This window comes from Chryseobacterium sp. JV558 (assembly GCF_033712365.1).
In the GTDB taxonomy this organism is placed as follows: Bacteria; Bacteroidota; Bacteroidia; order Flavobacteriales; family Weeksellaceae; genus Chryseobacterium.
Map to the genome: position 1 here is coordinate 1 of NZ_WJHU01000004.1, position 115,343 is coordinate 115,343.

At 36.1% G+C, this 115,343-nt stretch carries 95 protein-coding genes, 4 tRNA genes, 1 pseudogene and 1 CRISPR repeat array; of the genes and pseudogenes, 39 read left to right on the forward strand and 61 right to left on the reverse strand.

Annotation, left to right across the window (positions count from 1 at the left end; translation table 11 throughout):
• Positions 1-69 precede the first annotated feature (69 nt).
• The 6 genes from GFU89_RS14485 to GFU89_RS14510 all read right to left on the reverse strand — a co-directional run bounded on the left by GFU89_RS14485 (position 70) and on the right by GFU89_RS14510 (position 9,569).
• Positions 70-306 carry a hypothetical protein gene (locus GFU89_RS14485; protein WP_318847805.1) on the reverse strand — a complete coding sequence of 79 codons (237 nt, stop codon included), beginning with the start codon at positions 304-306 and terminating at the stop codon, positions 70-72.
• Positions 307-363: 57 nt separating this feature from the next.
• Positions 364-606 carry a hypothetical protein gene (locus tag GFU89_RS14490; RefSeq protein ID WP_318847806.1) on the reverse strand — a complete coding sequence of 81 codons (243 nt, stop codon included), beginning with the start codon at positions 604-606 and terminating at the stop codon, positions 364-366.
• A 223-nt stretch (positions 607-829) separates the two neighbouring features.
• Complete coding sequence (locus GFU89_RS14495; protein ID WP_318847807.1) at positions 830-1,495, reverse strand: hypothetical protein; 666 nt, start codon at positions 1,493-1,495, stop codon at positions 830-832.
• Entirely contained in the window at positions 1,473-5,114 is a 3,642-nt protein-coding gene (locus GFU89_RS14500) for a DUF6443 domain-containing protein (protein ID WP_318847808.1), read from the reverse strand. The genes GFU89_RS14495 and GFU89_RS14500 overlap by 23 nt, the downstream gene beginning before the upstream one ends.
• Before the next feature lie 5 nt (positions 5,115-5,119).
• Positions 5,120-7,927: a hypothetical protein gene (locus tag GFU89_RS14505; RefSeq protein ID WP_318847809.1), complete on the reverse strand. Its 2,808-nt coding sequence runs from the start codon at positions 7,925-7,927 to the stop codon at positions 5,120-5,122.
• Positions 7,928-7,931: 4 nt separating this feature from the next.
• Entirely contained in the window at positions 7,932-9,569 is a 1,638-nt protein-coding gene (locus tag GFU89_RS14510; RefSeq protein ID WP_318847810.1) for a T9SS type A sorting domain-containing protein, read from the reverse strand.
• 799 nt (positions 9,570-10,368) lie between these two features.
• Between GFU89_RS14510 and GFU89_RS14515 the strand changes: the two genes are divergently transcribed.
• Together GFU89_RS14515 and GFU89_RS14520 are read left to right on the forward strand one after the other, a co-directional pair.
• On the forward strand, positions 10,369-11,046 hold the full coding sequence (locus tag GFU89_RS14515) for a nucleotidyl transferase AbiEii/AbiGii toxin family protein (protein WP_318847811.1): 678 nt from the start codon (positions 10,369-10,371) through the stop codon (positions 11,044-11,046).
• 47 nt (positions 11,047-11,093) lie between these two features.
• Positions 11,094-11,405, forward strand: a complete 312-nt coding sequence (locus GFU89_RS14520; protein WP_318847812.1) for a DUF6922 domain-containing protein — start codon at positions 11,094-11,096, stop codon at positions 11,403-11,405.
• A 595-nt stretch (positions 11,406-12,000) separates the two neighbouring features.
• Positions 12,001-12,971: direct repeats of the CRISPR family, unit length 47 nt; unit sequence GTTGTGAATTGCTTTCAAAATTTATTATCTTCGTGATTAGTCACAGC.
• A gap of 57 nt (positions 12,972-13,028) precedes the next feature.
• Here GFU89_RS14520 and cas2 read toward each other — a convergent pair.
• The 3 genes from cas2 to cas9 are packed head-to-tail and all read right to left on the reverse strand — an operon-like array spanning position 13,029 to position 19,326.
• Positions 13,029-13,367: a CRISPR-associated endonuclease Cas2 gene (gene cas2 / locus GFU89_RS14525; RefSeq protein WP_318847813.1), complete on the reverse strand. Its 339-nt coding sequence runs from the start codon at positions 13,365-13,367 to the stop codon at positions 13,029-13,031.
• Complete coding sequence (gene cas1, locus GFU89_RS14530; RefSeq protein ID WP_318847814.1) at positions 13,364-14,257, reverse strand: type II CRISPR-associated endonuclease Cas1; 894 nt, start codon at positions 14,255-14,257, stop codon at positions 13,364-13,366. The genes cas2 and cas1 overlap by 4 nt, the downstream gene beginning before the upstream one ends.
• A gap of 2 nt (positions 14,258-14,259) precedes the next feature.
• Positions 14,260-19,326 carry a type II CRISPR RNA-guided endonuclease Cas9 gene (gene cas9, locus GFU89_RS14535; protein ID WP_318847815.1) on the reverse strand — a complete coding sequence of 1,689 codons (5,067 nt, stop codon included), beginning with the start codon at positions 19,324-19,326 and terminating at the stop codon, positions 14,260-14,262.
• A gap of 409 nt (positions 19,327-19,735) precedes the next feature.
• On the opposite strand from cas9, the gene GFU89_RS14540 reads away from it, so the two are divergent.
• The gene (locus GFU89_RS14540; protein WP_318847816.1) at positions 19,736-20,008 is read left to right on the forward strand and encodes a DNA-binding protein; all 273 of its coding nucleotides are present in this window, start codon (positions 19,736-19,738) and stop codon (positions 20,006-20,008) included.
• Positions 19,995-20,297: a hypothetical protein gene (locus tag GFU89_RS14545; RefSeq protein ID WP_318847817.1), complete on the forward strand. Its 303-nt coding sequence runs from the start codon at positions 19,995-19,997 to the stop codon at positions 20,295-20,297. The genes GFU89_RS14540 and GFU89_RS14545 overlap by 14 nt, the downstream gene beginning before the upstream one ends.
• 49 nt (positions 20,298-20,346) lie before the next feature.
• Here the strand turns inward: GFU89_RS14545 and GFU89_RS14550 are convergent, their stop codons facing one another.
• The 9 genes from GFU89_RS14550 to GFU89_RS14590 form a co-directional block, all read right to left on the reverse strand.
• Complete coding sequence (locus tag GFU89_RS14550) at positions 20,347-21,720, reverse strand: site-specific integrase (RefSeq protein WP_318847818.1); 1,374 nt, start codon at positions 21,718-21,720, stop codon at positions 20,347-20,349.
• A gap of 293 nt (positions 21,721-22,013) precedes the next feature.
• Positions 22,014-22,098 (reverse strand) — tRNA-Ser (locus GFU89_RS14555).
• Positions 22,099-22,314: 216 nt separating this feature from the next.
• Positions 22,315-22,809 carry a hypothetical protein gene (locus GFU89_RS14560; RefSeq protein ID WP_318847819.1) on the reverse strand — a complete coding sequence of 165 codons (495 nt, stop codon included), beginning with the start codon at positions 22,807-22,809 and terminating at the stop codon, positions 22,315-22,317.
• Positions 22,810-22,873: 64 nt separating this feature from the next.
• Positions 22,874-23,464 carry a hypothetical protein gene (locus GFU89_RS14565; protein WP_318847820.1) on the reverse strand — a complete coding sequence of 197 codons (591 nt, stop codon included), beginning with the start codon at positions 23,462-23,464 and terminating at the stop codon, positions 22,874-22,876.
• A 6-nt stretch (positions 23,465-23,470) separates the two neighbouring features.
• Entirely contained in the window at positions 23,471-28,264 is a 4,794-nt protein-coding gene (locus GFU89_RS14570) for an RHS repeat-associated core domain-containing protein (protein ID WP_318847821.1), read from the reverse strand.
• 18 nt (positions 28,265-28,282) lie between these two features.
• Positions 28,283-29,542 (reverse strand): hypothetical protein, encoded by a 1,260-nt coding sequence (locus GFU89_RS14575; protein ID WP_318847822.1) that lies wholly within the window; start codon positions 29,540-29,542, stop codon positions 28,283-28,285.
• A gap of 6 nt (positions 29,543-29,548) precedes the next feature.
• Positions 29,549-31,711, reverse strand: coding sequence for a type VI secretion system Vgr family protein (locus tag GFU89_RS14580; protein WP_318847823.1), 2,163 nt, complete (start codon positions 31,709-31,711; stop codon positions 29,549-29,551).
• Positions 31,712-32,267: 556 nt separating this feature from the next.
• A complete protein-coding gene (locus GFU89_RS14585) occupies positions 32,268-34,034 on the reverse strand; it encodes a S41 family peptidase (RefSeq protein ID WP_318847824.1) in 1,767 nt (588 codons plus the stop codon).
• Positions 34,035-34,104: 70 nt separating this feature from the next.
• Complete coding sequence (locus GFU89_RS14590; RefSeq protein ID WP_318847825.1) at positions 34,105-34,608, reverse strand: DinB family protein; 504 nt, start codon at positions 34,606-34,608, stop codon at positions 34,105-34,107.
• A gap of 168 nt (positions 34,609-34,776) precedes the next feature.
• On the opposite strand from GFU89_RS14590, the gene GFU89_RS14595 reads away from it, so the two are divergent.
• The 3 genes from GFU89_RS14595 to GFU89_RS14605 all read left to right on the forward strand — a co-directional run bounded on the left by GFU89_RS14595 (position 34,777) and on the right by GFU89_RS14605 (position 36,790).
• Positions 34,777-35,913: a tetratricopeptide repeat protein gene (locus GFU89_RS14595; RefSeq protein WP_318847826.1), complete on the forward strand. Its 1,137-nt coding sequence runs from the start codon at positions 34,777-34,779 to the stop codon at positions 35,911-35,913.
• 89 nt (positions 35,914-36,002) lie between these two features.
• Positions 36,003-36,338 carry a nuclear transport factor 2 family protein gene (locus tag GFU89_RS14600; RefSeq protein WP_318847827.1) on the forward strand — a complete coding sequence of 112 codons (336 nt, stop codon included), beginning with the start codon at positions 36,003-36,005 and terminating at the stop codon, positions 36,336-36,338.
• Between the two features lie 110 nt (positions 36,339-36,448).
• Positions 36,449-36,790 carry a YciI family protein gene (locus tag GFU89_RS14605; protein ID WP_318847828.1) on the forward strand — a complete coding sequence of 114 codons (342 nt, stop codon included), beginning with the start codon at positions 36,449-36,451 and terminating at the stop codon, positions 36,788-36,790.
• A 30-nt stretch (positions 36,791-36,820) separates the two neighbouring features.
• Here the strand turns inward: GFU89_RS14605 and GFU89_RS14610 are convergent, their stop codons facing one another.
• The 4 genes from GFU89_RS14610 to GFU89_RS14625 are packed head-to-tail and all read right to left on the reverse strand — an operon-like array spanning position 36,821 to position 39,453.
• The gene (locus tag GFU89_RS14610; RefSeq protein ID WP_318847829.1) at positions 36,821-37,384 is read right to left on the reverse strand and encodes a DUF6624 domain-containing protein; all 564 of its coding nucleotides are present in this window, start codon (positions 37,382-37,384) and stop codon (positions 36,821-36,823) included.
• A gap of 58 nt (positions 37,385-37,442) precedes the next feature.
• Positions 37,443-37,997, reverse strand: a complete 555-nt coding sequence (locus GFU89_RS14615; RefSeq protein ID WP_318847830.1) for an AAA family ATPase — start codon at positions 37,995-37,997, stop codon at positions 37,443-37,445.
• Positions 37,998-38,049: 52 nt separating this feature from the next.
• Positions 38,050-39,045, reverse strand: coding sequence for an MsnO8 family LLM class oxidoreductase (locus GFU89_RS14620; RefSeq protein ID WP_318847831.1), 996 nt, complete (start codon positions 39,043-39,045; stop codon positions 38,050-38,052).
• A gap of 51 nt (positions 39,046-39,096) precedes the next feature.
• The gene (locus GFU89_RS14625) at positions 39,097-39,453 is read right to left on the reverse strand and encodes a winged helix-turn-helix transcriptional regulator (protein WP_047384292.1); all 357 of its coding nucleotides are present in this window, start codon (positions 39,451-39,453) and stop codon (positions 39,097-39,099) included.
• A gap of 109 nt (positions 39,454-39,562) precedes the next feature.
• Between GFU89_RS14625 and GFU89_RS14630 the strand changes: the two genes are divergently transcribed.
• Positions 39,563-40,705, forward strand: coding sequence for an MFS transporter (locus tag GFU89_RS14630; protein WP_318847832.1), 1,143 nt, complete (start codon positions 39,563-39,565; stop codon positions 40,703-40,705).
• A gap of 52 nt (positions 40,706-40,757) precedes the next feature.
• Here the strand turns inward: GFU89_RS14630 and GFU89_RS14635 are convergent, their stop codons facing one another.
• The 4 genes from GFU89_RS14635 to GFU89_RS14650 form a co-directional block, all read right to left on the reverse strand.
• Positions 40,758-40,922, reverse strand: coding sequence for a bacteriocin-like protein (locus GFU89_RS14635; protein ID WP_318847833.1), 165 nt, complete (start codon positions 40,920-40,922; stop codon positions 40,758-40,760).
• Positions 40,923-41,018: 96 nt separating this feature from the next.
• Positions 41,019-41,654 (reverse strand): ATP-binding cassette domain-containing protein, encoded by a 636-nt coding sequence (locus GFU89_RS14640; protein ID WP_318847834.1) that lies wholly within the window; start codon positions 41,652-41,654, stop codon positions 41,019-41,021.
• The gene (locus tag GFU89_RS14645; RefSeq protein ID WP_318847835.1) at positions 41,641-42,552 is read right to left on the reverse strand and encodes a hypothetical protein; all 912 of its coding nucleotides are present in this window, start codon (positions 42,550-42,552) and stop codon (positions 41,641-41,643) included. Before GFU89_RS14645 ends, GFU89_RS14640 begins: the two co-directional genes overlap by 14 nt.
• Before the next feature lie 53 nt (positions 42,553-42,605).
• On the reverse strand, positions 42,606-43,907 hold the full coding sequence (locus GFU89_RS14650) for an Ig-like domain-containing protein (RefSeq protein ID WP_318847836.1): 1,302 nt from the start codon (positions 43,905-43,907) through the stop codon (positions 42,606-42,608).
• Between the two features lie 237 nt (positions 43,908-44,144).
• Here GFU89_RS14650 and GFU89_RS14655 point away from each other — a divergent pair, with 237 nt between their 5' ends.
• The 5 genes from GFU89_RS14655 to GFU89_RS14675 all read left to right on the forward strand — a co-directional run bounded on the left by GFU89_RS14655 (position 44,145) and on the right by GFU89_RS14675 (position 50,598).
• On the forward strand, positions 44,145-45,026 hold the full coding sequence (locus GFU89_RS14655) for a cupin-like domain-containing protein (RefSeq protein WP_318847837.1): 882 nt from the start codon (positions 44,145-44,147) through the stop codon (positions 45,024-45,026).
• A gap of 135 nt (positions 45,027-45,161) precedes the next feature.
• On the forward strand, positions 45,162-45,875 hold the full coding sequence (locus GFU89_RS14660) for a hypothetical protein (RefSeq protein ID WP_318847838.1): 714 nt from the start codon (positions 45,162-45,164) through the stop codon (positions 45,873-45,875).
• Between the two features lie 51 nt (positions 45,876-45,926).
• Complete coding sequence (locus GFU89_RS14665) at positions 45,927-46,466, forward strand: TetR/AcrR family transcriptional regulator (protein ID WP_318847839.1); 540 nt, start codon at positions 45,927-45,929, stop codon at positions 46,464-46,466.
• A 280-nt stretch (positions 46,467-46,746) separates the two neighbouring features.
• On the forward strand, positions 46,747-49,557 hold the full coding sequence (locus tag GFU89_RS14670) for a TonB-dependent receptor (protein WP_318847840.1): 2,811 nt from the start codon (positions 46,747-46,749) through the stop codon (positions 49,555-49,557).
• Between the two features lie 6 nt (positions 49,558-49,563).
• Positions 49,564-50,598, forward strand: coding sequence for a phytase (locus GFU89_RS14675; protein WP_318847841.1), 1,035 nt, complete (start codon positions 49,564-49,566; stop codon positions 50,596-50,598).
• A 347-nt stretch (positions 50,599-50,945) separates the two neighbouring features.
• Here the strand turns inward: GFU89_RS14675 and GFU89_RS14680 are convergent, their stop codons facing one another.
• On the reverse strand, positions 50,946-53,195 hold the full coding sequence (locus GFU89_RS14680) for an excinuclease ABC subunit UvrA (protein WP_318847842.1): 2,250 nt from the start codon (positions 53,193-53,195) through the stop codon (positions 50,946-50,948).
• Positions 53,196-53,246: 51 nt separating this feature from the next.
• Here GFU89_RS14680 and GFU89_RS14685 point away from each other — a divergent pair, with 51 nt between their 5' ends.
• Positions 53,247-53,669 carry a MarR family winged helix-turn-helix transcriptional regulator gene (locus GFU89_RS14685; RefSeq protein WP_318847843.1) on the forward strand — a complete coding sequence of 141 codons (423 nt, stop codon included), beginning with the start codon at positions 53,247-53,249 and terminating at the stop codon, positions 53,667-53,669.
• 10 nt (positions 53,670-53,679) lie between these two features.
• Here the strand turns inward: GFU89_RS14685 and GFU89_RS14690 are convergent, their stop codons facing one another.
• The 8 genes from GFU89_RS14690 to GFU89_RS14725 form a co-directional block, all read right to left on the reverse strand.
• A complete protein-coding gene (locus GFU89_RS14690) occupies positions 53,680-54,402 on the reverse strand; it encodes a sterol desaturase family protein (RefSeq protein WP_318847844.1) in 723 nt (240 codons plus the stop codon).
• A 79-nt stretch (positions 54,403-54,481) separates the two neighbouring features.
• Positions 54,482-54,751 (reverse strand): hypothetical protein, encoded by a 270-nt coding sequence (locus GFU89_RS14695; protein ID WP_047422568.1) that lies wholly within the window; start codon positions 54,749-54,751, stop codon positions 54,482-54,484.
• Positions 54,752-55,010: 259 nt separating this feature from the next.
• Positions 55,011-56,351 carry a S41 family peptidase gene (locus GFU89_RS14700; RefSeq protein ID WP_318847845.1) on the reverse strand — a complete coding sequence of 447 codons (1,341 nt, stop codon included), beginning with the start codon at positions 56,349-56,351 and terminating at the stop codon, positions 55,011-55,013.
• A gap of 6 nt (positions 56,352-56,357) precedes the next feature.
• A complete protein-coding gene (locus GFU89_RS14705) occupies positions 56,358-57,101 on the reverse strand; it encodes a hypothetical protein (protein WP_318847846.1) in 744 nt (247 codons plus the stop codon).
• A gap of 179 nt (positions 57,102-57,280) precedes the next feature.
• Entirely contained in the window at positions 57,281-58,204 is a 924-nt protein-coding gene (locus tag GFU89_RS14710; RefSeq protein ID WP_318847847.1) for a T9SS-dependent choice-of-anchor J family protein, read from the reverse strand.
• Positions 58,205-58,280: 76 nt separating this feature from the next.
• Positions 58,281-59,573, reverse strand: coding sequence for a hypothetical protein (locus GFU89_RS14715; protein WP_309435087.1), 1,293 nt, complete (start codon positions 59,571-59,573; stop codon positions 58,281-58,283).
• A gap of 315 nt (positions 59,574-59,888) precedes the next feature.
• Positions 59,889-63,179, reverse strand: coding sequence for a TonB-dependent receptor (locus GFU89_RS14720; RefSeq protein WP_318847848.1), 3,291 nt, complete (start codon positions 63,177-63,179; stop codon positions 59,889-59,891).
• Positions 63,180-63,229: 50 nt separating this feature from the next.
• A complete protein-coding gene (locus GFU89_RS14725) occupies positions 63,230-64,186 on the reverse strand; it encodes a FecR family protein (protein WP_318847849.1) in 957 nt (318 codons plus the stop codon).
• Between the two features lie 242 nt (positions 64,187-64,428).
• On the opposite strand from GFU89_RS14725, the gene GFU89_RS14730 reads away from it, so the two are divergent.
• Entirely contained in the window at positions 64,429-65,055 is a 627-nt protein-coding gene (locus GFU89_RS14730; RefSeq protein ID WP_318847850.1) for an RNA polymerase sigma factor, read from the forward strand.
• 231 nt (positions 65,056-65,286) lie between these two features.
• Here the strand turns inward: GFU89_RS14730 and hxpB are convergent, their stop codons facing one another.
• Positions 65,287-65,934 (reverse strand): hexitol phosphatase HxpB, encoded by a 648-nt coding sequence (hxpB, locus tag GFU89_RS14735; RefSeq protein ID WP_318847851.1) that lies wholly within the window; start codon positions 65,932-65,934, stop codon positions 65,287-65,289.
• 24 nt (positions 65,935-65,958) lie between these two features.
• Positions 65,959-66,579 carry a metalloregulator ArsR/SmtB family transcription factor gene (locus GFU89_RS14740; RefSeq protein WP_318847852.1) on the reverse strand — a complete coding sequence of 207 codons (621 nt, stop codon included), beginning with the start codon at positions 66,577-66,579 and terminating at the stop codon, positions 65,959-65,961.
• A 194-nt stretch (positions 66,580-66,773) separates the two neighbouring features.
• On the opposite strand from GFU89_RS14740, the gene GFU89_RS14745 reads away from it, so the two are divergent.
• The 4 genes from GFU89_RS14745 (at position 66,774) to GFU89_RS14760 (ending at position 69,070) form a co-directional block, all read left to right on the forward strand.
• Positions 66,774-67,400 carry a superoxide dismutase gene (locus GFU89_RS14745; protein ID WP_318847853.1) on the forward strand — a complete coding sequence of 209 codons (627 nt, stop codon included), beginning with the start codon at positions 66,774-66,776 and terminating at the stop codon, positions 67,398-67,400.
• A gap of 23 nt (positions 67,401-67,423) precedes the next feature.
• Positions 67,424-67,924 (forward strand): DUF2480 family protein, encoded by a 501-nt coding sequence (locus GFU89_RS14750; protein WP_318847854.1) that lies wholly within the window; start codon positions 67,424-67,426, stop codon positions 67,922-67,924.
• A gap of 4 nt (positions 67,925-67,928) precedes the next feature.
• Positions 67,929-68,513 carry an NAD(P)H-dependent oxidoreductase gene (locus GFU89_RS14755; RefSeq protein WP_318847855.1) on the forward strand — a complete coding sequence of 195 codons (585 nt, stop codon included), beginning with the start codon at positions 67,929-67,931 and terminating at the stop codon, positions 68,511-68,513.
• A gap of 206 nt (positions 68,514-68,719) precedes the next feature.
• A complete protein-coding gene (locus GFU89_RS14760) occupies positions 68,720-69,070 on the forward strand; it encodes a 4Fe-4S dicluster domain-containing protein (RefSeq protein ID WP_318847856.1) in 351 nt (116 codons plus the stop codon).
• 124 nt (positions 69,071-69,194) lie between these two features.
• Here the strand turns inward: GFU89_RS14760 and GFU89_RS14765 are convergent, their stop codons facing one another.
• The 3 genes from GFU89_RS14765 to GFU89_RS14775 form a co-directional block, all read right to left on the reverse strand.
• Positions 69,195-70,130, reverse strand: a complete 936-nt coding sequence (locus tag GFU89_RS14765; RefSeq protein ID WP_318847857.1) for a 2-dehydropantoate 2-reductase — start codon at positions 70,128-70,130, stop codon at positions 69,195-69,197.
• 63 nt (positions 70,131-70,193) lie between these two features.
• Positions 70,194-70,775: a Crp/Fnr family transcriptional regulator gene (locus GFU89_RS14770; protein WP_318847858.1), complete on the reverse strand. Its 582-nt coding sequence runs from the start codon at positions 70,773-70,775 to the stop codon at positions 70,194-70,196.
• Between the two features lie 217 nt (positions 70,776-70,992).
• Entirely contained in the window at positions 70,993-72,654 is a 1,662-nt protein-coding gene (locus tag GFU89_RS14775) for a GIY-YIG nuclease family protein (RefSeq protein WP_318847859.1), read from the reverse strand.
• A gap of 145 nt (positions 72,655-72,799) precedes the next feature.
• Here GFU89_RS14775 and GFU89_RS14780 point away from each other — a divergent pair, with 145 nt between their 5' ends.
• Both GFU89_RS14780 and GFU89_RS14785 read left to right on the forward strand, forming a co-directional pair.
• Positions 72,800-73,555, forward strand: a complete 756-nt coding sequence (locus tag GFU89_RS14780; RefSeq protein ID WP_318847860.1) for an AraC family transcriptional regulator — start codon at positions 72,800-72,802, stop codon at positions 73,553-73,555.
• A gap of 27 nt (positions 73,556-73,582) precedes the next feature.
• Entirely contained in the window at positions 73,583-74,749 is a 1,167-nt protein-coding gene (locus GFU89_RS14785; RefSeq protein ID WP_318847861.1) for an NAD(P)/FAD-dependent oxidoreductase, read from the forward strand.
• Between the two features lie 95 nt (positions 74,750-74,844).
• Here the strand turns inward: GFU89_RS14785 and GFU89_RS14790 are convergent, their stop codons facing one another.
• The 3 genes from GFU89_RS14790 to GFU89_RS14800 all read right to left on the reverse strand — a co-directional run bounded on the left by GFU89_RS14790 (position 74,845) and on the right by GFU89_RS14800 (position 81,880).
• Positions 74,845-77,847 carry a reprolysin-like metallopeptidase gene (locus GFU89_RS14790; RefSeq protein ID WP_318847862.1) on the reverse strand — a complete coding sequence of 1,001 codons (3,003 nt, stop codon included), beginning with the start codon at positions 77,845-77,847 and terminating at the stop codon, positions 74,845-74,847.
• A 1,029-nt stretch (positions 77,848-78,876) separates the two neighbouring features.
• Positions 78,877-80,301, reverse strand: a complete 1,425-nt coding sequence (locus tag GFU89_RS14795; RefSeq protein ID WP_318847863.1) for a hypothetical protein — start codon at positions 80,299-80,301, stop codon at positions 78,877-78,879.
• Between the two features lie 169 nt (positions 80,302-80,470).
• Positions 80,471-81,880 carry a hypothetical protein gene (locus GFU89_RS14800; RefSeq protein WP_318847864.1) on the reverse strand — a complete coding sequence of 470 codons (1,410 nt, stop codon included), beginning with the start codon at positions 81,878-81,880 and terminating at the stop codon, positions 80,471-80,473.
• 502 nt (positions 81,881-82,382) lie between these two features.
• Between GFU89_RS14800 and GFU89_RS14805 the strand changes: the two genes are divergently transcribed.
• The 4 genes from GFU89_RS14805 (at position 82,383) to GFU89_RS14820 (ending at position 84,861) form a co-directional block, all read left to right on the forward strand.
• The gene (locus GFU89_RS14805) at positions 82,383-82,859 is read left to right on the forward strand and encodes a GNAT family N-acetyltransferase (RefSeq protein ID WP_318847865.1); all 477 of its coding nucleotides are present in this window, start codon (positions 82,383-82,385) and stop codon (positions 82,857-82,859) included.
• A 277-nt stretch (positions 82,860-83,136) separates the two neighbouring features.
• Positions 83,137-83,625: a cupin domain-containing protein gene (locus GFU89_RS14810; protein WP_318847866.1), complete on the forward strand. Its 489-nt coding sequence runs from the start codon at positions 83,137-83,139 to the stop codon at positions 83,623-83,625.
• A 39-nt stretch (positions 83,626-83,664) separates the two neighbouring features.
• The gene (locus tag GFU89_RS14815; protein WP_318847867.1) at positions 83,665-84,195 is read left to right on the forward strand and encodes a hypothetical protein; all 531 of its coding nucleotides are present in this window, start codon (positions 83,665-83,667) and stop codon (positions 84,193-84,195) included.
• Positions 84,196-84,219: 24 nt separating this feature from the next.
• Positions 84,220-84,861 carry an isochorismatase family cysteine hydrolase gene (locus GFU89_RS14820; protein WP_318847868.1) on the forward strand — a complete coding sequence of 214 codons (642 nt, stop codon included), beginning with the start codon at positions 84,220-84,222 and terminating at the stop codon, positions 84,859-84,861.
• 363 nt (positions 84,862-85,224) lie between these two features.
• On the opposite strand, the gene GFU89_RS14825 is transcribed toward GFU89_RS14820, so the two are convergent.
• Both GFU89_RS14825 and GFU89_RS14830 read right to left on the reverse strand, forming a co-directional pair.
• Positions 85,225-85,297 (reverse strand) — tRNA-Lys (locus GFU89_RS14825).
• 289 nt (positions 85,298-85,586) lie between these two features.
• The gene (locus GFU89_RS14830; protein ID WP_318847869.1) at positions 85,587-85,832 is read right to left on the reverse strand and encodes a hypothetical protein; all 246 of its coding nucleotides are present in this window, start codon (positions 85,830-85,832) and stop codon (positions 85,587-85,589) included.
• Positions 85,833-86,060: 228 nt separating this feature from the next.
• On the opposite strand from GFU89_RS14830, the gene GFU89_RS14835 reads away from it, so the two are divergent.
• A complete protein-coding gene (locus tag GFU89_RS14835; RefSeq protein ID WP_318847870.1) occupies positions 86,061-86,222 on the forward strand; it encodes a hypothetical protein in 162 nt (53 codons plus the stop codon).
• 281 nt (positions 86,223-86,503) lie between these two features.
• Here the strand turns inward: GFU89_RS14835 and GFU89_RS14840 are convergent.
• From GFU89_RS14840 to GFU89_RS14870, 7 genes are all read right to left on the reverse strand, one after another.
• Positions 86,504-86,576: transfer RNA gene (locus tag GFU89_RS14840), tRNA-Lys, on the reverse strand.
• Between the two features lie 412 nt (positions 86,577-86,988).
• The gene (locus GFU89_RS14845) at positions 86,989-87,573 is read right to left on the reverse strand and encodes an HD domain-containing protein (RefSeq protein ID WP_318847871.1); all 585 of its coding nucleotides are present in this window, start codon (positions 87,571-87,573) and stop codon (positions 86,989-86,991) included.
• A 77-nt stretch (positions 87,574-87,650) separates the two neighbouring features.
• Positions 87,651-88,079, reverse strand: a complete 429-nt coding sequence (locus GFU89_RS14850; protein WP_318847872.1) for a PepSY-like domain-containing protein — start codon at positions 88,077-88,079, stop codon at positions 87,651-87,653.
• Between the two features lie 164 nt (positions 88,080-88,243).
• A complete protein-coding gene (locus GFU89_RS14855; RefSeq protein WP_318847873.1) occupies positions 88,244-88,915 on the reverse strand; it encodes a phosphatase PAP2 family protein in 672 nt (223 codons plus the stop codon).
• Between the two features lie 47 nt (positions 88,916-88,962).
• Positions 88,963-91,203, reverse strand: a complete 2,241-nt coding sequence (locus GFU89_RS14860) for a TonB-dependent receptor domain-containing protein (protein WP_318847874.1) — start codon at positions 91,201-91,203, stop codon at positions 88,963-88,965.
• An 81-nt stretch (positions 91,204-91,284) separates the two neighbouring features.
• Entirely contained in the window at positions 91,285-92,085 is an 801-nt protein-coding gene (locus tag GFU89_RS14865) for a CPBP family intramembrane glutamic endopeptidase (protein WP_318847875.1), read from the reverse strand.
• 352 nt (positions 92,086-92,437) lie between these two features.
• Positions 92,438-92,510: transfer RNA gene (locus GFU89_RS14870), tRNA-Lys, on the reverse strand.
• Between the two features lie 282 nt (positions 92,511-92,792).
• Between GFU89_RS14870 and GFU89_RS14875 the strand changes: the two genes are divergently transcribed.
• Positions 92,793-93,248, forward strand: coding sequence for a MarR family winged helix-turn-helix transcriptional regulator (locus GFU89_RS14875; RefSeq protein ID WP_318847876.1), 456 nt, complete (start codon positions 92,793-92,795; stop codon positions 93,246-93,248).
• 15 nt (positions 93,249-93,263) lie between these two features.
• The gene (locus GFU89_RS14880) at positions 93,264-93,764 is read left to right on the forward strand and encodes a transposase (protein WP_318847877.1); all 501 of its coding nucleotides are present in this window, start codon (positions 93,264-93,266) and stop codon (positions 93,762-93,764) included.
• A 71-nt stretch (positions 93,765-93,835) separates the two neighbouring features.
• Here GFU89_RS14880 and GFU89_RS14885 read toward each other — a convergent pair whose 3' ends face one another.
• The 5 genes from GFU89_RS14885 to GFU89_RS14905 all read right to left on the reverse strand — a co-directional run bounded on the left by GFU89_RS14885 (position 93,836) and on the right by GFU89_RS14905 (position 99,741).
• Positions 93,836-94,474, reverse strand: coding sequence for a DJ-1/PfpI family protein (locus tag GFU89_RS14885; protein WP_318847878.1), 639 nt, complete (start codon positions 94,472-94,474; stop codon positions 93,836-93,838).
• 104 nt (positions 94,475-94,578) lie between these two features.
• Positions 94,579-95,580 carry a GlxA family transcriptional regulator gene (locus GFU89_RS14890; RefSeq protein WP_318847879.1) on the reverse strand — a complete coding sequence of 334 codons (1,002 nt, stop codon included), beginning with the start codon at positions 95,578-95,580 and terminating at the stop codon, positions 94,579-94,581.
• A gap of 184 nt (positions 95,581-95,764) precedes the next feature.
• Complete coding sequence (locus GFU89_RS14895; RefSeq protein ID WP_318847880.1) at positions 95,765-97,357, reverse strand: beta-carotene 15,15'-monooxygenase; 1,593 nt, start codon at positions 97,355-97,357, stop codon at positions 95,765-95,767.
• Positions 97,350-98,414 carry an HlyD family secretion protein gene (locus tag GFU89_RS14900; RefSeq protein WP_318847881.1) on the reverse strand — a complete coding sequence of 355 codons (1,065 nt, stop codon included), beginning with the start codon at positions 98,412-98,414 and terminating at the stop codon, positions 97,350-97,352. The genes GFU89_RS14895 and GFU89_RS14900 overlap by 8 nt, the downstream gene beginning before the upstream one ends.
• A gap of 4 nt (positions 98,415-98,418) precedes the next feature.
• Positions 98,419-99,741 (reverse strand): TolC family protein, encoded by a 1,323-nt coding sequence (locus GFU89_RS14905; RefSeq protein ID WP_318847882.1) that lies wholly within the window; start codon positions 99,739-99,741, stop codon positions 98,419-98,421.
• 132 nt (positions 99,742-99,873) lie between these two features.
• Between GFU89_RS14905 and GFU89_RS14910 the strand changes: the two genes are divergently transcribed.
• The 11 genes and pseudogenes from GFU89_RS14910 (at position 99,874) to GFU89_RS14960 (ending at position 109,217) form a co-directional block, all read left to right on the forward strand.
• On the forward strand, positions 99,874-100,686 hold the full coding sequence (locus GFU89_RS14910) for an AraC family transcriptional regulator (protein ID WP_318847883.1): 813 nt from the start codon (positions 99,874-99,876) through the stop codon (positions 100,684-100,686).
• A 98-nt stretch (positions 100,687-100,784) separates the two neighbouring features.
• A complete protein-coding gene (locus GFU89_RS14915) occupies positions 100,785-101,216 on the forward strand; it encodes an RrF2 family transcriptional regulator (protein ID WP_223599107.1) in 432 nt (143 codons plus the stop codon).
• 91 nt (positions 101,217-101,307) lie between these two features.
• Positions 101,308-102,084: a class I SAM-dependent methyltransferase gene (locus GFU89_RS14920; RefSeq protein ID WP_318847884.1), complete on the forward strand. Its 777-nt coding sequence runs from the start codon at positions 101,308-101,310 to the stop codon at positions 102,082-102,084.
• Positions 102,085-102,250: 166 nt separating this feature from the next.
• Entirely contained in the window at positions 102,251-102,742 is a 492-nt protein-coding gene (locus GFU89_RS14925) for a hypothetical protein (protein ID WP_318847885.1), read from the forward strand.
• A gap of 17 nt (positions 102,743-102,759) precedes the next feature.
• A pseudogene (gene nirK, locus GFU89_RS14930) lies at positions 102,760-103,782 on the forward strand (copper-containing nitrite reductase); the annotation flags it as partial.
• 182 nt (positions 103,783-103,964) lie between these two features.
• Positions 103,965-104,663, forward strand: a complete 699-nt coding sequence (locus GFU89_RS14935; protein ID WP_318847886.1) for a formylglycine-generating enzyme family protein — start codon at positions 103,965-103,967, stop codon at positions 104,661-104,663.
• Between the two features lie 5 nt (positions 104,664-104,668).
• Positions 104,669-105,232 carry an SCO family protein gene (locus tag GFU89_RS14940; protein WP_318847887.1) on the forward strand — a complete coding sequence of 188 codons (564 nt, stop codon included), beginning with the start codon at positions 104,669-104,671 and terminating at the stop codon, positions 105,230-105,232.
• Between the two features lie 12 nt (positions 105,233-105,244).
• On the forward strand, positions 105,245-105,670 hold the full coding sequence (locus GFU89_RS14945) for a c-type cytochrome (RefSeq protein WP_318847888.1): 426 nt from the start codon (positions 105,245-105,247) through the stop codon (positions 105,668-105,670).
• A gap of 42 nt (positions 105,671-105,712) precedes the next feature.
• Positions 105,713-106,438 (forward strand): iron-sulfur cluster repair di-iron protein, encoded by a 726-nt coding sequence (gene ric, locus GFU89_RS14950; RefSeq protein WP_318847889.1) that lies wholly within the window; start codon positions 105,713-105,715, stop codon positions 106,436-106,438.
• Between the two features lie 13 nt (positions 106,439-106,451).
• Positions 106,452-108,695, forward strand: a complete 2,244-nt coding sequence (locus tag GFU89_RS14955; protein WP_318847890.1) for a nitric-oxide reductase large subunit — start codon at positions 106,452-106,454, stop codon at positions 108,693-108,695.
• Positions 108,696-108,764: 69 nt separating this feature from the next.
• On the forward strand, positions 108,765-109,217 hold the full coding sequence (locus GFU89_RS14960; RefSeq protein WP_318847891.1) for a hemerythrin domain-containing protein: 453 nt from the start codon (positions 108,765-108,767) through the stop codon (positions 109,215-109,217).
• Positions 109,218-109,653: 436 nt separating this feature from the next.
• On the opposite strand, the gene GFU89_RS14965 is transcribed toward GFU89_RS14960, so the two are convergent.
• The 4 genes from GFU89_RS14965 to GFU89_RS14980 all read right to left on the reverse strand — a co-directional run bounded on the left by GFU89_RS14965 (position 109,654) and on the right by GFU89_RS14980 (position 115,336).
• Positions 109,654-113,139, reverse strand: coding sequence for a DUF2723 domain-containing protein (locus GFU89_RS14965; protein WP_318847892.1), 3,486 nt, complete (start codon positions 113,137-113,139; stop codon positions 109,654-109,656).
• Between the two features lie 259 nt (positions 113,140-113,398).
• The gene (locus GFU89_RS14970) at positions 113,399-114,187 is read right to left on the reverse strand and encodes an SDR family oxidoreductase (protein WP_318847893.1); all 789 of its coding nucleotides are present in this window, start codon (positions 114,185-114,187) and stop codon (positions 113,399-113,401) included.
• A gap of 96 nt (positions 114,188-114,283) precedes the next feature.
• The gene (locus tag GFU89_RS14975) at positions 114,284-114,673 is read right to left on the reverse strand and encodes a RidA family protein (RefSeq protein WP_318847894.1); all 390 of its coding nucleotides are present in this window, start codon (positions 114,671-114,673) and stop codon (positions 114,284-114,286) included.
• Between the two features lie 99 nt (positions 114,674-114,772).
• A complete protein-coding gene (locus tag GFU89_RS14980) occupies positions 114,773-115,336 on the reverse strand; it encodes a Crp/Fnr family transcriptional regulator (protein WP_318847895.1) in 564 nt (187 codons plus the stop codon).
• Between the last annotated feature and the right edge of the window lie 7 nt (positions 115,337-115,343).

The window sequence follows — 115,343 nt, forward strand, 5'->3', positions numbered from 1 at the left end:
CATAAATTTTATTTTCCCAAAATTTAAAATCCACCTTTATTTCCCGGATGCATAGTCTTCCAAAATGAACTACCAATTGTATGTTGTGGTTTTAATACCATCATCCACATGATGATACCAGCCCCACTTCTTAGGTGATTTCCCTAATATAAATCCAGCTGGTGATCTCGGTAGGACTATACCCAATTCATCGATTGATGCGGCAAATTTTGAGTCTGTCTTCATCATTGCTTCAAGTGCTTTATTTGCCTCGCGGAAATGACCTCTTCTATAAACTCCTGGATAAGAACCTTCTGCAAGTTTCATTTCAAAAGCTACAGAATAATAAGTACCTGTCGCTTCTTTAGCTGCTAGTCATGGTTTCTAAAGCTCCAGCAGCCATTGCAAGATACCTATTTTTTTTGGGGGGAGCCAATTACTCATCACTTGCCCACCAATATCAAAGACTCCTGCTGGATCACCCGCTCCCCATATTCCCAAATCCGGAATATACATTCTGGCACCATAGTCATACATTCCATTTTCCTGAAGTTCTTTGCTATTATATTTATAGCTGTAGAAACTTCCGAAACCTGAAGTACTGAACGAACCAGTGATATGATTCATCCTAAAAGGATAGTAATTGTTGTTATTAATAATTTCAGGAGCGCCTGTGCTGCTTTTGGCAAAACTTACCCTGGTATTTCCAAGATTATGGATCTTTTAATACAAGTGCTTAAATAATTTATTTTCACCACTTTACACGCTTTGATTTCTCCTTTATTTTATTTTGGTTATCCAAAAACCATTGCAATGCAATGGTTTTGTAGTGTCTATTCTATCTAAAAGTCTATTTAATTATCTTTTCCGGAAAAAAATCTTTCAGATCAATATCATAAATTACAGGATTACATTTTTTTTCAGAGATATTCTCTTTAGGAACTTTTGAAATATTACTTAAAATATCATCTATATTTTCGTAAACAATATTTCCTTTTAGATCAATGTCTGATACATTACAAAAATTTCGAGTGTCTTGTATGGTAATCCACGCTTTATAAATTTCATTTTTTGGTGGAGGTAGTGGCATGTAATGATATTTTATAAAATACTCGTAATTGAAATCTTTATCTAGTATAGCCATTGAAGAAACAAACATATAGTTATCGTGAGAACCAGTACGCAAACTGAAATTATAGATATTTGTTTTGGTATGAAATACCATCTGTTCAAAATTAGCAAGTATACCTTTATTATATTTTTTAGAAAAGAAAATAATCTTTGCAATGCCATTAGTTCCTAATCCTTTTTTTAAATGAAAATCTTTTCTATTTAATATATAATAAATACTATAGTTGTTATCATCAGATATTTTTATAAGATTTTGTTTTTGTGTTTTTGAATTAATAGAAAATTTTTTATTTTCTATATCAATCATTTTCAATTGAGAGAAGATATTTACACTGATAGTAAAGACCACCAATATTATTATTTTATTTAATTGTTTTAACTCCATATTTTGTCATTATAATATTAAAATTTCTTTGTGTAGCTACGCCATCTCTATACCAAACCCAACCCTTGAGATAATTTTCCTCAGAAGTTTGATTATAATTTATAAAATTTTGAAATGGAATATTTTTTTGACCTTTAGCAATATAGTTACTTGAATAGTCTCTATTCACAAAAACATCTCTTGATGTAGCAATTGAGGAAATTCCTGCACCAAAAAGATCATCATACCTCACAGACCAACATGATCCCATAATCAGATTCTTACCTTCTTTAACATATTTGGCAATTCCAATAAAACTTTCTATACTGTTTCTTGTTTCCGCAGCCAATTTACTTTTATCAGATGTATACTGTTGCATATGGCTTCCTAAAATTTTATCATTATCTGTATGAAAGCCTGTATCTCCTACCATTATATATTTACCGGAGCTTGGATCACGAGTAGCTTCACCATTTTCATCAAGCACATAACGTTCACTGGCTAAACCATGGGCATTAATATAAATATTATCGGCAAGGTTTTTCCCTAAATATGCTGTTAATTTTTCTAAAGCATCTTTTAAGCTTGAAGCATCAATCACATGCCAACCATTTTTTTCAAAATCATTATTAACTAAATTCCCCAGATGCCCTGCATCTCCTCTTAAAAAATTAATGATGATGTTAGTTGCTGTAGATCCCCCACCGGTACGTTTACCAAGGCCGCCTTTTTCTACATATTCGGGCGTAAAACTTCCGTTCATCCCGGAAAACCAATAGGAACCCTCAGGAATGTTACTGATAATTCCACCGTCATAAGGTACATTTCTCATCCCATCCGGGTCTATAAACATAACAGGATTATCTGCCCCATAGTGATAAGGGCTAAATCTTCTGAAGCCTTCTGCTAATGGATCTGTGGTTCCCCATCTTCCCAAATCCGGCATATACATTCTTGCCCCATAATCATACATTCCATTTTCCTGAAGTTCTTTGCCATTATATTTATAGCTATAGAAACTTCCGAAACCTGAAGGACTGAACGAACCAGCGATATGATTCATCCCAAAAGGATAATAATTGTTGGTATCAATAATTTCAGGAGCGCCTTTGCTGCTTTTGGCAAAACTTACCCTGGTATTTCCAAGATGGTCTTTATACTGGTAAATATAACGGTTTTCGGTGAAACTGTAATAGCCTTCCGCGGTCGCTGCAAAATCAAGCTTCCACTCCGGAGTTGGTGTGCCGGGAAATACAAATGATGCATTTTTATAAGCTTGTTGCTCATAAGCAGTTTCTGTTCTGCACTCAAGGCAGATTCCGCCTCCTTCCGTGTAGCTGTACTGGAAACCGTCCAGATAGTCTGTGATACGGGTGGTAGTAGATCCTCTTGGTGGTGCGCTGGAATAGGTTTTTCTCAGCTTGGTTCCGTCTGCACGGTAAAGATAGCTCATCGTACTGTTAAGCAGCTGACCCAATCCGTTTGTCTGCTGCATGCTATACCCGTTAGAAAGGTTCAGAAAGTTATAGGTGATAGACTGTATTCCTTTGTCCGGCATATCTTTCATGTTTCCGTTCAGGTCATAAGTAATAGTGTTATTTCCTCCTTCATAGCCTGTGTCATTCAGTGCATTCTCTGTTACTTTGGTCAAACGGTTTCCGGTATAATCATATACCAAATCATCTACTTGTGTAGCTGTTGTTCCGGATACAGGAAAGGCATTTCTCTTTAATGTTTTAATGTTTCCATTCACATCATACGTCAGGTACTCATTATAATAATTGTTAAACGGTGTGGTGGAAGCAGGTTCAGAATATACTGCATCTTTCATTCTGTTCAGCCCATCATAAGTATAGGTATATCTTTTCTGAACATTTTCCGAAGCATTCTGCCAGTCTATTTCGGCAATACTACCATTGTATTTTCCTGAACTAACATTACTATATTCCGGATTGTTATATTTAATTCCGTATCCGAATAATTTACCATTCAGATTAGCAGGATCATTAATCTTAATAAGGGAACCTCTGATGTTATAAGCATAATCTATACTTTGGAGAGGGCTGGCAGGAGCTGTTCCGCCTACCTTTTTTCTTTTCAGCTGAGATAATTCATTATATTCATTCTGAGACAGAATTTCAATTGGATTATTATCAACCTGATGCCTGTGTACCAACAGCCTGTTCTGATTATCATAGTCAAAGAACTGAGTGATAATCCTTTCGGGATCACTCTGTAATCTTTTGTGATAAACCTTACTTTGAACTGTAGTACCGGCAAAATCCAGCTTGGTCTCTGTTTTCGTATACCCTCCCAAATGATTGATCGTATGGCTTCCTATAATTCTGGATTTAGCATCATACCAGGTCCAGTTATAGGTCCAGTTATTATCATCAATATTCTTCACATAAGATGCCGTAGGAAGATTTTTGGTATTTTGGGAAACACTCATATTATCCCAAATGACATCCTGCCCGAAAATAGGAGCAGGCTTTGCAGGAGTGCCCTGAGGATAAGTATCATAGTAATTGACGCTGAGAATTACCGGTGTTTCACCGCTGAAATAACTCTCTGTATAATAAACGGTACTTCCGCTCCTTGAAAAACCGGTGGTATCTCTTTTTTCAGTGACAATGAGGTTTTTCAGGTCGTTTTGTCTTGCAGCCCTGTCTCCGCCGGTTAAAAATCCGGTATAGACGGGTCTTCCAAACTCATCATACTTAGTCATCAGCCATTGGTTGTTTTGCTTTATGTTGATATCACGGGAAAGAATAAGTCTGTCAGCTTTATCATACACCATGTATTCCCAATCTTTGCCGGGAAGTTTCTTTTCTACCAGTCTACCCAAACTGTCATAACGATACTGATAGCAAAGATTATCCAATGCATTCTGATCTACTGTGGCTTTTGCAGCCAACGGAGTAATGACAAAAACCTGCATCCCAAAATCATTGTAAACGTAGTAAGTATCAACATTCTGTGTACCATCGTTCTTTCGCAAAAGAATAGTTTGTCCAGCTGTATTCTTAAATTCAATGGTCGTATTATTATCATTATCTACTGATATGGTTTTCATCAATTGGTTAGCTCCATAAGTTCCACTGTCAACCAATTCAGAATAAGTAGCTTCATTATTCCAGGCATTAGTAGCCGTATATTTTTTCACCTCTCCGGCAATATTCGCACTATACACCATCTGAACGGGATGGAGTGCCCAATCATTTCCTAAAGGAGTAATCTTATCAACCCTGCTTAAGGGAGAATTTTCAAACTTTTTTTCGGAATAGATTTTCTCCTGTCCGAATACGGAAGGAGCATTGGCTAGCGGATTTGAATAAAAAGCTCCATTCTGTGTACTATTTTGCGGAATCGGAAGATATTCTTTCGCGAGTCTTCCAAATTCATCATATTCAATATAATTAACGATATCTTTTCCGGATGGCGTAGCCTTAATTGCTACCGTTTGCTTTACATTTCCCAGACCATCAAAGTATTGTATGGTTTCTGACTTTTTAATACAGTCCCCATCAAGACAGGTTTTGCTGTATACATAATTTTCAGTAGCTGTGGCATTTAGGGTCTGGCCGTAAGAATACCCTGATATCCATAAAATACTGAATATATTTAAAATTCTTTTCATCGGTATTAGTGTTTATAGTTATACTGGTATTCTTTAATCGTTTTACCTTCTGAATCTATTGTTTTTATTAACCTGTTTGATATGTCATATACATAGGTTAATTTTATTCCATTGGCAGAAACCGATTGTGTAGTACCAATCAAAGGATCATAGGTATAGACAGCCACTGGCTTAGACTGTAATGCCGGATCTTTACGTAGGTTTTCCAAAGCTTGTAACAGGGATGCTTCATTGGCGGGATTATCGGCATCAGCATTAGATGCATTTACCGCAGCAATAACAGATGGCAGGGCAGCTATCTGGCTATAAGTAACTCCTGTAATCTGGGCAATAGGCTGGGTCTGATAATATCCCCATATTGTAGTGGTAGGAATACCATTTTTTCCTGTAATTTCCATCAGATTTCCTTTACTGTCATATTTATTAAATGTCATTATCGTAACAGGGGCCAGGTTTTTCAAATCATAAGTAATCACTGAGGATGGATTGAGGTGATCAGCAGAATCATATTTTGTTTCTCCTTTGCTGGTGATAGTTCCGTTTATTTTGGTTTCTAACAGAATGGGAACAGAAAGCATATTGGCATTGATCAAACGGGTATTCGACAGATCAGAAGGGTATTTTATACTTTTTTCAGTAATTTTTCCTTCGGGGGAAATATTCTTTGTATAAGCCGGTTGAAAATTGGAAGCGTTAAAAACTGTCTCAGTACGGTCTTCCAAACTGCTTCCGTTGGCATAGAATGTTTTAGATGTTGTTGTAGTTGATTTTAACCATGCGCTTTTAGATTTATAAAAACCACAGATAATATATTCCTGTACCCCATTGATTTCATCAAGCACATAATCTGTACTTTCACTGGAAAGCATCTGATTTTGCTGATTATACATTTCTTTTTTCGCCAAAAGGCCTGTAGAAGTAATATTATAATAAGGCTTATAGAGATTGACAGTACTTGTATAGTCATCCGAAGTCTTAAAATAATATTGGGTGTAACCCAGATTCCCCGAAGTTCCCTCATATATTTCTCTTACATTTTTATATAATACTGTTTCATTTAGATTTCCTGCTTCTTCATTGCATACTTCACCGGAAAATAATTTACCACTCGAGCTGCTATTATCAAATAAATCATATTGATAAGACATCGCTTTTTTTACAGTGTTATCTGCATCATAATATTTTATATTGGCAATGCGGGCTCCTATTTTTGATTGAGTCGTATTCTTATAGGGAGCAGATAAGTTAGTGATTGTATAATTTTGAATACTTCCGTTTCCATTTCCACTGATTTGGAATGTATAGGTTCCGGGAGTTAAATCATAGTATTTTACATTTTCTGAGCAGCCATTGGCAACTCCTGTAGCCTCACTTCCTGATGATCTTAATAATTTATAGGTTGGCGGAATAATGATATTGCCATGGATATTAATGATTTCGTAAACCTCATCAATCAAAAGCTTAATAAAAAATCTTTTTGTTGTTGAGACCTGGAATGTGTAGCTTCTACTGTTATTTGTATTGTAATTTACTGTATTAGCAGTACTTAAATACTGTAAAGCAGGATCGGTAATCTGATTTGTATTAAGTTGGGGGTTACTTTTATTCTCATACACTTCATTAGCTTCAAAATTATATACAACATATCCGCCTTCTGGTAAAGTCATTTTTTTGAGTAAGCCTAATGTGTAGGTTTTGGGGTTCATTTTTGTGTTATCAGGACACAGAAAATTTCCATATTCATTAGGGTTTGGAGAAGCTCCATATTTGGTTTCTGATCCCACTTCATCATATGTGAATTGTCTACTTTCGATTGGGGCTTGATTTCTATCTAGTTTTAAAATTGATAGCAGAGTTCTTTTTCCTTGATTGACATTGTTTGGGTAACTAGTACTGGAAAAACTTTCATAATCTAATGTATATTTGGTAATAAGATGAGAGGACATATCCCATAAACTAAGACTTCTTATAATGTAAGGATCATCATTACTAATACCTGTATAAAGATTTTCAAAAGTGATTTTTCCATAGGAAGTAGAAATACTTTCCGTTTTACAATTCTGATATAAAAGTATATTACTAGTACTGCTTACATTTTTACTATATTTCTGATAATTGAAAGTAGCTATCGTAATATTATTTTCATCAATAACCCTTGTTAAATAGAATGCAGATTTATAATTAAAGCCTTTAGGACTTGTATCAGATCTTGCGATGCTATAATCCTCAAAAACATATTTAAATCCTTTGCTGTCAGTTATTTTAAAAGAGTTAAGAACAAGTGTCGCAATATTAGAATCTCTAGTATATTCTATTTTAACATTACTTCCCGAAATATTATTCAATGTAAAAGTATTGTTAATAGTATCTCTGACAAATTTGAACTTTCCTGAATTACCAGGTAAATCATAGTAGTAAATATCATCAAATAAATTCTTTTTATAACTTGATTTCGTAGTATCATAATTGAATTCATCGACAGCTCCATTAATTATCCTTGAAATGACAGCTCCACTTTTAAATAATGACCAGCCAAGACCTACTTCACTAGCCGGTTTATCTTGTCCTGTATTGTAGGGATGATAGCTTAGTGAGGAAGTAATTTCAAAGTCTTTATTTCCCGTTGGCAATGACAATAAAGGGATTCCAATACTGGGAACTCCGGTAGATAATGAGATAGGGGTATTTACATAGGATGAAAAGGATGATGCGGAAGGCACAGGCTGAGCGGTATCCCCGTAGTTCCTTTCAATCTGAGATTTTCCCAAATTAAAAATCAGGAAAATAAAAATTAAAATAATTTTCTTAAACATGGTTTTATTTCTTAATTAATTTGGCATTCGCCGTTTTATTGGTATCAGTTTTTATAGTGATTAAGTAAGCACCCTGAATCAAAGCCTGAGTGTTAATCTTAGTTACTCTATTCTTAGTTTTAATACTCTGAAGCTGCCTTCCACTCATATCATATAATAGAATATCAGCATCCTTAAAATCAAAACCGATTTCTACATAAGCATAGTCAGATACAGGATTTGGATAGATTTTGATGTCGTATTTTTCTATTAACTGATCAACCTGTTTGTCTCCCAGCTTTACAATCTTCCAGTTTTCTTTACCTAATTCTTCTGCGCTGGTTCCTGCTAATACAATAGAACCATCTCTATTCAGCTTTAAGTCAGAAAGTCTTTCTTCTTTTTGTCTGGATTCTCCTTTCACATATTTTCTCCACTGCTCATTTCCATTCTGATCCAGATATAACATCCAGAACGTTTCATCGTCAGTCTCTATTCTTCCTTCAGCCTGCGTATAGCCTCCTAACAAGATTCCTTTTGTAAAGTCTTGATTCTTGGCTATTGAATCCTGGCTCTGAATCACACTCATTCCCATTAGGATATCACGATTTTTGAAATTGTAAGATTTCTGCCATTGTTCCTCTCCTCTTTCATTTAAAGAAATCAGCCAAAGGTCTGTTCCTTCTTCTAGTCCAACCGTTTTATTTCCTGATCTTTCTGATCTGGATTCTCCACCAATGATAAAGCCATTTGAAGTTAATGCCAGAGTTCTCAAATGATCATCTCCTTTTCCACCAAAGTTCTTTTCCCATTCTACTTTTCCGGTTTTGTCTAACTTGACAATCCAGTAGTCGCCTTCACCAAAATTGTCGCTTTGCTTTGAGCTTGCAGAGAGCAGGTTTTGGGTTGCAGGTCTGTCAGACGGAGTATTAGTATTGATCGTTGATTGCTGATGAGTTGTTTTAACAGCTCCACTTCTGGAATAAATTCCCAGTAAGGCTCCGCCGTCTTTCGTTGGAATCATCTTCTCCACTTCGTCTAAGCCTTTTCCGCCTAAAATTAATTGCGAAAGTTCTTTTCCGTCTTTATTCAGTCTTGTGATCAAAACATCTTTTGAACCATATCCTTTTGAAGAATTCTGTACGTTACCAGCAACAAAGAATCCTAGATCTGTAGTTTGAATAACCGATCTTGCTTCTTCGTCTGAAGAATTTCCCACGGTTTTCTGCCATAATTCATCACCAAATTCATTGATTCTGATCAGCCAGATATCTGAACCTCCTTTTGAATCTTCTTTTTTATCCAGACCTTTTCCTGAGTAAGAGGTTCCGGCCAATAGAAATCCGCCATCTTGTGTTGTAACTGTGGCTGATAAATAATCATGATTTGTTCCTGAGAAGTATTTCTCCCAGACTTCATTTCCTTGCTGATTAAGTTTTACCAGGTGAAAATCGTAGCCATTGTTCTGCTTACTTCCTGATGTTTGCTGATTATCGCTTTGAATAGAGCTTCCCGTGATAAGATACTGCTGATCGATGGTTGTAGTAACCTGGCTAAGAAAATCCTGGGTAGAGGATTTGATGTCTTTCTGCCATACCACTTCCTGAGCAGAGATACCCAAGGCCGTGCATAAATTGAATGCACCGATATAGAATTTTTTCATTCCCGTGTTGTTGTTTTCTGAGTTAGTAATTAGTTTATTGAAAACTGCGCGAATTTAACATTTTTTAAGACATGAAAATCATTTTAATGCAGTTTCCTGTAAATCATACTATTTATAATCAAATTCTCTCTATTTAATTTATATCCACTTTCATCCTAATTATGATGTAAAAATATCCATCAACAACGACAAAACTTGTCGTATTAAAAATAAATCTTGATAATATGAAAACAAGTACGATAGGAAAAAACACGCAAAATGTATATAGTATCTTACAATGATTATGTGCTTGGATAGGTATTGAAACAGAAATCAGAGAGACCAGCATTCAAATAATGTTGTTTCATTCTCTTAAAAAAATAAATTATCACTTAAGGTCAATTCATAGATTTAAAATAAAATCATACCGATTCAAAGTCTCACAGAGCGAAGCAGCAACTTTGTTAGGACGTAAGGACTTTCAAAGTTGCGAATGAGCTCCTAACTTTTCCGCATAGTTGTAAAATCATATGCATTTAGATATGCAATAGAATTATTCTTAAAACAAAATTTCAGGTAAATTACTTTTTACAAAGCACGCTTAGTTTTGATTAATTGTTTAAAAAGTACAAACAGATTTTATAGATATATACTTACGTGACTAGCAACAGAAAAATTTTTAAGTTCAATCATTAATATCTGCATCAATAAAAGGCTTCTAATTTTGACTTTCATTGACGATCGAAGCCAAATAGGTCCTTACACTATCATTGTACAGACATACCTCATTTACAGGATTAATTTTCTGAAAAATGAAATTATGATCCATAAGGAAACTGTCAGTAAGGAGATGTGGGAACTCTTACAACAGCTGATGAAAGATGAAATGCTAAAAGATTTTACTTTGGTAGGTGGTACCGCTTTAGCCTTAAAATTAGGGCATAGATTATCTGTAGATATTGATTTGTTTACTACAAGGGATTTTGACTCATACGCCTTACTAAACCACTTACAAAAAGAATACAATGCGACTAACGAAATTGTTTTTGAGAATACCGTAATGACCTATATTAAAGATATAAAAGTTGATCTTTTAGCTCATAAATATCCTGTCATAGCAATGGATAAAATCTCAGAAAATATAAGAATGATTTCTAATGACGACATTGGTGCTATGAAACTTCACGCAATATTTCAAAGTGGAGAAAGATTAAAGGATTTCGTAGATATGTATTTTCTTCTTGAGGAAAAACCTCTACAGTCATATTTAAATAGCTACCAAGCGAAATACAACGGAAATTCAAATTTGGCAGCGTACTCATTAGTTTATTTTGATGGGATTAGAAAAGAATATGATGTTTCAATAGTTCACGGTAAAGAGCACAAATGGAAAACAATGCAGGAAAGACTTAAGGAAGCTGTACTAAATCCTAATGTAAAATATGGAAATTCAGTCGAAAAAAAAAGTTGTTCTAAAAAACAAAGGAAAGGGATTTAGAAGGTGATTTTGTTGCCATAACGAGATAAAATCACTATATTTAAAGTATGGGATTAAAGAGAAAAGTCTTGCCAAAAATACATCCAAAATTCTTTTGGGATACCAATTTTAAGAAACTTGATTGGGAAAAAGCATATATCCCTATTATTTCTCGAATTCTTGAGAGGGGTGGGCAAAATGAGATCGATGAAATTATAAAATACTACGGTCGAGAAAAAATTGTTGAGACAATCCTGAAAGAAATTCATTTTTTACCTAATTACGCCATTGACCGAGCAATGGATTTTTTTCCGGAACTTAAGAAAGAGGATATGCACTGCTATATTAACCGTAAGGATAAACCATATCATTGGATATAGCTCAGAAACTATTTATTTCAGCTATAACTCAAAACAAATTATATTTTGAGAAAAACAATTTCTCATATTAAAAAATTGAAAAGTGCTACATTGGGTGAGGCAATGCTCGGTAAAAAATTGCATGCATTTTAATAGACAATATATTCATCATTGAAACAGAATTTTAGGAACATTACTTTTTATAACGTGGTTTTTATTAAACTTTTAAAAAGTACAAAAGGAAGCCCATATACATATTGTAGATTTTAAGTCTAAATGTTTTATCTGCTTTTATATTGATATGCCCATAATTTTTAAAATTCAATAGACATTCATTAAAGTAATGTACTTATTACCCTTTCATTAAGAATGGAAGGATTTTCGTTTATCGTAAATACTTTCAAAAATTATTATTTTTGTATCAGTTACAGCCAACATGGCAAACTTACAAAAAACAATTTTGTTGTGAACTGCTTTCAAAATTATTATTTTCATGATTAGTTATAGCAAATAAAACCGGGCTTTGGTATCCGCCACCTTTGTGAACTGCTTTCAAAAAATTATTATCTTCGTGATTAGTCACAGCTAATCAGATCACAGGACACCGACACCGCCCGTTGTGAATTGCTTTCAAAAATTATTATCTTCGTGATTAGTCACAGCGAGATATCGACTTTTCCTTCTTCAATAATTGTTGTGAATTGCTTTCAAAATTTATTATCTTCGTGATTAGTCACAGCCGCACTTGAATATATAAACGATACACCTACGTTGTGAATTGCTTTCAAAATTTATTATCTTCGTGATTAGTCACAGCAACACATGTCAATACATATTAGAGCATAGTGTTGTGAATTGCTTTCAAAATTTATTATCTTCGTGATTAGTCACAGCACGAAATGTTATCATGGGTTGGTGTTACCAGTTGTGAATTGCTTTCAAAATTTATTATCTTCGTGATTAGTCACAGCGTGTTCGCATCTGCACTTGTTAAGGTTCGTGTTGTGAATTGCTTTCAAAATTTATTATCTTCGTGATTAGTCACAGCGAAACAAATCGTTGATTATTTTGATGATGAGTTGTGAATTGCTTTCAAAATTTATTATCTTCGTGATTAGTCACAGCAAAAAGGAGATAATTATTTGCTTTCAAATAGTTGTGAATTGCTTTCAAAATTTATTATCTTCGTGATTAGTCACAGCCGGGCAAAAAAGGGGTAATGTTTAAGATCCGTTGTGAATTGCTTTCAAAATTTATTATCTTCGTGATTAGTCACAGCGCATTTGCCGCTTTTCCATAAATTGGAACAGTTGTGAATTGCTTTCAAAATTTATTATCTTCGTGATTAGTCACAGCATTATTTAATCCAGGTTTCGCGGGTTCATTGTTGTGAATTGCTTTCAAAATTTATTATCTTCGTGATTAGTCACAGCAACACATGTCAATACATATTAGAGCATAGTGTTGTGAATTGCTTTCAAAATTTATTATCTTCGTGATTAGTCACAGCTGCTTTGAACATGATAGGGACAGGATCCTGGTTGTGAATTGCTTTCAAAATTTATTATCTTCGTGATTAGTCACAGCCTCAAAAAACAATCTACTGGCAATCAGTAGATTGTTTTTGTTTATAGGATTTAAATTCTAGAACAATTCCAGTTGTTGGAAGTTTGGAGGCGGTTCTTCTTTATTTCTGGCAAAGAAGATTTCAATATCTCCAAATTGTTTATCTGTAATACACATAATAGCAACTTTACCAGCTTTAGGCAACATAAACTTAACTCTCTTAATATGAACCTCGGCATTCTCCCGACTTGGACAGTGACGAACATACATCGAAAACTGAAATAATGTAAAACCATCATCAATTAAACTCTTACGAAATCGATTGGCGTCTTTCATATTAGCTTTAGTTTCAGTCGGTAAATCGTATAATACTAAAACCCACATAATTCGGTATGCATTAAACCTTTCGGAATTCATATCAGTTCAGGGTAGGAAATCAGTCTTTTTTCGCCAGTATAACATTTATAAAGCGATGAAGCTGTTGTTTTCACGGCCACCAACAGAGGTCTTGTTTTACTGTCAATCATCACATCTTTGGTCACAATCTGCAAAATATGTGCTTTAAATCCTTTCGTCAATTCTTCTATTTCAGGGTTAATTTTCAGCCATTGCATTACCAATAAATCAATAAACGGACGATAAGGCTCCATTAAATCATCAGCAAGACAGTAAGGATTATATTTATTTTTATGGAAAATTCCCAAAACAGGAAGTAAGCCAGTTTCCACAATGGCTCTCGCTACAATACTTCTCAGAACAGCATATCCAAAATTGAAAAACTGATTGGGCGAATCTCCAAAACGCTGTCGAAGAAAATCAAGACTGATTAAATATTTCCAATAATGTTGCGCTGCAATACCTTCCATATTGGTAATATCGCCAGACTTTACATTTTTTTGATATTCAATCATAGGTTCGTAATAATTTCCCAATCTCATTAAAACATTTTTCTGATTTTCAATCTTACATTCTATAGTTTGTTTCCAAAGCTGTTTTTTAAGAGGTTCGCTGGCTTCTAATTGGTCTTTTACACGGTCCGAATGTTCGGTATGACCATACAACGGTAACATAATTCCATGAGGCAAATGATGTGCATCACAGCTTACCACCACAACATTATTCCCCATCATTTTTTGGATCAGATTATGAGAAATAGTAATTTGAAAATGATCCAACATCAAAAGCCCCAAATCTTCCACAGGAACACTCCCCTTTTCCGTTTTGGTTTCCGGACAGAGGATTTTCATCTGCTCATCTTTTAATTTGAGATAAGCGGGATTGCCGATGTAGATAGAGCGAGTAATCATAATTATGCTTTTGAGATGTTTCCTAATCTATCCACTTTCAATTTCCAGCAACTTGATTTAATTTGTTCTCTACTGTAAGTATTTTGGCTTTTTGTTTTATTTTCAGAACCTAATCCAACTTCATTAAATAATGGTTTTATTTTTTTTACAATTCCTTTTTTTGTTTCATTTATTTCTTCCCAGAATAATAAGTTATCTTTTATTTTTTTATGTCCTTCTGCTTTAATATCTATAATTGGAGTAGCGATATTAGCAGACACAAAATTCATAGTCGTTCCACTTCCATCCGTAAATTTGTATATCCTATTCATCTGCTCTTTGCTCAAATTATTGAAATCAATTAGAGTAAGACAGTCTTTCTCTTCTTCCGTTGGAACAAACACAAAATCACTTGGATTTAATACAAAAATCAATTTGAAATCTGAATCTTCAGGATGTATTGCAGGACAAGGTTCAAATCCTTGTTTTAAACTCTCAACGGATTCTCGCAAAGTTGGAATATAGAATTTTCTCTCTGTACCGTTTTGATAAAAACCACAGAAAGAATTACTTCCAGCTGCTGTCACAACAAATTTCGTACTCTTTTGCCCTTCTTCCGATACAGAGAACTTGGTTCCCATTGCATCACTTGTCCTTACTTTATAAATAGGATGATGAAACATGCCATTATTTAACTCAATAATGTTTTTATTTAATTCTTTAACACCATCTGATGAAAACGCATTTTCAGTATCAAACCTTGGTTTATCATTAATAACCTCTTTGTAATTATCAAGATGGTTTTCTAAAATTTTCTGTATTCCCGTATCTGTAATTGATTGAATGACTTTAATAATTTTATCCGATGGTATCTGTGAAAAGGATTCTAAATTGTTTCCAAATCTTGTTGCTACAAATTTTTCATAAACAGAAACTTTAGTATATTTATTATTTAATAACTCTATAATCTCTTTTACAGATTTACCCTCGCTATTTTTTAAAACATCAATTTCTTTTACTAATTCATCATCAACTAAATCATATTTTTCAATTAGTGCTTTCTCCAAGCTAAGTGTAGTAATCTTATTTTGTAATTTGACTTTACCGTAAAATGTATCTTCGTGAAGTCTTTTTCTTACATTGTAATTTACAGCTTGTTCTAAGTTTTCCTGTTTAATGATATTGAGCTTTCCATCTTCAGATTTCAAATATTTGTTCCAACGCTGTCGAATAACGCGATTCTTTTGTTTAAAACTAGCTATCGTATTTTCTAATGCATTTTGAGCAATATCTTTGAATACTTTGCTTTTAAAATCTTTAAACTGATATTCAAATTCATCAATCCCATCTTTTGATTTTATCTGTGCAGGTGGCAGGAAATACCATTCTTTTTCGTCATTAAAACTTCTTCTTGAATTAGTTAACTGAAATTTAATTGCTTTTCTTGTATTTAATTTCTCTTCGCTACTTTCTTGTGATGAAATATTATTTAAATAATTGACGTGATTTTCCGTAGTCAAAGCAATTATCAAAGCATCTAAAGCGTGATGGCGATGATCTATTCTTTTAGAATCGAAATTTTTGCTTGTTTCCTCAGGAACGGTATTGATAAAAACTTTATGCCCATTAATTTCTCTATAATCTCCGAATAAATTTGTATTTGTTAATGCATTCAACCGTTTAAATCTTGGAGAAATAATTTCATTCCAAGCATCATTCAGTTGCCAATGTCTTTTTAAGGTTGTGGTAATAGTTCCATTTGTAGCCAAAACATTCTTAGAACGGAATGTATCTTCGTCTTTTTCTCGTACAATATTACTCAACAATTTCATCGCCATTTTGGAGATATATTGACTGTTATTTAATTGGCTATTTGTAAATTCTTCCGGTATTTCTTTACTCAATAGTATTTCTCTTTTTCTTCCGGAAAAATTATTATTCACTAAATCTTCGTAATCTTTTATAGCAATTATTTCAATTTCTGAATCGTGTGCACAGCAAAAAACTTTTTTAGATTTTGCGTTAGATATAAAACTATATCCTGTAGAAGCTTTCTTTTCTTTGTTGATTTCCGTTTCACATATAACTTTATTATAAAGTGCATTCAGTGTGATACGTTCTTGTGGAAAAACATGTTCAATTTCATATTTTTTTCGGTCAAATAAATCAGATAACTTAATGAATCTTCCAGAGTAAGGTGATTGATATCTTTGATCTAACCAAAGTTTATATCGTTCAAAATCACTTCTACTAATTTTAGAAAACTCTTTCGATGTTATGTCTTTGATTTCCTTTTTAGTTATTTTTCCGTTGGCAAGCAGATACTCAGTATTGTCTTTATCATATTCAATAGATGAAAGAAGACTTTCTTCTAATATTTTAAGCTTCTCTTGTTGGAAAGGCGATTTTTCTTGAAGTGAAAAATTAGTTTGTTTTAACTCACGTAAAAGCTCCACTATCCTTTCATTAGCTTTTCTATTTTCCTTGTTTTGTTTATCATCTCTTTCTTTTTGTCTATTATTTTTTTTCATTTCTCGAGCTAACTCAATATGAATTTTATCGAATAGCGTGTTATAAATAATTTTTCCGTCCTTATCTTTTCCTATTTCCTCACCATAATATTTCCAAATATCCTTAACAACGTGCAACGTTTCTACTAAAATTTTCTCAACTGTTGGATTATTCAATGAATGTTGCTTGAATTCATTCTTTAAATAGTTTTCAATATCATAAGGCGATTGCCAAAACTGTACTTCTCCAACTTCAGAGTATCGACCATAAACCAAATAACACGCACTAGAAACCCAAAGTCCTTGAAAGTCTTTTAACTCTCCATTGATTTCCTCTTTATCCAAAACTTTTTGTTTTATTTCGTGATTTGCTTTTGAAAGAATATTCTCAATACCATCTGAATTCCAATATTTTCCAAGTCTTAGAAACGGTAACATTTTCTTTATAGCCTTTTCCGAATAGGTCCCGTAATCATTAGCATATCCTCCGAAAGAGCTAAAGTACTTAACCAATTCTGATTGAAACTCTTTAGATAAGCTTGTTTTATCTAATAATCTAAAAATCAGATTATTTAATCCTTTATTAAATTCATCTTTTTTCTTTACCGAATAAAAGAAATGCCAAAGACTGTATTCATTTTCAGGAGTCAGAAATGTTTTATAGTCGAATCCTTTAATACGTTTTGTTCGGAGAATGAAATTATATCTCGTTGGGTTACAAGGTTCTTTTTCAGAAGTAAAGTTCCATTTGTAATGTTCTGTAGAAATATTTAAATCTTTATATTTTTTGTTCAAAAATCCAAGAATATCTTTCTCCGTTACATTTTCCTTATCATTTAAAAAATCATACAATTCTTCTTTCAATTCGTTATTCAATAAGGTAGAAGTAACATCAACATTTAGCTTAATTTCTTCGTTTACAAGTTCCTCTTTCTTAATTATTTTCAGCCTTTTAATCAATTGCCAAAGCCTAAATTCCTGATAAAAAGGATTAGATTTATGAATAGCTTTTAATGGGGTTTTATATTTCTTGCCTGTTTTTTCATCCATCCGTTCAAAGTTTTGCTTTTCATAAATACAATTAGCGATCAAAGACTTTTTTGATTTTAAATCTCTTTGATACAAAAGAATATCTTCTTTAATTAGATGATTAAAATCTAATTCTTTAATTGTCTTTTGATGATTAGGATTGTTAGGATAAAGAAGTTGAATTGCTTGTTCATACAAATCTCTATTTCCTAATTCCGGATGAAATCTTTCTTGATTTTTATAAATTACGTCCAACTCCTCACGATAGTAATCTCTTTCAATTACCGTGATTAAGTCAGCTTTTATTTTTTGTTTTGGATTTTGCAGAAGATTGTAATAGATATAGGAAGCAATACCCTTTGCATTATTTTTTGTGTTAAAAGAAGTTAAAGAAGTCTCGGTCTTTAATTTCATTAAAGTCCAATCATCTTCTTTTGGAATATTGATATTTCTACCTTTATCAGCTCCTTTAGGTATTCTAATACCATTTTCATCATATCTAGTACGAATAATAAAATCTCTTTTAGTATTTTTCCACTTAGGAATAAATTTACTTTGTTGCTCTTTTGTCCAACCTGTCTCCAGTTCTACATCAAAAATGGAATTTTCTTTTATTCTCCTTCCTGTATTTCTAACATCAGCTATTAGAAACTCACGTACTTCATTAATAATATATTCGGTTTTCTTAGAATCAATTGTACCCTCCTCATCATATTTTGAAATAATTTCAACCTCTTTCAAATCTCCGATCTCCGTAATTGCAATTTTTGTCTCTTCTTTATATTTGAAAACTTCTATTTCTTCGTTATTATTATCAACTAAAATTACTTGATAAGCATCTTCATTTTCAAGTTTATTAACTTCTTTTACTTTGCCAACAAAAGAGTCAGTTAATTCTCCTTCTTTTTGAACTTTTTCATCTTGCCCAATTACTTTTTCATAACCTCTTTTCTGATTAAAACTTAACGTAATCCAAGCTAATTGTTCTTTGGTTAGTTCAAAATTTATATCTGTAACAGCTTTATGTCTTAAATAATATAACGTCCAGTCATAAGGAATTTTAGTCTGATTTCCATTTTTTTTATGATAAAACATTTCAGGATATTTTTTCCTAAAATCATTTTCCATAAGATAATAGGCATCCTTAAAAAGAAATTGAGATTTACCATTATCATCTTTGTAATAAGCCAATTTCTCTTCAGTTCCTTTTTTAAATTTCCCACTACGTTTACCTTTTTCATTTTCAAATTCAATAAAAAGTTTATAATGTCCTGGAAGACAGTTTAATAAATTCAAAACACTATGAAGTCTATCTCTTCTTAGTAAATATCTTTCATTAAGTTTTCTTGGAGAACGCAATGTCGTTCGTTTGGCCGCACCACTCTCTGTTTTGGAACCACTCTCAAATTTTGCAATTTCAGCAGCATCCATCGTCAGGATTCGAGAACCAAGTCCTAAAATTTTTACAATTTTATGATCGTGGTCTATTTCAACTAATGCCCAACCAATCGAGTTAGTTCCCAAGTCTAATCCAAGTATAGTTTTGATCATGGTTATCTATTTTTTTCTTATTATATAAAAATAGAAAGAAAAAAAATACTAAAAATGAGGATTCCCGTAAATCTTCTAAACATTTTTCAATTATATTTGTATTAATAATTTTGAAAGCAATTCACAATAAGGATTATTCCGTTGTGAAAACATTTAGAGCCTCGACTATCTTCGGGGCATTTTTTATTAGAATTAGTGTCTTTTTTTAATACGTAAAACCTTTAAGCTTATTTAAATCATCAACAAAATGGTTTGAGAATTGTTCTTCCACGTCTACTTAAAACTCACTTTTCTAAATTTCCTGCACAGGCAATAAGAAATACAAAGAAAAAATATGCCTGTTACTTCCTCTTTTAGGATATCTGTAAGTCTAAAGTTTAAATTTTGAATTAAATCAAAATTTATAATTATGGATACAATAACAAAAACTGATTTAGAAGCATTGAGAAAACTTATAGTTTCGGATATTGAGAACTTAATAAAAGCTAATCTGGCTAATTCAAAAGAGCATGAAGAATTTGGCTGGATGCGAAGTAAGGTAATTCGCAGAAAACTGAATATTTCTGCTTCGACATTGCAAAATCTCAGAATCACAGGCAAAATTCGATTCAAGAAATTATTAGGCTCATATTATTACAATTGGGAAGACCTTCAACATCTATTTGACTATGAAGAAGAATAATATGCAGCACTGGTTTGATTTCCTTGATGAAATTCAAAATGATCCAAAACTGAATGTTTGGCATATTGCTTTACTGATTGCAATCGCACGCCTTGCCTGCAAGCAAAATGAAAAATGGGTTATCAGGGTGAGCAGGAGAAAGCTTATGGCGTTTTCGCACATCACTACAATAACCAGTTATCATAAATATTTTAAGCAGCTTCAGCAGTTTGGATATATCAAGTACATTCCGGATTATCATCCGGATTATCGCAGCACAGTAGAAGTTTTGCATAAACAGAAAAGCTGATTCAAAACAATTCCCTCAATACTTCAAGATTTTGAGGGAATTGTTTCTATCAAATAATTGCCTTTGCTCTGTTAAGTATATTTTCAAAAGCATTACATCTGTCAGTAAGAGAAATCTCTGAATGAACGTTTTGAGCGTTTTTTAAATCATGGAATTCTTTTTCAAGCTGTTCAAGAAATTTCACCAGATCACTATTGAAATTATTTGTTCCTCTTAGTTTAGCTTCAAGTTCTTTCATTTCACGCGCAATAGATTCCTGTTCGGTGATTGCATAATCCTCGGTCTGTTTCACGGAATGATGACCCAGCATTTCTTTAACAACGTGTATCGATACACCGTTGTTTAAAGTAACTGTACTGGCAAAGGTACGTCGTGCTTTATGAGTATTAAGTGTTACATTCATATTACATAAAACCGCTATTTCCTTTAGATACTCGTTCATTTTCTGATTAGATCGACCAGGCAGTACAGTACCTCTTTTTAAGCATAATGGATTATCCCTATATTTAGCTATAATTTCCAACGCTTTAGGTAGGAGCGGGATATCTGTGTCAGATTTTGATTTTTGCCTGCTGGACATGATCCAAGCGCTTCCATCATTAGCTTCTTTAATATCTTCCCATTTTAACTGGAAAGCATCGATGTAAGACAATCCTGTGTAACATTGAAAAACAAAAATATCCCGCACTACTGACAGTCGTTCTGAGCTAAATTCTTTTTCTTCAATTCGTCTGAGTTCAGCTTTTGTCAAAGGTTTCTTTCTAATCTTAGTCTTCTTTCCGATAAAAAGTTTGAACGGATCCTTAGGAATGATTTCTTTGGCAATAGCTCTCAGTACTATTTTCTTAAAATTGCTAATATACTTCAATGAAGTATTATTAGCACATTTCCTTACTGTTTTAAGGTATAGATCATAATCCTTTACAAACTCATAGTTCAGAACTCTGAACTCTATGTCATCTTTATTATATTGATACTTTATAAATTCCTGGACATGAGACCTTGCAGTGATATAACGGTCATGTGTTCCTTTGGTATATTCTCCGGTCTCCACCAATTTGCCCATCTCATCATTATGTTCCTGAAATTCTTCAAGTACCTTATTGCAAGGCTTATATTTTCCGTTTACAAAATTTATAAGATCAATAGAGGTAATGGGAATACCATTATTCATGAGCTCGGTTCTGTAGCTGTTGATCTTAGTCATTAAAGATTCAAGGAAAAGATTGACAGTCTTTGCATCTTCTTTCGTCCCCACAGCTTTGCCTTCTTTCTGATCCCATCGGTTGGGATACCATTTTCTTTTCGTAGAGGTTTCTTTAGGAATGCCATCTACTGTTATCCGTACATAAATATGGCGGATCTTTTCATTTTTTGAGCTCTTTAAAAAGAAAGTGAGCCCATAGCTTTGTTCTACTAACATAATTCAACATTTTTAAGGTTATAAATGTCAAACTAAAAGTTCCTCGAATCAAGATGTTTAGATATACAACACGTTCATTACAAATTAATTAAACGCATTTTTACAGCTTTTTGAATCTGCTTTTGTGGCAATTTTTAAGCAATTTAAAAACTGCCACACAATTGCCACAAACTTTTGGAGTATTTTTGAAAATTACAGCAATTGCCATAAATAAAAAAATCCTGCAAATCATTGATTTTGCAGGATATATTTATTTTTTGATGCCTTTTGAAAACTTTCGTTTTCGCATCTTGCGGAGAGAGAGGGATTCGAACCCCCGGACCTGTTACAGTCAATAGTTTTCAAGACTATCGCAATCGACCACTCTGCCATCTCTCCTTAAACTCCGGTAGTACCGTTGTTTTCAGTGGTGCAAATATAGAAAGTTTTTTATTACTGACAAAATATTTTTTTAATAAAATTTACATTTCTATTTTTTTCAAGAAAATTCTATTTTTCAAGGCTGTTAAATCAAAGTGATTAACAGCTAAAATTCAACTGTTTATCCCTTAACAAAAGGGATTCAGCTCTAATAGATATTTTTAATGAAATTTTTTAGCCGTAATAATATTCGGTAGTGACATCACCGCTAAAAGCCGGATGCATGTCCTGTTTCTGCATATTCAGTTCAAATAATCTTTCACCATCTTTTTTCCCTCCCCGTATTTTTAATGAATACCATCCGTTTTCTAGAGATAAACTAATACTGTTTTCATCATTGATAGAAGTAATGTCTTTTAAATAGCCAATACCAACAACTCTTACTTCATTATTAGCGGTCTGAAATACCCAGCCTCTGGACTCTACTTCTACCTCATCATCATTCAGAATCTTTTCGCCATTCATAGAGACCCGGAATGTATAATGATCTTCTTCTACGCCTATTATGGGGATTGCGATTCCTGATTTCGTTATTTCATCCCCATGTTCGTTTTCTACAAAATATTTTAAAATATTATTACCCTGAAGATGATTTTCTTCCAGGTATTTTGCTAAAAGCTGTGGACTGAATACCACAAAACCTTTAAGTTCAGAGAATATTTTCTTCATATATGGATTGGATTTGGATTAAATTTCACTTGACATTTCGAGGTTGGCAAGTGGATATTGTCTCTTAATTGATCATATTTTCTTGATTAAATGTTATAAAATCATTTTGTGAAATAGTATCAATTATGTCTATTAGTTTATCTTCTGCTGAAATTTCTTTATCATAAAACTGTTCAATAAATTCTTCACACTCATCATCATCACCATCAGGATCGTTGGTAAAAAATTCTTCAGATTTAAGGTTGTTGATTACATCCAGAGTATAATCTATTGTTGATTTTATCTTTGCTTCCTCTCCTTTTACTATTTTAATAATATTAACGGCAATCAAGGCGATATTAACTGCAATTGCGGCCTGATAACTGCTGTACTCGTCATCTTCAGGAGCTAAACTTTCAAGGGTATTGAATCTCTCAATACCTGCAGAATTCAGTTCATTACCTGTAAAAACACTATTTAAAACATAATCTGAAAACTCAGCAAGCTGTGTACTTCCATTTTTAAAACGTTGGGCATACTCATAATCATCATCTTTAATTTCTTCCTCAAAAAGTTGATACAAGTCTTTAATTCTTATGAGTGATGACAGATTAAATTTGATTTTATTTTCTTTACTTAGGTTTAATGATTTTTCCTTAACCGAATTTTCGCTCATATCTTTTTATTTATATTTTGGTTGATATTTTCCTTCAGGAATATGATATTTTCCTCCTTCCTGACGGTTTTTGCTAAACTTACCCGTTGTAGCTTCTTCAAATTTAACATTATTATTATTCATGTGATGCTCACAATCAATACAAATTTTAGTGCTTGGCTCAATTTCTTTAATGCCTTTTTTAGCATTGATTAAGGCTTCTTCAGCGTGAACATTATCTGCTTTACTCTGAATCACAGTGACACCCATTTCTTTGGCCCAGTCTTTTATCTGCTTCGGCACATATTTCTTACTTGAAGAAACGTAATAGTTACCATTACCATCAGTACCCACAGCCGTTACACTAAATCCTTTAGCGTCGCCAAGGGTACTGTGCGCATCCTTAACCAATTCCTGCAAAAAGTTGACAGGATCGTTATGCAGACCAAAGATGTCAACCCAGCTGTTACTGTCGCTTACAAAGGCATACATAGTATCATTATTCCCCATTAATCCGATGGGGTCTTTTGATATATACGTTCCTGAAGAAGAATCATAATATCTCCATCTGTTATAATAAAGTCCTTCTAGTTCCTGATCTTCATATTGCCCAAGCTGCCGGAACGGAATGAAAAACGGATCTCCTTTCGTGTTTCTCAGATTTCCATATATATCAGACTCTGCACTCCAGATGAGCTCTCCATTATCATTATAAGATTGTACAGGTCTTCCCATATAATCTGAAATTATACTAAAGTGCTCTCCATTTACAATTTTTGCAGAAGGAACAAATACTCCTCTCTCGTATACCCACGTGATAAGATTCTTTACTGTTTCATCTTCAGATTCCAGTTTACCCTCATCATTGATGTGTGTTTTAGGGATTTCTTCTGTATCATAGCTCCATTCATGTAAAATAAGATTAGCATCCCATACAAAGCGGCTTACTCTATTCTCTGTAGTTTTTGAAATTCTTCTTCCCAGAGCATCATATTCAAAACTTATTTCTTTACCATTTGGGCGCTTAACTTTCGCCAGCATTCTGTTGGCATTCCATGAATAGGCCCAATCTCCAGATTCCCATTCCTGTTTTTGAACTTCTGTTGAAGGATCTTTATATAGGTCAGGTAAACTATTTCCATCAGGCAGTTTTGGGCTGTTCAGCCAATCTGAGGCAATGTTTTTATAGTAAGGATGAGTATCTTCGTGTTTTTCTGTATGTTCAGGTTTAATGTTATTGATGGGACGTTTACTTTTCAGCAGTAAGCAGCCTTCTTCATCATAATGATAAAACCAGTTTTTATCACGCATCAGCTTTCCTCCTTTATCATATATACGATCTGTCTGCTTTGCGCTTTCATACAAACAGCCTATTTCATCAGGATTTTTATACTGTATTTCTCCATTAGAGTATTCTGCAGCCACAAGACTTCCAAAAGCATCATAATCAAATCTTACCCTTCCGCCAGTTACTCTGTCCAGAATGTGTAACAAACGGCTTCCAACGCCCCAGTCATAATCTTTATGGAAAGTCGTATTTGTTTTATTGACTGTTATTTTCTGGCTTATTGGTATTCCAAGGTGATCAAATTCAAAAGTGCTTTCCACCCCTCCTGTCATTTCGCGGGAAAGCATCTGCCCGTTACGGCTCACTTCAAGATTCATCTGCCATGGAGTATTAGCATTCTGATGGGCAGCAGTTACTGTTTTCAGCTGATCAAGATCATTATAAGAATACCCGATTTCTGCTCCCAAACTACTCTTTAAACTGAGTAGATTCCCATGGTTGTCATATTCATATTGAATGGAATGCTCACCTTGCTGCTCGTTGGTAACCAATCCTAATTTATTTCTCTGAAAGGCAACGCTACTGTTTTCATTATCTGCCTTAATTAATAATCCTGAAGTATTATACTGATACGCTTCCCATGAACCATCAGGATAATGAGTCTGAGTGAGTCTTCCCGCCAGATCATATTCATAAAAAATATTTTTTCCGTGTGGGGTTCTGGTTTGGGTCACCAGCCCGTCTTTATCTCTTACAAAGAATTTTTTCAGACCATCAAAACCTGTTTCACCAATTATTTCACTGTTATTATTTCTTTCAAAAGAATAAGTTTCTCCTTTTTGGTTGGTAATGCTCATTAAGTTTTCATAAGCATCATATCCAAAAGCAAGTGTTTCCTCTTTTTTACTGGTAATAGCATTCCGGCGAACCTGCCGCTTCAGACTTCCCATTGGCGTATAGCTCATCAGCCATTCTGCACGCCCATCTGTAGCATAAACCGGAAGATCATATGCATCGTAACGAAGTTTTAATGGCAATTGTCCCTGTTCATTCACTTCTACTACTCTTCCCATTTTATCCCTGTTCCAAAGAATTCTGTTCAAAGGTTCCGGACTAAAGACCAGAAGTCTTCCATATTCATCATATTTCCAGTACTGCTCAACTCCAGTAGTATTGGTCAGTTGAATGAGCTGACCTCTCTTATTATACTCGTAATGTGTTGTAATATTTTCTCTTATACATTTTTCAGGAATTCCTTCGCCATCAGCATATTCATAATAAATACTATCTTCAGTGGGATCTGTATAACTTATCAGCTTCCCATCTTCATCATAGCTCCATGTTTCTGAAACCCCTGAAGGGGATAAACGGGCCAAAACCTGCCCGAACTCGTTGTATTGATAATGATATTCTTCGCCATCAAGACTATGGAAAATTTTAATATTTCCCATCTCATCATAGGTGTATCCCTGAACTTTTCCTTCCGGAGTTCCTATCATTTTCAATTCGTTGTGAGCGGTATAATCGTACCAGTACTCTCCACCTTCTCCATCTACTTTTTGGTAAACAAGAAAATTTTCATCATAATAATAACGCTCTGTTTTATTGTTCTGTTTAGGATATATTACCTCTGTAAAGCCTTCCTCCTCATTATAAAGAAGCCTACCTTCCATGTACCCGTCCACTCCTTTGGTATGAACTACTCTTCCTTCTGCATCATATTCCCACTGATAGCTCATTCCGTTTCTGTTGGTTCTTCGGACAACATGGTTTTCTCCATCATATTCAAAGACAATGGCTTTTTTGTGAATATCCCAGACATGAGTAAGATTCCCGTGATCATCATAATCATAGCGAACCTGAAGATCTCTCTGTTTTTTATAGCAGTAAAATACTTCTGTTACTTTCTTATGCTCTGGATGAACAGCCGTTTCTATACTAAATCCGCTCTTAACATCTTTGATTCTTTTCAAGACAATACTACGATCTTCATACTCATATTCCCGGATGGTTCCGTCACCATATTCAATGCGACTTACCTTATATATTGTACCTTCTGTAATATGGTGAAAACGTTTATAGGTATAGATATCAGTTCCTTTTCGGATCACCCAAATACTGCTGCTTGGCCTGTACTGCCATATTTTCTGATCTCTGAAATAAGTCATTTCTTCACCAATTTCGGGTGCGGGAATCAACATTGCAATATTTTCGTCAGGATGCATCCATCCGGCAAACTTATTGTCTTCTTCAGGAAGGATAAACAAATCATGATTATTAAAGACACCATTTCCCAAAGGTCCAAAATCATAAGGTCTGTCGCTATGCCATACATTTCTCCAGGTTAAAGGTGTACTCCCCTGAATGACAAAATCATCCCATTCAAAAACCATTGCCCCAGTTACGAAATTGACAGGCTCGAGTCCTAAATGACATAATTTCTTGGATAAGGCATTCGCAAACTTGAACTTATTGAATGGTGCTTTCTTGAGAACACTGTTATTGAGTTTCTTTAATCCATTCGCACCCAGTTTCCCTATTTTCTTGGTCAGGCTTCTCATTAAAAACATCCCTGCAAGACGCATCAGCATTTCTCCGGGTGTATAAACATGGGGAACAAAAGCTCCTCCCACCAATACAGGACCTCCCGTATTGATCTGGATATACATGCTTGAAAAATTATTATAGAAGGCAAAATAGGCCAATGGGTTTTTCTTTGGCTTATCCGGCATGGCAGGCAGCATAGTCATCCCGAAAGGGAATCCCATACAGGTAAGAACCTGTTGAGGCTGGTTTCCACTCATTTTACTTCCCTGCGCCAAAACAGTTTGTGAACCATAATAGACTTCTCCTTCGTGTGGTGCCTCCTGAGGAAAAGGTATCAGATACACCGGAATCAAGGATGTGATATGTTTAAACGGAATTACCACTCCCATTACACTTGTAGTAGTGGTTGCCTTGTGTCTTCCGTGAACGTATATAGAGCCTCCCATCGGAATACTTTCCGGCAGTGACGGCATCAGATTTCTTGCAAACTGTGGAATCGGAATAGTGATCGTAATGTAATCCATAATGTCAAAAACAATCCCGATAAAAGGATGTGGCAATGGCAGAGGAATTAACATAAATGAAGGTGGCGGCGGAATCAGCGTCCAGTGGATATCAATTGCCAGTACAATATCAAAATGCTTACTCGTATGCTGAATTGCAGTAGAAGGCATTGCCGGAGTATTCACTTTGATCAGTTTCACTTTACTTTCCGGAGCTGCTTTTTCGGCAGTCACAGCACTGCTTCCACCGCCTCCTTCACTACTTTTCCCAGGTTGTGCGCTGTCTCCTCCAGCTAAAGATTTAACCATAGAAACAGGGTTCAGGGAATCAACGTTATTTTTCATCCCGTTTTTCCACCCCTGTTTGGTTTTGTCCCAGCTAACCGAAGTAACGTCTGCGTTCACCTTCAGAGAGCGGTCCGGGTTCATATCCGGTTTTGCAACCTTTATGGGTTTTACTGTCTTTTTATTCAGATCTGCCATGATTCTTTTAATTTGAGATTACCCTGCTTTTGGCCTTTCTACACTTACCCTCCAGTCATCACCAAAATAAGTCTTCATTTCATTGTCCAGTAATGTTTTTTTATCATGATCACCTTCATATTTGAGAATCAGCATTGAGGCTACAAACCGCAGGCTGCTTTGTTCCCGTATTGAAGGGTCCATTAATTTTGCTATGTCGAGGCATTTCTCAAAATACCTTATCATTTTATCTTTTGTCAGTAGAGTATCATTCAATGTTCCAATGATTCTATAACATTCAATAGCCATCGCATATTCTCCTATCTTTTGTGCGGTTTCAGCAGCTTTTTCAAATATTTTTTCTGCTTTGGATTTTTTGGAATTTCCTAACAGATGGCTACCGTAGTTCATATACATCTGAACTTCCAGAGGCGAGTCAGGTTCTACTTCATCAAATATGGTTTGGTAAGTATCTTCTGCCCTGTCTTTTTTTTTGTTGGCTGTATATGCCTGGGTAAGCATAAAATAGGCAGAGATCTCTCCTTGTTTATTTTTTTGTTCTTTAGCCAGCTTCACTGCTGTTTTCAAGGCATGTTCCGCTTCATTGAATCTTTCTTTACTTAAATGATTACTCGCTATAAGAATCTGCTGCTGAAAATCTGTATCCGGGCTGTTTTTCTTCCGGTTAGTATGCGCTGCCGTATTCTGCATTAACTGATGAATATCTACTTCTACCCTGAAGCTGTGCGATGAAGAAATTCGTGATAGCGTTCTATAGGTATGATGCTCTGCCCAGACCAGTTTAATATCTTTGTTTTGTGTGATCTCACAGATCCTGCACCACTCTTTCACCCAGAGAGACAGCTCTTCAGTATCGCTTATTCTGAGTGGAGCAATGTAAAGGTAGATTTTGGAGTTCTTAATATTCGGGAAGTTTTTCTTTAATTCCAGCAAAGGATAAAATGCTTTATACGCATCAGTTTTAAAAGCCTGTTCCGGATCTTTTAAGTCCCATTGCGGAATATCTTCTTCACTTTTTTTCAACATTTCGTAGAACTCGGTCCATTCATCCAGTAAAGTCTGTCCGAACGAACTCATCCCGTTAAATTCCTGATAATGGAGTAAAAAAATATCATCTCCTTCTTCATCTTCGGAAAGTTTCGACTTGATAAATCCGTCAAAAAGATCGGTTTCATGTTTTTCTCCTATACAGATCAGCATAGGTTTTTCTTCGTTCTTTGAAACGACTTTCTGCCATTGTCTTTTTAATTTTACCAACTCCAAATCTACTGGATTCATCTGCTTTTAATTCAGTTTTACAGTTCCACTTACAATATTTGTTTCACTTCCGCCGCCTACATTTATTTTTCCTCCACTGCTGAGATTGGCTTCGGTATCTCCTCTCATAGAAAGGGTTTTGGTTCCGATATCCAGGGTATCCGATTTTATTCCGATTCCGGAAGTAGGATCACCATCTTCAGGACCTACTCCAACGCCGATACTTGTAGTTCCGCCAACTCCGATATTAACTCCTTGTACAAATATTTCTTTTCCTTTGATCTGAATATTTCCATCTTTATCCATATAAATAGAACTGCTTCCACAGCTCAGGGTAATGGAAATTTTACTGTCGATACTTATATTCCCTGCACCATCCAGAAAAACGGAATTCTGGTCTTTATCTCTTACCGTAATTCCTCCGGCATCATCCAGACTCATGGTATGTCCGCTTTTACTGCTTAAGCTTTTGATGTTATTTCCGGTTCCGCCGCCACCGCCAACTCCACCATGAAACATTCCTCCCATCACAAATGGACGGTCAGGATGCTGATGGGCAAAGTTGACCACTACCTGGTCGCCTTCTTCCGGAATAGCCATAAAGCCACGGTTTTTGCTTACTTTCTCGCTGCCACCGCCATCAGGAGTCATTACCCGGATATATTCTGTAGTGGTAGAGCCATTCTGCCAGTCAAACTGAACTTTTACTCTTCCTTGGTTCAAAGGGTCTGTATTAGAAATTACTTTGGCAAATTGTGCATCTGCTTTTGGTATATGAAACTCCGGACGGGGAATAAACCCTGTGTCAGAAGCTATTGCTTCAAATGTTCCGGTATAATATCCTCTTGCATCCACCTCATGATACATATCTATAATCATCAGTTTAGTGAAATAGGTGGTTTCACTGCTTTCTGCTTTCCGCATTTCAATATCAGCAATACAGCCAGGATACAGGAATGGTACTGTTGTAATCCCTGAAATAACAAATACCTCTGAGGCCTTACTTCCTGCTGTTCCTTTCTGGGAGTTTTCCACATCCATAAAAGACACTGCTTTTATCGGAGCTACCCTTAATGAAGGAGTGGTAAAAGTTTTTTCTGAAATTTCATAAGCTCTTTTAGCAATATCTGAAGTATGGGTGATTTTAGAATTTCCTGCTATTAATTTTTCATTTTTACTGCTGTTATATCCATAAAATGACGGATTTACGTGCTGCGCTTTCATTTTGATCTTTACATCACTCACACTGCTTCCGTAGGTAAGTTTTACAGGCTTTTCCTGGGGCGGAAGTTTCCCGAAATGAAGAACTTCACCATCATAATAAAATTGTTCTCCATATGCCTCTGCTATTCTTGCCAGATAGTTGTAATGGGTTTCTTCATATTGTGAGCTATAAGAAATGTTTCCGTGTGCGGCATCAACTCTGAAATCAAAGGAATTCTGTCCAAGCCCTTCTTTAATAACTTGATCTGCAATACTGTTCAGGCTGATTTCCTGCGCTCCGCCAAAACTCTGAATGTGAGGAGCTGCATCTAAAAGAACAGTGGGACTTGACCCTGTAAGAACAATATTCCCAAGGCTTCCTTTTTCCTGACTGAAACCTACTTCGGTAATCACTCCTACAAAGTTTCTTTCAGGACCGTCTTCAACGTCTTTGTATTTGAAAATCACTGTAATTCTTTTCCCTAAAAAGTTCTGAGCTTCTTCCAGATTATGGTTTTCTGAGCTTCCCAGAGTATCGTGAGCCAGCATAAGATCGAACTCATGGTGTTTTACAGCACTTTGTTTTAGCTGAAAATGTTTGAAATGTTTGATTACTTTTCCGTCAATTACAATTTCAAGCTTTATCACACGGTTGATTCCTGCTACCTGATTTCCAGGGATTGTATTGGCGTTATAGATACCGGAAGTAGGCTGTTTTGACCATACTTTGTCTTCTACCAATGTAGGTGGATTTGGCTGTTTAACCTGGTTCATAAACATTTGGGAACCGCTTTGAACCATTCCGGTGTAAGCCTGTGCCTGAACCATTTTTTCTGTAGCTTTTTTAATAGTCCCACTAGATTTCTCCTGTACTTTCTGGGCAGCTTTGCTTACTGCCTGATCTTTGAGAGTATCTTTTAGATTATTTACAGCTGGAATTTTATCTTTGGAAACAGGCATTTTTGATGAATGATCGTCCTGAAACATAGTTGTAATATTTTGATTGATTGGGTGTCAAATTTTTTAAGGCTAAAATCTACCTGAGCAAAAAGTTCAGATACATTTTCGTTATCCGTTTTCATTACAAGAATAAAATCCGGATAAGGAGATCAAAAACAGGGTATAGAATAATAAGTAAAAAGGTAAAGAAATTCTATCTACTTTACTCCCTGTTGAATTTTAAGGTTTTTCTTTAGTTTATCGTGATGATAGGCAAATTGTAATCATTATTATTTTTTTGTAATTAATTGGTGGTATTACAAAGATAAAACGCTAATCTCTATCCAAAAAATTTTCTATAGGTAATCTTAAATTTTGTAGTAGTTCTACGACTTTAGATTAATAATTCCAAAATAAATGATTAAAAAATAGAAATAAATAACTCTGTATCAAATGGATATTTAACAGTTTTTAATAAATAAAAACAAAAAATTTATCACTTAAAATAGAAATAATATAAAATAACACTAAAGTTCAACAACAAAAAACCAGCTGCAAATAATGAATTTACGGCTGGTCTTTATATTAAAAAATTAAATCGTTTTTACTGTTTTATCAATTCTGATACTTTTTTCATATAAACATCAGTCTGATCCAGAAATTCCTGATCGGTCTGCTGTATCTGAATATGAGGAATAATTCCCTGACCTCTTTTCTGGTCGGGAAGATTTTGAGCATCCTGAATAACATGCACAATAGAGAATCCGGTCTGGATTCCGGTATTGGGAAGTTCATATACCAACGGAAGATGGCCGTTATGTTCATAGTACCCTCCTACTGTTTCTTTTCCGATCACAATGGCATTGGTATAAGATTTTATCAGCGAGGCCAAATGTGAAGCAGCAGAAGCAACGCGCTGGTCGGCAAGCAGATAAAGCTGTCCTTTAAAAGTTCTGGCATTAGGCAAAATTGTAGGGTTTTTATCATCAGCCCAATAATATTTTCCCTGAACCCCCTTTGGATAAAGCTGTTTCAGATAGGCATTCAAACCATGTTTATCCTGTACTCCATTGGAAAGAAAAAGAGACGTTATGACCAGTTTCTCTTCCATAGGCACTTCATTAAAGTTGGTATAGGCATAATGGCTGTCACGGAAAGGTCTTGGTGCAAGGTAAGAGAATACTTTTTCATAAAGAGCTCCTGTACCTCCGGTATTTCCTCTGAGATCAATGATCAGACTTTCTATTTTTTCGCGTTCCAGGGTGTCCATCATCTGCTCAAGAAAAGCACTGAATTTTTTATAGGCAGGATCGTCTTTCCCGGTGGCAAAATCAAATCCTCTCAAGGACAAACGATAGATTCCATCTCCTTCTTTATTCAGGCTGTATTTTTCAGACAGCAGTTTTTTATCAAAGGCAAGCGAATGTCTTGAATCCTGAAGTTTTTTAAAGTTTTCCAATGATATTCCCTGCAGCGACACTTCTTTTACGGTTCCGTTCCATTTGTAGCTGATGACATAGTTTTTATGAGTTCCGAATTCGATATAAAATTTATCCAGCATTCCTCTTTCAAAACCTGCTGTTTCTTTGTAAGGAACTGAATATCCGTCAGAAAAATAATATTGAGAAAAGCGACTGATCATTTCTTTTGCAGAAACTCCGTTGATGGAAAGTATTTCAGCACCCAGAGGTAATTCATTGTCTTTTGAGTCCTGAAGAAGACGTCTGTCAATATTCTTTAAAGTAATAGGTAAATATTCCGGTTTCTGTGTGAGATAATAAGAGGCATGATTGGGAAGATCTGTATAGTTATGACAGCTTCCTTCAAATCCGGTAACCTTTGCAATTACTTTATAAAAATCAAAAATATTTTTGCTGTTTCTGGCTTCTTCCTCAGCCTGTTGGTAAATACTGTCAATTTGCTTTCTTGTTCTATACACATACAGTCCGGAGTTTGCTTTTTCTCTGATAGAACGGAATGTATGAAGATCTTCTAACAATTGATCAGAAGTAAACTGACCATTCAGAACTGATACCTTTTTGGATTCTGTAATGGAAACTTTGGCCGTTTTACTTTTTTCAACATAAGATTTGGCCCAGATTTTAAGTTCATATTTTTTTCCTTTTTCCGGGGTAAAATAGAAGCGTTCAACGCTCTTTATCCCTCTGGAATCATCCTGTTCTTTTACCTTTTTCCCATCTGTAAACAGGGCAACTCCAAGATTGGCATCTGCGGACTGTACCGAAATCCAGGAAGCTTTATGAGATTGGGGAGAATATTTTAGAGTATCTCCCGGTTTCAGCTCTGAATGGGTCTGTGCATAGGCATTGTTTAGAAATAATAAAAGAGGAATGATGAAAGGTCTGGTCATTATTATTTTTTGAATAGGCTAATATACAAATTAACCCCAACGGATTGAAACTCTTCAAAATCCGTTTAACTTATAGTTTCACACTCAGCTCCTGAACTTCTTCGGCAGAAAACCCGTAGATCTGTGGCGTTTTTACATCCAGAAGATTCAGATAGATGTATAATTCTGCTCTGTGATGAATCTCGTGTTCTATCATCGCGCGGAGCCATTTCCATACGGAGATTTCATTATTGGCTGGAGTTAAACATTTACGTGTAAGATCTTCATCAGAAAGACCATTGATAATTTCCAACGTTTGTTTGTGCATTTCATTGAAAAACTTCATGGTATTTTCATAGCCATCAGCCAGTTCTTTTCCACATCCCGGATAAGCACTTTTCTTTCCTGTAATGGTTTCTCCATACATATAGCGTTCTATAGTGGCAATATGTCTTATCTGATCACCAATAGTAAATTTTCCGGGCTTATAGGTAAAATCTATATGCTCAGGAGGAACAACTGCAATAATTCTGTTGGTTCTTTCTCTTATTTTTTCATAATAATCAATGAATGATTGTACTGTTTTTATTTCCATATCTATTGGGACTTGTCTGATCTGTTTGGTAGGATGAATGTAAGAAATCTAATGAGAGAAATTTTTGATTTTATTATAAATTATTCATAAAAATTAAAAAAACACCCAATAAGTGTGTGTGAAATTTGGCTGCTTATTAAATATCCAATATTTTAGTTAAAAATAACCATGATGAAAATAGGAATTTGCTTGTGCATCATTCTATTAGGCTTTAACAATATCACTGCCCAGTCAGCAAAAATTGACACTGAAAAGCTTCTTGAATATTATGAGACACAGCGTTATGCCGATGCTTCAAAATATCTTCAAAGCATATATCCCGGAGATACACAGGATATAAAAGCTCTTTCGCAAATAGCTTACTGTAATATGATGGCAGGAAAACTTCCGGAAGCAGAAAAAAATTATCTAAAAATCAACACCATACAACCGAATAGCCTGCCTACTCTATTTAGTCTGGCAAGCATCAATTCCAGACGTGGCAATGCAACCAATGCCAAGACCTATCTTCAACAAATTATTCAACTGGACAGTCTCAATTTTAATGCTTATAAGCAACTCGCAGCCTATGCAGACACTCCTGAGTCCAAACTCAATTATTTAAAAAAAGCTAACTCTCTGAATGCTACGGATCCCGATTTAGCTTATGATCTTTCTCTCACCTACAGTGGTTTGAAACAATACCAGCTGGCGTATGATGTTTTGAAAACAGCCATTGCTTCTGACCCTGAAAATTTCACTTTACAACAGGCGTTATTACCTGTAGCCAATCAACTCGCCCAATATCCGGAAGTAATTGAAATTGGTGAAAAGCTCCTGAAAAACCATGCTGATGTGAATGTAATAAATGATATGGGACAAGCTTATTTTTATGTAAAAGACTATCAGAAATGCATCAGCCTTTATAAAGTACTGGAAGATATGGGAGTGCAAAACGAAGGCACATTATATTTTATGGCTTTAAGCTATCGTGAACTGAAAGATTATAACAATGCTTCCATCTATGCACAAAAGACTATTGATGAAGCTATTTCAGATCATACCACTCTTTATTATGCAGCACTGGCGGGCATTTTTGAATCCAAAAATCAGTATAATGAGGCGCTAACAGCTTATAAAAGGGGATTAACCTTTGGCAGCAGTAATATTATTTATTACCGCTTAGGTCTTCTTTATGACCTGAATCTGAAACAGCCTAAAAATGCAGCCATCTACTATCAGATGTATCTTAAAAACCATCCGGATCAGGAAAAGGAAAAAGATCAGATTGCGTATGCCAAGGGCAGGATTCCTGTTTTAAAATAATAGAAAATCCGAGTCATTTTGTGATTATAGTCACAGGTGAAGCATCCAGAGAACGGCTAATTTTGTACTCAACAATAAAAATAATATTTATGGACAATACAACCCAAAATGTGGCGGAACAGTTTATTCAATATTTAAATGAAGAAAATTTTGATAAGGCAGAAAGCTGTCTTGATCCTGATTTTAAATTTATCGGAGTATTGGGAAAAAGGGATAATGCTTCGGTTTACATCAAAGATATGAAGCAGATGAAGTTTAAGTATAAGATTCTTAAGGCTTTTACATCTGGCGAAGATATATGTTTCTGGTATACTATTGACATGGGAGAGCAAGCGATAGAAGCTTCCGGATGGTACCAGATCAAAGATGGAAAGATTCATTCATTAAAAGTTTTGTTTGACCCAAGACCTTTATTGGATAAATAAAAAATGCTGAATATTACATTTAAGCAAAACAAAAGGGAAGATTTAAAATTAAATTAAATCGCTGTCCCCATTCTTATGACTTAATCGTCATTTAAATAAAGAATCTGATTATGAAAGAATTTGCATTAATCTTCAGACTGAAAGATATTTCTGATTTTAAGCCTTCCCCGGAACAGATTCAGGAACGCCTGAGTTGGCTGGGAAGCATCGCTGCTCAAAACAAACTTGTGGATAAGGGAAATACTCTTTTGCCCGCACCGGGAACTGCAAAAACGGTAAAACCGGATCATATTGTAACAGATGGTCCTTACACAGAAATTAAGGAATTCATCAGCGGATATATTATTGTACGGGCAGAATCTATTGATGAAGCTGTAGAAATGGCTAAAGGAAATCCTATCTTTAAAATTGGGGGAAATATTGAAGTGCGTGAAATTTTAAAGGTTAATTAAATGGAAAGTAATGGATTTAGGTTTTTCAATTTAAATCCAGCCTACTTTTTTTCTCCAAACTGTATATTCAACATTTTTATCATCTATTTCCGGAATGTCTTCAGGTTCCGGAATTTTGTTGATTTCTGCCAATGCTAACGGCGGAAGGTTTACTTTTTCACGTTCTTGGTTTAAGGTTTCTTTGTTTTCTACAGGATACACCATTCCATCAGCGGTAAGCTGTGTTCCATATCTTTGAGGTTTGCTTTGAAAGAACTGAATCCGGTCGTATAAATAAGCTTTATGTATCGGACTAATATCACTGCTGTTTTCCTCCATCATGGTACAGCATTCTTTCATAAACTGAGGCTCACTAATAGCGTGCTGGATAATCAGCCATGCAGCATTGCTTCCCTTTTCACCGACTTTTGAGAGGGTTGGAAATCCTATTTCTGCTATAATTTCCCGAAGCCGATGGGCATTAGCTTTATGAATATTTTCCATCTCGGGATGGTAACCTCCGGATAGTTTTCCGGCAGCGAGCAGATCTCCTCTTACAGTCAGATCTTTCTCAGCAAGTTCGATCAGTTCTTTTTCAAATGGGAATTTGTCCATATTATAGTGATAATTGATTGGTGATATAGGATAATCCTCAGCTGTGCTTATTTTAGTTTTATATCAAAATTCTGTCAAGGATAAACGCAGCTCTCTTTTCTACAGTAACTTTCGGTACTTCAATGACAGTAAAGCCATATTCCTGATAAATTTCTTTCATACATTCAAAAGTAAGGCCCGCTTTTTCAATGGTTTGTTTTCTTTCCGGATCATTTTCATAAATCTCTTTCCATGGGGGAAGAATAAAAACATGGTTATTATAAACCATTTCTCTGGCTTTTGTTATCATTACTTCCGGAACAGGAATATTTTCAAGCCTCATATACCCCAGCGTGTCCCATATTCCACGGTCAAAGAAAACGGGTTTCAAATGGGTGGATTGATTGAGTTTCAGATAAGTTTTCACAGATTCTTCAAACATCAGACTGGCAAAAAGCTCTTTGTTAAGCCATGGAAGTCCTTCTCCACCAGACTCCATCTGTTCTTTTATAATTCTCCTGCCTTCCTCTGGAACTGTTGTCAATCCGTATTTGTTTAATTCATCCAACAGCGTTGTTTTTCCAGCTCCCGGACCGCCTGTAATGATATATAATTTTGAAATATCCTGCTTCATTGGTTTGAATTATTTTAAAATACAGCCCGAAACCTCAGATTTCCTGCAGGGCTTACTTGTTATTTTTAATGATACTTTTATAGGTATAAATACGATTTTCTTCCTGGTACATATTACATAATATCAAGAGATTATCCGTATTGTATTTTTCTGAAACCTGTTGTAATTTCTGCCCTACAGACTGTGGTGTTTCTATGATAATTCTTTCTAAAAAGGTGAAAAACTCATCTTCATCTTTAGTTCCCAAAACCTTTTGCTCTACGGCTTCAGGAGGAAGAACAACATTGGGACTAACTAATTGACGGGATTGTAAAAACTGGTAGGCCATTCCATAAGCATTCCGTCTGGCTTCTTCAATAGTAGCTGCTACTGATACAGCAACTACCACCTGCAAAGAAGGCTGGGAAAAATATTGAGTGCCATCAAATTCTTTAAGATAAGCTTCTGTATTTTCCATTCCGTTCTCACTGTTCATAAAAGCAGCGAAGGAATATCCTGTCCCATGTTTAGCAGCTTCTTTTGCTGAAGTCATTCCTGATCCCAGCCACATGATTTCAGGAATATGCTGTAAATGGGTAGGCTGCGCAATAAGTCCTTCATAAATTCCTTCTTCATCACGGATCAATTGAATAATCTCTTCCAGTTTCGTTTCCATGTTTGATAAAACTACCGGTTTATGATTATTAAGTGCCATGACAGCATCTTTCAAACCTCCGGGAGCTTTTCCCAATCCGAGAATAAAACGTTCAGGATATAGGGTAGACAGCATTTTTGCCCATTCCGCAATTTTATAGGCAGAATAGTTTCGCATCATAATTCCGGCTGTCCCTATTTTGATACGGTGGGTTTTACTGAGTATAATTGCTGCTAAAAGTTCAGGACTGGAGCTGCCATAGGCTTCTACTCCATGATGTTCGGAATACATGATGCTGTGAAAGCCTGTTTCTTCAGCCAGTAAAGCAAGATTGACACTGTTCTCCAGTGCAGAGGCTGCATTGCTGCCCATTGTTACAGGAGACTGGTCTAAGATCCCTAATTTCAGCTTCATACTACAGAATAAATTTTAGGTGAAGGTATGAAAAAAGGGAATATACTCTTCTTATTCTTTAGGCGGAAAAACAATTCCTTCATCTTTGATCAGGTCGTAGCCAAACTGCATAATGGTTTCAATAACCGGAATGGCTTTTTTTCCTTTCTCTGTAAGACTGTACTCCACTTTCGGCGGAACTACGGGAAATACTTCACGATGGATCATATCTTTGGCTTCCAGTTCGCGCAGCTGGCTGGTCAGCATTTTGTCTGTGATATGAGGAATATCTTTTTTAAGTTCACTGAAACGGAGGGGTTTCTCCTGTAGTCTCCACAAAATAGGCATTTTCCAGGTTCCTCCAATATGGCTTAATGCAAATTCAATTGGAGTATAGTAGAGTCTTTTATCGTGGAAAAATTGAGGCATAATAATCGTTTTTTTATTTACACTTTCAAAAAGGCAAGTATAGAACTAAAAGGTAAGTATATAGTTTTCCGATAGTCTATTCTGCAAATTTGCAAAAAAAATAATGAAAATGAACAGAAATCTTTATGTACTGGCACTTGGTGTTTTCGGAATCACAACCACAGAATTTGGAGTTATTGGTGTATTGCCTGAAATAGCTTCAGCGTTCCGGGTTTCCATTGAAAAAGCGGGATGGCTGCTGAGTGCTTTTGCGTTGATTGTTGCTGTTTTCGGTCCTTTTATGCTGCTGGCACTGTCTTCTTTCAAAAGAAAAAGTCTGCTCATTTTTTCGTTGTTAATTTTTGTGACAGCGAATGTTCTTTCTGCATATATCACTCATTTTTATCTGATGCTTGCTGTCAGAATGATTCCTGCATTTTTCCATCCGGTTTACTGGTCAATTGCTTTATCCGCAGCCGGAGAAACGTCAGACCCTAAAGAAAAGTCAAAGGCCGTAAGCATTATTTTTTCGGGACTTACCCTGGCTACTGTGCTGGGTGTTCCATTGGCTGCTTTGATGTCTGATCTGCTTTCCTGGCAGTCTTCTTTTTTACTTACTGCTTTTATTAATGCGGTCGCTCTGGCAGGTGTGTGGGTCTATTTACCGCCTATTCAGAGTAAAACCGGGGCTTCAACAGGATTTCCGGGTCAGATATTTCTTAATAAACACTTGTGGATCGGGCTTTTCCTTGCATTTTTTACTATTGCTGCCATGTATTCTACTTACGGTTATATGGCTGATTTTTTAAAGAATATAACGCAGATGAATGGAAAACAGATCAGCCTGATGCTTTTCTTATTTGGGATGGTAGGAATTATTGGGAATAAAACTGCAGGAAAATATATGAGTAGATTCCCGTTTCAGACAACCCTTTTATTTTTGATCGTATTATCCGGCATCCATCTGTTGATCTGGTATTACGGAAACCATTTTGCCCCTATGATCTGGATTGTTGGATGCTGGGGACTGGTTCATTCCGGAGGATTTCTGATCAGTAATATCAATGTGACCTCTTCTTCAGATTCTTCTGAGTTTATCAATAGTATTTTTACTTCTTGTGGGAATTTCGCTGTAACAGCGGGTACACTTTTCGGAGGGTTCTGGATTGCTCATTACGGCATCGAAAATATAGTGTGGTCAAGCATTATAGGATTGATTCTGGCTCTCATCATGTTACTTATCAAAAGAAAATATTCAGAGACTAAGCTTTAATACTGAAAAAATAAAACCTTCCGATGTTCGGAAGGTTTGTTTATAAGAATCTTTATGCACATCTGAGGTCACCACAGCCTCCGCCGCCACCGTTTCCATTTTTATAATAACATACTGATGTAGGGCAGCCACATGCAATACATTCACTTTCTGCAGCCGGACGACCTCCAGTGATTGACTTTAAATTCTGTCTTTCGATTTTCTTTAAATTTTTCATAATAAATAAGTTATTAGTTTGAAAACCTAATTTAATAAAAAAATCATTGAAGATACTTACTCGTGAATGTTAAATAGTATTAAATTAAAATCCTGTCTAGAATTTAAGTGCATTCAATTGGCTGAATTCCTCCTTTTCATAGATCTTTTCAATATTTCCATTTTGCAGAAAAGCAATTTTGTCACAGGTATGAAAAAGAGTTTCAATAATATGGGAGCTTACAATGACTATTTTGTTTTCGGATTTCAGCTGTCTGATAATATCATAAAGGATGTGAACTCCTTCAAAATCTACCCCATTGAAGGGTTCATCCAGGATATTAATAGGTTTATCCAGCATCAGCATTCCGATAAGAGCCAGTTTTTTCTTCATTCCGCTGGAATAGTACTGTACATATTTTTTCATCGGAAGATTAAATTTCTCAATAATTTCCTTGATGTCAACTTCTTTTTTTGAAGTAAAATAAGCAAGATATTCTTCTCCCGTAATGTAAGGGTAAAAATAGTTTTCGGTTTCCAGATAAGAAATCATTTCACGCTTCAACCGTTCGTTCTTCCAGATAATATCTCCGGAGAATGGAATACTTTGATACAGAGACTCGAATAAAGTGGTCTTTCCTGCTCCATTTCTCCCAAGCAGTCCCAATATGCAGCCTTCTTCAATGGATAGGTTCAGATGGTTTAAAACATTCTGATTATTAAAATGAACATGTATATTTTTAATCTCCAACATAAGTTCTGATATTTTGAGATGCTTCTTTAATATTATTTTTCAACAGGAATACCGCCGGAATAATGATGATACTGCATATGATATACTCAATAAAAACACCTATCGTATAGTAATTGCTCTTTTCTTTATGATGATAATTCTTATATTTTCGGGTCAGAATCAGCATAAAATACAGGTTCATAAAGGCAAAATAATAAAGTATGTATAAACTTTCAGCAGGGTTCAGAATCAGGAACAGACAGTATGTTGGCAGCAGTATAGCATTGAAAAGCAGAGAATTTCTTCTGAGTTTCTCTTTTAAAGTATATTTTTTGAAATACATTTCCAGCATTTCTTTATTTTCATTAGGCTCGTAAAGATGTGAGATATAATCCAATGCAAAAACTCCCGCAAGAATAAGAGTCACAAGATGATAAGCTGAGCACCATAGAATGACGAATCCCAGAACTGCCAGCAAAGTGTTTTTTCTCAGAAAGCTCTTCCATTCAAACAAATCATCAGGAATAAAGTTCCACTGAAATGTCATCAAGGGTTGGGTTCTTGGAGTGATAAAAGCCAGTAAGACAAACATCGGCAGTGAAAGTAATGCGGTTTTCTCAAATGTATAATGAATATTTCCGCATAGCAAAATACTGTAAATGAATACCGCTTCCAGTACAATGATCCACCGCCAGCTTTTGACAAAGACTTTTTTAAGGAAAGGAATGTCCTTTCTTTCATAGTGAAACAGTAATACCAGTATAAAAAATAAAGGTGGATAATAGAAACTTTCGGGCATCTTCATGGCCATCAGAACGCCCAGAATAATCAGAACAGGTACACCCGCTCTCGGATTCAGGTTTAGCAGCCTGAAACTTTGATAAAATCTGAATTTTAAATGGTTAAATAATTTATCCAAGGTTTTACAGTTATCTTTTAATCCTCTATTTTAATTTAAAGGTAAATATTTTACTATTTATCACTTGTTTTAAATTTCACCAAAAGCGTTTCATCTCTCAGGGGATAGCCGTCTTTAGAAGCAAAACTTTTGTTCGTCAGTACAAATTCATACTCCTTCCCCGGTTTCAGATCTGCTGAAAGAACCAATGTTCTGTCATTATTTTCCATTCCTATTATTTGGGTAATTGGAAAATACTCTTTTCCTTTATCGGAAAGATTAATGGAATAGCTTTGGGGAACCATTTCTTTTGAAAAGGTAATTCTTATTTCTTTGGTATCAGCACTTACTTGTACGGAACCGTTTACAGGTTCTGTTTTTACAACATAGGGTAAATTTTTATCATATTCTTTGATCAGCTTTTGCTTATCAATTTTTTCTTTGAAAAATTTTGATTTGGTGAGAAAATTTTCAACAGCTTTATCATTATCGTAATTCAGTTCAATAATATCTTTTACCGCCTGTTTTTTATCTTTTGCGTTCTGGTAGTAGGATTTAGAGATCTCATACCCTACATAATATCCCAGATCGGCACTTTCTCCTTTTTTTCTCCCGTTATACAGCCAGTTTGCAAAATTACCGGTAAACATTTCTTTTTTAAACAAATCCTTCACCTCAGCGGCATGTGCTGTTCCATAAGACAGGTATTTTCTTTCTAAAGGTTTATTCATGACCAGTTCAGCAATCAGATCGCATACTCCTTCTTTGATAGATTGGCTTAGAACTCTTCTACGGTCTCCAATCTGCTGGGTATGGATATATTCATGAACATTTAAAGAGACAATATTATCCAGAGACTGCATTGCAAAAACACCCTTCAGCCAATCATCCTGAAACTCTGAAACATCTGTAGATGACAGTCCGGTAGCAAGCTCAGCACCTACCAATACCTTATTTCCACTTACTGTTCCTCCGGAATTAAGTCCGCCTATCGTAAAATACATCTCAGCTTCTTTAAGTTTGGGATAAAGTTCCTTCAGCCTGACAACGCTGGCTTCCAGTTCATTTGTTTTGGTTTTTATCGCCAGGGTATTAGGTCTGATAGAATTCCAGAACTTAGGGTACTTATCAATGAGGTTTACAAATACAGTATCATTATAATCTCTGGCTTTCATAAAGGCTTTTAAGCCTTCTGTTCCTTTGTCTGTATACAGTTTTTTTATCAAATCCAGTTTTTGGGTATGATCATTTGTCTTTTGAATGCTGTCATAAGCCACCCAAAAATTGTCAATATCTGAAGTAAAAATTTTAGTTGATTTCTGTGAAAAAGCACTTGCAAATACAAGTGAAAAAATGATTGTAGTGAAACTTTTCATGGTTCTTTTTAATATCACAATGATACACACAATTATTATATTTCACAACAATCATTTTACAGCATAAACACTGTATATTTCAGAAGCAGAGACGCTAAAAATCTATTGCAATAACTCTACAAAAAAGAGGTCACAATAGGTATTCCGTCATTTATTTATATTAATTCCAAATAATTTTATTTCTTTCCATTTTTATTGTCGTAAATATTTAATACTTTAGCTTAATAATTTGAACAAATGGGAATAATCCTTAAACCAATTGATATTGTAGATGACATTTCACAAGAAGATTTCCGTGAAAAATATCTAAAGCCATGTAAGCCAGTGGTAATCAAAAATATGGCTAGAAAATGGCCTGCCTACCAGAAATGGACGATGGAGTATATGAAAGAAGTGGTTGGCGACGTTGAAGTTCCCCTTTACGACAGTTCCAAAGCAGATCCTGCCGCTCCTATTAATACTCCGACTACGAAAATGCCTTTTAGCGATTATGTTGATCTTATCCAAAAGGAGCCTACTGATCTGAGAATCTTTTTCTTTGATCCTATAAAATTTGCTCCAAAACTTTTGGACGATTATGTTCCGCCAAAGAATCTGATGGGTGGATTTTTAGATAAATATCCGAGTATGTTTTTCGGAGGTAAAGGTTCTGTAACCTTCCTTCATTATGATATAGACATGCCTCATATTTTCCACACCCACTTCAATGGAAGAAAACATGTTATGCTATTCGAATACAAATGGAAATCAAGACTTTATAAACTTCCGTATGCTACCTATGCACTGGAAGATTATGATATTTCCAATCCTGATTTTGAAAAATTCCCGGCATTGGATGGTATTGAAGGAATTGAATGCTTCCTGGAACATGGAGATACATTATTCATGCCTACAGGATGGTGGCACTGGATGAAATATCTGGATGGGTCTTTCTCTATTTCTCTGCGTGCATGGGACAAAAGCTGGGCTGTAAAAGCACATTCTCTTTGGAACCTTGCCGTGCAGCGTAATTTTGATAATTTCATGAAAGGACGATACAAAAAAAGGTATATGGACTGGAAAGAAAGAAAAGCTGTAGAGATTGCTAATAATGCATTAAAAAGAGGACTTCCTAAATAACAGGAAGAATTTTATACTCATAAAAGAGGATGGTTTATTACAATCATCCTCTTTTTTGTTTAGAGACTTTAATTTTTTAAGATATCGTTTAAAATTTAATTAAATTGCATACTGCGTTCCCTTAATACCCAGTATATGTTTGAAAAGTTAATCGATAGTTTTGAGAAGCTGTGTCTGCAGATTATTATTGAAATATTGTTGGTTCCGGTTACCATTTTCAAATTGTTTCAGGATCCCCGCCGCTGCTATGATCTTTCTGTACATGAGATGGAAAAAGAAGAGACTGAACGTTTCCAGGATCACCTATCACCTATCAAACTTTCCGTTTATACCTCTGTTATTATCTCTGTACTTCTGATGGATTACGGTGGTGAACACAATATTATTTCAAAGATCAAGGGATTAAGCATGGTAGAAAAAGCCCTTTTTATATTTCTGATGAATAATATTACCGCAGTACTATTCAGCGTTGCTTTATTATGGTACAAAAAGGAGAAAGTAAATACAGTTGCTTTCCGTACCCTGCTCTTTTCTTTCATTTATACTACCGTATATACATCTACTCCATTTTTCATATTAATCAGTTCTGCCATGTTTCTGGGGCAGACCATTAATGTGGAATCTTATCTAAACCATCTTGGAAAAGTAACCAATTATGAAACAAGAGATTATATCTTTTTCATGGCTTTCCTTGTTTTTATGATCGTTGGCATTATCGGTATTTTTAAACTTTTCAAAGCTCTGCATTACATTCTGAAGAATAATTTCAGTTATCATCCTTATATCGTCTGGTTTTTTACGCTGCTGTTTTTCGTTATACAAGTGTATTATGCCAGAGGGTTTATTTAAAATGTACCAGTCTGTTCATATTTTGTTTACATTTGTGGGAAATCTTAAACTATGCCCCGACCTCGCGAAAGAATTCTAAACACCGCTATGGTCCTCTTCCATAGACAGGGCTACAACAATACAGGGATCAATCAGATCATTGAAGATGCAGAGGTCTCAAAAGCAAGTTTTTATCAGCATTTCAGGTCTAAGGATGAACTTTGCATTGAATTTCTTAATAAAAGATACGACTACTGGGCTTCTGAGCTTGAACAATTCACTTCAGACACCAAAACAGTACAGGAAAAAATCCTAAAATCGTTTGATTTTTTAATTGATATGAATAAAAGAGAAGACTTCAGAGGATGCAGTTTTCTGAATATTTTATCTGAAATTCCGGCCGATAAAGAAGAGATTCACAAGGTAATCCGCTATCATAAAAACAAGCTGAGAGCATGCTTCAATGAAGATATTCAAAATGATGTTACAGCAGCACATATCTATCTTCTTTTTGAAAGTTCAATACTTACCAGCCAGCTTTACAGATCCAATGAATTGATAGAGAAATCCAAAATTATCGTGCAGGAGATACTTAATATTTCAAAATCTTAAAAAGGTAAAACTTCAAAAAATTAAATGCATTATTTGGACTCCTGCGGAATGACAATGTGTGCGTGTATTTGTATTGTATTAATAATTATTTCATCCATCCATTTTATCATTCCATAGGAATCTAGATTTATCTTATCATCAAACCTTTTGTCTGAACTTCAATAACAACATCTTTTATCTTTCTATATTAACAATTCTTAAGAAACATTTAATTTTCTCTTCAACTCCTTTTCCAAACAGTCGTTTAATTTTGTGGTGATTGTTATCTAAAAAAGGAAAAGTGAAGAAAATTTTTACATCTGTTTTATTTTGTGCCTCTATTTTTTTCTATGCACAGACCGGTTCTCTTTCCGGAAACATTAATGACGACTCGAAAATTGCCCTGCCGGGAGCCAAAATCTCCTTGAGTCCAGGGAATATCTATACAACCTCAGATGAGCACGGAAACTTTGTCTTCCTGAATGTTCCTCCCGGAAGTTATACCATGAAAATTGATTATCTTGGGTATGGCGTACATGAATACAATGTAACAGTGGAGTCTGAGAAAAATACCCGCCAGAATATTATTTTCGATAAAAAAGAAAACTCTATTGCTGCAATTGTAGTATCTGGAGCTACTTTAAAAAATCAGGCAAGAGCTTTAAACAAGCAAAAAAACAACGCCAATATTACCAATGTCATTTCTTCGGATCAGATCGGGCGTTTTCCGGATGCGAATATCGGGGATGCTTTGAAGCGTGTTCCTGGAGTTACCATACAGAATGACCAGGGAGAAGCCAGAAATCTTATTATCAGAGGACTTGCTCCCAACCTTAACTCTGTTACCCTGAATGGTGACAGAATTCCTTCTGCTGAAGGAGATAACCGTAATGTACAGATGGACCTGATTCCTTCTGACATGATCTCCACGATTGAGGTTAATAAAACCCTGACTCCGGATATGGATGCCGATGCTATCGGAGGTTCTGTAAACCTTATTACCAGAGCTTCCCCGAACGGACAAAGGATTTCGGCAACTGTTGCCGGAGGATATAATCCAATCCGTGAAAAAGGAAATTATACTGCAGGATTTGTGTACGGAAACCGGTTTTTAGACAAAAAACTGGGCGCTGTATTCAGTTTTTCCTATAACAACAACAATTTTGGTTCGGACAATATAGAACCTGTATGGAGCCAGGCGAATGATCCTGCGAAGACCGTTTATGTAAGTAAAATGGGAATTCGATCTTATAATGAACACCGTATCAGACACAGTTTTGATCTCAATATGGATTATGAATTCAATTCCAAAAACAAAATCTATGCTTCTGCGATGTACAATTTCAGAAATGATAAAGAAAACAGATTTGCTTTGGGATATAAGATCAAACCTGTATACAATGCTGATGAAACTGAGATTACAGATTGGAAAGGAAGTATCACAAGACAAAATAAAGGCGGGGCTGCTGATAATGACAATACCCGTCTTGAAAAACAGAAAGTTCAGAACTATGCTTTACGAGGAGAACATTTATTAGGTTCTAAAGTAGATCTAGACTGGTCGGTAAACTATGCAATCGCCAGTGAAGATAAGCCTCACCAGCGTTATATTGAGTTTGAAAACAGCAAAATGAATTTCTCTCCTGACCTTAGCAATCCTGAAAAACCGATGTTTAATCTCCTTGCTGCGGATAATTTAGGAAGTTATAAATTGAGTGATCTTTCGGATGCCAATAACTTTACACAGGAAAAGGAATTGGGCGCAAAAGTGAATGTACGTTTTCCATTTTCTGTAATTGATGGCCAGAAAGGACGTCTTCGTACTGGTTTTCGTATGCGTTTGAAGAAAAAAGAAAGAGAAAATGATTTCTATGCTTTTACTCCTGTAAACACTATGGGAAGCCTTTTGTCTGTGCCAACAGTACATCTTGACGGTCAGAACTTCCAGCCGGGAAATTATGTTCCGGGAACATTCGTTGATCCTTCTTTCCTTGGAGGGCTTGATTTATTCAATCCTACTTTGTTTAATGGTAAACTAAAGCCTGAAAAGTACCTTTCAAGCAACTACAATGCAAAGGAGCAGATCTATGCAGGTTATATCCGTTGGGATCAGGATTTCAATGATCAATTATCCATGATTGTTGGAGCGCGTATTGAAACAACCAACATCGATTACACCGGAAATTATGTAATGAATGAAGAAGATCTGGTAGGAAAAATCAATAATACAAATACCTATACGAATGTTCTTCCTAATATCTCCTTTAAATATGTTCCGATACAGGATCTTGTGCTTCGTGCAGCATTTACCACAGCTCTTGCCCGCCCGAATTATTATTCATTAGTCCCTTATCTGAATGTTATTTCAGAAGACGAGATTGTAGCTGCCGGAAATCCAAACTTAAAAGCAACCTATGCGTATAATTTTGATTTTATGGCAGAAAAGTATTTTAAGTCTGTAGGGATTCTTTCCGGAGGTATTTTTTATAAAAACCTGAATAACTTTATTTACACGTATTCCCAAAGAAATTATACGGCGAATGATTTTGCTAATGATTTTGCGGGACAATCCAACCCCATTCCTGCGGGAGAAAGTAACTGGAAGTTTACCCAGCAGCGTAATGGTGACAATGTAGATATTTATGGGTTTGAAGTGGCATTGCAAAGACAGCTTGATTTTATTCCAGGAGCTTTCTGGAAGGGACTTGGAGTATATGTAAACTATACGTACACCAAATCCAAAGCAAAAGGAATCACCAATGAAGAAGGCGTTGAAAGAACAGATGTAGGATTCCCGGGAGCGGCTCCTCATATGTTCAACGGATCTCTTTCTTGGGAAAACAAACGTTTTTCAGCCAGAGTTTCTATGAACTATGCGTCTCACTATATTGATGAACTGGGAGGAAAAGCCTTTGACGACCGTTATTATGACAAACAATTTTTCCTTGATGCCAATGCTTCCTACAAGATTACAAGCCAGCTCAGAATTTTTGCAGAAGCCAATAATCTTACCAATCAGCCGTTAAGATACTATCAGGGAATCCAAAGCAGAACCGCTCAGGCTGAATATTACAGACCAAGGTTTACAATGGGAGTGAAATTTGATTTTTAAATACACATGAAAAACATACATTATATATTGGCTCTTTCAGTTCTTCCTTTTGTGATCAACTGTACAGGGCAGAAAGATTTAGCAGAAAAATTAAAACCAGCAGTTATTACAGAAACAGTGGCTCATGATACTGATGATCCCGCTATATGGATCAATCCACAGGATGCCTCAAAAAGTATCATCATTGGAACCGATAAAGATACGGACGGCGGATTGTACGCCTTTGATCTCAACGGAAAAATCATCAACAAAGTTTCAGGATTAAAACGTCCCAATAACGTTGATCTGGAATATGGTTTTATACTAAATGGTAAAAAAACAGATATCGCCGCTGTAACGGAAAGGGAAACCAACAAAGTAAAGTTATATACGCTTCCTGAACTGAAAGAAATTGGAGAAATCTCTGTATTTGACGGAGAATCTGAACGCGGCCCGATGGGAGTTTCTCTATATAAAAATCCGCAGACAGAAGAAATATTTGTTATTGTAGGAAGAAAATCCGGTCCGGCTGACGGCTACCTTTGGCAGTATAAACTGACTGAAAAGAATGGATCTGTCACAGGTGAAGCTGTTCGTAAATTTGGGAAATACAGCGGACTGAAAGAAATTGAAAGTATTGCTGTAGATGATGAAATGGGTTATATCTATTATTCTGATGAGCAGTTCGGGGTTCATAAATATTATGCAGATCCGGACAAAGGAAATGAAGAATTATCTGTCTTTGGGAAAGGTGATTTTAAATCTGACGTAGAAGGAATTTCGATCTACCCTACTTCTAAAGGAAAGGGATATATTCTGGTTTCGAATCAGCAGAATGATACCTTCAATGTTTATCTAAGAGAAGATCAGTCCAAAGGAAGAATTGCAGAAATCCCAGTCTCTACACTGGAAAGTGACGGTTCTGAAGTGACGAACGTTAATTTAGGACCCAAATTTCCTAAAGGAGTTTTCGTTGCGATGAGCAATGGCAGAGTATTTCACTTTTATGACTGGAGAATAGTTGAGAAAGCCATTCAATCTGCTGTGAAAGCTGGTAAATAAAATCAATCTTTAAACCATTAAGATTGAATAAGATTTTAAGAGTATTAAGTTGAGTCACATTGTCATTGCGAGCCCTAGGTGAAGCAATCTCATGAATTGAGTTCAACTTAATACTCTTCATTGTTCTTAATAACTTAATAGGACTTTAGAATTCTTCAACGCAAAGGCTATTTTGCATTACGTACTATTTTAAGGAAGCTAAGAAAGAGTCGATTTACAATCGACTGATGAAGCTGGTGTTTATCCATAAGCTTTTTAAGAAGTTTTTACTGCTATACTTTACCACTTCATATGAATTATTTACATTTAAACTTTACGTTTTAAATAATAATATACGTTAAACTTTTTTACTGAATATGCTTCTTCAAAAACTCTGCTGTGAATGATATTTTGTTTTTCAACAGCTCTGGCGGAGTGCCTTCAAACAATACTTTCCCACCAAATTTTCCTGCACCTGGTCCCATATCAATGATCCAGTCTGCCTGTGAAATAATATCCAGATTGTGTTCTATAACAATCAGCGTATTATCCTGATCTACAAGACCGTTAAAAAAAGTCAGCAGTTTTTGTGTATCACTTGGATGCAGCCCTGTACTCGGTTCGTCCAGAACAATAATCTGATTGGTGTTTTTCAGCTCTCTTGTCAGCTTCAGGCGCTGTCTTTCACCTCCGGAAAAGCTATCAAGCCTTTGTCCCAGAGTCAGATAATCAAGTCCCAACTGTATCAGCAGATCAAAATTTTTGAGAACAGGTTCTTCCTTAAAAAAAGAGACTGCTTCAGAAACGGTCATGTTCATCACTTCTGCAATTGTTTTTCCGCTGTAGGTATATTGCAGTACATCAGGATCAAATCCCGAACCTCCACAAACTTCACAAGGCTGCTCAATATCATCCATAAAAACAAGATCAATCTTTTCTATCCCCAACCCTTTACAGTTTTTACAGGCTCCTTCACTATTCCTGCTGAACAATTTATCTGAAACATGATTAGATTGTGCGAAAAGTTTACGTACAGTATCTGATATCCCCAGATAGGTAAGCAAATTGGAACGGGCACTTGCAGCAAATAAAGACTGGTCAATAATGGTCACATCAGGATAAAGCTCCGGAAGAATACGGTTAATGAGAGTACTTTTGCCAGATCCTGCAACGCCCGTTACGACTGTCATTACTCCAGTTGGGATATTTACAGTTACATTTTTAAGATTATACCTGTTGGCATTTTTAATTTCCAGATATCCATCAGGCTTTCTGAATTTTTGCTTTATAAATGGTTTCCTTGCAAAATATGAACCTGTTTTTCCGGTTGACGTTTTTAAGCTTTTAAATGTTCCTTCATAGACCACTTCTCCCCCGTTTCTTCCTGAGCCTGGCCCTATATCAATAATATGGTCTGCCATTTTTATCAGGTCCGGATCATGCTCTACAATTAAAACAGTGTTTCCTTTATCCCTGATCTGCTGTATAATGGTGATAATATTTTGCAGATCTTTTGGATGAAGACCAATACTGGGTTCGTCAAAAATATATAAAAGATCTATCAGACTGTTTCCCAGACTCCGCACCATTTTTATACGCTGAGATTCTCCTCCGGAAAGGGTGTTAGTACTTCTGTCAAGAGTCAGATACTGCAGCCCGATGGTCATAATATTCTGCAGTTTTGCCGAAAGTTCTTTGATGACGACCTCATATTGCTTTGAATCCAGCGAAGTGATAAACTCAAGCAGTTCATCTACGGAAAGGGCCATACAATCAGCAATACTTTTACCTTCGATCTTACAGGACAATATCTTTTCATTCAACCGTTTTCCGTGACATGACGGACAGGTTTTTGTGATCACAATATTCTTCAGCGCATCTTTTCTTGTGATATTTTCTTTAGAATCTTTTTTCAGGAACGCTTTTTCTATTCTTGGAACAATTCCTTCATATTTTACAGTTTTTCCCCAATCTTTATGGGGATGTTTAGGCTTATGTTCCGGTGCATGCAGCAAAATATCCCATTCTTTTTCGGTAAAATCTTTCAGTTTTTTATCATTATCAAAATAGCCGGACAAAGTATATCTTGTTAAACGCCATCCACCCGGCTGAAAAGTCGGAAACCGGATTGCCCCTTCATCTAAAGATTTCTCACGATCAATTAATGCATTCACATCCAAAGTTTGAACAAAGCCCAGCCCTTCACACTCAGGGCACATTCCCTGCGGATGATTAAATGAAAAAACGTTAGAATATCCTACAAAAGGTTCTCCCATTCTCGAAAATAACAGCCTTAAGGAAGCAGATACATCTGCTACCGTTCCCACTGTAGATCTTGCATTTCCTCCTAACCGCTTCTGATTGATAATGATAGGGACATTCAAATTTTCAATTTTATCTACATCCGGCAGACCATAATGCTGCAGACGATTTCTGATAAAACTGTTCTGGGTCTCATTGATCTGTCTCTGAGCTTCTGCTCCAATGGTTTCAAAAACCAATGAAGATTTCCCGGATCCTGATACTCCCGTAAAAACCACAATCTTATATTTTGGAATTTTTATGGAAATATTTTTGAGATTATTTTGCCGGGCATTGGTAATTTCTATATTTTCCATAATTAAAATGCTTAACTTTGTTAATAATTAACTAAGTTAAGTATATTTATCATGAAACACATTGAAAAAGAGTTTTTTAACACATTCACAAATTTCCAATGCCTTATTCTGGCGCATATGAACCGGGGAAATATCAATGGAGTTACAGCCGCTCATTATAATATCATTGAATTTATTTTAAGAAAAGAAACAGCCACAGGAAGGGAAATTTCAGCAGCATTTAACATCAGCCAGGCAGCCATCTCGAAGCAGTTGAAATTTCTGATTAGCAATGATTTGATTATTAAGAAACAAGAGGAAACAGATCATAGAAAATACAATCTTTCAGTAACGGATAAAGGAAGGTTTATCATAGAAAATTCGGAAACTTTCCGTAAAAATATTACCGGACAGACAGCTTCTATATTGACTTCTAAAGAATTGGAAAGCTTTAATTACCTGTTAAATAAAGTATTGAATCATGTAAAACTATAATACTTCTCTCCTACTTATACGTTCTAAACAGCCTGTCCCAGATAGAAGTATAAAATCCAAAATTTTTGCTTTCATCCAGGTGATGCTGATTATGAAATCTGGTTGTTCCGACGAATAAACGGTCAAATGAGGCCGGAAAAAACTCTCTGTTCAGATGTCCTATGGTTCCCCAGATAAGGTTGAGCAAAAGATAAATGGAAATAGAAATTACAGAGAAATCATAACCGATGAGTAAAGCAAGCATCATCAATCCAAATCCTATTGTTTCAAAAGGATGCAGAACAAAAAGGCTCAGAAAGTTGGTACTTACATGCTCATGGTGCTTTCTATGCAGAATTTTGTAGATATAAGGCAGATGGGCTCCATAATGAAAGAAATACATCAGAAGATCCATCAAAAGAAGCAAAGCAATAACTTCCGCTGTTATCCTAATTACCGATTGAGTTTCTCCAAGCACAATCCATCCGTTTTTCCATAAGAAAACTCCCAGCAGCATCACAAAGCTATTACAAATTATGGTGAAAAGACTGAGAAAAAAATCGGATCTTGTAACGGGATGAGATATTTCCTGCAGCTGACTTTTACGGCAAGTTTTTTCAATAAAAACATATAAACCTATAGAAAACAGGTACAGAAAACTGTTAATAACCAGGCTGAATAAAATCCATTGTGGCCAGGAAAACTGCCAGAACAGATGCAAATAACCGGAAAGTTCTGTGTGATTAAAATTCATAAACCTTTCATCCTTCAGCTTGATGTCATAAAGGTATGAATTTCATGGTAAAATCAGCTGATAAAGTAAATTTCAGGTATTATTTCTGTCTTGCCTTTCTTCTAAGCTCCCGAAGTCTTACGGTAAGATTTTTCCGTAAATCATTATGATACTGCCGGTAGTTTTTGATGCTGTTTTCCAGATTTTTTTTATTAAGCAGATATTCTTCATACAGATGACCCAGTTCCGAAATCTGTGTAACTACATCCGAAGGCTGGCTTTCAGGATCTTCTGCAGCTTCTATCAACAGACGGTAATATTCAATACGGCTGGTCAGGTTCATGTGAAGTTTCGGTTCTATACCCTGCATGATTTTGTGATTTTATGGTGTTCCTGAATAGGTAAAGGGCAAAAAGTTTTATCCTTTTACTATTCGATATTATTTTTTATTATTAAATAAACTTTTTAATTTTTTCTTGAACCATTAAGATTGTATTAAGGTGTTAAGATTATTAAGATAAGTTTCGCTTTAACTTAAAATCAGAATGATTGTTCTTAACTATACTTTAATTCTTCAAACTTCTTAATGGTTTAAAAATATGTACTACATTTTTTTCTCTATCCGAATTCTATTTTTCCATCATAACCGGAGGCACATCACTCTGATATAGAATTGTAATGCTTCCGTTCTTTTCCTGACCTGCAGATTTGAAATACCCACCGTTAAGGGCTGAAGAAATAAGGGTTTCGTTAGGATCGCCCAAAGGCAATAGTGGCAGCCCGGCATATTCGTTGACCATGATCTGTGGAGAAATTCCATTACTGTATTCTCCGGCACCACTGGCATTAAACACTTTATAAATCACCGGGTGGATCTGCCAGGAAATTTTTCTCGGCTTCCTTTTGTCTTCCACTACAAATCCGGCCATATCTTTACCTAAAGTAGTATCTCCGATCTGAATAACCTGCATATAAGGCTTCAGATTGTTGATCACAATTTCTGCTGCAGATGCGGTACTGTTAGAGGTAAGAATAAACACTTTCTGTAATCCCAATGCATTGGCGCGTAAAGCAGCAAAATCAAGAGCTTTAGGATCATAGGCGATCTGCTGGGCAAATGTTCTTTTCACTTCACCTCCGTTTTTATTTCCTTTAAAAATGATGAATGGCGAACCAGATGACAGCCCTGAAGGAATCAATGAGCAAAGAGCGGCAGCAGACGATACCGAGCCTCCATAATTGTATCGGAGATCAAGAATCAGTTCCTGTACTCCGGCAGCTTTAAATTCTGCAAACTTCTGGTTCAGCACCTGAGTCATTCCGTCCGGGAAATCATAGATATACAGATATCCTGCTTTTTTACCGTTTTTCTCAAAGACTTTAGATAAAATAGGCTGTTCAAAGGAAAATCCATAGTAAACGGTAATATTTTTTTCATCGGTAACCGTTCCGTTCTGCCATTTCCCTACCGTAAGGTCTACAACAGTCTGGTCTTTAATGGATGAGGCCATTGATTCTGCATTGGCTTCTGTAATACCTTTTCCATTGATTTTGGTAATAATCATTCCCCGTTCCAGCCCTGCATTGAAGGCAGGAGAATTTTGAAGAACCAGCTTTACAATTGTAACAACCTGGTTGTTGGCAAGTTTGGCAACGGTATAATCAAAACCATACATATTCCTTATGGAACGTGGATAGCTGGAGGAATCTTCAGTATTGACCATGAAAGAAAACCGGTCCTGGGAAGACAACAGACTTTTAAAAAAATCTTTTACGGGAAGACGATAATCTGGTTTTGCAGGCATCTGATCTGCCCAGTAATAATATCGTTTCATACTGTCCTGAACCCAGAGATTGACAGATTCTGTACTTCCTTCCGGAAAAACAGGTGCGCTTTCGTCATTATTATTCGTACACGAAATGAGAAAGACTGTCAGAGCAATCAGTTGAAGTTTTAGAAAGTTTTTCATATTCAATTACAGATATTCTGCTACATCAATGTCTCCTTTTACCACCCATTCTCCATTTTCCATTTTTTCCTGAAGAACAATCATGTTGGCTCCGGTGTGCTGTTTCAATTTCACCTGAATCATTTTAGATCCTGCATAAGGTTCTGTAGTTCCCGGTTTGTACAATTCCAGATATATGGGAGCTGTAGAACTGAAAAAACTATAGATTTTCACTGTGGTAAAATTGTCTTTCCCGATGTTGTCAAATTCTGCCAGTACCACTCCATTTTCTCTTTTCAGAATGCCTTTCACCTCTTTCTGTGTAGTTCCGGAAAATTCGCCAAGATTAGGAAAAATAAATTCAAACCCTACTTTTCCAAGATTAACCTGAGGTTTTACAGCATATGTCTGCAGATAAATCCCCGGAAGATTGAAAAAGTATAAGTTTTTAAAATCATTTATATTGTCATAGGTAATATTGTATTTTGCAATTTCGGTTCCTGTTTCATTATTATATACGGACAGCTTATTGGTTTCTCCCTGATCCAGAACAAACTGAAGCTGCGTTTCTATTTTATTGGTATAGGATGTTTTTCCGTCAATGGATACAGGTGCTCCATTGAACCTCAGCTGAAGGACCTCAGGCTTGGAAAATCCTTTGATATTAACCTCTCCGGGTTTCTGTACTTTATCATACAACTCCATCGTGTTGTTGTCTGTGCATGAAAACAGTGCAGTAAATAATAGTAGTAATGCAAAGATTCTGTTCATCTTTCTTCAATTATTTCATTGTAAAACTTAAAAAATATCACCCTACCCGAAAGTAGGGCGATATATAATTATAAAAAAACTAGTTGGATATGTTCTGGATAGCCATTGTCAAATACTATCCATTATCTTATATTAAAAATTCATGGTGTTTCTAGAATCAGTTTCTAAGGGAAGACGAGTTATTTTTTAATAAACTTCAACCTTTCCATCGTCTTTCCATCTGTAATTTCTGCTATATAAGCTCCAGATGTAAGACCTGCCGTATTAATTGTTTTAGAATACTGAGTGGTCAATACTTTTTGTCCTGCTGCGCTGTAAATAGTTACCATCGTCATATTTTCTTTCAATGCCGGGTTAAGCTGCAGCTGTAAAGATTCTTTTACCGGATTTTCTGCTATTTGTGTTACAATTTTGTTTCTTTTTACATCCTTAGTTCCCAAAAATGAAGTAGCGTAGATTCCCATTTCATCAATATTGATATTCTGGACATTATTTCCGCTTGTTTTTCTGTTTGACCACATTCCGATATAGATTTTCTTCCCTGCAAAAGCAGAAAGATCTACAAGGGATTCTACAAACTGGGTAAGATCGGCCGGAAAGGGATTGGCTGAGTCACCTACCTGTATTTTATATATACTTTGAACATCATTTCCATCTGCATCTACTGTCATTGCCTGAAAGTCTGATAATGCAGGAACTTCTTTCTGTGGTGTGCTTACATAAATAAAAAGCTCTCTGGCAACAATAGTATGAGTAGATCTCTGTCTTCCGATATAGGCAGCCAGCGTAACAGTTCCTGCAGTATTTGAAAGATCAATCTGAGGAGAAATAATCCAGTCACTTTCTGTCCCAAATCCTGTAGCACTTCCACTTGGAACCAAGCTGATAGAATGACGAAGAACTCCGGTAGTTCCATAGGTTAGAGCAGTTCCGTTGTGATAAATGTTCTGTCCTTGTACCCATCCGTTGCCATTGCTGTTCAAATCATGGAAAGTCCATCCCTGAAGGTCAGCAGGAGTATCAAAAGAATTTCCCCATACCAGAGTCTGCGCTGCAGCCAGGTGAGATAAAAACAGAACAGATGATAAAATTATTTTTTTCATAATGCTGATTATTAAGGTTTTTGAAGTAAAAGCAAGGAATCAGCATGTGCTGTTCCCTGCTTTTTAAAGTTTTTTATTATTCTACAATGGAGAAATTGTATTTTGTCCAAAGTCCCTGGAAGTTTCCACAGTTTCTTGGAGATACATTCCAACCACCTTCGTTGAAGAAAGGCTGGCTCATACCCCATAGAGATGCAGGAGTTCCAGTCAATAGGTTAGCTGCAGGGATTCCTGCTGTTCCTGTACCTGTAACTGAAGTAGTAAATCCGTGGATCTGGATTGTGTTATATGCTGAAGCTGAAGAAAGTTCAGAACCTGTACCTTCTACTTTGATTCCCACAGGGTAACCTGTAACCACAGCGTTATTTAATGTTAATCTTCCGTGTCTTCTGATGTGGATACCGTTTTCATACAAAGCACCTTTCGTAGAGTTCTTAGAACCAATGATCGTAAGGTTGTTGATAACCGGATGAGTCAACAATGATGTAGAAGAACCGTCTGCGTTGTTATCAAGCTCGATACCGTTAGAATCCGGGCTTGCTCCGCTAAGACTGTGTGTAGAGTTGTAATCTGCCAAAGCAAGAGCACAAGTAATAGTTCCTGTATATCCGTTATCGAAATCGAAGTTGTCATCATCCGCAGCGAAAGAAACAAGGTTTGAAGCGTTTACAGTACCACCGAAGAATTCAAAAGAGTCATCTTTCCCGAAAGATACCTGGATATGATCCAAAGTAGTTCCATTTCCTACTCCTCCTAAAGTAAGACCGTTGATTTCGTTTCCTGAGTTAGGAGCCAAAAGATCGAATCCTGCAAACTCGATACGTACATACTTCAATGTTCCTCCGTTGTGAGAAGCATTAGTACCTCCGTAATAGAAATCAGGACCAGATAATCCTTCAACTGTTTTTGTGAATGGAGTGTTGGTAGGAGCATCTCCTAACATGATAACACCTCCGAAATCACCAGGAGCAGCAGTTGTATCTTCGTTTCCGTCTAGCAATTTGTAGCTTGTGAAGATAATTGGTTGTGCTTCAGTACCTGCTGCGTTGATTTTTCCTGTTTTAGCAATTACCAAAACTCCTGTAGCAGTATTGCTAGTGTTTGGTTTAGCTTTAATGAATGTACCCGGCTGGATTGTTAATGTAGCACCATTTTTTACGGTTACAACTCCATCTAATTCAACTACACCGCTCCATGTAGTATTTGTAGTAATAGCACCACTTACGCTGGTTACCGGAAGAGCCGAAGCTGTAAGGTACTCAGCAGAAGTAGATTTCATTTCGAATGGAGAAGATGAATCCGCCAGTTGATCGTTTTGACAAGCTGTAAGAGATAATGCTGCCACTGCAATTAGAGTTAGTCTTTTCATTGTTATAATTTTTAATAAATCCGGTCGTGTTATTTTATATACCAGATCAGTTTTTTAATATTCAGGAATATCTGCCTCTCTATTCCTTCGATTTGGTTTTTAAAATTCATCCGTCACTGCAGGAGGAGCTGCATTGGGGAAGTTCCCATAGAAACCGTTAATACCTGGGAAAAGCCATTAACGCTCGGTTTTTTTCTGAACCGGTACTGCTGTGCGCTTCATCAGTATTCTTCCAGTTTTTGATCAGGTTACCGAAACCTGTACGCTGCTATCCTGAGCTCTTTTTTATAGTATCGTGTTTGGTGCACTTATTTTTTAAAAAGTATAATTCACGCTTAGGCTGAACATTCTTCCACTGTAAGCTCTGAACATAATTTTATCAATATTTTTATCATATTTGTCTGTTGCTCCCGGAAGAAGCTCCCAGCCTTCTCTTTCTGTCCCCACATTACTTCCTCCTCCGTCTTTTGCCGCCAGATAAGAATTGAAGTTGTTATAGTACTCCTTCACCCTGTTGAATAGGTTTCTTATATTCAATTTCACTTCAAAGTTTTTATTACGCAGGAATTTATAGGAGATCTGAGCATCTGCTACTGCATAAGGGCGTTGAATTTCTTCACCTTTATAAGCATATCCTACTGTAATGTACTGGTCTCCTTTCGCGTTATACAAAAAGCTCAGTCCAAGGCGGTCTCCGTCATAGACCAGTCCAAGGTTGTAAGCATAGGGAGTCTGTCCGTAAAGCGGTCGTTTCACTTCGTAGGTTTCATCATTATCACCAGTTTTGTACAGGTCTTTAAAAGCCACTACTTTTGTATGGTTATACGTAAAGTTTCCACTTATAAAAAGTTTTTCCAGAAAAGTTCCGTCAGCAATAAAACCAAGATTCTTTCTTACTTCTGCCTCAACTCCCAACAGCTTTGCATTTTTTGAATTCCCGTTATACAGGGATAGATTTCCTTCACTGGAGATGTGGCCTTCACGTTCAATAGGTCTGTCTATATTTTTGTAGTACAGTCCTGCTGAGAATATTTCTCCTAAGCCTGGAAACCATTCAAACTTAAAATCATAATTATTAATGACCGATGAGCTCATTTCCGTATTGTAAATCAATCCATTGGCAATAGGATCAAAGTATGGCAATCCTGTTCTTTCATTAAACTGCGGGCGGATAACAGATTTATTATACGCAAGTCTCAGGTTTATTTTATTGGTCGGGCTGTACGTAAAGTTCACGGAAGGCATAAACTGCCAGGGTTTATCTTCAATTGCCGTTCTCAGGATGTGCTTGGAATCTGAAGGATCCAGCTGCTGGGAAATCATGTCATATTTAAAATATTCTGCACGAAGTCCCCACACTAATCTCAATTTATTCTTCCAACGGTTGTCAAACATCACATAAACAGCATGCTGATTGACTTCTCCTTCATATTTATCATTTTTGTACAACGCTTTGGTTTCCCAGCCAATACCACCCGGAACATAATGGGAGCCATTAAACCAATCTGCAAGTGAACCATACATCGTCAAATGATTCTTCTCGTCATTGGGAACGTCCCGGTTTTCGTCAACACGAAGGAAAAACTTCTGTTGTTGGTTGGTATTGCTTTTTATAGCTCCGGCATATCCGGTTTTAATTGTATTTTTAAAACTTCCTGCATCCATGTCCCATTTTACAGAAGCCCCATAGTTGTAATCTGTTTCTCTGTTTTCAATATATCCTCTGTAAAAATCAGCTCCAGAATTATAAATCTTATGATAGGTTAAAATTTCATTTCCTATAAAATCATATCTGGTAATATATTGTGTGTAATCTTTAGTATCTGAAGAAACTCCTGTACGGGCTCCAAACCAGCTGATCTCTGTATTTCCTATTTTATGGTTCCCCTCGATTTTATTTTGTAAAAGGGTCTGAAAAATCGGATAGTTGGTATTATCAGTATAAGGTTTATCTAAGGTTTTGATCTGAGCCGGATCATTATTGGGTATGATTCCGTTGTAGAAATAATTATAGGCTAATTCTGCATTGGCAGCCATTCCGCTCCCGGTTGAATATTCATTCCACCCGGTGACTCTTGTCAATGTATTATCAAAAATATGGGTGTAGGAATTACGGAATGAAATTCTATTTTTTCCCAGCTGTAACCCGAAATTAAGCATTCCTGCCAGCGTAGAATTATAGTTGTAGGAAGCTCCGCTGTTTTTGAAGTTGTAAAACGGAATCTGTCCGTTGGCATCCGGCATTCCTGTGGTATCCAGCCAGTTTCCTCTTCCTGTGTGGTCTATATCCAGTTTATTCTGTTCATTTCTGATGACAAATGCTCCGGCAAATCCCCATTTATTATTGTTTTTCAGTGCATATGTTCTTCCTAATGCCAGCTGTATGTTAGATCCCATATCACCTCTGGTTTTATAGGTGCTGAAATTGTCATTGGTAAATTGTCTGGACTGTTCAAAAAATTTCGGATCCGTCCAGTTCACGGCTTCCAGTCCTTTGGGAAAATCCCTTGTTCCGTCGTCATATCCGAAATAATCATGCTTTCCCCGCTTGCGTGTCAGGAATTCTTTAAACGCCGACTGGTCATTATAAGAAGTTCCCATTGTTACGGTTGTAAAATTCTCGTTGGGAATATCTTTGGTTCTCACTTCTACATAACCTCCTGCAAAACTGGCGTTCATATCAGGTGTTGCAGATTTACTCACCACTACACTCTCCACCATGGCTGTAGGAATGATATCAAATGAGAAATTCTGATTATAGGCTTCCGTACTTGGAAGATTAATTCCGTCCATCGCTGCCGTATTCCATCGTTCCCCCATAGATCTTACAACTACATATTTATTATCAATAGTGGTAATCCCTGTTACTCTTTTCAGAGTTCCTCCTACATCGCTGTCCGGAGTTTTAGAAATTTGTTCTGCTGAAATACCGTCACTCATCTGTGCTGCTTTTTTCTGCTGAGCAAGGAGTCCGGCCTGAGTATCTGCTTTACGGGCTGCAGTAATTACTACTTCTTTAATATCTGTGATTTTATCAGAAGCTTTGTTCAGAGCAAATGATACGGAACTTGTTTCTTTATTGGTAACCGATAGTTTTTCAACTCTCAGCGTATTATATTTGGTAGCTTTTATGGTAAGATTATAGATTCCCGAAGGAAGGTCTACAGTAAAATCCCCGTTATTATCTGTTACTACGGTTTTCTGGGCAATATTAATTTCTGCTCCGGTAATCGGATTTCCTACCTCATCCACTATTTTACCGGAAATACGTCCGTTTCCCGGTACAGAGATGACAGAGCTTTCATATTTTATCGAAATAAGGTCACCATGCAGGCGGAATACTACAGGAAGACCATTGGTAATATCTTTCAGACAGCCATTAACGGATGTATTTTCACATTTTACCCCCTTTACCTTCAGCTCTTTAATATCTACTTTGGAATAAGCCAGTCTCAATCCCGTTTTCCCGGCAAATTCCTCCAAAACTTCAATCAACGGTCTGTTGGCAGGTACAGAAAATGTTACTTTCTGAACCAGCTCCTGTGCTTCTGCGGTTACAGTAAAAAATAAGGCTGCTATGGTAATCCCACATTTCAAACTTTTCATACTTAAAGTGTTCTCTTGATTATGATTATTTATTTTTTTTGAGTAGTGTTTTATTTCTTAAGGATATAGGTGTTTTCTTTTTTCTGGACTTCCAATCCCAGGATGAAAGCCAGTGATTCGATATTTTCTCCAACTGTTCCTCCTGTAAAGTCTGCGGTGATCTTCTTATCTTCAGCATCTTTAGGATACAATACCTTAGTATTATAGTTGCTCTCCAGAACGGTTACCACTTCTTTTAAAGGAACATCGTTAAAACTTAAAGACAGTATAACAGAGACTTTCTTCGCTGCATTTTTTACCGGATTTATTGAAATGACTGCTGTAGTATGGGCAATCCCGAAATTGGTCCATTTCTGATTGGGTGTAAGGAAAGAAACCGGAACTCCAGGAGAAGATACTGCCACCTTCCCTTCATAAAGATCAACCGCTTTTTTCTTTCCTGACTGTGAGATTTTAAATACAGTTCCCAAAACTTTAGTGCTGAAACCGTCAGCACGCACTACAAAAGGATGTACTTTTGACTTGGCTACGGAGAAGATGGCATCTCCTTTTAAATCTACTACTCTGGTAGAAGCAGGAAATGATTTTTCAACGGTAAGTTCGGCACCCGGTAAAAGGGTAACTACGGATCCGTCCTCAAGACGAACAATACGGTTTTCCGATTTTGCCATATAAACATCAGGCTTAATGAACACGGTATAGGTGAAGATACCTCCCAATGACAAAAGCAGAATAATGACCGCTGCAGTTTTATATAGGTTTGTTTTAAACCTTTTTGCAGAATGTATAGAAATAATATCTGTCTGAGTAAAATAATGTTCCAGTCCGGATAATACCCTTTCTCTGGATTCTTTCCTATGAACACCATCCAGATCTTTTTCAGTCTGAATTTTCCATTGTGTTAAAAGTTCATTTTCCTTTTCAGAAATTAAACCTTCAGAAACTTCCCGTTCCCAAAGTCTGAAAACAAAGGCTTCAATATTTTTATATGTTAAACGATTTTTCATAAAGTCTTTCATGGTATTCACAGATACTTCTATCTATAAGACAGTGAAAATGAAAAACTTCCCCAGGGCATTCTTAATGTTATATTCATATTACGAGAAAATTGTTAATAATTTTCATCATTTTTCACATTTACTCAACATTAACCCGCTATTTCGACCCCGTTTTTCAGAAATATTTAATCTTACCATCCCCAAAGTTCACAAAAAGTTAATTTTCCTTTAGGTAATTTTGCATCAACAATATGAGCCCAACTGACTATACATTATTAAAGAAAATAAAATCAGGCGACCGTCCTGCATTTATGCTGCTGTATGACCGATACTGGGATAGTCTATATAGTTTTGTCTTTGTACGGACCCGGGATAAAGAAATTGCTGAAGAAATCCTTCAGAACCTATGGGTAAAGATTCTTGAGAATACTGATACGATACAAACTGATGATTCCGAAAGTGCAAAAGGCTACCTTCTCCGCCATCTTCATTACCGTATCCTTGACTTTTATAACAGTTATAAAAAAGCCCCTCCCACGCTGAGTATTGACGAGTTTGATATTCCCAGTGAATTGGAGATATCGGATACAGACTATTTTGAAATTCTTGAGGAAAATGAGATCAATACTTTATTATCAATGATTGATGAAGTGGTAGCCCGGCTTCCTTCCACGGAGCAGCAGGTATACGATATGAGGATTCGGAAAAATATGTCCGTTAATGAAACTGCTGAAGCATTGGGACTGAGCAATAAGACGGTAAGTAATAAATTAAGCAAAGCTTTGGGGGAAATCCGCGAGCAACTGAATCCGGAATATCAGTCGTCTAAAAAACTGGTTTCTATTCTGCTGCTGATGGAGATTTTGATGAGGTATTGAGGTGCGGGTTGCTGGGTTTGTGATTCGTGATTCGGGGATTGTGTCAATAGTCAATTTGCTGCGCAGTCAATAGTCAATTTTTACAGCACATTAAAATTTACAGCGAAGCGGATTCACTATTAATGATTGTGTTTCAATAGTTAATTTGCTACGCAGTCAATAGTCAATTTTTACAGCACATTAAAACTCACAGCGAAGCGAATTCACTATTCACCATTCACTATTATCAACTTATTCACTAAACACCGGCAGCAAAGTGCTGTTAAAGTTCAATATTTTAAAGTCAGCAAGATCAGAATCAATGCTTTCATTATCATTGGTAAAAACAATGGTCTGCATTCCTGCTTCTTTTGCTGCTTTTAATCCTGAGTGGCTGTCTTCAATAGCAATGCAGTGTTCAGGAGAAACGCCTAGATTTTTTGCAGACGTAAGATATACTGCAGGGTGAGGTTTTCCCTGAGTTTCAAATTCGGATGAATGAACGGTATCAAACAAATCACGAACCTGAAGTTTTTCCAGGACAATATTTGCCACACGCAAAGGAGCGTTAGTCGCCAGTCCTATTTTGTATTCTTTATGCTTAAGATATCTGATAAACTCCTGTACACCAGACATTGTACAGTCTTGGTTTTGTATCAGTTCAATCACTTTTGAAACCACTTTATTTTCCAGATCGGATGTATCAAAATTTTCCCAGGGAAATCTTTCATACCAGAATTCTGTCACTTCCTGAGTGGTCATATATTTAGTTTGTGCGGCAAGATCTTCTGTGACCTGCACTCCATAAGATGAAAATACATCAAGCTCTGCCTGAGTCCAGAATTTTTCTGAATCGATCAGAACTCCATCCATGTCAAATATTACTGCTTTTAAAGCCATCTTCCGAATAATAAATTATAAATGTTACTGGCTGATTTTATAAACACAGCGATGCCCGCCGGAGATAATATGGTCTACTCTTTCAACCGTGTATTCTTTCCCTATCAGCGACTGGAAATTGGATAATTCGGCACGGCAGAACCCTTGACATTCTGTTGCGGCAGCACATATCGGACAATGGCTTTCAATCAGAAAATAGTCTTTTCCTTCTTTTTTCCATTCTGCCATATATCCTTCTTCACTACGTACTTTTGCCAGAGATTCAAGGCGCTGTTCCAGAGATTTTGCCTTAGAAAGCACTTTTTCATACCGTTCGTGAGTATTCTTCTCACGGTCACTGATTAATAACTCCAAAGCGTTTTCACCCAAAAGATTTTTTACTGATTTCAGAATCTGAACCGTCACATCTGCATGGGTATCAGGAAACTGAGCCAATCCTTTCTCTGTAAGCGTATAGTAAGTAGAGGGACGTCCCACTCCTTCGCTCTTCACCGAAGACCGAATCAATCCTTCCTGAGCAAGATTCAATAAATGTTTTCTTGCCCCTTCTTTGGTAATCGACAATTCTTCAGCAATAAGAAGGGAGGTAACTTCACCTCTCATCTTTAAAAACATCAGAATGCGATCCGCAGCCGGCTTCTTCATTTGACAATATTTAGGTTGTTTTATTTTTCAACAACAAATATAGTCATTTTCTATAACCTCCAAAAATACTGGATAAACAATACATTTACAGCTCATTATCTTTTCAAAGTGCAAAATACATAAAACAACCATTAAGTTGTTTTATTGAAATATATTTTTACCTTTGTGAAACAATAATTAAAAAAATAAATACGATGAACCCATTTACATTACCTCAGTTACCTTATGCTTATGATGCTTTGGAACCTTTTATAGATAAAGAAACAATGACGATTCACCATCAGCGCCATCACCAGGCCTATGTTGATAATCTGAACGCAGCCCTGGCACAAACCAATGAAACCAACCCTGATCTTGATTCTTTATTGCAAAGGATAAGTGAATACAGCCCTGCTGTAAGAAATAATGGTGGCGGGCATTACAATCATTCTTTATTCTGGGAAATTCTTTCTCCACAACCCAAACTTACTCCCGAAGGTTCACTTAATGATGCTCTTACTGCAACTTTTGGAAACCTTGAGAACCTTAAAGCAGAAATGAAAAAAACAGGTTTATCACAATTCGGGTCCGGATGGGTATGGCTTTTTGTAAAATTCAACGGATCACTGGCCATCAGTTCTACCCCTAATCAGGATAATCCGATGATGGATGTTCTTTCGATGAACAGAGGTTTCCCAATTCTTGGAATAGATGTGTGGGAACATGCTTATTACCTGAACTATCAGAATAAAAGGGTAGATTATCTGGATGCTTTCTGGTCTGTTCTGGATTGGTCTTCTGTAGAGAGAAAATATGAAGAGGCTTTGTCAAAAGTAAGATAATTAACACTTATTACAAACAAACTATGACTGAGGAAAATTTTATCAATAAAGCAAAAGCTTCAGGTATTATCGCCCTTGATCTTTCAGATTACAAACCAAAAACGGAAATTGTAGAACTGGATATCAAAGATCATCTCTTCATGGGAATGATTGTCAAGGAGAAAGAGTTTAAAGAATCAATTGCTGCGGTGGATTTTTCTGTCTATAACGAAAAAGCAGTAGGAATTATCTGTTCTACGGATGCCATTATCCCGCCCTGGGCCTATATGCTGATCATGGAAAAACTATCTCCTTATGCTTCTTATGTAGATTTAAACAATGCCGAAACGGTTCTGCTCGATCTGTGGAAACGCCGTCTCATCTATGCGGATCTGAAACAGTATCGAAATCAGAAAGTAGTTGTCCGGGCGAGTACCTATCATGATCCTGCCCTCTATTTATTAGCTGCAGGGCTTCTGAAACCATTGGTTAAAACACTGATGTATGGCGAGATCGGATTACCCAAAGTAATTTTTAAACAATAAAAAAATGAAAGCAATCATATTCAACGGATCTCTGGAAAGAAGAACACCATCTACTTCGGGACTGATTTCCAATTATTTTTCAGAACGTCTGAAAATGCTGGGAATTCAGACTGATATTTTCACCCTCGCAGATTCTGGCATTCCGTTGTTCGATGTCACGCTTACCAAAACTCCTTTGGCAGCAGAACGCATGACCCAGATGTTCACTGATGCTGATCTGCATATCTGGCTTGCTCCGCTTTATCATGGAAGTATTCCGGGAGTGATGAAAAACTGCCTGGACTGGCTTGAAGTGACCGCCAACAGGTACGAGCCTTATCTTACGGATAAAACTGTCGGGCTGGTATGCTGGGCAGATGGTCTTCAGGCTATGCAGGGAATCAACACCATGGATTCTATCGCCAAGTCATTAAGAGCGTGGCCATTACCATTCAGTGTTCCTATTGTGAGATCATCATTATTTGATACTGAGCATTCAACTGCAATTTCGGAACTTTATTCCGGTAAGTTCGATAAACTTATCAGCATTGCAACGTCTAAAAAAATAGAAAGCCTGAATCCTTCAACATTCACAAAGTCAAAAGATTAATCTCCTGATACCTTTTATAAAGCAGTTGCGAGGACTTCTCATAGAAATTGCTGCAGATTAATGATTAAAAAATAAAAATTAGCACACTTTATGCTGCTTATTTTCAAAAGAACAGTGTTGAACTGCTGTAATTAAGTTTAGCAGGGATTTCCGAACCGTTCAACGTTGAAGAAATCCCTTTTTAAAACCCTCTAAACATATATAATATGGCTATAAAAATAACGGATGCCTGTATCAACTGTGGGGCCTGCGAACCTGAATGTCCCAACTCAGCCATTTACGAAGGAGCCATCGACTGGCGCTGGAAAGATAAAACAAAACTTGAAGGTCATATAACGTTCCCTGACGGTACGGAAGCTGATGCTGACACATACAATCGGGCGGTTTTAGATGATGTTTACTATATCGTATCCGGAAAATGCACAGAATGCAAAGGTTTTCATGAGGAGCCTCAGTGCAAGGCTGTATGCCCGGTAGACTGTTGTGTAGATGATCCTGATCATCGCGAAACGGATGAGGTATTATTGGATCGGCAGAAATTTATGCACAATGCTTAAAAAATTGTACGAGAGATGATCAACTATAGAATGAATAAAAATTTCTATCTTTTATATTTAATTTCAATAGAGGCGGGTTTCAACCCGCCTTTTTATTATTTTTTCATCCGGTTTCAGCCCAAGCCTATTTTTCTTTAATCTCCCTATAAATTTTTTGAATAAAAGGAGTCTTAATACCAAGTTCGGTTCCATATTTTAAAACAGCTCCAGCAAATAATTCCAGCTCATTATCTTTTTTTCCTGAATGAATATCAAGCTGTAAAGAAGTCGGGGTTTCAAAAGGAAATGTAGACGCTTTTTCAAAGGTTTTATCAATGATATCTTCCTGAAGGTAGATTTCTTTTTTATCAGCAATCTGCTTTATCTCTTTCATAATTTCGGTCGCTTCATGCTTTTGCTGTTCATCTGTACACACTGTCCCAATAGATGAATTATGTTTAGCTGTGACCAATCCGAAACTGGCGATAAAAATAAATTTCGTCCAGATATCCGTTAATGAATTGTCTTTAAAATCAAAATCTATTTTACTTTCACTCAAAAGATCCGTAATCCATTCTACAGGCGTAGAAAAATGCTCAGGATCTCTTCCCACAATCATTTTTCCGGCTTTTCCTTTATGCTCCACAATCCCTCTTTCTTTAATATGGGAAGCTACATAGATGCAGGTTGGAAGAACGGTATGATCAGGAATTATTTTACGTATTCTGTCATAGATATCTGCTCCGTTCATCATCGGAAGCAGTATAGTATTTTTATTAATAACCGGAAGCAGCTGCTTACACACATTTTCAAGATCATATTCTTTTACACAAATCAGCACCAGATCAGGATTTTGAATATCACTGATGTTCTCTTCAACAGCATTAGGATGTGTTTGGGTATTGGAATGTTCGGGAGATAGCAGAGTCAGTCCGTTTTCTTTTACTTTCTCATAAGTTTCTCCCCGGGCAACAAAAGAAACAGTATATTTTCCTGAAGTTTCATTGGTCTGATTTATTTTAAAACCAAAATAACCGCCTACTCCACCTAATCCTACAACGACAATATGTTTTTTGTTCATGAAATTATTTTTAGCAAATATCAGAGATGATCTCTGAAATATCACTTGACAAATGCAAAGAAATTAAAGTTTATGAATATCCCTTCTGATCCGGCTCAGAGAACTGTCTTTGATTCCCAGATAAGAAGCGATTATCTTCAAAGGAACATGCTGAAAAATATCAGGATCTTTCTTCATCAGATTGAAATATCTTGTAGAAGCTTTCTGACTTGCCATTTCTATCAGCCTGTCATGAATATTATAGTAATTAAGAACAAAAAGAAGACGGCTGAATTCTCTGAATTCAGGAATATTATGGAAATTATCCTGTACATTTTCCAATCCTGTTTCCCAAAAAACACAGTCAGTCACCGTCTGGTATATTTCTTTGGTTGGCTGGTGCTTAAAGAAAGACAGAAAATCATTCACAAAGCACGGAGCTTTATAAATATTGGTTGTAATCTCCTCATTATCTTCATTCAGTATATACGAGCGGACATAGCCTTTTTCCAGAAAGTATGTTTTGGTACTTATCGCATCTTTATCCAGCAAAACAGTATTCCCTTTTAATTCAAAACGGATAAATTTTTCTGTGATCTTTTCAACCACTTCCACTTTGATGCTGAACAGGGAATGAAAGTAGGTGTTAAGTGATGATTTATTCATTAAATATAGATAACCCTATTTAGGTACTTCGAAAATAGTTATAATTCCTGAAAATTTGGCTAATAAACCACCCCGTCAAAAATTCTTTGAATTTTCGCTACCTCCAAAGAAGGGGAATTTTTATAAGTGTTTCATTTTACGAAAAGAAAAACCTTTAAACATTAAAGTTTAAAGGTTAGATAATTTTTTAAGGTTCTTTACAGAATTAATAATATGATTATTCTTCAGACATGACTTCATCATAAGTAACAGGGTCTGTAACCTCTTGATATTGTTCCCACTCTGCTTCCAGCTGTTTATTAGTTTTCATATCTTCTTCAAGTTTTAATGTTTCGCGATATTGTTTTGCCTCTGCTGCCAGTGTCCATTTACAACCAATCCCCATAGAATCTAGATAATTTCTGACATCATGAATATTTAATTTAAAAAATTCCTTTCTTGGGTTAATTTTATTCAACTGACTTTTTATGAACTTTTTATGAAGCTGTTTTTCTAAAGCTGGAGCATCTTCAGCATAAATCATAGCATGAACATCAAATTCAAAAGGAACACTTGCATCCCCCAACTCACGAACACGGTCAAGAGGATCAAGACGTCTGGTCATACCAATTTTATAAACATGCTCTCCAAATGAACCGATATTCGAAATAATATAAACATTTCCGGTTCTGGTTTGCTGAGCCATGGAGATAGCTCTTTGATTTTTCTCTTCCGCTTGTGTAAGTTTTTGTTGCAATTCTTCCAGTTGCTGCTGAAAAAGTACTTTTTGTTCCTCATTTGCTCTTGCTACCTGAGATTCAGCTTTCTCAATGAGTCTTAATAAAGTTTGTTCCTCCTTTTCAGCTTCCTTGATCGCTTTTTCATATTCCTTACGCGCTCTTTCTTCTTCACGAATCTGCTCACGAATCTGTCTTTGCTCTTCCTGTTCCTGCCATTTCAGTTCCTGAGCAACTACAGCCCATTTTAATTCTTCAATCCTTGCGCTATGATAAACCTCTGATATTCTAGCATTTCTAAAAGCTTGTCCATTAAAATTCACCAATTGAAACGCATCGTCCATCTTTTGTTTCAATATGCCAAAATTATCTTTCTTTACGGAAGCTAGAATAGAATCTACCTTTCCATTATAAGCATCAATAACAAAGTCGACAGCTGTATTTCTTCTTACCTCATCCATATAATCACAGATACCCGCCTGTCTGCTAACAATCATAAGTTTATTGTTCTGTCGAAGCTTTTTAAGATTATCACCAGCTTCCTTATGACTGAAATCTTCTGCCAGTTCATCCAATAAGGTATAAGTTGGAACCAAATATTCATTACCATAACCCTCAATGACATTTTTCATTGCTTTTATTCTGTCCGCAATCTGGTCAGACTCTCTCAAACTTCTATAAGCATCACCACCTATTGATTCTGCTCTCGCTTCAGCATTATCTACAATACGCTTAGCTTCATTTACAGCATTTTCGTACAGTAATTCTATCTCTCTGTTTTTTTTCTCAGTATTTTCCTTTACATTCCTGCGGAGCTCGCGAGCCTCAAGTTGAGCATTAGAAAGTTCTTGTCCAGCCTTTTCTCTTAATCTCAAACTATCCCTTTCGGCTTTTTTAAGAAGATAATCACATTCAACCTTAATATCAATAATGTCCTGATACTTTCGTAACGCATCATTATATCGCATCAGTTCAGCTATTTTTTGGTTGAGAGTCATCTTATCAAGCTGTAATTTGGAAATCTCCATTTTCAACTCATTATTCTCCTTTTTAAAATTGGTAATCTGAGTATCTTTCCTCAGTGATTCTTTTTTAAACTTCCCTGATTTATTGAATGCATAAAGCATCAGTATAAACAAAATAATAATCAATAAAATTGCCATGGTTGAGGTTTTTATCCAGCAATATTAAATAAAAAAAACAGACACAACTTACGGAAAACCGTAACCTGAATGCATCTATAACTTTGCAGTCTATTCCAAATTTTGTAATTTTCTTCTTTAAAAGCATCTTTCTGCAAGCATAATTATGGACAACAATTTCTATTATAACTTCATAGAACCTGATAAAGAGATCGCTGATTTTGTTGAAAATCTGGGAACGTTTCAAAACCTTTCGGGTGAACCTAAAGAAGTTGTGATTATTCCTGATGGAAGAGTTGATTTGTTCTTCTCACAGTCGGATTCAGAACCTTTTCATGTGACCCTTCTAGGGCTGGAAACTTATCCAGAGCAAAGATATATCGCTCCTCATATGACTGCTTTTGTTGTCAGTTTCAAACCCATCGCTGTTGAATATATTTTAAACACATCTATCGCCGATTTATTAAATATAGGAAAAGAACTTTCTCCTGATTTCTGGGATTTTAAAGCTGATGATTTACAGGATTTTGATACATGTTGCTTAAAAGCAACTCAAAGGATAAAGGAGCTGCTGTCCAAAAAGATGGATGAAAGAAAACACAGACTTTTTGAATTATTATATACCTCAAAAGGGGAAATGAGTGTACAGCAACTTTCTGAAAAAACAGGCTGGAGCAGCAGGCAGATCAACCGTTATTTTACCAAACAGCTAGGCTTATCATTAAAAGCCTACTCTACGATTTTGCGTTTCAGGGCTTCATTGGAACATATTGCACAGGGAAAGCTCTTTCCCGAACTTAATTACACAGATCAAAACCATTTCATCAAAGAAGTGAAAAAATTTTCAGGAGTTGCTCCCAAAGAATTATCCAAAAATAAAAACGACCGATTTGTACTATTATCCGTGTTGAAAGGAAAATAAATTTGCATTGTAAAATTTAAACTAAAAATGCTGATAGAAAACAAATCAATAGCAATCGTTGGTGGCGGTCCCGCAGGACTTACGCTGGCAAGACTTTTACAATTGAAAGGCGCAGATGTAAAAGTGTATGAAAGAGATGTCAATAAAAATGCACGGGTACAGGGCTCTCCTCTTGATATGCATGAAGATTCGGGGTTGGCAGCCATACGTAAAGCAGAACTGCTGGAGGAATTTAAAAAAGCTTTCCGCCCCGGAGCAGACAGAACACTGATTGTCAATGAGCAGGCAGAAATATTTTTCAATGATCATGAGACGAAACCTGAAGAAGATTTTGGTGAGGAACATTTCCGTCCTGAAATAGACCGCGGACCTCTAAGAAATATGCTTTTAGAATCATTACATCCTGAAACTGTAGTCTGGGACAGTCATTTTCTTACGATGGAACCTCAGAATGAAGGATGGCTTTTACATTTTAAAAACGGAACTTCAGAATATGCAGATCTTGTTATTGCAGGTGATGGGGCCAATTCTAAAATACGGCCTTATCTTACTGATATTAAACCTATTTATTCCGGAATTATCATGCTTGAAGGAAATGTTTCAAAAGAAGCGGCACCTCAAATCGATGCTATGATTAAAGGAGGAAAAATAATGGCCTTTGGAAATACCAAAAATATTCTGCTTGGCCAGAAAGGCAACGGAGACCTTGGATTTTATGCAAGCTTTAAATCAGATGAAAACTGGCCTGAGAACAGCGGTCTTGATTTTTCTGATCACACACAGATGCTACAATGGTTCAAAACAGAATATGCTGAATGGAGCCCTATCTGGGATGAATTGTTTGCAAATGCCATAACTCCGTTTATTCCACGACTGATCTACTCTATGCCTTCAGATCAGACCTGGGAAACACAGTCCAATCTAACTCTGATAGGCGATGCTGCTCATGTAATGCCACCATTTGCAGGAGAAGGTGCTAATATGGCTATGCTGGACGCCCTTGAAGTGAGTGAATATTTAACGAATAACAGTTACAGCACATTACAGGAAGCGATTTCCAGCTATGAACATCATATGCGTGAAAGAGCAGCCATTGCCACACAGGAATCCCTTGAAAACGGAGAACGGATGCATTCTGAAAAGTCATTGGCAACCATGCTGGATTTTTTTAATGGTCATCTGACTTCATCATAAACAAAAGGCTGCCTCAACCAGAGACAGCCTTTTTTAATTAAATAAATCTTTTTTCTCTCCGCTTTTTTAGATCCTGATGCGGAGATTCATTTGTGTTATTTCTTGATTAACTTAGTATTATAAGTATTCTTATCATCTTTTATAGTGATCACATACATTCCTTTCACCAAAGAGGCAACGTTGATTTTTCCTTCGATTCTACCTTCCTGAACTAATCTTCCGTCCGCACTGTAGATTTTGTAATCCGCTTTACCTTTAAGGTTTTTCACTTCTACAAATGTATCTGCAGGATTAGGGTAAATAGTTACTTCCGAAGATTTTGTATCTGCTGATTCTCTCACAGCAAGCGCCCCAGCAGTAATTTTCACAGGAAGATCCATAATACCTCCCGCCTGGCTTGCCAGTTCACCACATGCGCTATTTAATGCACTGGTCGCGAATTTAGCCACTACTCTCATCATTAATGTTTTATCTCCAGAATAAGTGTTTGCCGGAACTAAAAAGTTAAAGCTGTTCAATCCCACATTCCCTGTATTTATTGTTGCTGAAGTCTGTCCTACTCTTTCTGTGGCTTCAAACACTCCGTTTCTGTTATAATCAATCCAGGCGGATACATTAACCGGCATTCCGTTTTGCAGCAGGTTTCCGACTCTTGGTGTAAGCGTATATGTACTGCCTTGCATCAAATTAACAATCTTGGAAGGATCTTCGCTTAAATCTTTATAAGATCTTGCTGTAAGATCACTGTAATCAATATTTGCAACTGTAATTTTTAAGATGGCCCCTAAATAAGGCGAACCGGAATTTAAAAAGCAGTAATCAACTCCTGTCTTTAATCCTTTTGTTTTAAATGTATAATTATTAGAGAAGGTTCCAGGAACTGAATTGACTACAGCCGCCACCTGTACTTCATAATTTGTTTCGTCTTCTAAATTGTTCAGCACTACAGAATTGGCCTGGCTTACAGCATTAGACCAGTTTACCGTTCCTGTTTTTCTGTAATTAACAGAATAGGTAGCCCCTGGAACACTGTTCCAAGATACCCTTGCCGTTGTTTTGAAAATCTCAGTATTTATAGCAGAAACACCTGTAGGAGCTGATGTATTAGATGTAGGGGCATTACCAATAGTAATTGCAGGAGATACGGCATAAAATATATTACCTACAGCTGATACTCTTAACTTTACAGCTCCAGTTAGATTACCTGGCATTTGAGCGCTATAACTTCCTGTATTAGGGGTTGCCGCTACAAGATTTGTCCATGATACTCCGTTATCTGTAGTATAATCTATTTTTACACTGGCTGTATTATAAGGAGCATTATTTGTATTTGCTGTATCCCAGTAAATCGTGTTCATTGCATTGTTGTACAATATTGAAGATGCAGTAAGCCCATTGAATTTGAATGGCCCGTCATTTCCTACCGTCACTGTAGTTGTTGAACTTGAAACCATTGGGCGTTGTGCATTTTGGTCTCTTGCTGTTACTGCATAATTTAACGTTCGGGGAATATATGATACTGTTTCCCATCCCTGCTTATCTGTAAGAGATCCGTTCATCACAGTCTGCAGCTTAGGAAAATATCTTGTTCCACTTGGTGTACCAGGAATTGATCTTGTTAAGGCTCCTTTAGGATTATACCCCCATCCGCTATCTCCTGAAATTGTAGAAAATTCATCAGTGGAATCATTTTGCTCCCATGTATAGTTTACAGCATCATTTTCAGCATCTGCAGCAGAAGCCTCAAGATAATAAGCCGTTCCTTTAGGAATATTATAAGCTGACAATGGATTAATTGCCGGAGCTGTATTATTAGTAATATTTTGAGATGTTCCACAGTTAAGTTTATTCTCTAAATTAGTCAGTACCTGATCAATTGACTTGTAATGAAAATACCCATCTGCATTAGCCTGCACATTATCATAGGTAATCCCTGCATATCCCATAATGGTTGTTCCTCCTCCTGGTTCTACATTGGCTCCTTGATTGGCATCTGTGACGGAAGTATTTGAAAACGTGTGATTAGCTCCCAGCTGATGCCCCATTTCATGAGCTGCTGTAAAGTCGAAAACGTCGCCTACAGGAATAGGCCCTTGTGTATAAGCAGAACCTTTTTTTATTTCAGTGTTAGTTGCCGGATCTATACAGACAATCCCAATTCCACCTGCATTTCCACTCCTTTCGGCATTTTGATTAAGAACATGCCCAATATCATAGTTGGCATTTCCTACCACAGAAGTAAGTGTCTGCTGCAACTGAAGATTTAAATTACCTGTGTAAGGATCTGTAGCCGGATCAAGATAGATGATATCTGGAAGATTCTGCACAGTAAGATGAGCGCCAAAATCACGTTCAAAAACACCATTTATGCGGGTCATTGTATTATTCATAGCTGCCAGCACCACTCCTTTCTTTACATCGTTGGTAGCATTGGCTGGAGTTCCTGCAGCTGTTAATTGATATTGGCTGTATTCTCCTGTAACAGACAATGCCATTCTAAAATCTCTGTATTTTGTATTTGTGGGTCTGCTGGCAATTCCCACTCCGGAAAGCATTTTTTTACCGTTTGCTACCAACTTATTAATATCCTTAAAATCATGTTCTCCTGTGTCACATTTAAAGCCATGTTCTCCTTCATTCTTTGTTTTATAAAAGACACCATAAGTCTGTTTATCTGCGCTTATAGGCTCAATAAACTGGAATACACCGTCTTTAATGATCATAGACTGCATATCATTCGGTGATGTACTGAATCTTAAATATTTAGAAGAATCATCTACACCAATTCCCACATATGATCCCAACTGATATCTGTCTACAATTGATTTATCCATTACAGGATTGCTATAGACCGCAAATTTTTCAATCTTTCCTTCTACTGTTGGTAAAGAAATAATAACAGGGCGTGCATTTTTCCCTGTTTCTTCAGCATTTTTCAGCATCTCTCTAAGAGATTTCAGATCTACTCTGTAAGAATACTGTACTTCTACTCCTCTTCTTATCTGCGAGGTTTTTTGAGAGACAGATTCCCATCTCTGAGCATTGAAAACCGTAAAACAAGATGCTAACGCACAAACGAATAAAATTCTTTTTTTCATAGATTTATTTAAAAGTTATTTTGGGGAGCTTATTGAAAATATTATCCAAAGACTGTTTCAGCTTCTCTTCTTTAATCATCTTAATGACAAATACATCATTATCATAAATTCAACAAAACGAAACATATCATACAACATTCATAATAAAACTCTGTACAAAACTTATATATTTTAAATAAAAAACAAAAAAAGTTGATACTACACAGATACACATTTATCGTAAATAGCTAAATATCAGTAATTTATATTTTTCTTCTTTTGTATTCATTAATTAGCAGAATTTTAAATGATAAAATACATTGAATATTCTGATCAAAATATAACCGAAAAAACAAACTGAAAATCAGAGATAAAGTAATACTTATATACTACTTAAGTAACATCTTAAAAGAGGAATTATAAAAAATATAGGCTAAAAAAATGAAGCAATTTAGCATTGCAGGTTCTTTTTTCATAAATAAACCTTCAAAACATTCAACAAAAACAACCAACTGTATATCAGTTATTTAAAAATATAAATACACGATGTAGTACCCGTGTAGTAGAGCTTTTTTTCCTGTTTTCGTTAAAAATTTTCATATTTGACCCCGAGACCACAAAAAAATCCAAGTGGTGAAAAGAGAATATTTTCGAGTACTGTCTGAGATGATAAATCAGACAGTTTTTTTTTGGAATTATTTCGGATCAAAGTGCAAAAGTTGGGGGCTAAGTAAAAAAACTAAGATAACCTTTGATAAAACAATATGATTGTCTGATCGCTTAGAAAAAATCAATGAAATTGATTCCGCCTTTGTCTCCTTAACTTCTTAAAAATTAACGTCAGAATTAAATTCCTAACAGTCTTAAAAGTTGGAAAAATGCGTAATTCTAGATTTTATAATGCACAAAGATTTATTTTCAGCTCTATTTATTTAAGTGAGCAAAGAAGTGAATCGATAGTCAATCGATTCTGTTGAAGCATACCTTAATAGCTGTGCTATCTTTCATAACTAAATATTCCCCCAGCATTCAGAATTTGAGACTGATCCATTATTTCAAGGTATCAAAGAAATGATAAATATCTGTTTCTCCGGGAATATTCAGCTTTTTTCTTATTCGGTATTTTTTCTGCTGAACACTTCTGTGCTGAACCAAAGTATAACTTGCAATTTCTTTGGATGTAAAATGCAGTTTCAGCATGGCACAAAAAATCAATTCAGAGCTTTCAAGACCGGGATTAATCGTTAAAAGCTGATCTATAAATTCAGGATAAACTTCTTTAAAACGATTCAGAAATTCAGGATCATTCTTCTTACCAAGTTCTATAATCTCTTCCTGCTTGTTGTCATTCATTCTGATTTTAAGATTTTCAGCTTCTATTGTAAGTACCTCTTTTCTTTTTCCAAGTGCTCTGATAATTCTCCATGCATATAATCCTAATAAAGAAAGACCTACTAAAGACAGAAAGATAATCCAGTATATTTTACTTTTATGATGGTCAGCATCCTGCTGGGCTCCCGTAATAAAAGATTCCATATCCTGATTGATTGTGGCCAGTAAAGATGTATTGGTTTTATAGTAAGCATCTGTATAGGCTTTCAGATAAAGGTATGCTTTTTCCTTATCTCCTGTACGTTCATATAACACTCTGAGATCGTTATAGATATACTTCCCATAGTAGGCATAGATACGTTTAGTCTTTTCATTGATTTTCAGAGCCTTCTTAAGGGCTTCTTCTGCCTTGTCATATTGTTTGTTGGTAAGAAAATATTCTCCCATGATCGTGTTGGCATACAGGGAAATCCCGTCTTCCTTCCCTCTTATATTCGCTTTATTGTAAGCAGTCGTGACGTATTTATATGCAGAATCTTTATTTTTGTGCATATAAACATAATCACCTATGGCACAATCTGTAAGACCTGTGTTATCCAGTTTTTTCGCCTTGTGAAAATATTCAAGTGCCTTTTCGTAATTCTTTTTTTTGGTAAAATAAATGGCCTGTCTGAAATAAATACTGAAAAGAAGATCATTTTTAAGTTCAGATTGACCGCTTTTCTGTATCAGGCTCATTGCTTCATTATTATATTGAAAAGCTTTGTCAACCCTTCGGAGTTCTATATTGAAACGGCCATAAACATTGTAAAATCTGGCTTTATGTATATGATCTTCCGAATGATCCAGGATCTCTTTTGCATTATCAAAAAGAATCTGAGACTTTTGAAAGTTTTCTAATGAAATATTAAGCTCTGCCAAATTGATATAGCACAGGGCTTTTCCATCTGCATAATTTATTTTATCGGCCTGTTTGTAATATCTTTTATTAAGATTGATCAGAGAGTCATATTCTCCGGCTACTCTGAATTTCTCATTTTGTTTCAGCAGAGAAACATCAAATTTCCTTTCAGCCTCTTTCTTTGAATGAGAATGGCACGAAACCAAAATAATAAGTAAAAAAGCAAGAAAAATACGTGTCATATGTTTCTCTATTTAAGCTAAATTTCTGTATAAATTATGATTAAAAAATAATCTCTTAGAATGAATTATATTTTATTTTTTTGACTTTCTAATGGTAACTTCTGGTGAGATCAACAATAAAAATCTTTTATAAAACAGAATCCGGCATCTTTTATTGTGATGAAATTCTTTATTCTGTTAAGTTTTCAAAAAAGTCATAAATATCTGTTTCTCCGGGAATATTCAGTCTTTTTCTGATCCTGTATTTTTTCTGTTGTACAGACCTGTGCTGTACAAAGGTATAGTCTGCAATTTCTTTGGATGAAAAGCGCAGTTTCAGCATCGCACAGAAAGTCAGCTCGGAATTTTCCAGATCAGGATTTATTTTCAGAAGTAATGCTATAAAACCAGGATACAGTTCTTTGAATTTCAGTAAAAAAGAGGAATCATTCCGTTTGGCAAGCTCTATCACTTCTTCCAGCTGCTTTGTCTCCACATGATTTTTCAGCTCATCTGTTTCCTCTTTTAAAGAGTTTTTCTTCACCTTCAGCTTATTGATCATCTTCCGGACATATACTCCTGAAAAAGTAAAAACAGCAATAGACAGGGCAATAAATAAAGGAAGATCATTCTTATGCCAGTCCGACTCCTGTTTTACTTCAGAAATAAAATCTTCGGTTGCTTTATTCATTGTAGTAAATCGTGCGGCATCAAATCTACCCTCTTCTTCCATGTACTTTTTCAGATAGAAATAAGCCTTCCCGCCGTCATTTTTTTTCTTGTACAGCTCTGCCAGTGCCTTGTAAACCTCTTTTATATGTGAAGAATACGTACGTCTTGTTTTTATATTGATGTCCAGGGCTTTCTTAAGTGCTTTTTCAGCCTGCTCACTGTTATCTATTTCATTATAGTAATAGCCCATCGTATAATAAACCCAGAGAGATTCTACATCAGTTGTTTTTTGGCTCAGCATCTTTTCATCTGCACGCTCAATGTATATTCCTGCAGCATCAGGTTTATGGACAAATAAATAGTATTGGGCGACCATACAATTACTATAGGCAGAATTTTCAAGTACATTCGCTTTAGTGAAACATTTTAAAGAAGTTCCTAACCACCCTTTCCAGGCATAATAAATTCCTTTGTTTACGTAAAGCCTCGGAAGAAGTTTTTGAGCAAGGTTTGTTTTTGCGGCCTGTTTTAAATAATAAAATGCTTTATTATTGCATTCAATAGCCTTATCATTTATTTTAAGGTGAGCATAATACAGGCTGTAATCATTATAAAATGCTGCTTTATGATAACTATTCTCAGAGTTTTCCAGATCTTTCTCTGCCTTATTGAAAAAAAATCGGGCTTTTTCATAATTCCCTGCTGATACATTCACTCCAGCCATATTCAGATAGCAGAGACCTTTTCCGGCTTTATATTTCATTTTAGCGGCCTTTTTCAGGTACTTTATATTCAGCCGGATAAGAGCTTCATATTCTCCTGACAATTGAAGATCTGTAGTTTGGTTTAATAAAGAAGTGTCAAAATTTTCTCTTTCTTTATCCTGAGAATCATGGCTGCACGAAAGTATACATAAAAATAATCCCATGCAGATTGTAGAGGCTATTATTTTCTTTATATCCTTTGAGTATATTTTTTTATTCCTAAGAATGATCAAATTTATTCTTTCCATCAGTACCACTTTCCCTATATCTACCTATACATATTCCACTGAAACATGTTGATAAATTTCTACTGTTATTCTATTATTATTCCCCAATAAGTGTTATAAATATACATAATTTATCATGCTTATTATGAAATAAGCAATTAATTTTGCAAAAATGTAACATTTAAATAAAGTACTAAAATTTTCCCCTTAAACAGACATTCTTTTAAGTTTTTTGAACGGTTTTATACACTATTCCGATCAAAAAAAGCTGTTTTTCTTTATAATAAGACTATCTGAAATGAAATTTGTTACAACTACATTGGCAGGTTTTATAATTTTAATAGAATCATTGAAATTCAAACCATCATATTAAGAAGAAGTTTAAAATAATCTACATATTTGCATCCGGACATTAATGAAAATGAATAACCAAATAATTATGACAAGTATTAGCTATCGAAAACTTCTCCCAACAGAAAGTAAAATTTATCGGGCCATCCGCCTGGAAAGTCTGGAAAAATTCCCGGAATCTTTTGGAGCAACCTATCAGGAAGCCTTGAGTATTGAAAAATTCCGGATCGAAACTGATATTGAAGAACAAACACCGGAAAGATTTGTATTTGGAGCTTTTGAACAGCAGGAGCTTGTGGGTATCTGTACTTTTGTTAAAAATGAAAACGGCACCGGAAGTATTTACCAGATGTATGTAAAAAAAGAATTTCAGGGGAAAAATATCGGGCAGGGATTGATTGAGGCTGTTATTTCTGAAGCCTGTCAAAAATTTAATAGGATTGAGATCATTCTGGAAGTTACTCCCGGAAATGACAAAGCCTACAATCTGTACCGGAAAATAGGATTTCAAGAAATCCCCAATACTTCTTCTGAAGAAATTAGTATGAGATATATTCCCAGATAAGAATATTTCAGTTTTAACAATAAAAAAGCGCCATGTAAAAGTTATCATTTTTACATGGCGTTTTTGTTTGATCCCAACCCATTTTTATCCCTTAGAATAGTTGAGTGTCCTATTTATGTGATGTAGGTCACGCAATCCTTTGCCAGGCTCTGCCGAATTTTGTTCTAGAATTTTAGGGTATCACAATTTATCCGAATACATCCATTGGCTAAAAATAATGAGATAACCAAAGTCCACCTTCCGATCGGTTTTTACTATAATAATTAATTCTAAAAAAATGAAAAAAACAAATTACTTCATAGCTCTGTTTTGCACCATTGCATTTCTAAGCACAAATCGTGTTAATGCTCAAAGTTTATCCAATAATGAATTGGGTGATATCTATGCAGAAAACATCAAATGGTCGGCATTTCCTGCATTTCCACCGGAAGCCCGCCTTGCTGTACTGATAGGAAATCCGAAAAAAGCAGAACCTTATGTCGTTCGGGTAAGAGTACCTGCCGATGTGGTACTGCTTCCGCATAAGCATCCTGAAAATAGAATATATACAGTCATAAGCGGTGTATTTTATATTGGTATAGGCGAAAAGTTTGATGCAGCTCAATTAAAGGCCTATCCACCGGGAAGTGTTGTGATTCTTCCCGGAAATACACCGCATTTTCATTGGGCAAAATCAGGCAGTTATGAAACACAGGTTAGTGCCTATGGGCCGTTGGGAATAAGCTATATGAATCCTTCGGATGACCCCAGAAATAAAGGAAAATAAGAAGTAAGACTTACTAAAATGAATTAAAATATAATTGTCATGGAAAATAAACCAATTATTGTTGATTCAAGCTTTTCTGCTGTGATCAACGCACCGATTGAAAAAATCAACATTCCGGAATGGTGCTTTACTCTTCCGGAGCACGAATATCAGGCATGCTCTCCTGCTCACATTTCAGCAGGTGTTACGACCTCACCTGATGGCAAAAGAATGTCTATCAATGTAGAAATACTTGGAGGAAATCCAATGGTGCAGCATTATCTAGAAACTGTTTCAGAGCCCGCACATCTTATCCTGGAATCTGTTTCGGATGTTTTTACTCCTACCGGCCGTGTTACTATTTTAGTACACTGGGAAATGAGTGTAAAAAAGATTGATGATAATACCTGCGAATTTACCAACAGAGTGATATCAAGACCCACTGAAGAATTCATGAAAGGACTGGAAAAACAGGGCATCCCATTTGAACTTTTTAAAACCCAGCGGCAACCGGTCTCTATATACCACAATCAAAGCGAAACCCCTCTGTTTGCAAAAAGCATAGAGCGACATGCTTTGAGACAAAATTAATCTTATATTAAATAAAAAAAGAAAATGGAAACACCAATCTATGAACGCAACAAAACAGCTCTGTTGTTTATTGATCCTTACAATGATTTTCTGTCTGAAGGCGGTAAAGTGTGGCCAAGAGTAAAAGAAGTTGCCGAAAACAACAATTTATTAAATAATCTGCGAAGCATCGTAAAAACTGTAAGACAGGCTGGCATACAGATCTTTATTGTACCCCACAAACGATGGGAACCTACGGATTACCAATACTGGAAATTTCCCAACCCTACCCAGATAGGCATTATGGACCGTCATTCATTTGCAAAAGGCAGCTGGGGAGGTGAATGGCATCCTGATTTTATCCCTCAGGAAGGAGACATTATTGCTAAAGAACACTGGGCTCAAAGTGGCTTTGCCAATACAGACCTGGATATGCTCCTCAAACAACGGGACATCACCCACGTCATCGCTATAGGACTACTCGCTAACACGTGTGTTGAAAGCACTGCCCGTTTTGCCATGGAGTTAGGATACCATGTAACTCTGGTAAAGGATGCAACAGCAGCTTACACTTCCGAAATGATGCATGCGGCACATGTTCTGAACGGCCCTACTTACGCTCACGCACTGCTCACAACCCAAGAGCTTATCACAGCATTACCTGCGGAAAATAACATTGGGTCATAGTAGATGATCAGATAAAAACAGATTTGTTTTAATGTCTTTGAACTGCTTATTTTCAAAAATAAAAACTCATCTTAGATAGAAAGGCACATTTTCATGTGCCTTTTTTAATTGATTAAAATCTGAACAAGTTTTTGGTGGCCGCACTTGGTATAAAACCCGAACTTTTTATTAGAAGATTTAAGAAAGCTAAGTATTCTTGACCTTAGCTTTGTTGTTGATTATATATCACCGCTCTATATCCAAATCATTATACGAAAAGAAGTATTCATTAACAGAAAGAAGGTTTCGCAATAGAATTGTTTTTGTTACTGATTAACAAATAAAAAAGGCTTAAACCCTCTATAAAGATTGGTTTAAGCCTTGTGACCCGGCTGGGATTCGAACCCAGGACCCATACATTAAAAGTGTATTGCTCTACCAGCTGAGCTACCGAGTCGGCCGCTTACTTTTTCAAGTAAATCCCTTTGTTTAAGGGACTGCAAAGATAGAAACTTTTTCTAAAACTCCAAATTTTCAGCAGCGTTTTTATTCAAAAAAATCACTTTAACTTAATAAAGAATAAAGCATTTCTAATTTACTTAGAACAAAGATTCTATTATTCTGTTCATAAGTATTTGTTTATGAATTACATTACACTCAAACATCCTATAGAAGGAGGTTTACACAGTTTCTAAAATAAATTTCAAAAAAAATCAAAAATTTTTATAGATGAGCGCTCGCAGGATTTACCAAAGCAACGGAGCCTTATCTCCTTTTTTATTTTCCATGTCCAGTTTTGTAAGACGGTATGGAGGAACAAGGTAAATGTAATCACCTTCTTCAGTCTTGGCATCGTCTGCATTTCTATATTCTTTCATCCAGATGATTTCAAAAAAGTCGGCCCGCTGAGAACTTTCCAGATAAGGAGTAGGAAAATGAGAAAGTTCAAAAAAAATAAACTTTAACGGGTCAATTTGGTGAATGAATTTCATATCCTATACAATTTTATACAAATATACAGCTATACTAAAACGAGCTAATACAAGCAAATCCTCTCACAGATTCTTGTGTCAAAAGAAAGTTGAGAAAGTGATCAGAATCCATAAACAATGGAAGAAAATTTGGTTTTGCAAATCTTCTCAGGTGCATCTTTTATTAATTTTTTATTAAGTTTAAAATCAATAACTTGTTTTTTTCAAATAAATTCATTATATTGAGGAATGAAAAAAAATGAACGTCAGGACAATATAACGCACGCTGGCAAAATTAACGAGCGAACAAAAGCATTGGAAGTTCTTGAACAAGCAAAAAAAGTACAAGGAAAAATAACATTTCTCCGACAAGGAGCTGGGAGAAACTTTAAGCCGAAAACTGAAGAATAAAGAATATTCCTGAATTTTAATCGCAATAGAAAGAGTAAAGTCAAAAACGATTTCTAAAGATAGAAAGAAAAGAGAGTTTGAAATCAAAGCGTAGATTTTTGAAAACCTGACCATAGTACTCCACTATTGGTCTGTTTACTCTGAATTTACAACTAATGTGTTACAAACTTTTAGAGTACTTTTGAAAATTATAGCTAAGGCTATAAAAAAACCTGCAAATTAATAATTTGCAGGTTTTTTTAATGATTTTGAAAACTTTTATTTTCACATCTTGAGAATAGTGACCCGGCTGGGATTCGAACCCAGGACCCATACATTAAAAGTGTATTGCTCTACCAGCTGAGCTACCGAGTCGGTCACTTACTTTTTCAAGTAAATCCCTTTATTTAAGGGACTGCAAAGATAGAAACTTTTTCTTTATTTACAATACTTAACAGACATTTTACGAACCAAATTTCGCTAACTTTTACAAAATCAGAGACAAAAATTTCATGCTCTATTGCCGATAAGGTTATTTGAATTTCAAATATTATAAAATGATTAAGAAATATCATTCCAATAAAAATGGATTGCTCAAATGAACAATCCATTTTTATTTAGTGACCCATTAGTACAAAACCCGAACTTTTGTTGGAGGATTTATTTCAGTATTTAACGCAATGCTATTATCTTTCTTTGGTTCTTCAACCTGAGTGGTAATATTGTTTGTTGGGAAAAGTTATTTTTTGTGAATTTTGACATCTTAGTAATTAATTGATTTTAAAATTTACTCAGAACACTTTATTAATTGAATATTGACTTCTTTAAACTTTGTAAGAATATTTTGACCATAATCTGTGTAATATTTATGATCCTTTAAAAAGTTACAATTCTTTACCAGCCATTCTTCATCAGTATAAATAAGGCCGAGATATTTTTCAAATTCTTGCCTAATTGCCTTTTCATAATTTGAAAAATTGGGTCGTGTTAAATGATATAAATCTGCGTCACACAATACTTTGTCTAACAAAGAAAAAGGTTTTGGTGGATATTTTGTAGAATCAATACAACTTAAAACCGCATCAATGAAACTTTTTTCACATCCGTAATTTTCTAAGAAATTTCTTGCTATTTTTTTACTTTCTTCTTCATGACCGATATAAATATTCGTATATCCGCTGTCATGAAACCATGCTGCCACCAGTAAAACAGACATTTCGTCTTCCGACAAGTTACTTTGTATACCAATTTCTCTTGCTGCACTTACTACATCATAGGTATGACTCATACAGTGAAAAGAAAGATGCTCCGAAAGATTTTCTGAAAGAAATAATATCACGTAACTGCTTACAGCTTCTAGTAAATTATCCATGATCACTGTTGAGTTTTTTATTAAAATTGATAACTACATCCTTATCTTACTATTTGACCTTCTGTATATTATTAATTTCAATCTTTCTTTTCCTTTAAAAATTTTCCGTTATTCTCAAAAATCAGATCTTTGCCGTTTACTTCTGCTTCATAAGTAACAATGCCTTTTGAATCAGTAATTTTCGCTGCTTCTTTTATTTTCTGGTTAGGATAATTTTTAACAATATATGCTTTGATAGAGGTAGAAAGAGAATTGCTGCTCATTTCTGTTTCGGTTTCAAGAATGCTGCCTGAAGGATTGATCACAACGGAAGTTTCTGCTCCATTTATTTTAAACCCTGCTTCATAATTACCATCTTCTTTTTCCCATTTTGCATCTTTAACCGTCGGAAATTGTTTTTGAAAACTATTCTGAACCGATACAGGCACATTTTTTTGCTGAACTTTTTGTGCGTTAACACAAACTACAGCCGTAATCATTGTTAATAGAAATGCTGCTTTTTTCATTTTAATTAAATTTTGAATTTGCTATACAATATTGAGAAACGATTTAGAAGAAATTTTGAATTTTCAGGTTTTAAGAAATAATTTTTACTTAACGGTCTTTACAGCAAGAACCTGAAATGTTCTTTGATAAAAATAAGATGTTATTTTTTAGAAATTCTGAATTGTTAATTTATATTTCCAGAAACATTCGCATCACTTTTAACATAAAAATGTCCCATAATCAAGACACAGAAAACACCAAGAATAAATCCGCCCAGAACATCTGTAAACCAATGTGCTCCTAAATAAACCCGTGAAACTGCTCCGAAAAAAATAACAGAAAGACAAATAGTTATAAGAAAAATTTTCACTTTATATTTTATCTTTTTTAAACGAAGAATTATCAATATTAATGTTCCGAAAAAAACGGTATAAAATAGAACATGACCGCTCGGAAAACTTTGGTATTTGGTTTCTTCCAAAAGAACAACCAGATCTTTAGACAGACGTGGTCTGTTGATCAGTATTTTTAATCCTAAACCTAAAATTCCCGATAAAAGAGATGATAAAATCAATATAGATTCTTTTTTTAAACGCAAAAAATAAAAGAAAAAAGCACTTAAAACTACCATAACGACTGATACAGGTGTTCTCCCAAACCAGCTGATCCAGATCATGATTGTGTTAAGATTCGGGGTTTGATTTTCCTGTATTTCCTCGGAAATATGAATATCTAAATATTCAGGTGGCTCAAAGAATACGAAACAGCTTAACACTATAAATACGATCAAAAGTGTTACAAGTAAAGAACGAAACAAAAGTCGTCTGTTAGCTTGAAGAAAATTTATCAATCTCATAGTTTAAGAATTAATCAATACACAATATAACAACCTAATTTTGAATCTTAACTCCCTTGTGAAGCCTCATTTAAATAATCATTACTGATATCTTTATCCTTTTTAAAATCTTTTCCAAACTTATAACTGAAGCTGATTCCGAAAGAACGAAGAGGCAACTGACGTACAGAATATGAAGTATAATCGTTAGTATCAACCGTTGTCACCTGTTTTATATATTTATTGAAAGGATTTGTTGTCGTAATACCTATGCTTGCTTTTTTGTGCCAAAATTGTTTTCTGGCTGCAATACTATACGTAATCGACTGGGGATTTTCTCCCTGAATATTTTTGGCCGCTGAGTTATAATTTCCAAACACTTCTACGATAAAATCTTTTGGAAACTGGTAATTCATATTTAAATTCAAACGGTAACGGAGCCCCATATCAACATTTCCAAAATAATCACTGACAATATATCTATGAAAAAGCATCATATTTCCTCGCAGATTTAATTTGTTATTAAAAATTGGAAGTGAACCTGATAAAATACCGCCGGAGTTATATTCTTTTCCGATGTTGTCTCTTGAAGTTACCGATACGTTTGTATAATCTGTCCCATTTACGGTGTAAATAGGATAAAAAGTAGTGATTTGTTTTAAATCCTGACTGTTAATTCTTTCTGTAAGTGTTAATGAAAGATTAGCACCATTTTCAAAATTCCTATTATAGCCTAACTCCATATTATCCCCTATTTCAGGTTTCAATAAAGGATTTCCTGTTGTAATGTTATGTGGATCACTGAAGTTTAAAAATGGATTGAGTTCAGCATATTCAGGTCTTTCTACCCTTCTTGTATAGGCAAGTTTCAGCGTTTCTCCACTATCAAATTTATGTGATAGAATTAACGAAGGAACGAGCAAACTGTATGATGGAACATTAGTATTTTGATAATCAATTCTAACGGTTGTATATTCGTAACGGGCACCGGCTCTTACATCCAGCCAATCAAATAATTTTAGGGAAGAAGCAAGATAAGCTGCATAAATTCCCATATCATATTTCAAATGATAAGATTGAAACGGATCTGATTCATATTGTCCTGATGAAGCATCCAGAACACTGACGTTGGTTGTATTTGTAATATGTTGAAAAATCACTTTTGTGCCCATTTCAAGGGTCACTTTATCATTGATTGGCTGCACGTAATCTATTGATAAATTATGGCTGGAATCCGTTCCGGGATTGCTCCCCAAAATACCATTGTAAGGTGAAAGTGCTCCGGCCAGACTCTGAGTCTGCAAATAATTACTTTTTGGCGAACCGTAACTAACTACATAGTCTGCCATTAATTCCTGTCCCTCTTTTTCAAATGTTTTTCTGTAACTTAAATTCCCGTCGATGGAATTCACCGAAGAACGGTTATCCGAAGTTCTGTAACCAATGATCGATTGCTCGCTTGAATTGGAAAAATCGGTAATATATTGCTCCTGATTGATGAATTCTATGCTTTTATTGGCAAAATTATTGTAAGAAACGGAGCCGCTTAGTGTATTTGTTTTGTTAATCGACCAGTCAAAACCCAATCCCGTACGGTAACCGTGTCTCTGAAAATCGGTATACCCGTTTTGTAATAATCTGGTTTGGGTCTGTAGTGAATTGTCGTGAGAAAACCTGTCCTGTGATGAGGGTGTTCTTGATTTCAACTGTGCATTTCCGCTGAAAAAAGCATTCAGGTTGAAATTGTTATTTCTGAAATTCAAATTTAAAGAACCCGTTTCAAAACGTGTTCCTGCAGAAGCATTAATAAGTCCATTGATACCTTTTACTTTGCTTTCGTTCAAGACAATGTTGATGATTCCTCCTGTTCCTTGCGCATCGTATTTTGCACCGGGACTTGTTACCGCTTCAATACTTTTAATCTGACTTGCCGGAATGGAAGCCAATGCATCGGCAAGACTGTTTCCAAATATACTTGAAGGTTTTCCGTTAATCAGAAATCTGACATTGGGATTTCCCTGTAATTCTACATTTCCATCTCCGTCTACTGTTACCTGTGGAACTTTTCTTAAAACATCAATTGCTGCTCCGGTTTGAGAGGTTACATCATTGGTAACATTGTAAACAATTTTATCAACTTTATTTTCGACAACTGCTTTTTTCCCGACAAGAGTAACTTCCTGAATATTTTTAATCCGATTGTCCTTTACAGTATCAGTTTTATTTTTATATGCAGTGTCTGGGTCTGAAGTTTGTGCATTAATGAATACGGCCGGTATTAAAGCTAAAAGAATTGATAGTTGTTTCACAATGAAATTTATTAAAGGACAAAAATGAAACTCAATTTTGAATTAATTTTGAATTAATCAGTTCTTCAATCCGCCCTTCCTTTAAAGAGATATTCTTCTGGAAGATAAAATGCAAATAGTCAAAAGCATTACTAATACAAAAGCTGCTAATCCTATATTTTCTGTTTGAATTTCATATCCTCTATCAACAACTGCGTTCCAGATACCGGATTGATTTTTAAAACCTGTTACCCATTGTCCAAAATTCCATGATGTATGAAGGGCAATGGGTAAAGCTATTCCTCTTGTTTTTAATGCCGCAATTCCAAATAATAAGCCTCCTAAACCGGAACCAATGATTGACATTTTCCAGCTCATTCCGGATAAGATGTGTTCAAAAATAAAAAGTATAATCATTACGGATAATGCGAATACTGCTTTGAATTTATAGTCTAATGTTCTCAATAAGTAAGATCGGAAAACCAATTCTTCCCGAACTGCTATAAGCACATAAAAGAATAGAAAAAAAACAATTGTTCCCCAATTGAAGTTAGAAGTCATTCTCAATTTTAGATGTCCAAAAGCCATAACAATTAAAGCTTGGAGGATTGCCAATAGTAAACCTATTATAAATCCGGTAAAAAGCCTTCTTAACATTAATTTGCCTGGTGTCACTCCAATTTCGGAAAGTTTAATATGATCCCATCTTACAAATAAAACGGTAAGAAGAAATGTTGTTAACATTGCTATAAAAACAGATAATAAATCACCACTTGGTTTTGATAATTCTCTTGTTAATTCTGATGCTGAAATCAGTATTATTATAGTGCAGACATAAAATAACAATACTTTTGTAAAAGCCTGAACCTTTTTTTTCCTGAAATTTAGTTTATTATCTTCCATAGTAAATTTAAGGTATATAAAGTATTAATTTAGAATATGGATGGGTTCTAGTCCAAAATCCAAATAAAGAAACACTACATCTATTCGTAAAATTAATCAATTAATTTTTTCAGGTTGAAACTAAAGAATTGAATTTTTATATCGTACATAGAAATATGGGAATTATTTAATGCAAGACAAGTCATTAAATACTGAGATTTTGCCAAAAAAACTGGAAAAATTACTTTTATATGATACGGAACAATTAATCTCCAGAATTCATCAAACTACCTCTACTTGAACAATAGCAGCTTGAAGTACAAAAAGTTATTGATATAAAAAAGGAGACAACTATTACAGTTTGTCTCCTTTGTGACCCGGCTGGGATTCGAACCCAGGACCCATACATTAAAAGTGTATTGCTCTACCAGCTGAGCTACCGAGTCGGCCACTTACTTTTTCAAGTAAATCCCTTTGTTTAAGGGACCTCAAAGATAGAAAAACAGTCTTTAATTCCAAATTTTTCTGTGCATTTTTACCATAAAATTTACAGCCAAAAAGTCAAACACCTGTTTATAAATTAATTACATTAATTATTTTTTCCAATAAAAATCATAGGAATAATGGGAATTACCGGATTAAGCCATTTTTTGAACATAAAAAATATTTTGCTAAGTCAGAAACAAATAATATCTTAGCAACTAAGATAATTAGATACTAATTAAACTATGAATAAAAATACTGTCCACCATTTTCGCGAAGCCAGCAGATCATATTCTGATGCTTCTATTTTTATGCACGAAGCTATTGCCAGAAAAGCAGGTCTTTCCAATGCAGACCATAAGTATCTGGGACTTATTCTGAAGTATGAATCTATAACAGCAGGTGAAATTTCAAAGTTAACAGGCCTTACTACCGGTGCTGTGACAGGATTGATAGACAGGCTGGAGAAAAAGGATCTTCTTAAGAGACAATTTATCCGTGAAGACCGAAGAAAAGTAATTATCATTCCAAATGTTGAGAACAGCATGAAACTATTGGGCCCTATTTTCGATGAACTGCAGCAAAAAACGCTTACACTCATTGCTACTTTTTCTCAGAAAGAAATAGAATCCATTGAACGGTATTTCAGAGAGGCAACTATTCTTATGAAAGAAACAGCAGATCATTTAAACAACCCATAAATCCCAAATAAAATCATGGAAAGTTTAACCATCACTTCTATTACCCGCGCAGAAATATGGCTTTGCATTACCACATTGCTTTATTTCCTTATGAACGGTGCGCAGATTTTCGAGACCTTTATATTTGTGCCTAAATGGGCTTCTTCCCCACCCGACACATTGAAGCTGCTTCAGGATGGAAAAGGAGCAAGTCTGAAGTTTTTTTGGATCATCCTTCATTCCCTTCACGAAATTGCCTTTATTCTTGCCATTATTTTTTGTTGGAAAATTGATCCGGTAAGAAACTGGCTTTTGATTTTATTTATCATTCATGCAGCGGTAAGAATCTGGACATTAACCTTTTTTGCTCCAAACATCATTCAGTTTCAGAATCTGACTTCTCTTTCTGTTTCGGAAGACATAATAAACAGAATATCACTCTGGAAAACCCTTAATTATGTGCGGGTAGCTATTTATATTGCTCTTTCAATCGGCTTTATTCCTCTTTGTATTAAACTATTCAGCTTCCGTCATTAATTATTTATTCAAAAAAAAATTTCCGACGGTTTTTACAGTTGTCGGAAATTTTTAATCAAACTGTTTTATTTCTAATGTGAAACATCAGCATTATTATTCTGATATTCAAAAATCTTAACGATTGTATCAACAGTTTCCTGCCCCAGATGCTTTCCAATAAGATAGAGAGCTGCATCAATTCCAGCTGTAATTCCAGCAGTAGTAATCAGCTGTTTCTGATCAACATAACGTACATTCCGAAGAACATTGGCTTCAGGATTATATTGTTCTAAAGCATCCAGCAGCATACTATGAGTTGTGATATCATGACCAGCAAGTATGCCTGTTCTGGATAACAGCATGCTTCCTGTACATACTGTAAATACAACAGTTCCGGTATCATAATGATTTTTAACCCATTTCAGAACAGTTCCCTGAAAATCCTTATCCTGAATATATTTCATGATATGGTCTGGATTTGCTCCGGGAACAACAATGATATCCGGCTTTGGACAAGACTGTAAGTCATAAGTGGGAATAACAGCCATCGTATTTGCTTCCGTGTATACGGCTTCTTTTGTTTTTCCGACCGTAAAGCAATAATAGCTTTCGGGCTGTATGACATTTGCTTTAACAAAAACATCCAAAGGACCGTTTAAATCAAGTACTTCCACCTGATCATAGACTAAAAATGCTACATTCATTGTTTTACTGTTTTGTTCGTGTTTCATAATTCTATTTTTTTAATTGATTATTTTGGAAATAAAAGACATAATTCTTCCTTACTGACAATTGATGATCATCAGTTTTTATAGTAAAAAGAAAGAAAAAATGATTATTCTGTGCGCTTAAATGTTTTCTGGTATTGCGCCGGGGTAAGGGAAATATTTTTAAGGAATAAACGACGCAGCGAAACCACACTGCCAAAGCCGCATTTATCAGCTATTATTTCTATACTCATATTGGTATATTCAAGCATATTTCTGGCCTGATCCAACCTCATCTTTTCAATGAATCTGCCAGGAGTTATTCCCGATTCTTTTACAAATACCCTCGAAAAGTTGCGTGCACTCATGTTCAGAGATTCAGCAATATATTCTACTGTTACAGTATCTCCCAGCTTATCTTTCAACAGATCCCGAACCTGTTTTGTAAAAGGAGACATGGTTTCATATTCCGGCAATGCGTTTCCAAACTGAGACTGCATTCCGGGTCTTTTTAAATGCAGAACGAGGTGACAGGCTACTTCTGCTGCCAAAGCTTTACCAAAATCCTCTTCCAACATTGCCAATGCCAGATCCATACCTGAAGAAACACCTCCTGAAGTATAGATGGGTTTGTCACAAATAAAAAATGGATTAACATTGACCTCCAGATTTGGGTAAGATTTCTGTAGTTCATCAGCAAATTTCCAATGGGTAGTCACTTGCCGGCCATCCAGCAGACCTGCTTTGGCAAGAACAAATGCTCCTATACATACTGATCCCATCCGTTTTACTTGTGGTGTTATATTTTGAAGATAATGATAAACATCAGGACTGATCTCATCCAGTACACTCAAAGCGGTACCAGCGACGAGTAAAGTATCTACAGAAAAATCAATATCGTAAATGGTATGACTACATGATAACGGCATTCCCGAACCGGAATAGATTATTTTCTCTGCTGTTCCGGATACCAGATGAACATGATAACCGGAATCCTGTCTTTCGTTATTCAAAAAACGGTTTGCTGATGTAAAAACATCCCACGGTCCTGCAATATCAAGCAGCTGTACCTGTGGCAGTGCCAAAAGCACTATGTTTTTCTTCCCGGTATGTTGTACTTCTTTCTTCATATCTCATTCTGTATGAGTACAAATGTAGAGAGAAAGCGGCTTGTCTGCAATGACAAAAAACATACAGTTCCGGCCAAAATATTTTTTTCCTGTCACAACAAAAGAGACTGCCTTATCAGACAGTCTCAGCACTCTACTATAAAATTAGCTTAATAAGCTATACTTTCAAATATTAAAATTTCACCTAAGCTGGCGATAGTCTTCGGGATTTCAAATAAAGAGCCGTACGGTTCAGATAAGGAAAAAGAAAAATTAATAATAGTGAAGCCACAAGAAGCCACACCATCATTTCATAATAATCCATAGCAAAACGGACATGATTCTGAACATTCATTCTTCCCACCAACAATTTATTGGCTGCTTTTACCGCCTTTTCTTCAGGCATTCCTCTGGAAATAAGTTTAGCCGTCTGCTGATGAAGAAAATTTTTGACTGCCGGGTCTACAGCACTTAAATGATCCTGAAAAGCATTATAATGACGGCTTTTTTCAAACAATTCAAAAAAATTGATCAACGCTATACTGATACAAAACCCCAAATATCTGACTGCCAAAGCTGTTGCAGCAGCTGAGGGACCAATAATAGCAGGAACTGACGAAATAATAAAAATAATCGTCGGAACCATAATCAACCCTACTCCCAATCCCTGAAGGAACAAGGGAATATAATAATTAAACTCATCAGCCTGAACGTCAAAAGAATAATACATTAATCCATGAAAGATCAACAGCATTAAAAATCCGGAGCCCCAGATGTACCTTATATTTTTCTTTTGCAACACCATACAACAGGCAATAATTACCCCGGCAACCAGTCCTGCAAGATTGAAAATGTTTATATAAGAAATATGAAACGGATCCAAATGCAGTTCCGCCGCAAAATAATTGTTGACAATCCCAGATGCAAACCGGCAGATATACATTATAAAAAGAATCAGTAACCCCACTTTAAAGTTTCTGTATTTAAAAATCCGCAGGTCAATATAGGGTCTTTTAATCGCCTGTTGACGGAATATGGATATTCCACTTAACACAATAATTCCAATGACACTTCCCATAATACGGTTATCTTCCAGCCAGTAATATTCCTGTCCAAAAATGGTAACATAACCCACCAGTACCAATATGGCACTGAATAACCCAAAGCTCTGCCAGTCGAGCTTATACAAATGAAATCTCGCATGAGTTCTATAATTGCTCATAGCAAGAGTGAGAAAAATAAGTCCCGGTAGATAAGAAAATATAGCGGTTTTATAGACAATATTAAAATTATAGGAATCAATAAGATCTGCAGTAATCAGATTATTAAACGGCAAAGCACAGATCAAAATCCCGAAAAACACTGAAAAACTGATCTCTCTTCCTCTTTCACTGCTTAATCTCGTAAAAATAAGGGTAAGCGAAAGGTTCACGTTACCTGCAAATAACATTCCCTGCATGAAACGCACCGGAAACAGGATATAAATTTCCTTGGTAAAATAACATACCAGACAAGCTAAAATCTGCAGCGTGGTAAACAGAAGAAAATATTCCTTTGCGGCCAGAAAACTGAAAAACCTTCTTTCCAGACTGTAAAATCCTACATATCCGGCATAAAACAATGCAACAGAAAACTGGATATCTGCAGGTTCACATCCATAATAACCCGCTGCAGCATTTACATTGGCCAGTGGAAGGAAAAATATAATAATCCCCGGAAGAGTCATCGAAAAAAGAATGATCTTGATCAGCCATTCCGGTGCCCATCTTTTGAAAAAGGGCAATTGTCTTTTAGCCATTAGAATGTTTTTTGTCGGCATATACATTCACGTTCATTCCCACTTTCAGGACATCAATATCTTTTCTTGCTCCATCTACTTTTATTCTCACAGGAATACGCTGTACAATTTTCACATAGTTCCCCGTAGAATTATCCGGTGGCAGCAATGAAAAACTTGATCCGGTAGCCGGGGAAAGCGAAATAATGGTTCCTTTAAATTCACTGTCAGGATAAGAGTCGGCTACAATTTTCACATGGTCCCCAATATGCATATCCTTAATCTGTGTTTCTTTATAATTGGCAACCACCCATTTATCTGTTTCATTATTGACAATAAATGCCAGCGTTTCTCCGACATCAATCATCTGCCCTACTTCAACGGTTCTACGTCCCATTCTTCCATCATAAGCTGCGGTAACTGCAGTATAGCTTACATCCAGCTTGTGACGGTCCAATAGAGCTTCCAGTCTTGTAATTTCTGCCTGAACAACTGTTTTTTCTGCCTGAATATCATTTATTCTTGATCGTGAAGCTGCATAATTATCCTGTGAAGATTTATAATCGCTTTCATTCACATCCAACGTTGCTTTTACATCTTCGAGCCTTTGTTTTGTGGCAGATTCTTCATCGTATAGTTTTTTATATCTGTCATAATCAAGCTTCTGCTTCCATACTTTTGCTTTGTTGGCATCTATCTGGGCCATTGCTGCGGCAGCTTCTTTTTCTGTGGTACCGGTATTGCTTTCCAGTACTTTCAACTGAGCACGAGCTTTCTGAAGAGCCGCCTGCGTCTGTTTCTGCTGAAGAATATATTCACGGTTATCAATAATCAGAAGGGTATCTCCTTTTTTAACTTCCTGGTTTTCTTCAAATTTCACGGCCACAATGAATCCTCCGGCTCTTGAAATAATAGGGTTCACATATTCCTGAACCTGTGCATCATTGGTCTGTTCATAGGCATAGTAATTTTTTAGGGTAAAACCGCCCCATACAGCAAGTGCAGCAACGATTAAAACTGAAATCCATCCTGTGATCTTTGTGATTAGTCTGTCGGTGGGAGTATATTTTTTTTTCATTGTATTATAAAACGCCTGTAATATTTTGTAGTAAATAATAATTGTTCTGTGCCATAATTTTTGCTGCTTCCAGTTCAAATTTTGTCTGAAGAAGCTGTATATCCGCATCCAGCAGTTCTGTAATAAGCGAAGTCTGGCTGAAGTACGTATTCTTAATGATACGTGCATTCTCTTTGGCCTGGATGACATTGGCTTCCGCTACCTTTATCTGTTCAAGAGCTTCCTGATACCTCAGATAGGCTTCTTTCACCTGCTGTCTTACCTTATCTTCTGTATCCTTGTGTACCTCCTCTTCTTTTTCAAACTCCAGCTGTGCGGCTTTTACTTTATGAGTATTGTGGTAAAGGGAAGAGATGGAAAAGGAAGCCTTGATTCCGACTATTCCCAATGAATACCAATAAGGATTGTAGGGATAAAGAAAAATCTGCGGATTGGCATAGTAAAATTCACCATACATCCCGATTTTAGGTCTTACATTCGCTTTTACCTGCTTCAGTTTGATCTTACTCAGCTCTGCCTGCTGTTCAGAGACATGATAATTGAAAGAGTGATCCAGTGCCAGTTTCAAATAGTCGCTGTAAGCTGTATTTTCATTCCATTGATTAAATGGAGCTTCAGGAATGACAGTCTGCTCATCAGGAATACCAAGAATAATATTCAGTTTTTGGGTAGCAATGAGAATATCATTTTCTATCGTCACCAAAGCCATCTTTCGCTTCGAAAGTTCAAGTTCAATTCTTAAAACATCGCTTTTTAAAACAACCCCGTTTTTATAAAGAGCCTGAATTTCTTTAAGCTGTGTTTTCTGATCGGCAATATCCTGCTGAATAAGGTTTCTGAATATTAAAGTTTTCTGAAGTTCAAGATAAAGAGCCGCCGTTTTATAATGAATATCAGAAACAGACTGCTCTTTCTGGATATCCTTAATTTTCTGAAGGGTCTGGTTTTCCTTAATCTTAAGATTCAGCTTATTTCCGTTATAAATATTCAGATAAAAATCTGCTCCTGCCCGGTAAAGAGAATGAATAACTTCATGCTGGGTTGGTTTGGAAAAAATTCCGTTTTCATAGATAGGAATATTGGATGCTTTTTCTGCAGAGCCTTTAACTTCTATTTCCGGAAGCCGTTCTCTTTTCGCATCTTTTACTTCAGCTTCCGCAATGTCTACATTGATGGTATTGATTCTGATATGGCGGCTGTTTTCTTCAGCTTTCTGCCATGCATCTTTTAAGGAGAGTCGTAGGGTGTCCATTGTTGGGCAGCCTGTCTGAGCTGATATTGTGCAGGAAATTCCCCACATCAGCAATCCGGCGACATAAATTTTCATTTGAATTTTCGAATTATTGCACTGCAAATTTATTCTCAATCCGGAAATTATATTTATCTAAAATAGTCAATTTTTACATGATTCCGGCCAAATGATTATATTTGCATTTTCATTGGTATTTTATATTCTTTTATGGGATTAATTGCGGCACTTCCTGATATTGATAAAGACGATAAAAGTGTATTTGTTATGCACGAAAAATCGGAAAAACTGATTCCTTTCCACAAGCATACAAAAGGTCAGCTGAGCTATGTAGAAGGCGGTATTGCCTATATTACAATCAACAACAGAACCTATGTGGTTCCAGCCCGCCATTTTTTCTGGGTTCCCCAGGGAATGGAACATATTTTAGAAATCGGACACACCGCCACTGTTCTGCGCTCTCTTTATTTTTATGCCCATGATGACCTCTCAGATCCTTTTTACAGCAGACTGGGAATATATCCGGCATCAGAACTTTTGATTCAGATGATTAAGTATACAGAAATATGGGATGAAAAACATGTTACCTCAAAAGATGAAAACTTTGAATTTCTGGTCGCTTTAAAAAAAATACTGCCAAAAACCCACAAACAGCCGTTACCCATCATTCTTCCTGCTACACACAACAAACAGATGATGAAGATTGTGTCTTACCTGGAATGGAATATCGGGGAAAAACTTACTTTGGCCAGTGTAAGCGGCAGATTTGGTTTGAGTGAGCGCTCCATGTCCCGTCTATTCAAAGCTGATATGGATATTTCTTTTCTTCAATACCTGAAAACATTAAGAATTATCAAAGCCATTGAATTACTTTTAAATACAGATAAGCCCATTAATGAAATTGCTGATGATGTGGGCTACAGCTCTATTAGCGCCTTTAGTGATACTTTCCGTGAATTTACACAATCCAGACCCTCAGACTTGAGAAAGAGTAATAAAACGACTCAGAATACAATCGGATAGTTGCTTTATATGACCTTCGTCAGCTTTAAAAAAATAAAAGAGTAATTTATCTTTTATTAAAAATATCTTTCTATCTTTGTCTCATAAAACTCAGTCAAATGTTTTCAAAAACCTGTGAATATGCCTTAAGAGCTTTGATCTACATCGCCCAGCAGTCTAAAAATGACAGCAGGGTCGGGATTAAAGACATTTCAAAAAGCATTCATTCACCGGAACACTTTATCGCCAAAATTTTGCAGGATCTCAGCAGAAAAGGATTTGTGCAATCTGCCAAAGGTCCGAATGGAGGTTTTTATATGGATCAGAAAAACCTGAAAACGTCCATTGCTGATATTGTAAGGGAAATTGATGGTGATAAACTTTTCTCCGGTTGTGGACTTGGACTGGATCAATGTTCAGAAACGCACCCCTGCCCTTTACATGAGCAGTTTAAAAGTATCAGACAAGATCTCCGCATCATGCTTGAAACCTCAAAAATTCAAAATTTCGTTGATAATCTGGATTTAAAGCTTACCCATCTCAAGGTGTAAAAAAAATTAATTAAATAAAAGATAAAAAGATCTTTATATATTATAAATTTCAAAACGATACCTACTACTACATTAACTAAAAAAAGAACTAATGCATACAGAAAATATTGAAAAAATGTCCGGACACTGGTTATTGGCTAAAATCGGTAAAAAAGTGCTGCGTCCCGGAGGTCTTGCACTTACCAAAAAAATGTTGTCAATGCTGGACATCACCTCTGCAGATAATATAGTGGAATTTGCTCCCGGTCTTGGTTTCACCGCACACATGACATTAGAAAAAAAACCTAACTCATATATAGGAATTGATGCTGAACAAAACGCGGTAGATTATCTGAATAGAGAATTTGGGCGAACTTCAGCCCAATTTAAACTGGGAAATGCTGCGGAGAGCTTTTTACCTGAACAATCAGCCAGTAAAGTATATGGCGAAGCTATGCTGAGTATGCATGCAGATCACAGGAAAGCAGAAATTATTCAGGAAGCTTATAGAATCTTGAAGCCTCAGGGGTATTATGCAATTCATGAACTGGCCTTAAGACCTGAAAACCTCGACAGCAATGTAAAACTGTATATTCAGAAGGAACTGGCTTTAGCTATTAAGGTCAATGCACGTCCGCTGACTGTTTCTGAGTGGACAGCTTTACTGGAAAAAGAAGGATTTAAAGTATTAAAAGTAGAAACTGCACCGATGCATCTTCTGGAACCTCAAAGAGTTATTGATGACGAAGGGGTTTCCGGAGCGGTTAAAATTGCTAAAAATATATTACTCAATCCGTCCATCAGAAAAAGAGTTTTTCAGATGAAAAGGATATTCAAAAAACATGAAAAAAATATGTGTGCTGTGGTGATCATTGCAAGAAAAGAATAAGTTTTGAAAGGTTACTTCACAAAGAAAGATCATTATTCCGGTCATGCTAAAAAGTATCAGACTCATATTTTAAAAACTAAATAGGTAGTGATTGTTTGATAAAACCTGATCAAAAAACCAATTCAATAAAAGATAAAAGGCTATTAATATTCCAAATAGTAAAAAAATGAAACTGAATGCCAAAAATCCTCTTGTATTAATGATGCTATGTCTGATGGCAGGCGTTTTTATCACGGTCAGTTTTCTGGAAACCCCTATGAAATTTCAGGTTTCAGGAATGACACTTCCTGTAGCCCTTGAACTGGGAATGATGATGTTTGGGATATCCACAAAAATACAATGTGCTTTCCTGATCCTTATTATAGCAGGAATGTTTATAAGCAGAAAAAAATATACAAAAACAGACTTTATAATAATAGCCTTTTTATTAGCAATCCTGCTGTTAGAAAAGTTCTGGATGCTCCCAGTACTTGATGACCGGGCACAACTGTTATCAGCCGGAAAACCGGTTCTATCTTCAGAAATGCATAATTATTTCATCTATGCCGAATCTGCCAAAGCAATCATCCTGTGTATAGCCATCGGCTTACAATTTACCAAACAAAAAATGAATACTGAAGCAATTCTATACAACGCTTACTCCAGCAGAAAAATTTAAACCCTAATTCCCTTATTATGAAAAAAACGATCGTACTCACCACAGCATTATGCACAGTGATGCTATTCAATGCCTGCAAACAAAGCACTTCAACAGACGCAATCAATAGAGCCAATACAGAGAACATCAAAACGGATGGCACAAGCGAGGAATTAAAAATGCTGGCTCCACCCAATGTTCCGACCCCTGTTGGATCCCGTGCTGCTAAAAAAATTATTGTAAAACTGGAAACGATAGAGAAAACAGGCGAACTGGCAGATGGAACACAATATAATTTCTGGACTTTCAATGGAACGGTTCCCGGAAGCTTTATCCGGGCAAGAGTTGGAGATGACATTGAACTTCATCTTAAAAACAATGAAAATAATACCTTCCCACATAATATTGACCTTCATGCTGTGAACGGACCTGGCGGAGGTGCTGAAGCTACTTTTGTGGCTCCCGGTAAAGAAGCAACTTTTACTTTCAAAGCACTCAACCCCGGATTATATGTCTACCATTGTGCAACAGCCCCTGTGGGAATGCATATTGCCAATGGGATGTACGGTCTTATTCTTATAGAGCCTGAAGGCGGTCTTCCAAAAGTTGACAAGGAATTCTACCTTATGCAGGGGGATTTTTATACTAAAGGAAAATTCGGAGACAAAGGATTGCAGGAGTTTGATATGGATAAAGCTATTGCCGAGCATCCTGAATATGTAGTCTTCAATGGAAATACAGCTTCTCTTTTAAGAGATAAAGAGCTTCAGGTAAAAACGGGTGAAACAGTAAGAATCTTTGTAGGGAACGGCGGTCCGAACCTTACCTCATCTTTCCACATTATCGGGGAAATCTTTGATAAAGTATACATCGAAGGAGGCAGCAAAATAAATGACAATGTACAGACAACCGTAATTCCTCCCGGAGGAGCGTCTATCGTAGAGTTTAAAGCGACAGTTCCCGGAGAATATGTGATTGTAGATCATGCTATTTTCAGGGCGTTCAACAAAGGCGCTTTAGGTAAGATAAAAGTAACCGGACCAGAAAATCAGGCAGTATATAAAAAGAATCAGTAATGAATTAAGTTCATTGGGATTTCAAAAGAGAAACAATGAGAGCTTTTGCAGTTATAGTATGTCTGGCAGTATGCTCACTAATGACATTTTGTTCTGAACAGACGAAAAGTCCGAAGGTGAAAATTCCGGCCCGGAATCATTTAAATCTGATTATAAGTCAGAAAAAAATGATTGAAATACAGGGTGGAACGTATAAGGCATTCATCGGGAAAGATTCGGGAAGAATTGTAAGAGTACAGACTTTTTATCTGGATGACAGCCCTGTTACAAATGGTGAATATCTTGAGTTTCTTAAAGCAAATCCTCAATGGACAAGAAGCAAAGTATTAAGACTTTATGCAGACAGTAATTACCTGAAACATTGGAAAAGTGACTACGAAATCCCGGCAGGAATAAGTCCGGAAGCACCTGTTACCAATATTTCATGGTTTGCAGCTGAAGCGTATGCAAAAAGTACAGGAAAAAGACTTCCGGTAATCGATGAATGGGAATATGCAGCACTGGCAGATCAACACACTCCGGATGCCTCCAGAGATCCCGATTTTACGGATTATATTCTGAAGGCTTATCAAAAAAAGGATAAAAACAAACAACCAATAAGACAAGAACCGCCCAATTATTACGGAATTTATAACATGTATGGAATGGTTTGGGAATGGACTTATGATTTCAATTCAGTGATGATGAGCGGTGAATCCAGAAAAGATAATACGGTAAATGACAACCTTTTCTGTGCCGGAGCAGCAGTAACCTCTTCTGATTTAAGAAATTATGCAGCCTTTATTCGGTACGCATTAAGAGGAAGTATAAAAGCTAATTACTGCCTTAACAATCTCGGATTCAGATGTGCTAAAAACAAAAATTGACCCTTATGAAAAATATAACCCTGATATTACTGGCTTTGATCATGATATCCTGTGGCAAGAAAAATGAAGAGATAAGCCCAGATTCCATCTACAACGTACAGACAAACTGGGAAAAACAGGATGGCGACAACATTACATTCTCAGATCTGAAAGGAAAAGTACTGGTAACCGCAATGATTTTCACTTCCTGTAAAACGGCCTGCCCAAAACTGACCGCGGAAATGAGAACAATCTCCCAGAAAGTAGGAAAAGTAGATCCAAAGGATATTCAATACGTATTAATCTCCATTGATCCGGAAAATGATACTCCAAAAGTAATGAAGAGATACCTGTATGTAAACCGATTTGATGAAAAAGAATGGACTTTCATCCGGGGTAATGAAGAAGATACCCGGGAACTGGCGAATATAATGGCTGTAAAATATAAGCAGATATCCCCTATAGAATTTTCCCACTCCAATATCATTACAGTGTATTCAAAAAAGGGAACTCTTGCATTTCAAAAAGAAGGTCTCGATAGTGATTATGAAGCTATTGTGAACGAAATAAAAAAACAAATACAACTTTAAATGGATAAGATTATGAAAAAATTACTTGTAACAGCCGTGCTGTTTTCACTCGCTGTAACTTCATGTTCAGATAAAAAAGATACAGATCCTACTCCTCAACCGCAGGAAACCAATACCATGCTGGAAGAACCCAAACCTCAGGAAGCATCACCAGCTGCCACTCCTCTTTCAGGAGCTGATGCAGAAATTGCTGAAGGAAAATCCCTTGTAGAAGGTACAGACTGCTTATCATGCCATAAAATTGATTCAAAACTTGTAGGCCCCGCATATCAGGAAGTTGCTGCAAAATACAAAGATGCAGATATTGATATGCTTGCCCAGAAAATTATTGACGGCGGGAAAGGTAACTGGGGAGAAATTCCGATGACTCCTCACGCAGGACTGAGTAAAGATAACGCCAAGCTGATGGTAAAATACATTCTGTCACTTAAGAAATAGTAAAAAAATTTAAAATAATAAAAGATAAAAAAGTATTATATTATGAACACAAGAACAGACTTTATAGGAAATATGGTTGCTGAAGATTTCAGAACGGCAGCAATCTTTAAAAGACATGGAATTGATTTCTGCTGTAAAGGCGGAAGAACCATAGAAGAAGCATGCAGCACTAAAAAACTTGCTCCGGAAAAGATTTATGAAGAACTCGAAGATCTTCCGAAAAATGAAGGATCTGCAATAGATTTCAACAGCTGGCCTTTGGATTTGCTGGCAGATTATATTGAGAAAACCCATCACCGGTATGTAGAAGAAAAAACGCCTGTTCTGCAAGCTTTCCTTCATAAATTATGTAAAGTACACGGAGACAGACATCCGGAGCTGTTTGAAATTAATGCATTATTCAATGAATCCGCACATGATCTGGCCGCTCATATGAAAAAAGAAGAACTGATCCTGTTTCCTTTTGTAAGAAATATGGTGAAAGCCAGAATATCAGGCGAGGCACTCCTCCAACCTGCTTTCGGAACAGTAGAAAACCCTGTTAATATGATGCAGCACGAGCATACAGTGGAAGGAGAACGTTTCAGAAAAATTGCCGAAATCACGGATGAATATCTTCCTCCCGCAGATGCTTGTAACACCTATAAGGTAGCATTTGCTATGCTTCAGGATTTTGAAAATGACTTACATAAACATATTCATCTTGAGAATAATATCCTTTTCCCAAAAGCAATCCGATTAGAGAAAGAATTTTCCGTTGAATCATAAAAACTAATACAGAATGACACCTAAAAAACTTTGGATATGGCTTGCTGTAGTAATGGTTGCTTCGTTTGCTGTTCTTATCTTTTATGGAACTGAAATTTACAGAAAAGTCCCCCCAATTCCTGATAAAGTAATCACTACAGATGGAACTGTAATTGCTACCGAACAGGATATAAAAGACGGGCAGAATGTCTGGCAGTCTATTGGAGGGCAAACAGTAGGAAGTATCTGGGGACATGGTGCTTATATTGCTCCGGACTGGACGGCTGATTACCTTCACAGGGAGTCTGTGCTGCTGCTTGATGAACTGGCCAAAAAGGACGGTAAAGTATATAAAGACCTTCCGGATGATGAGCAGGCCAAATATCAGGTACTATTGAAAAAAGAACTCCGTACCAATACATTCAATGAAAGCAATAATGAAATTGTTTTCTCCCCCGAACGGGCCGAGGTACAAAAACAGTTAGCCCAGTATTATTCAAATTTATTTATGAATGATGCGTCTATGGCAAAACTACGGGATCAGTACGCCATCCCGGAGAATACCATCAAAGATACCGGAAGAATGGCTCAGATGAATGCTTTCTTTGCCTGGAGCACATGGGTCTGCATTACGGAAAGACCCGGAGATGATGTGACGTATACCAATAACTGGCCGCATGATGAATCGGTAGGAAACGTTCCTCCGCCTTCGCTGCATTTATGGTCTGGTTTCAGCGTATTGCTCTTGTTGGGATGTGTAGGTCTTCTGGTGTTTTACCATGCCAGAAATAAAGAGGAAGAGGTCAGCGAGATTCTTCCACTTGAAGATCCGCTGCGAAATATGAAGCCTACCCCTTCTATGAAAGCTACATTAAAGTACATATGGGTAGTTGCTTTACTGATTCTGGTTCAGATGCTTGCCGGAGTTGTTACCGCTCACTATGGTGTAGAAGGAAGCGGGTTTTATGGTATTCCGCTGGATCAGTTTTTACCTCAGTCGGTTTCCAGAAGCTGGCATGTACAGCTGGCGATATTCTGGATTGCTACCTCATGGCTGGCGACAGGACTTTATATTGCCCCGGCAGTTTCCGGACATGAGCCGAAGTACCAGAAACTGGGAGTGAATATTTTATTCGGAGCTCTACTGATCGTTGTTCTGGGATCTCTTACCGGACAGTGGCTTGGTGTGATGCAAAAGCTTGGTCTTGTTGATAATTTCCTTTGGGGACATCAAGGGTATGAATATGTGGAACTTGGAAGAGTCTGGCAGATTTTACTGCTGGTTGGTCTTATTCTATGGCTGGTTTTAATGGTAAGAGCGCTGCTTCCGGCATTAAGACGTAAAGATGGAGACCGTCATTTATTGACACTGTTCACCCTCTCAGCTGTAGCTATTGCTTTATTTTATGGAGCAGGATTAATGTATGGAAGACAAACCCATATGGCTATTGCAGAATATTGGAGATGGTGGGTAGTTCACCTTTGGGTAGAAGGCTTCTTTGAAGTATTCGCAACGGTAGTGGCAGCATTTTTATTTACAAGACTGGGATTATTGAGACTGAAATCTGCTACCAATTCGGTCTTGTTTTCTACGATTATTTTTCTTGCCGGAGGAATTTTAGGGACATTCCACCACTTGTATTTCAGTGCTACACCTACAGCGGTATTAGCATTAGGAGCTACTTTCAGTGCGTTGGAAATTGTACCGCTTGTCCTGATTGGTTATGAAGCCTACCAAAATTACCAGCTAAGTAAATCAACCAAGTGGATTCAGGCTTATAAATGGCCGATCTACTGTTTCATTGCAATGTGTTTCTGGAATTTTCTGGGCGCTGGAATCTTTGGATTTGCTATTAATCCGCCGATTGCGCTTTACTATATTCAAGGACTGAATACTACCGCCGTTCACGGCCATGCTGCTTTGTTCGGAGTATACGGAATTTTAGGAATCGGATTAATGTTGTTTGTATTACGGGGACTTTATCCTGACAGACAATGGAATGATAAATTAATAGGCTGGGCTTTCTGGCTAACTAATATCGGATTGCTGGTAATGGTAACCATCAGTCTTCTTCCTATAGGCATTATGCAGTCGGTAGCCTCTATAAAAGAAGGTTACTGGTATGCACGTTCTGCAGAATTTATGCAGACGGATATCATGCACTTCCTGAGATGGATGCGTGTTCCGGGAGATATTTTACTGGCTGCAGGTGAGCTGCTTCTGGTAATTTTCATCATCGGACTTAAATTGGGTTGGTCGTTGAAAGAAAAACGTTAGCATTCTTTATTCAAGCCTCATGAGTTATCCAACTTGTGGGGTTTGATTACCTTTAATCAAAAAAAAATCATGAAACGTAATGAAAATATTATCCCACTTTCCAAAGATCATCATTTCGGGCTTCTATGCAGTTGGAAAATAAAACAGGGACTGAAAAAAGAAATTGAGGTTTCCCGGATTAAAGATTATATCGAGTATTTCTGGAATCATCATCTGAAAAAGCATTTCAGGGAAGAAGAAGAAATTCTGTTTCTTTATCTTGAAGATGAATATACGCTCCGTATACAGAAAGAGCACAGACAGATTCAGAATATTGTTTCTCAAATTTCATCCTCAGAAAATATTGATCTTTTCTCAGATTTTGCAAACCTTCTAGAACAGCATATCCGTTTTGAAGAGCGCGAATGGTTTCCCCATCTTGAAGAAAAACTGGAAACTTTTATTTTGGAAAAAATAGGAACAGCACTGAATGATATTCATACAGAAGAAAAGGATGATTATCAAGATGAATTCTGGAAATAAGTTTGAATTTATTTTATTGATACTAGTTAAACTTCAGAAAAAACCACAAAAGTCACAAAAGCTTTCATTTAAAAAACTTTAGTCCAAATAAGTTTAAAATAATGTCGGATAAAAGTTCACATAAGATGAAAATCAAGATTTTCACAAAACTTAGGCGTACTTATTATGTATAAAGTTTGGCTCTAGAAAAAATTGCGTATTTAAAACTTTTGTGACTTTTGTGGTTAAGAATCCTCACAGTAAGTTTAGACAGCTTTTATAATTAAAAAGAGGCTGTTTCAAAAGTCAAATTGTTGACTTTTGTCATTGACTACGTCGAATCTTCGATTTCTGACGAAGGAAAAATCTTATTGATAATCATATACATGAGATTCTTCATTACATTGCATTTCATTCAGAATGACACTTTTGAAACAGCCTCTTTTCCATTTATAATCTATTGTGTTGCTTTCATCATGGCATTGGTAATCTCAATTTCCTTTTTCCTGGAATAAGCAGAATCAAAAGGCTCCATAACATTGAATAAATATTGGTAAAAAGGTGCAATCTGCCGAACATTTTCAGATTCTTTAATTGCTTTTTCTTTGCTCATTTGCTGCAATCCTTTTATAAAAACACTGAATTTTTTATCAATCGGCTCCACTGATTTTAAAAGATAGGCATATGCTTTTTCCTTCTGTCCCAATGTTTTGTAAGCTTCTGTAACCGCCGAAACAACTAAAGCATATTCCATTGGTTTTGACCTCATCTGTTTTCTGGCGGCTGCTTTAAATGCCGGAGAAAGATTTTGATAGTAGTCATATTCTTCAAATATTCCTTTCTTAAGGGTTTCTGCCAGCTGAAGACCTTTCTGCTCCTGTCCTGCAACAATATATCCGGTTACCATTGAGCTTAATGACCTTGGATCGTTGTACTTCTCAACCGGAATTTCTTTTGCCGCAAGATCCAGCAGTTCTAGTGCCTTAGCTTTCTGTCCGTTGACTACAAGTGCAGATACAGCCCTGCTTACTGACATTCTGTAGCTTAAAATATTGGAAGTAGCCGTTTCATTATAATAAATGCTGAGGTCTTTAAAATTACCCCATCTGAAGTTTTTCACCACCTGATAAAGTGAATTGGCATCTACCCTTCCTTTATCTCCATCCGGACTCTGAGGTGTGTGAATAGGAACCAATCTGTAGCTGAAACCGTCAAACTGCAAGTATTCATCAAGGTAAAAAATATTCTCACTGTCATACATGCCGCCCGATGAGAAATTAATAGGACGTTTCCAGTCGAAATTGGCCAGCATATCCAGCATCATCAGATTACTTTTGTAAAGAGTATTCGCTTCATATTTGATCATAATCTGATCCACAGCCTTGGGAAGATCCGCCTGATTGATGATCCCCGATTTTACAGCATTTTCCTTATTTACCGGAAGTATAAATTTACTTACCGGGAGAATATTATATTTTTCATATTGTTTTTCCCCGAAGTACATCTTCAGCAATTCATCTTTTTCGGATGATTTTATTTTAAGGAATCTGATAGCATCTTTCACTGTCAGAGAATCCTGGGTAAGAAATTTTCTAAACTCCTGAAAAGTTGTTTCTGGTGCTCCCTGTTCTTTCAACATCTGGAACACGCCTTCCCAATCCTCTTTCTTCATCAGATACACCTGATCATTGACACCGTCTCTGTACTCTTCGTGAGTGAGCTCTCCCGGAATCCCCTTAGCATTGTATGTTTTTCTTTTTACCTGATCTATATTCCATGGTGTGGCTAAAAGGGTAAAGTTGACTGTTTTCACATCATCCCTGAATCTTTCGGTCTCCTGAATTCCCCATACCGGAAAAGTATCATTATCACCATAAATGAAAATAATATCATCTTTAGGCAGCGAACGTAAAAATGAATAGGCATAATCACGGGCCGCGGTTTTTTTGCTCCTGTCATGCGAAGTATAATTCTGGAACCCCATCATAAAAGGAATTCCCAGCAATATAACTCCCAGAACAATATTAGCAGCATTGGATTTAAGTTTAGACTGAATCATCCAAAGTACAGCTCCTGCGCCCAGACCAATCCAGATCGCAAAAGCATAGAATGAACCTACCATTGCATAATCTCTTTCCCTCACTTCAAATGGTTTTACCCCGGTATAGAAGACAATTCCCATACTTGTCAGAATAAACAGTGAAAGAATAGCATAAAATCTCCCAAAGTCTCTGTTCAGCTGAAAAAAGAAACCGATAAGTCCTAAAATCAATGGCAGAAAGAAAAATTTGACCGTACTTTCATTTTTAAATTTAGCAGGCATGTGGTCCTGGTCGCCCAACAAAGCATTATCAATGAAAGAAAATCCTGAGATCCAGTTTCCATTGGTATTTTCCATATGCCCCTCAAGATCGTTTTGCCTTCCTACGAAATTCCACATCAGATATCGGACAAAGTAGTATCCGTTCTGGAATGAGATGAAATAATCCATATTCTGAGCAAAGGAAGGACGCTGCACCTTAATAAGATCATAAGGTTTTACTTTCAGATAATCTTCTGCGGTGATAGAATCTCCTTCATATTTTGCTCTCAGGTCATCAAAAACCCTTTTAGCCTCCGGATTGTCCGCTACGTCTTCATTATCATAATTGAAGGTAAAATCAGGAGCGCCATACAAGGCAATATAATTGGCTGTAACCTCTTTATCTTCATTGAACATCCTCGGCATGAAACTGATATGCGATTTATTAAATACATAATTGAATCGTTCCCCGGTTTTTCTGTAGGTTCCGGTTTTTTCATCCTTTTCGTAAATATCTCCTGTAACATCTCTTTTATAGCTTCCGTCTTCGTCTTTTTCCAAACCGTTTTTATCAAGAAATGCGGTGTAATTCTGTCCGTAAATGGTAGGCCAGTCACCATACTGTACCCTGTTATAATAATCTCTCATTCCTATTGCCGTATCCGGATCATTAAGGTTCATCGGCGGATTGGCATTTGCCCTGATGGGAATCACCAGCCAGCAGGAAAAACCAATCATCATATACACAACGGATAAAACGATGGTCTGATAAACTTTTCTTTTTGTTTTCCTTGCATATTTAATCAGGAAATAACTTATTGCAGTCATAAGAACAAATGCGACAATTGTCCCTGAATGGAAAGGAAGTCCCAGTCCGTTCACAAAGAAAATTTCAAGTTTTCCAAATATGGTCATGACCAAAGGGAAAATAATCTTGAATACGAAGGCAAGAATCCCCAACGTTACCAGATTGGCAACCATGAAGCTCTTCCAGGAAAAAGTATAGTTTCGGGCATAATATACAAGACATATGGCAGGAATAGCCAGCATACACATCATATGTACCCCCACAGAAAGACCTATTATAAAGAAAATAAGAATGATCCATCTCTCGCTGTCAGCCGCTTTAGATTCATTCTCCCATTTGGTGATCAGCCAGACCAGCAATGCAATGAACATAGAAGCCATTGCATAGACCTCTCCTTCTACTGCTGAAAACCAGAAGGTATCTGAAAAAGTAAAACATAAAGCCCCGATGACCCCGGCAAACAAAATTGAAATCTCCTGAGATCTGTTAACTTCTTCAAACTCTTTATTTAAAAGCCGTCTTAAAAAATGGGTAATCGTCCAGAACAGAAACAAAATAGTAAATGCACTGAATACTGATGACATCGCATTGATCACAATAGAATAATTTTCAGCATTTCCCAACGCAAAAATACTCGCCACCGCTCCCATAATCTCAAATAAAGCGGCTCCCGGAGCATGGGTCACTTCCAGTTTTACCGCAGAAGAAATATACTCCCCACAGTCCCAAAAACTCAGGGAATGCTCCATTGTTGAAAGATAAGTGATAAGTGCAACAGCAAAAAGGAACCATCCCAATACGGTGTTCCATTTTTTAAATGACCAGTTTTTCATATAATATTTTCAATATGTATATGACAACCGAGGGAAAGGGTTTATTACATAAAAGAAAATTTATTTTATTCTAACTATAAAAGTTACAAAAGCTTTATTCCAATTCAATGAGTTTAAAATGAACCCCCTATAAAAAGTTCATATAAGAAGAAAATAAAAAATTTTCAAAACTTAAGTGTGCTTTAATATATGTGAAGCTTAATGCTTAAAAACTTTTGTGTCTTTTGTGGTTTAAAATATCTTGAATTATTATAAATCTTTAATACGTATTATTCAATCCACCATCTAAAGGAATACTGGTTCCGGTAAGATAATTTGAATATTCTGAAGCCAGGAAAGCTACCAGATGGCCATATTCTTCCGGCTGCCCGAATCTTTTCATGGGAATCTTATTTTCTCTTGCTCTTTTTATTTCTTCTTCTGGAGCACCACTTTGCTGAGCTTCATGGGTAACCAGTTTTTGAATTCGTTCGGTATCAAAATATCCTGTCAGAACATTATTTACGGTGATATTATGTTGTGCAATTTCATTCGAAAGGGTTTTTGCCCACGCAATGACTGCAGAACGGATAGAATTTGACAGCGCAAGATTTCCGATTGGCTCTTTTACTGATAAAGAAGAAACGTTGATAATACGGCCGTTTTTCTGTCGGATCATATGAGGCAAGGCCAATAATGTTGTTTCGCAAACCGTTTTAAAAAGAAGATCAAACGCTTTCTGATAATCATCCGGGGTTTTATCGAGTGCTAAACCTGGTTCCGGACCGTTTGTATTGTTAACCAGAATATCAACCGAATGGTCATTAAAATATCCTGTTATCATTTTTTTATAATTTTCAAAGTCCGAGAAATCAGCCACCAGATACTCGTGTTTCTGCTCCGGACTGATTACCGGCAGTGAAGAAACGAAAGCTTTAAGTTTTGTTTCATTGCGGGCCATAACGGTAACATTAGCGCCACATTTTGCCAGCTCTGTGGCAATTCCTGCTCCTATTCCCTGAGTTGCGCCTCCTACTAAAGCATTTTTTGAAAAAAGTTGAATGTTCATATGATCTTTAAATATGGTAATTGGTATAGGATAAATGTAAGAAAAAACCTCCAAATTATATTTTGAAGGTTTAATTTTTTAAACTCAATTTCTCATTTATTTGACCACTGTAGCTTCAAGTTCTATTTTTAAAGTTTCAAATAAACCTGTTACTTCCAGCATTGTCGTTGCCTGCTCGATCTTATGTCTGGCAATCCACTCCTGAAGGATAGGAAAATAAGGCCAGAATTCTTCAGTAGAAGTTGTATAGATATTTAATCTCACGATACCACTACATTCATATCCAGCTGTGTGGATCACTTTTTCCAGATTGGCAATAGCCTGTTCCAGCTGAGATTTCATATCCTGATCACTGGATGTTCCATCAGGATCAATAGCCGCCTGCCCTGAGCAGTATAAAGTACTTTCAACATTTTTTACCTCTACAGCCTGAGAATAGCTTCTCTCATCCTGCCATTTCCATGGGTTAACCGTTCTTTTTTCCATTGTATGAATTTGTTATATGTTACTGTACAAAATTGCAGAACAAATACAGCAAATTCCTGTGATCCCGATCACGATTATGAGGTGAGTAAGATCACTTTTTTATAATGGCAGCCGGCTCAAAGTTTCTCTGGAAACTCCTAAATAAGCAGCTAAAAGAGATTTCGGGACACGTTGGACAAGAGAGGGATACTTTTTCAAAAGCTGGTCATACCGTTCTTTTATTCCGGTGGTCATCATAGAAACGGTTCGCTGCTGAGCGGTAATAAATCCCATATATGCTTTTTCAAGAAAAAAATGCTCCAGTTTTGGCAAATGGGCACAGAGTTTTTTATAGTTATCTAACTGAAGACACAATACTTCCGTATCTTCAAGACATTCCAAAGACATTGTTGCCAAAGTTTGCTGATAGTAAGCCGGGAAGTCTGTTTCCCACCAGTCTTCCATAGCAAATCCAATAATATGTTCCTTTCCCGTTTCATTGGTGTAAACCAATTTCAGAAGACCTTTCAGAACAAAATAATTATAAGGTACTGTTTCTCCTTCCTGTACTAAAAACTGATGTTTTTTGTATTTTTTATAGGTAAAGCAGGATGATATGAATTCAAATTCATCATCATTAAGAGGGATTATTTTTTCAATGTGAGATCTTAGCAAATGTAGCATGTTCTGT

Bases quoted from the DNA above. Each gene is read 5' to 3' on its own strand.
- GFU89_RS14500 (WP_318847808.1), bottom strand. From the start codon at position 5,114: ATGAAAAGAATTTTAAATATATTCAGTATTTTATGGATATCAGGGTAT.
- GFU89_RS14640 (WP_318847834.1), bottom strand. From the start codon at position 41,654: ATGTTGGAGATTAAAAATATACATGTTCATTTTAATAATCAGAATGTT.
- GFU89_RS14910 (WP_318847883.1), top strand. From the start codon at position 99,874: ATGGGATTAATTGCGGCACTTCCTGATATTGATAAAGACGATAAAAGT.
- GFU89_RS14680 (WP_318847842.1), bottom strand. From the start codon at position 53,195: ATGGAAAATATAGAAATTACCAATGCCCGGCAAAATAATCTCAAAAAT.
- GFU89_RS14605 (WP_318847828.1), top strand. From the start codon at position 36,449: ATGAAAGAATTTGCATTAATCTTCAGACTGAAAGATATTTCTGATTTT.
- GFU89_RS14900 (WP_318847881.1), bottom strand. From the start codon at position 98,414: ATGAAAAAAAAATATACTCCCACCGACAGACTAATCACAAAGATCACA.
- GFU89_RS14520 (WP_318847812.1), top strand. From the start codon at position 11,094: ATGGGATTAAAGAGAAAAGTCTTGCCAAAAATACATCCAAAATTCTTT.
- GFU89_RS14835 (WP_318847870.1), top strand. From the start codon at position 86,061: ATGAAAAAAAATGAACGTCAGGACAATATAACGCACGCTGGCAAAATT.
- GFU89_RS14725 (WP_318847849.1), bottom strand. From the start codon at position 64,186: ATGAAAAATCGTTTAACATATAAAAATATTGAAGCCTTTGTTTTCAGA.
- GFU89_RS14785 (WP_318847861.1), top strand. From the start codon at position 73,583: ATGCTGATAGAAAACAAATCAATAGCAATCGTTGGTGGCGGTCCCGCA.
- GFU89_RS14800 (WP_318847864.1), bottom strand. From the start codon at position 81,880: ATGGGATTATTTTTATGTATACTTTCGTGCAGCCATGATTCTCAGGAT.
- GFU89_RS14805 (WP_318847865.1), top strand. From the start codon at position 82,383: ATGACAAGTATTAGCTATCGAAAACTTCTCCCAACAGAAAGTAAAATT.
- GFU89_RS14935 (WP_318847886.1), top strand. From the start codon at position 103,965: ATGATTGAAATACAGGGTGGAACGTATAAGGCATTCATCGGGAAAGAT.
- GFU89_RS14615 (WP_318847830.1), bottom strand. From the start codon at position 37,997: ATGAAGCAGGATATTTCAAAATTATATATCATTACAGGCGGTCCGGGA.
- GFU89_RS14830 (WP_318847869.1), bottom strand. From the start codon at position 85,832: ATGAAATTCATTCACCAAATTGACCCGTTAAAGTTTATTTTTTTTGAA.
- GFU89_RS14965 (WP_318847892.1), bottom strand. From the start codon at position 113,139: ATGAAAAACTGGTCATTTAAAAAATGGAACACCGTATTGGGATGGTTC.
- GFU89_RS14580 (WP_318847823.1), bottom strand. From the start codon at position 31,711: ATGTTTCAGGACGATCATTCATCAAAAATGCCTGTTTCCAAAGATAAA.
- GFU89_RS14590 (WP_318847825.1), bottom strand. From the start codon at position 34,608: ATGGAAATAAAAACAGTACAATCATTCATTGATTATTATGAAAAAATA.
- cas2 (WP_318847813.1), bottom strand. From the start codon at position 13,367: ATGAATTCCGAAAGGTTTAATGCATACCGAATTATGTGGGTTTTAGTA.
- GFU89_RS14960 (WP_318847891.1), top strand. From the start codon at position 108,765: ATGAAACGTAATGAAAATATTATCCCACTTTCCAAAGATCATCATTTC.
- GFU89_RS14875 (WP_318847876.1), top strand. From the start codon at position 92,793: ATGAATAAAAATACTGTCCACCATTTTCGCGAAGCCAGCAGATCATAT.
- GFU89_RS14715 (WP_309435087.1), bottom strand. From the start codon at position 59,573: ATGAAAAGACTAACTCTAATTGCAGTGGCAGCATTATCTCTTACAGCT.
- GFU89_RS14655 (WP_318847837.1), top strand. From the start codon at position 44,145: ATGGGAATAATCCTTAAACCAATTGATATTGTAGATGACATTTCACAA.
- ric (WP_318847889.1), top strand. From the start codon at position 105,713: ATGAACACAAGAACAGACTTTATAGGAAATATGGTTGCTGAAGATTTC.
- GFU89_RS14565 (WP_318847820.1), bottom strand. From the start codon at position 23,464: ATGAGCGAAAATTCGGTTAAGGAAAAATCATTAAACCTAAGTAAAGAA.
- GFU89_RS14575 (WP_318847822.1), bottom strand. From the start codon at position 29,542: ATGAATCCAGTAGATTTGGAGTTGGTAAAATTAAAAAGACAATGGCAG.
- GFU89_RS14795 (WP_318847863.1), bottom strand. From the start codon at position 80,301: ATGACACGTATTTTTCTTGCTTTTTTACTTATTATTTTGGTTTCGTGC.
- cas9 (WP_318847815.1), bottom strand. From the start codon at position 19,326: ATGATCAAAACTATACTTGGATTAGACTTGGGAACTAACTCGATTGGT.
- GFU89_RS14705 (WP_318847846.1), bottom strand. From the start codon at position 57,101: ATGAACAGAATCTTTGCATTACTACTATTATTTACTGCACTGTTTTCA.
- GFU89_RS14790 (WP_318847862.1), bottom strand. From the start codon at position 77,847: ATGAAAAAAAGAATTTTATTCGTTTGTGCGTTAGCATCTTGTTTTACG.
- GFU89_RS14920 (WP_318847884.1), top strand. From the start codon at position 101,308: ATGCATACAGAAAATATTGAAAAAATGTCCGGACACTGGTTATTGGCT.
- GFU89_RS14770 (WP_318847858.1), bottom strand. From the start codon at position 70,775: ATGAATAAATCATCACTTAACACCTACTTTCATTCCCTGTTCAGCATC.
- GFU89_RS14630 (WP_318847832.1), top strand. From the start codon at position 39,563: ATGAACAGAAATCTTTATGTACTGGCACTTGGTGTTTTCGGAATCACA.
- GFU89_RS14510 (WP_318847810.1), bottom strand. From the start codon at position 9,569: ATGAAAAAATTCTATATCGGTGCATTCAATTTATGCACGGCCTTGGGT.
- GFU89_RS14780 (WP_318847860.1), top strand. From the start codon at position 72,800: ATGGACAACAATTTCTATTATAACTTCATAGAACCTGATAAAGAGATC.
- GFU89_RS14740 (WP_318847852.1), bottom strand. From the start codon at position 66,579: ATGAAGAAGCCGGCTGCGGATCGCATTCTGATGTTTTTAAAGATGAGA.
- hxpB (WP_318847851.1), bottom strand. From the start codon at position 65,934: ATGGCTTTAAAAGCAGTAATATTTGACATGGATGGAGTTCTGATCGAT.
- GFU89_RS14885 (WP_318847878.1), bottom strand. From the start codon at position 94,474: ATGAAACACGAACAAAACAGTAAAACAATGAATGTAGCATTTTTAGTC.
- GFU89_RS14505 (WP_318847809.1), bottom strand. From the start codon at position 7,927: ATGTTTAAGAAAATTATTTTAATTTTTATTTTCCTGATTTTTAATTTG.
- GFU89_RS14665 (WP_318847839.1), top strand. From the start codon at position 45,927: ATGCCCCGACCTCGCGAAAGAATTCTAAACACCGCTATGGTCCTCTTC.
- GFU89_RS14820 (WP_318847868.1), top strand. From the start codon at position 84,220: ATGGAAACACCAATCTATGAACGCAACAAAACAGCTCTGTTGTTTATT.
- GFU89_RS14915 (WP_223599107.1), top strand. From the start codon at position 100,785: ATGTTTTCAAAAACCTGTGAATATGCCTTAAGAGCTTTGATCTACATC.
- GFU89_RS14695 (WP_047422568.1), bottom strand. From the start codon at position 54,751: ATGCAGGGTATAGAACCGAAACTTCACATGAACCTGACCAGCCGTATT.
- GFU89_RS14730 (WP_318847850.1), top strand. From the start codon at position 64,429: ATGAGCCCAACTGACTATACATTATTAAAGAAAATAAAATCAGGCGAC.
- GFU89_RS14880 (WP_318847877.1), top strand. From the start codon at position 93,264: ATGGAAAGTTTAACCATCACTTCTATTACCCGCGCAGAAATATGGCTT.
- GFU89_RS14815 (WP_318847867.1), top strand. From the start codon at position 83,665: ATGGAAAATAAACCAATTATTGTTGATTCAAGCTTTTCTGCTGTGATC.
- GFU89_RS14490 (WP_318847806.1), bottom strand. From the start codon at position 606: ATGAATCATATCACTGGTTCGTTCAGTACTTCAGGTTTCGGAAGTTTC.
- GFU89_RS14660 (WP_318847838.1), top strand. From the start codon at position 45,162: ATGTTTGAAAAGTTAATCGATAGTTTTGAGAAGCTGTGTCTGCAGATT.
- GFU89_RS14550 (WP_318847818.1), bottom strand. From the start codon at position 21,720: ATGTTAGTAGAACAAAGCTATGGGCTCACTTTCTTTTTAAAGAGCTCA.
- GFU89_RS14925 (WP_318847885.1), top strand. From the start codon at position 102,251: ATGAAACTGAATGCCAAAAATCCTCTTGTATTAATGATGCTATGTCTG.
- GFU89_RS14865 (WP_318847875.1), bottom strand. From the start codon at position 92,085: ATGGAAGATAATAAACTAAATTTCAGGAAAAAAAAGGTTCAGGCTTTT.
- GFU89_RS14905 (WP_318847882.1), bottom strand. From the start codon at position 99,741: ATGAAAATTTATGTCGCCGGATTGCTGATGTGGGGAATTTCCTGCACA.
- GFU89_RS14540 (WP_318847816.1), top strand. From the start codon at position 19,736: ATGGATACAATAACAAAAACTGATTTAGAAGCATTGAGAAAACTTATA.
- GFU89_RS14620 (WP_318847831.1), bottom strand. From the start codon at position 39,045: ATGAAGCTGAAATTAGGGATCTTAGACCAGTCTCCTGTAACAATGGGC.
- GFU89_RS14890 (WP_318847879.1), bottom strand. From the start codon at position 95,580: ATGAAGAAAGAAGTACAACATACCGGGAAGAAAAACATAGTGCTTTTG.
- GFU89_RS14570 (WP_318847821.1), bottom strand. From the start codon at position 28,264: ATGGCAGATCTGAATAAAAAGACAGTAAAACCCATAAAGGTTGCAAAA.
- GFU89_RS14700 (WP_318847845.1), bottom strand. From the start codon at position 56,351: ATGAAAAACTTTCTAAAACTTCAACTGATTGCTCTGACAGTCTTTCTC.
- GFU89_RS14955 (WP_318847890.1), top strand. From the start codon at position 106,452: ATGACACCTAAAAAACTTTGGATATGGCTTGCTGTAGTAATGGTTGCT.
- GFU89_RS14750 (WP_318847854.1), top strand. From the start codon at position 67,424: ATGACTGAGGAAAATTTTATCAATAAAGCAAAAGCTTCAGGTATTATC.
- GFU89_RS14975 (WP_318847894.1), bottom strand. From the start codon at position 114,673: ATGGAAAAAAGAACGGTTAACCCATGGAAATGGCAGGATGAGAGAAGC.
- GFU89_RS14635 (WP_318847833.1), bottom strand. From the start codon at position 40,922: ATGAAAAATTTAAAGAAAATCGAAAGACAGAATTTAAAGTCAATCACT.
- GFU89_RS14940 (WP_318847887.1), top strand. From the start codon at position 104,669: ATGAAAAATATAACCCTGATATTACTGGCTTTGATCATGATATCCTGT.
- GFU89_RS14545 (WP_318847817.1), top strand. From the start codon at position 19,995: ATGAAGAAGAATAATATGCAGCACTGGTTTGATTTCCTTGATGAAATT.
- GFU89_RS14560 (WP_318847819.1), bottom strand. From the start codon at position 22,809: ATGAAGAAAATATTCTCTGAACTTAAAGGTTTTGTGGTATTCAGTCCA.
- GFU89_RS14690 (WP_318847844.1), bottom strand. From the start codon at position 54,402: ATGAATTTTAATCACACAGAACTTTCCGGTTATTTGCATCTGTTCTGG.
- GFU89_RS14600 (WP_318847827.1), top strand. From the start codon at position 36,003: ATGGACAATACAACCCAAAATGTGGCGGAACAGTTTATTCAATATTTA.
- GFU89_RS14775 (WP_318847859.1), bottom strand. From the start codon at position 72,654: ATGGCAATTTTATTGATTATTATTTTGTTTATACTGATGCTTTATGCA.
- GFU89_RS14760 (WP_318847856.1), top strand. From the start codon at position 68,720: ATGGCTATAAAAATAACGGATGCCTGTATCAACTGTGGGGCCTGCGAA.
- GFU89_RS14855 (WP_318847873.1), bottom strand. From the start codon at position 88,915: ATGAGATTGATAAATTTTCTTCAAGCTAACAGACGACTTTTGTTTCGT.
- GFU89_RS14745 (WP_318847853.1), top strand. From the start codon at position 66,774: ATGAACCCATTTACATTACCTCAGTTACCTTATGCTTATGATGCTTTG.
- GFU89_RS14495 (WP_318847807.1), bottom strand. From the start codon at position 1,495: ATGGAGTTAAAACAATTAAATAAAATAATAATATTGGTGGTCTTTACT.
- GFU89_RS14720 (WP_318847848.1), bottom strand. From the start codon at position 63,179: ATGAAAAGTTTGAAATGTGGGATTACCATAGCAGCCTTATTTTTTACT.
- GFU89_RS14765 (WP_318847857.1), bottom strand. From the start codon at position 70,130: ATGAACAAAAAACATATTGTCGTTGTAGGATTAGGTGGAGTAGGCGGT.
- GFU89_RS14675 (WP_318847841.1), top strand. From the start codon at position 49,564: ATGAAAAACATACATTATATATTGGCTCTTTCAGTTCTTCCTTTTGTG.
- GFU89_RS14845 (WP_318847871.1), bottom strand. From the start codon at position 87,573: ATGGATAATTTACTAGAAGCTGTAAGCAGTTACGTGATATTATTTCTT.
- GFU89_RS14755 (WP_318847855.1), top strand. From the start codon at position 67,929: ATGAAAGCAATCATATTCAACGGATCTCTGGAAAGAAGAACACCATCT.
- GFU89_RS14945 (WP_318847888.1), top strand. From the start codon at position 105,245: ATGAAAAAATTACTTGTAACAGCCGTGCTGTTTTCACTCGCTGTAACT.
- GFU89_RS14980 (WP_318847895.1), bottom strand. From the start codon at position 115,336: ATGCTACATTTGCTAAGATCTCACATTGAAAAAATAATCCCTCTTAAT.
- GFU89_RS14850 (WP_318847872.1), bottom strand. From the start codon at position 88,079: ATGAAAAAAGCAGCATTTCTATTAACAATGATTACGGCTGTAGTTTGT.
- GFU89_RS14515 (WP_318847811.1), top strand. From the start codon at position 10,369: ATGATCCATAAGGAAACTGTCAGTAAGGAGATGTGGGAACTCTTACAA.
- GFU89_RS14685 (WP_318847843.1), top strand. From the start codon at position 53,247: ATGAAACACATTGAAAAAGAGTTTTTTAACACATTCACAAATTTCCAA.
- GFU89_RS14895 (WP_318847880.1), bottom strand. From the start codon at position 97,357: ATGGCTAAAAGACAATTGCCCTTTTTCAAAAGATGGGCACCGGAATGG.
- GFU89_RS14625 (WP_047384292.1), bottom strand. From the start codon at position 39,453: ATGCCTCAATTTTTCCACGATAAAAGACTCTACTATACTCCAATTGAA.
- GFU89_RS14610 (WP_318847829.1), bottom strand. From the start codon at position 37,384: ATGGACAAATTCCCATTTGAAAAAGAACTGATCGAACTTGCTGAGAAA.
- GFU89_RS14970 (WP_318847893.1), bottom strand. From the start codon at position 114,187: ATGAACATTCAACTTTTTTCAAAAAATGCTTTAGTAGGAGGCGCAACT.
- GFU89_RS14710 (WP_318847847.1), bottom strand. From the start codon at position 58,204: ATGAAAAAAATAATTTTATCATCTGTTCTGTTTTTATCTCACCTGGCT.
- GFU89_RS14810 (WP_318847866.1), top strand. From the start codon at position 83,137: ATGAAAAAAACAAATTACTTCATAGCTCTGTTTTGCACCATTGCATTT.
- GFU89_RS14485 (WP_318847805.1), bottom strand. From the start codon at position 306: ATGAAACTTGCAGAAGGTTCTTATCCAGGAGTTTATAGAAGAGGTCAT.
- cas1 (WP_318847814.1), bottom strand. From the start codon at position 14,257: ATGATTACTCGCTCTATCTACATCGGCAATCCCGCTTATCTCAAATTA.
- GFU89_RS14595 (WP_318847826.1), top strand. From the start codon at position 34,777: ATGATGAAAATAGGAATTTGCTTGTGCATCATTCTATTAGGCTTTAAC.
- GFU89_RS14650 (WP_318847836.1), bottom strand. From the start codon at position 43,907: ATGAAAAGTTTCACTACAATCATTTTTTCACTTGTATTTGCAAGTGCT.
- GFU89_RS14585 (WP_318847824.1), bottom strand. From the start codon at position 34,034: ATGACCAGACCTTTCATCATTCCTCTTTTATTATTTCTAAACAATGCC.